The sequence below is a fragment of the Aminobacter anthyllidis genome (genome assembly GCF_018555685.1).
GTDB classification, from domain to species: domain Bacteria; phylum Pseudomonadota; class Alphaproteobacteria; order Rhizobiales; family Rhizobiaceae; genus Aminobacter; species Aminobacter anthyllidis.
Genome location: NZ_JAFLWW010000003.1, coordinates 785,198 through 892,138 on the forward strand (window position 1 = coordinate 785,198; position 106,941 = coordinate 892,138).

Below are 106,941 nucleotides of genomic sequence, written 5' to 3' on the forward strand. Positions count from 1 at the left end.
GCCACCGGCGATGTCTGCGAACGATGCATGGCGAGCATGACCAGCTTGAGCGAGGTGCCGGGCTTGGCCCAGAAGACGTGCGAGGCCTCGTCGGACGACTTTTCGATATCGTCGACGGAGACCCAGACGGCCGGCTGGCCGTTACGCTCGGCGGCGACGACCAGGCCCTGTGCATCGATCTTGAAGCGCGTCGTCTTGCGCCGGTCGAGCCAGAGCCAGCCCTCGCCGGCATCTTCGAGATCGCGACGATCGCGCATGACGTTCCATGCCGTCAGCACCGACAGCGGGTTCACATTGGCGATGAAGTCGCGGACATAGTCGTTGGCCGGGCGCAGCACGATATCCTCGGGCGGGCCGGACTGGACGATGCGGCCGCCCTCCATGATGGTGATGGTGTTGCCGATCTTGAGCGCTTCCTCGAGATCGTGGCTGACGAAGATGATGGTCTTCTTCAGCGTCTTCTGCAGCTGCAGCAGTTCGTCCTGGAGCTTGGTGCGGATCAGCGGATCGAGTGCCGAGAACGGCTCGTCCATCAGCAGGATCGGCGCTTCGGTGGCGAAGGCGCGCGCCAGGCCGACGCGCTGCTGCATTCCGCCGGATAGCTCATGGGCATATTTCTTGGCCCAGGGCGTCAGGTTGACGAGGTCGAGTTGCTTGCCGACCTTGAGCTTGCGCTCGGCCTCCGGCATGCCGGCAAGTTCGAGGCCGAGGCCGACATTTTCCTCGACAGTGCGCCAGGGCAGCAGGCCGAACTGCTGGAACACCATGGCGACCTGATGCTGGCGCAGGCGACGCAGGGTCGGCTCGTCGCAGGAGACGACGTCGACCATCTTGTCGCCGTCCTTGACCATGACCTGACCGCGCGAAACGATGTTGAGGCGGTTGACGGCGCGCAAAAGTGTCGACTTGCCCGAGCCGGACAGGCCCATCAGGACGGAAATCTCGCCCTCGTTGACGGTGAGGTTGGCACCGGCGCAGCCGAGCACATTGCCGGTCTTTTCGAGGATCTCGGCACGGGTCGCGCCCTTGTCGAGCATGGCGAGCGAGCCTGTGGTGTCGGCGCCGAAGACGATATCGACGTTCTTGAAATCGACGGCAACGTTCATTTCTTGCCTCCCACGCCGATACGCGTCATCCGGTCGAGCACGATGGCGAGCACAACGATCGCAAGGCCCGCTTCAAGTCCGAGGTCGATCTTGCGCGAACCGAGCGCGCGGTTGATTTCGGTACCGAGGCCACCGGCGCCGATCAGGGCGGCGAAAACGACCATCGACAGCGACAGCATGATGCACTGGGTCAGCCCCGCCATGATGGTGGGCAATGCCGCCGGCAGCTCGACCTTCCACAGCAGCTGGCGCTTGGTGGCGCCAAAGGCCTGGCCGGCCTCGATGATCGCGGTCGGCACCGAGACGACGCCGAGATGGGTCAGGCGCACGGCGGTCGGGATGACGAAGATGATGGTGACGATGAGGCCGGGCGCGTTGCCGAGACCGAACAAGGTGAGCACCGGGATCAGGTAGACGAAGGTCGGCAGCGTCTGCATCAGGTCGAGCACCGGCAGCATGATGCGGTAGACCTTGGGCTTGTGAGCCGCCCAGATGCCGAGCGGCACGCCGATGGCCATCGAGGCGGCGGCGGCGGCAACGACAAGCACCAGCGTTTCGACCGTCTGCTTCCACAGGCCCTGGTTGATGATGAACAGCAGACCGAGCGCCACGCCGATGGCCAGTGCCCGCGAGCGCTGCAGGTACCAGGCGAGAGCCGCGATCAGCGCCACGACGGCGACCGGCGGCAACAGCAGGAGCCCGTCGACAAGGCCGTCGAGCAACAGGTTGAGGCCGTTGGAAAAGCCGCGGAAGATGGCGTTGAAATTGTCGGTGAGGAAGGTGAAGAACGCCTTGCCCCACAGGCCGATCGGAATCTTGTAGGCAGCCAGCAAGTTCGATACCGGATCCATCTGTCCCCTCTCTATTGCTTACGCAGGCACCGGTCGCGCCGGCGCTTCTCGCTTAACTTGATACGAAAAAGGGCAGCTGTCTCGCTTGGCTGCCCTTCTTCATATCATTTGCAGGCAATAACGCCGGATCAGCTCGCCAGTGCAGCTTTCACCGCAGCTGCAGCATCGCCGCCATCGAAGGTAGTGACGCCGTTGAGCCAGGGCGTTGCCGCATCCGGGTTGGCCTTGAGCCAGTCCTTGGCAACGTCATTGGCGTTGCCACCCTTGAGGATCGCATCCATCATGGTGCCTTCCATCTCCAGGTTGAACTTCAGATTGCCGAGGAGCTTGCCGACATTCGGGCATTCGGCGACGTAGCCCTTGCGGACATTGGTGCTGACGGTGGCCGCACCAAAGCCCGAGTCGCCCATGCCGTCGAGATAGGCGATCTTCATCGCGCCCATGACAGGATGCGGCGTCCAGCCCAGGAAGGCGATCCATTCGTTGGCCTTCATCGACTGCTCGGCCTGGGTCAGCATGCCGGCTTCCGACGATTCGACCAGCTCGAAGCCGGCGAGGTTGTTCTCGGGCTTGGAAATCATGTCGAGGATGATGCGGTTGCCGTCATTGCCGGCTTCGATGCCGTAGATCTTGCCGGCGAACTTGTCCTTGAACTTGCCGAGATCGGTCAGCGTCTTGACCCCGCCTTCGGCGACGTAGCTCGGCACGACGATGCCGTAACCGGCGCCGGAAAGGTTTTCGCCGATAGTCTCGACCGAGCCGTCGGCGACATATTCCTTGATGTCGGCAGTCATCGACGGCATCCAGTTGCCGAGGAAGACGTCGAGATCCTTGTTCTTGAGCGAGGCATAGGTGACCGGCACGGACAGCTGGATCACCTCCGGCTCGTAGCCCAGTGCGGTCAAGAGCACCGATGCGACGCCGGTGGTGGCCTGGATGTCGGTCCAGCCGACATCGGACAGGCGCACTTTCTTGCAACTTTCGGCGTCGCCCGCAAAGGCGGCACCAGCAGTCATGACCGCCGATACGCCGACTGCGGCGGCGAGTAGTTTCATGCGCGACATATGGAATCTCCCATTCGTATTTTTGACGGCAACGCGGTATTGTTGTTGTTCGTCTTTGTCGCGAGCCAAACACCATTTTCCTTTGGATTCAAGTGACATGACGCAACGACAGACGCCGCCGGCTGATCCATCAGCGACATCGCAGAGGTTTTTTGCGGTGGATGGCAGGGCTGCCCCCTCCCCGAGCCCGACGGCTTCTGGTTAGAAGAACCATGGCCAAGCTCTATTTCCACTACGCCACGATGAATGCCGGCAAGACGACAATGCTGCTGCAGGCGTCCTACAACTACCGCGAGCGCGGCATGACGACGATGCTGTTCGTTGCTGGCCACTACGCCAAGGGCGATACCGGCTACATCTCTTCGCGCATCGGACTCGAGGCAGGCGCGGAGATGTTCCGCAGCGGCGACGACCTTTATGCCCGCATCGCCGAGCATCACCAGCACACCAATGTGCACTGCATCTTCGTCGACGAGGCGCAGTTCCTGGAGGAAGAGCAAGTCTGGCAGCTGGCGCGCGTTGCCGACCGGCTGGGCATTCCCGTCATGTGCTACGGCCTGCGCACCGACTTCCAGGGCAATCTTTTTTCCGGCTCGCGCGCCTTGCTCGCCATCGCCGACGACTTGCGCGAGGTGCGTACCATCTGCCGCTGCGGCCGCAAGGCAACGATGGTCGTGCGCCTCGGCCCCGACGGCAAGGTCGCGCGCCAGGGCGAGCAGGTGGCGATCGGCAAGGACGTCTATGTCTCGCTCTGCCGGCGCCACTGGGAAGAAGAGATGGGCCGCGCCCAGCCCGACGACTTCATCGGATTTGCGCAGCGCGGCTAAGTAGCTTCGTCTTAAATCTTTTCGCCAAGTGCTCCGCGTCTTTCAATCGCAAGATGCGCCACATATATTCGGCGCCACTGTCCCGCATTCGACACCGGAGGAACGTATGGCAACGCTGCAGAATTTCGATGCCGAGATCGCCAAGACCAAGCAGGTCGTGGAAGACATGCGGAGCAAGATCGAACAATCGGGCACCGTGCTCGACAAGATCGCCACGACCGACGCCAAGATCGGCGCCTCCGACTTCGACATCGAAAACGCGCGCATCCAGGACGTGCTCAAGCAGCAAAAGGTGATGGAAGGCAACATCGCCGACCTGATCATCGGGCTCGAGGACGCCACCAACGTGTTCGGCTCCGAATTCGAGAGCATGAAGAGCTTCACCGGCTGGGAAACCTTCGTCGGCATCTTCTCGGATTCGAGCAAGCAGCGCATGCGCACCGACCGCGTCCGCAACATGTCGCTGGCCGGCAATTTGCAGGAACTGCTGGTCAAGTCCGACACCATCGTCGGCATCCTGAAGGCGCAGAAGCAGGTGCTCGACGAGCGCTACAAGACCTCCGAAACCAGCCTCTCCCAGGTCATCGAGCGCCGCAAGACGACGATGGCCAACCTCGAAGCGACCCAGAAGCGCATCGAGGAACTGAACCCGCTCCTGCTCGACATCGAAAACAAGATCGCGGCGTCGACCAGCCAGAAGGAGCGCACCGAACTCGAATCCGAGCGCTCCAAGCTCGCCACCGAATACAACGAGAAGCAGGCCAAGGAGCAGGAAATCCTGGCCGAGAGCCAGACGCTCGAACGCTACACCTCGATGTTCCAGACCTTCGTCGATTCGCTCAACAACCAGATCGCGGCGCAGAACACGCTGATCAACAAGCTGACGATCGATACCGAGCAGCGCATCGTGCTCTACAAGGCGCTGGAAGACTCGCTGAAGACGGCGGCACAGCAGGACGTTGCCCACAAGATCAACACGTTGGGCTCGAAGGTCGACAACACCGCCGAGGAGACGATGGCCGGCATTGGTGCCGCCGCCCAGAAGCACATCGGCGACCTGCTCGAACTGCACGAGAAGAACATGGTGGCGACCGCCGACATCCAGCGCCGCAAGAAGCTGGCCGACGACGCCTTCGCCCGCCGCTTCGAGGAGGTGCTGAAAAAGCACAATGCTTCGGATTACGTGCAGTCGTAAACCGACAAGCATCCGCTATGTTGCGCCCTGTCGCGCCCCCCTCTGGCCTGCCGGCCATCTCCCCCACAAGGGGGGAGATCAGGCGGTGGCTCGGGCTTCGCCGGCATTCGGTGATGAAGTTTGGGCGACGGGAGACGCAACAGCCGATCTCCCCCCTTGTGGGGGAGATGGCCGGCAGGCCAGAGGGGGGCAACGTCGAGCCCATGCATTCGAGAAATTGCCCATGACACCCACCGACGATCCCGCCGTTCGCTATTTCGACGCCATAGCGGCAGCACTCAGCGGGCTTGAAATCTTCATGCGCGACGACCGCTCGCCGCTTTACCGGCATGGCATCGTCGCCAAGGTGGCGGCCGAATATATCGCGCGGCTGGAACGGTCCTTCGCCTGCTGGCGCAACCGCCTCGGCTTCATGGAGACGTTCAAGATCTCGCGCGCGGAAAGCGGCTTTCCGGTGTTCCAGAACGTGCTCGAACTGGAAAACGACCGCAAGACAGCGGCGCAACGGCTGGCCAGCATTCCGCCGTCGGGCGAGTTGCGCGAGGAGATGGCCGACTTCATCCTGCGCCACAAGGAATTTCCTGAAGCGCTGCAGCGCTCGATGGCCGAGCGGCTCTATCTCGAGGACGTCAAGGACGGCGTGACCTTTTCGCCCTTCATCCTGGCGCAGACGGCCAAGGTGTCGGTCAATCCGAAGTCGATGCGGCCCTACTACCTCGTCCACTGGGGCAGCTTCGACGGCACCGCCAACCTGCCGCTGATCTACATGGCCACCGTCGAGGATTCGTCCGAGGCGATGGTCGAGCAGCTTGTCGACACCGCGACCGGAAAGCTCAACGAGAAGATCGACATTCCCCTGCCCGTCGACGGCCTGCTCAATCCCGATCTCGCCCACCGCTTCGACGACTTCACCGAGAAGAACTCGGCCTATTCGCTGTCGCCGCTGACAGTCGCCACCAATCTCGACAAGGATTTCCCCGAACTGCACCCCAAGCAGCTCAGGCGCATGGTGCTCGGGCCGTTTTATTCTGCCGGCATCACCGAGCACAATTCGACAGTCAGCGAGGTGCTGTCCAAGGTGCGCAAGGCGGAAAACGCCTGGCTGCTGACATGGACCATCCAGGAGGTCTATTCCAAGGCCGAGAAGCCGGGCCGCAAGGGCCTGTGGTCAAGTGAACCTTCGAGCGAGGAATTCTTCATCAACACCGACGATCTCGAAGCCGCGCGCCAGGGTGTGTCGAGCTACGAGAAGCACGCCCTGATCCCGCACGAAGCCTACCAGGCGCTTTATGCCGCCGGCGAAGCCGAGAAGATCTTTGCGGGCTACAAGGTGCACATCCTGTCGAAGGGACAGGTGATCTCGGATGTCTGAGGGCGCGCAACCGGAAAGGAGCGCCGGGAACGGGCGTTCCAGTTATCTACCTGGACCTGTCTTCGGCATAGCTCTCACGAATGTCCTCATTTGGGGTGTCGCCGTTTGGGGCGAGCACTACGCGTCGGCCGGAGTGGGCAAGATCGTGCCTCTGACGGTGGCGCTCACCGGTATCGTCTGTGGATCGGCGGTATTGGCCCGACCGCGGCGCGCGGCGTTGCGCATCGGCCTCACCGGGATACTGACGACAGCATTCATACTGACAGTCTATTCGAGCCAAGTCGGTTTCAGATTGGGAATGGATGCACCCGTCCGTGCAAAACTGCCAACTACCGTTCTAACCATCACAGCAATGTACACCTTCGTAGTCCTGATGTTTTACCTTGTTCATGCTGCGGAAGGGTACTTTCGCCGCGGACACCACAACTGACCTGCGAGACGAGGCTCCGAATGGACACCGGCCTGACCACGATTTCCGAAGCCGACATCGAGAAGCACCGCGCCACCGCGCAGAGCTTCATCACCCGCATCGTCGTGCTGGAGGATTCCTCCGGCCAGTCGGGCACGGCCCTTGCCGGCACCAACCGCCGCTTTGTCTCGACGGTTTCAACCGGTTCGATCCGCAAGACGCGCGAGGTCGAACTGCAGAAGACCGTCACGGCCATCCGCCCCGACGATCAGCTGATGTCGATCCCGCAACATACGCTTTTGTTCCGTGCCCGGCGCGGCATCGCGGTGGCGCTCGCCGTCTCCGACATCTTCTCGCGCTCGACGGATCTCGAAGCGCTGCAGGCCAAGAACGCGCGTGCCCCGCTCGAAGGCGACGAGGCCGGCCACTTCAAGAAGCTGCTGTCGGCATCGGCCTATGTCGCGGCCTTCACGCTCGCCTCCTACCTCGCCCAGCTGATCGACAGCGACGGCGAGGCGCCCAATGACGTCACCGAACCCGACTTCCTGTTCGACACGCCGCAGGATGCGGTGAAGTCGATCGTCTCGGGCCTCGACCGGGCGCTTGTCGGCGCCAAGGACGACGCCGATCTTTTGACCCGCGCCCGCGCCTTTGCCCGCGTCGCGATCGAAGGGCTTTTGCAGCGCAAGGGCCGCTTCGACGGGCTTGGCGCCTTCGAGAACGCCCACATCCGCATCGACACCGACGACTTCACCCTTGACGGCTTCGATGTCGCGCCGGGCAAGAAGTCGAAGCCGCTGGTGATGACCTTCAAGAAGCCGGAAGAGGTTGTCGGCAATCACATCGCCAAGTTCCAGTCGGTCAGGCTTGCCAAGATGCTGATGGCCTACGACTTCGAGCGCGAACTGAACCCCTTCGTCGAGCTTGGCGGCTTCCTGTTCACCTTCATCGGCGATGGCGCGCCGGGCACCGGCAAGACGACGCTGATCCAGATGATCGCCGGCCTGGTCAACAATTACTGCCAGGTCGCCGGTTATCCCTTTGCCTACGAAAATTTCGGCGTCGACCAGATCTCGTCCTACCAGGGCAAGTCGGGCCAGAACTGCCGCCAGTTCATCAACAACGTGCTCAACCCGCGCGCCATCGGTTTCGGCACCATCGACGACATCGACCAGGTGGCGGCCAAGCGCTCCGACGACCGGGCCTCGGCCGGCCAGCAAGAAATCACCGGCGTGCTGATGGACGCCTTTGCCGGCGCAGGGACCGTGGTGCGCGGCAACTGCTCGTTCGGCATGTTCTCCAACTATCCCGAGAATGTCGACGATGCGCTGCGCCAGCGCGCCGGCGCCCGCTGGCTGGTCGACGGGCCGCAGACCCGCGACGACTACATCGACATCTTCGTCCTGCTCGCCGGCAAGAACCACAAGATACCGCTCGGCGAGCACGATCTCTATGCCGCGCAGGAAATCCAGCGCGCCGTGACCGAGGCCTATGAAGAGCATGCGAAGCCGCAGGAAGACGGGCTGGAAAAGGTCTTCGAGCGCTTCATGAAGGACAATGGCGAACCGAAGACGCTGGCCGACGTCGGCACCTATCTGCACATGATCAAGGAGGCCGAGCCGCGCTTCACCGGCCGAGCCATCAAGAACGTCACCGACGCGATCAAGATGCGCGCCATGGACATCGAACTGCCCGACGAATGGTTCGAAAAACCGGAAGCCTTCATGCACAAGGGCTACGACGAGAAGAAGGCGATGATCGAGGAGCTGCGCGGGCCATTCTCGATGGACATGGTGATGCAGGAGATCAACCGCTACGCCGATAGCGAATTCCGCTACTCCGACAAGTCGGACGATGCCGCGGTGTCGAAGCTGCTCCGCGATGCGCGACTCCGGGAGCGCGCAGCGAAGGAGATGGAGGAGCTGAAGGCGAAGGGGCTTTGGAATGCGTGAGCTTTCCTTCTCCCCGTGAAGAACGGGGAAAGAGGTTAGCCGCAACGTTGGCTTCCCCCTCGCCCCGTTCTTACGGGGAGAGGGTAAGGGTGAGGGGCAGCGCAGTGCGTAGCGGAAATGAACGTGCCCGAAGTATCGCTCGCAGACTCAGGCAAGGTGGCAACGATTCCGAAGACGCCTTGTGGAGCGAGCTACGAGATCGACGGCTCAACGGCTTCAAGTTCGTTCGGCAGCTGCCAATAGGACCTTATTTCGCAGACTTTGCCTGCAGAGAACAAAAGCTTGTTGTGGAATTGGATGGCAGCCAACACGCTCAAAGTCAGCGAGACGAAACACGGGATCAATATATGATCTCGGAACGATGGTCTGTCTTGCGCTTATGGAATGTCGATGCCCTAAAGGAGCGGCAAGCTGTGTTGGATACTATATTGGCTGCCCGGAGGGGCGATTGGATCGATGTGTCGACGCGCCAGATCTCCGTTTCAAGGCAGCAGCTGAGTATGGAGCAAAAGATTGATAGCTGGCGCCGCCCCTCATCCCCTGCCGGACCTTCTCCCCGTAATGACGGGGAGAAGGAAGACGGCCGCAACGTTCACGCCCTCCTCTCCTCGTCCTTCACGGAGAGTGGCTGAGGGTGAGGGGCAATCCTGATGGACCTGCTGCGCGACAACGAACTGATCTATGGCCGGCTTTTGCCGGTCGACGAACCACACCTCATCGACCGCTACAACAAGGCGCTGAAGGCATTCGGGCTCGAACCAACAAAGCTCAAGAGTTTCGAGATCGACCGGACCGGCTTTTCGCCAGAGATCGCCGAGGAGCTCGGCGACTACCAGTATCTCGACCCCAATGAGGTCAACCGCCGCTTCATCATCCTGACGCCGTCGCAGATCGACCTGCCGGTGGTGCACACGGCATTTTCCAACACCTCGCAGCTGCTGTTCGAGTTCATGTCGAAGAACCAGCGCGCCATCGACGCGCTGACGATCAAGGACGTGATCTATGGCGAGATCGAGGACTCTGTGTCCAAGGTCGAGGACATCGAGGACCTGTTGTCGATCAGCCAGGTCGAGTTCCGCGTGCTGTCGGCCGAGGACGTGCTTGGCAAGGCGGCCGAGCTCGGCAAGCTTGTCGACAAGCTGAAGCAGGAGCCGGAAGCCTGGCGTGACGACGCGATGCTTCAGCGCATGGTCGATCTGGCCAAGGTCTGCGGCGACATCCGCGAGAACGCGCTGGTGCCGGACCAGGTCATCTTCCGCCACAACGCGTTCTGGACCAGCCATTTCGGCGGGCTCTACGTCTTCGTCGATCCCGAAGTGACGACAGTGATCTCCGACCCGTCGGCGCCGGGCTTCCGCCGCTCGCGGCCGTGGCAGGTGAGCTATCTCTCGATCAAGGACGCCGACAAGGTGTTCAAGTTCCTGGCCTCGACCGGCCGGCTCGACTTGCCGCGCGCCTCGTGGATCGAAAGCTCCGGCTATCTCGAGCACCGCGCCGAAATGGCGGTGCGGGCGCTGATCCAGCAAGCTGAGCCCAAGCGCGACATCGGCAAGGTCGACAAGGTCTGGCTGCAGACCTGGATCCATGGCCATGCCGATGTGATCAACCGCGACGGCAACTTCCCCTTCCTCAACGGTGCCAAGCGCGAGATCGCGCAACTCGGCCAGTTGAGGCTGGAGGAAGTGTTTCCGCTGCACCGCTTCCTGGTGGTGCGCGCCAAGGCCGATCATCCCGACGCCTGGCTGACCAACCGGCTGATCTCTGAATTCGTGCCGTCGGACTTCGTGTCGCGCTACGTCTTCAACAAGCAAGGCTTCTACAAGGATTATGAAGAGCTCAACGAGACCCGGCGATCCAATGTTGTGGACACGTTGAAAACCTCATATCTGAAAGACAAGGCGGCGTTCCGCGCACAGCTCTACGGCCTGACCGACTGAGGGGGTTCCATATGCTTGATCCGATCGTGAATTTCTTCACCCGGATATTCCAGCTGATCGGCCGGGGCCTCGGCTTCGTCGTCGGCATCTTGTTGCTGCCGTTCATCTGGGCCTGGCGCTGGTACATCCAGCGTGGCTGGATCCTCAAGACGGTGCTTGGTGCCGCGGTTGCAGGCCTGGTGGCGCTTTACGGCTATTTCGTCTGGAACACCCAGGCCTGGACCAACTTCAACCCGGATTACGTCGCGGCGCACAACTTCGAGAACCGCAACGTCTCGGCCGGCGAGCAGGTTGTCGCCGGCAGCGGCACCGACACTGCCAAGACCTGCGGCCGTTCGGCAATCGCCGACATCTCGGCGGAACTTACCAACTTCAACGTCAACGAGAACGCCTGGATCTCGTCGATGATCCTCTACAAGACCGGCCTGTTCGGGCTGTCGTGGGATCACACCCCGTTCCTTGACAACAAGGCCTCGTTCCAGCGCGGCATCAACCAGGCCATCCGCCGCACGACGACCGAGCTCGCCGACAATCTCGGCCGCGTCCGCGGCACCAGCCAGGTCGATTCCGACCTGCAGGACGCGCGTGGCAACATGCAGTTCGACGAATACACTTGGTATTTCGGCCTGACCCCGTTCGGCCCCAAGACGCCGACGCCGAGCTATTATCGTTCGGCGATCAAGAGCCTCAACAACTTCAACGCCCGGCTGGAGAAATGCGAAGCGGTGTTCGACGCCCGCGCCGACAATCTGATCCAGTTCATCGATCGTATCTCGAACGACATCGGCGCCACCTCCGCGATCCTCAAGGACCGGGCCGAGAACTTCAACAATGGCTGGTTCGACCCGCGCGCCGACGACCGCTTCTGGTTCGCCTATGGCCAGCTCTACGGCTATTACGGCCTGCTCAAGGCGACCCATGCCGACTTCGAGGACGTTCTGCGCACCCGCAACCTCGACAATCTGTGGGACACGATGGAGCAGCAGACGCGTTCGGCGCTCAACATCCAGCCCTTCATTGTCTCCAACGGCGCCGAGGATGGCTGGTTCATGCCCTCGCACCTGATCACCATGGGCTTCTACATCCTGCGCGTGCGCTCAAACCTCGTCGAGATCAGCAACGTGCTGAGCAGGTAGCGAATGGCGAATGGCGAACGGTGAGTAGCGAATAGGGAGTGGTGGGATAAGGCGCTGTGCAACCACAGCCCCCTACTCCCTATTCGCTCTCTCGCCCCTGTCGCAATCCGTGCATTGGGCGGCTGTTTTGAGACGGCAAGGAACGCTGATGTCGCGCTTGTATGGCCGCGACAGGGATGGCCATGGCGCCATTGGGACAATCATTGCGGAGGAGCCGTCATGGCCGAATTCAAGACCGACATCGAGATAGCGCGCGCTGCGAAGAAGAAGCCGATCCAGGAGGTCGGTGCCAAGATCGGCATTCCGAGCGAGCATCTTTTGCCCTATGGCCACGACAAGGCGAAGATCTCGGCCGAGTTCATCGCCAATGCGCGCAAGAACAAGGACGGCAAGCTGATCCTGGTCACCGCGATCAACCCGACGCCCGCCGGCGAAGGCAAGACCACGACCACCGTCGGCCTCGGTGACGGTTTGAACCGCATCGGCAGGAAGGCGATCGTGTGCATCCGCGAAGCCTCGCTTGGACCCAATTTCGGCGTCAAGGGCGGTGCGGCCGGCGGCGGATATGCCCAGGTCGTGCCTATGGAGGACATGAACCTCCACTTCACCGGCGACTTCCACGCCATCACCACCGCGCACAACCTGTTGTCGGCGCTGATCGACAACCACATCTACTGGGGCAACGAGCTCGGCATCGACACCCGCCGCGTCGTCTGGCGCCGGGTGATGGACATGAACGACCGCGCCCTGCGCGAGATCAACTGCTCGCTCGGCGGCGTCGCCAACGGTTTTCCGCGTGAAGCCGGCTTCGACATCACGGTGGCCTCGGAAGTCATGGCGATCCTGTGCCTGGCGACCGACCTCAAGGACCTCGAAAAGCGCCTCGGCGACATCATCGTTGCCTATCGCCGCGACAAATCAGCCGTCTATGCCCGCGACCTCAAGGCCGACGGCGCCATGGCCGTGCTGCTCAAGGATGCGGTCCAGCCCAATTTGGTGCAGACGCTGGAAAACAACCCGGCCTTTGTCCATGGCGGCCCGTTCGCCAACATCGCCCATGGCTGCAACTCGGTGATCGCCACCACCACCGCCCTCAAGCTCGCCGACTATGTCGTCACCGAAGCCGGCTTCGGCGCTGACCTGGGTGCGGAGAAGTTCTTCGACATCAAGTGCCGCAAGGCTGGTTTGAAGCCTGCCGCCGCGGTCATCGTCGCCACCGTCCGCGCCATGAAGATGAATGGCGGCGTCAAGAAGGAAGAGCTCGGCAAGGAAAACGTCGATGCGGTGAAGAAGGGCTGCGCCAACCTTGGCCGCCACATCGAAAACGTCAAGCAGTTCGGCGTGCCGGTGGTTGTGGCGATGAACCACTTCGTCTCCGACACCGACGCCGAGATCGCGGCGATGAAGGACTATGTCGCCGGCATGGGCGCCGAAGCGATCCTGTGCAAGCACTGGGCCAAGGGTTCGGCCGGCATCGAGGAGCTCGCCCACAAGGTGGTGCAGCTCGCCGAGAGCGGCGCCTCGCAGTTCTCGCCGCTCTATCCCGACGAGATGAAGCTGTTCGACAAGATCGACACCATCGTCAAGCGCATCTACCGCGGCTCGGAGGCGATCGCCGACAAGTCGGTGCGCGACCAGCTGCATGCCTGGGAAGCCGCCGGCTACGGCCACCTGCCGGTGTGCATGGCCAAGACGCAATATTCGTTCTCGACCGACCCCAACCTGCGCGGCGCGCCCACTGACCATGTCGTGTCGGTGCGCGAGGTCAGGCTTTCGGCCGGTGCCGGCTTCATCGTCGCCATCTGCGGTGAGATCATGACCATGCCCGGCCTGCCAAGGGCACCCTCGTCGGAAAAGATCTTCCTCAACGAACAGGGCCAGATCGAAGGCCTGTTCTGAGAGCAGACTGGAATTCGCAGCAATCGAAGGGGCAAGGCCGAAAGGCCTTGCCCCTTTTCGTTCAAGCAGCCAGCCGCCGTGCCCAGGCCTTCATCGCCGCCAGCTCCGCAGAACCGGATGAGTAGTCCCCCGCGCCGCATGAGGGTCAGACGCGTGCATGACCTGACGGCGCGCTTACGGCCCACCGATCCTGCTTACCGCCGCCGTCGATAGACTGACAAAGCGGTCGAGCAAGGCGAAGAACACGTCGATGGCGAAGCCAAAGACGAAGGCAAGCGTGAACAAGCCGAAGCCGATGGTCTGGAATGCTTCATTGTTGTTGAAGGTCCCGTCCCAGAACCACGCCAGCACCATTCCGGCCAGGGCGCCCAGAGCGACACGATAGATCATGCGCAGCAGTGACGGGTTTGGCAGGAACGGGTCGAGAATGCGCCGCATGAAGTACATCAGCGAGCCGAGCGCGCCATACAGGGCGGGCAGCGCCAGATAGGAATAGGTCGCCAGCCGCCCCGATATCTTGTTCTGGATGTCGATGAGATTGGGTATCGACTGTGAATAGTAGTTCAGATTCATGCGGCAATTCTGGCGCATCAGATCGACGGTGTTGATGCCGAACGCGTCATCGAAGAGGTAGTTCACCTGGGTGATGAATGGCGACGATCCCGCCTGTTCGGATTTGGCACGTTCGATTTCGCCAAGATACTGGCAAAAATTCTGCAGCGAGCTGACGTCGAACGACGCATATTGCTCTTCAAACTGCTTGGTGATGTCGTCGCTTACTTGCTGGGGCGTGCTTCCAGTTGAGTTTGTGGCGGTTGCCGGGCATCCCTGCCCCAGCAAGGCTCCTGCCCAGCAGACTGCATTTCGGATGCGGCCCAGGACGGCCAGTTGCGCATCTGCGGCAGCCAGGAAGGCATCACTCTTCTCCTTGACCAGTTTCAGCTCCTTGTCGAGCATGGTCAGTTCGTAGACATACTGGAACGAGGCGTCCTGAGCGATGAGATTGCGCTGGACGGCGTCGACAGCATTCGTGGTGCCAGACTGCGAGGCGGCCGCTGGAGACACCGTTTTCGGTGCATCTGGCAAACCCGCCGCCCCATTGCCATCCGTTGAGGAGACCGGTGGCTGGCCGACCAGAATGTTTCCCGGCAGTTGATGCTCGGCGATCAGCAGTTGCCGCTCCAGCCTGCTGTAGTGCAGTCCCGGGTTCTTGCCGGTGAGCAGCGAAAGCTGCTCATAAAGGGTCGCTCCGCTCTTGTAGGTGAGCGTGAGATTGCCGGCAGCAAACATCAGCAGCAGGGCAGCCAGCACAAAGCCGAGGTTTTTCAGCTTGTCGCGCAGCCGTTCCTTGTTTGGCCGCCATCCGCTTTGAAGCGCGCTGACGGTGGCCGCCGGAATTGCGACCCGAGACGCGGCCAACGCCGACTGAAGCTCGATCACCGCGGAGTTGGTGAAGATCCGGTCCATGTCCTGCAGAACCTTTGCCGCCGCGAACCTCCTGAAGAAATCCCCATCGGCCAGCAGCCCGGCGCGAACCGCGTATTTCGAGACCAGTTCAGCCTCGTCGATCAGTTCCTCAACGGCAGACGTGGCTGGAGGCGCGACCGGCTGTTTCCAAAAGATAAGACGATGCCACCACATCCCCCGCCCCCCTAACCCAACACGCCGGCAACGAAACCGTATGGCCCCGGGCAGCCGCAGGGAAATCCCGGCGGGCCGGGCGGGTTGGCCCAGCACCAGAAAGTGGGCGTGAAGCAGATGGTGCCCGGCTGGTGCGGCGGCACCTGAGCCAGCGCCGAATGTGTAAGAGCAATCACAACCCCGAAAATTAGCAGGATTGCGAGCCTAAGCTTCACCGACGGCATCAAGCCCTCCCGGCCGCACATATATTATAAATTGTATCTCTAAATTCATACAATCAAAAGTAGAATCTCGCAATCGCCCTTTCGAACGGTCAGGCAAGACACGATCGAGATTGGAACCATAAGAAACGGCCGCCGCGACGTATCGCGGCGGCCGGCTGCCTTGGGAGGAGTTGGCTCAGAAGATCGTGTCGACCGGCAGGCCGAGTGCCATCGCGCCGGCATATTGCGCCTGCGGGCCTGATTGAAGCGGGTGGAAGCGCGCGCCCTGCATGTCGCGGAAACGGCGTTCGAGGCCTTTTTCGCGGTAGAACGACGACCCGCCGGCAAGCTCCATCGCAAGCTCGACGACCTCGAGGCCATGGCGCGCGACCAGCGAGCGGCCGATCATCACGTCGTTGACGCTTTCGGCCGAGGCTGCGTTGCGTGCGGCCGTCTCGACCATCGAGCGGTGGGCAAGCCGGGCGGCGTGCAAGGACGTGTCCATGCGGCCGGCAAGGTTGAGCAGCGTCTCGCTCGCCGGCTTCTTCCTGGCGATCTCGACGGCGATGTCGCGCGCGCTTTCGGCGACGCCGAGATAGACGGCGTAGATCAGCGGGAATGCGACGGTGGCGATGATCTGGAACACCGGGTGCCAGTGGCCCGCCGCGCGCGAGAAGGCGACCGAAGCGTCCGGCACAAACAGCCCGTCGATGACGACATCGTTGGAACCGGTGCCGCGCATGCCGAGCGTGCGCCAGTTGTCCATGACGCTGACCTCGGGTGCCCGCATCGGCACGCCGAAATGGATGACCTTTTCGCTGCCATCCTCTTCGCGAACGATGGCCCCCGTCATCAGGATATCACCGGCGACGGCACCCGAGGTGAACACCTTGCGGGCGGTGATGCGATAGCCGCCATCGACCTTTTCGGCCTTGCCCGAGCCGCCGATCCAGTCGGACCCGCCGCTGGACAAAAGGATCAGGTTTTCCGCCGCGACGCGCTTGAGCAAAGGCTCGACGGCGGCGACCTTCTGATGGCGCCAGCGCCAGGCGGGGATGGCCACCTGGTGGGTGTGCATGGCAAAGGCGAGCGCGGTCGAGCCACAGGCCCGCGCCATGATGCGCAGCATTTCACAGAGTTCGGTTACTTCGGCGCCGCCACCGCCCAGTTCAAGCGGCACGCCGGCGCTGGCAAGGCCGGCTTTTTTCAAGAGGGCATAGTTTTCGGCAACGAAAAGGTCGCCTTCGTCGAACTGTCGGGCCCGTTCGGCAAGGGCCGGCACGAGATCTCGTGCCGCGGCTATGACGTCGATTGGCATTGCACCTGTCACGCCGGCAGGTGCCAGCGCAGCGTTTTCAAGACTTCTCATCAAGTCGTCTCCTGTTGACCGGCAGGCCAGGCGCAAGGATCGCGCCATCGGCCGGGCGGGTCCAGTTCAGGAACTGTACCGGTGCGCGAGGCGGTCATCCCTATGGGCTAGGTGCGAGACGGCGGCTTTTGCGCTATAAGGCGCGATATCCCTGCGAATGGTGCGAGATGAGCGATCGCGGCGGCTACGGCCAGTTTTGCCCGGTTTCGATGGCGTCGGAGGTGCTGTGTACGCGCTGGACGACGCTGGTCGTGCGCGAGATGCTGATGGGATCGAGCCGTTTCAACGACTTGCGCCGCGGCGTGCCGCGCATGTCGCCGGCGCTGCTGTCCAAGCGGCTGAAGGAACTTGAGCGCGCAGGCGTGATCCAGACCGAGCGTGGCGGGGCGGGCAGCGTCGAATACCGGCTTACCGAGGCCGGAGAAGACCTGCGGCCGATCATCCTCGGCCTTGGCGACTGGGGCCATCGCTGGGTCGAATCCCAGCTAACCCTCAGGAATCTCGACCCTTCGCTGTTGATGTGGGACATGCGCCGCAACCTCAATCCCAAGCCGCTGCCGCCCAAACGCTGCACGATTCACTTTCTGTACCCCGAAGTGGCCAAAGCGCAGCAGAATTGGTGGCTGGTTGTCGACGACGGGGCGGTCGACCTGTGCAATTCCGACCCCGGCTTCGACATCGACCTGGAAGTCAGGGGATCCCTGCGCAGCATGACATCGGTTTGGATGGGCCTGTCCAAGCTCAACCAGGAGCTCGATTCCGGCCACCTCGAACTCGACGGCGACGACAAGATCGCGCGCGCCATGCAGGCTTGGCTCGGCCTCAGCAGCTTCGCGCCGCTGGCCCGGAAGGCGAGCTAGCTCGACGCCTCCCCGGCTCGCGCCCAGGCCTGGTACTCCTGCATCAGCGGCTCGAGTTCTTCCATTTCAGGGAATTCATCAAAACTCCTGACCGCGCCTGTTTCGGCGAAGGGCAGCTTCGTCCTGGTGAAGGTTTCCATGAACGGCCGGAACCACGCCGTCTCGTCCAGCATGGTCGGGCGCACATTGACGAACCAGTCGACGCCAGCGACGCGAGTGAACATCCAGGTCTTGCAGTGATCGCAGAACTGATGATGCAGCTCCGCGCCGTGCAGGCCGCCGATGACGGTCTCGCCCTTGGTGACCGCAAAGCCGTCGGCCGGAACCATCGCCGTCAGCGAATAGGCCGAAGACGACATCTTCTGGCAGCCCGGGCAGTGGCAGGCGGCGGTACAGATCGGGGGCTTCGAAACCTCGATCTCGACCCGGCCGCAGCGGCACGCGCCCTTGAGCGGAAGCGGAATGGACGACATGGAAAACTCCCCGTCTGATGCTTATTGCATCATGTGGTGCCGGTGGCGGGAAGCCTAGAGCCAGCAGCGTGTTTTCGTTGCGGCGCATTTGCGCGCAAAGCCCGTCGGAGGACGCCGTCTCTCGGAAAACAGCAGCTGTCCAGGGGCGGCATCATACCCCCACCCCTGCCCCTCCCCACAAGGGGGAGGGAGACAGGCTCGTCGCCGCTCCTGCGAAGAACATCAAGACTTGGTGCAAGTCGGGGCCGCCGCCGGATTCCCCTCCCCCTTGTGGGGAGGGGTTAGGGGTGGGGGTGACGTGGCCAGCGCCCCTCCCGCTCGGACAAAGCCGATGCTTTCGCGTCAGGCGGCGACCAGTTCGCGCGCCTTGAGCAGTTCGACGCAGGCATTGGCGGCTTCCTTGCCCTTGACCTTGAAGTGGTCGAAGAAGAAGCGGTGATGCTCGGCGCTGTCGTGATAATTGTGCGGGGTCAGCACCGCCGACAGCACCGGAACGCCGGTCTGAAGCTGCACGTTCATCATGCCGTCGAGCACGGCATGGGCGACGAAGTCGTGGCGGTAGATGCCGCCATTGACGACGAAGGCGGTGCCGAGGATCGCGGCGTAGCGACCGGTTTCGGCCAGGGTCTTCGCAAACAGCGGGATCTCGTAGGCGCCGGGCACGTCGAAGACATCGACGGCGATGCGGCCGCTTGCCAGCGTCTCAATGTCGGCGACAAAGGCTTTGACGCATTCATCGACGATGTCGGCATGCCAGCGCGCACGGATCACGGCAACGCGGCGGGTAGCGAAGTCTTTCGGGGACTGCTGATTCATGGGTCCATCCTTCCGTTTCGAACCAGAATCAGGACGCACGAGACGGAATCCCGGCAGCTCGCGCCACCGCTTTCCCGTTCGTTCTCTTCCATCCGGACTATGACCGTCGGCTCCGGAATCACACCGGATCTGCTGACCCTCCCGTTGCCGGGAAGCGCTCGCGGGCTTGGGTTCGAAAACCCTTACCGCCGGTGGGGACTTTTCACCCCGCCCTGAGAACATTAACGCCTCCGATATGGCGGCGCCGGAGCCGACTGTCAATCACAGGAATAATAGTTTCAGCCAACTGGCTTGGCCGGGTTGCCGACGACCGTGGCATTGGCCGGCACGTTCCTGGTAACCACCGAGCCGGCACCGACGATTGCGTTGTCGCCGATGCTGACGCCACCCAGGATGATGGCGCCGCCACCGATCCAGACATTGTCGCCGATCGTGACCGGCCGGGCGATCTCAAGCCCGGCACGGCGCAGTGCCGGATCCTTGTGATGCTCGGGGCAATAGACCTGGACGTTGGGGCCGAACATCGTGCCACTGCCGATGCGCACCGGCGCGGTGTCGAGGATGGTACAGCCGGCATTGAGGAACACGCCTGCGCCGAGATGGATGTTGAAGCCATAGGCGCAATGGAACGGCGCTTCGATGCGCGCACCCTCGCCCGTCGAGCCGAGCAACGCTCGAAGCTTGGGCGAAATGTCGCCGCGTTCGGCCGGCGACAGCGAGCGTTGCTCGAAGACGGCCTCGGCCGCCACCGCGCGGAATGCGTCGAGCTCGGCATCGACGCAATTGTACCACGCGCCGGCCGCCATCTTGTCGCGTTCGCTCTGAGCCATTTCAGTGTTCCTTCCTGCTTGCCCAGCCAAACCACAGAACGGACCATGCTGCAAAGGTCGAAGCCTCCCGGCTCTGGCGAAACCGGATGGCTGTGCTAGCTTCCTGACAAAGTGCACTTTTTGGACCAGACACATCCACGGGGGACGAAGGATGATCTACCTGCTCGCGCTTCTCATCGGAATTGTTGCAGGCCTCAGGGCCATGACCGCACCGGCTGCCGTCGCCTGGGGCGCCTGGCTCGGCTGGCTACCACTTGCCGGCACATGGGCCGGCTTCATGGGTCACTGGATAACCGTCGCGATCTTCACCGTGCTGGCCGTCGTCGAATTGGTCACCGACCAGTTGCCATCGACGCCGAGCCGCAAGGTGCCGGTACAGTTCGGCACCCGCATCATCATGGGCGCACTGACAGGCGCTGTCATAGGCACCGCCGGCGGCGTGGTGATTGGCGGGCTGGCGGCGGGCATCATCGGCGCGATTCTGGGTACGCTCGGCGGCGCCGAAGTGCGGGGCCGGTTGGCAGCCGCCTTCGGCAAGGACCTGCCGGCGGCGCTGATCGAGGATGCCCTGGCGATACTCGGCGCCCTGCTGATCGTGAGCTTGGTCGCATGAGCGCGGCCAAAAAATTTGACGCCATCATCATCGGCTGCGGCCAGGCCGGGCCGCCGATGGCCGGGCGGCTGACGGCGGCGGGGCATACGGTGGCGCTGATCGAGCGCAAGCTTGTCGGCGGCACCTGCGTCAACACCGGCTGCAAGCCGACCAAGACCATGGTGGCCAGCGCCTATGCCGCCCACCTCGCCCGCACCGGCGCCGACTACGGCGTTTCGACCGGCACAGTCTCGGTCGACATGAAGGCGGTGAAGGCGCGCAAGGACAAGGTGACCGTCGATTCCCGCAGCGGGCTGGAAGACTGGATCGCCGGCATGAAGGGCTGCACGCTTTATCGCGGCCACGCCAGCTTCGAGGGGCCGCATGAGGTGCGCGTCGGCGATGAACTGCTGCATGGCGAGCGCATCTTCATCAATGTCGGCGGCCGCGCCAACATCCCCGACATGCCCGGCGTCAACGACATCGAATACCTGACCAACACCTCGATGATGGAGGTGGACTTCCTGCCGCGCCACCTCGTCGTCGTCGGCGGCAGCTATATCGGGCTGGAATTCGCCCAGATATTCCGCCGCTTCGGCGCGCAAGTGACCGTAGTGGAAAAGGGTCCGCGGCTGGTGTCGCGCGAGGACGAGGACGTGTCGGAGGCGGTGAAGGGCATCCTCGAGCATGAGGGAATCGCGCTCAGGCTGAACGCCGAGTGCATCAGCTTCGCGCGCCATGCCGACGGCGTGCAGGTCGGCGTCGACTGCACATCAGGCGACCGCGCCGTTGTCGGCTCGCACGTGCTTTTGGCCATCGGCCGCAAGCCCAACACCGACGATCTCGGCCTCGACAAGGCCGGTGTCGAGATGGACAAGCGTGGTTATGTCGTGGTCGACGACCAGCTCAGGACCAGTGTCCCGCATATCTGGGCCATGGGCGACTGCAACGGCAAGGGCGCCTTCACCCACACCTCCTACAACGACTTCGAGATCGTCGCCGCCAACCTGCTCGACAATGACAAGCGCAAGGTTTCCGACCGCATCGAGGCCTATGCGCTCTACATCGACCCGCCGCTCGGACGCGCCGGCATGACCGAAACAGTGGCGCGCAAGAGCGGCCGCAAGGTGTTGTCAGGAGAGCGGCCGATGACTCGTGTCGGCCGCGCCGTCGAAAAAGGCGAGACGCAGGGCTTCATGAAGATACTCGTCGATGCCGATACCAGGCAGATCCTCGGCGCTTCGGTGCTCGGCACTGGCGGCGATGAGGCGATCCATGCCGTGCTCGACCTGATGTACGCCAAGGCGCCGATCGAAACGCTGCAGCGGGCCGTTCACATACATCCGACGGTGTCGGAGCTTCTGCCGACCATCGCCATCGAGCTGAAGCCGCTGACATAAGATGCGCCCATCCCGTTGGCACCGGGATGGGCCTATTTCGTTGGGCTATTCGAAGGCCGCGCGCGCCTTGGCCTCGAGCCATTCGGCCATCTGGCGATACGGCACCGGGCCATAGCTGATGCGGGCGACGCCGAGTTCGGCGAGCTTCGCCTTCGGCGGCACATGGGCGAGCGCGATGATGTTGACGGGCAGTTCCACCTCCTTGCACAGGCGGCCGATCAGCGCCTCGTCACCGAGGCCCGGCGCGAAGAAACCGTGCGCGCCGGCCTTTGCATAAGCCTGCGCTCGTTCGATCGCAGCGTCGACCAAATCGTCGCTGTGCTCGTCGGGCTTGGCCTTGAGAAAGATGTCGGTGCGCGCGTTGATGAAGGCGGGGATGCCAGATGCCTTGACCGCTTCCGCCGCAGCGGCAATGCGCTCCGCCTGGAAGGCGACGTCGTGCAGGCCGCTGCCGCCAACGACCTGATCCTCGAAGTTGAAGCCGATGGCGCCTGCTTCCAGGGCGCGGCTGACGGTCTTCGCCACCTTCGCCGGTTCGACGCCGTAGCCGCTTTCAAGGTCCATGGTCACCGGCAAGTCGACGGTGGCGACGATGCGGCGGATATTGTCGAGAGCAACATCAAGCGGAATCTTTTCGCCATCGGCGAAGCCGAAGGCTGCTGCCACCGGCCAACTGCCCGTGGCTATCGCTTTGGCGCCGGCCTTGGCGATGATCGCCGCACTGCCGGGATCCCAGGCATTGTAGAGCACCACCGGATTGCCCTTCACATGCAGGGCATGGAAAGCCTTCGCCTTGTCGATCTGACTGGTCATGAGCGTTGTCCTCGAAGTGGCTGATACTGGAGGACACGAAGCTAGCAGTGCTACGCGACTGCACCATGGCGCAGCGGGCGACTTCACGCAGGCCAGTTGCCCGCTTCAGGCGTCGGGATCGGCGGCGAGCAAGCGCTGTTCGAGCCGCACAAGCAGGCCGAGCGCGGCCGACAGTTCGGCTGCATCCTCATCCGCCAGAAGCTCGGTGCGCAGGCGTTCGAGGATCACCTCGATCTCCTCGACCCTGGCACGGCCGGCATTGGTCAGCGACAGGATCTTCGCCCGGCGATCACCGGGGTCGCCGCTTCGGGTGATCAGGCCATCGGCGGCCAGAAGATCGACTATGCGCACCAGAGAAGGGCCTTCGAAGCCGAGATGATCGGCGATCACGCCCTGGCGGATATTGTCGCCCAGCCGCGACAACGTCACCAGCGGCATTGCGGTGGCGTGCGACAGACCGCAATCGTCAAGTGCGCGGTCGGCGGCATGGCGCCAAAGCCGAGCCACCGCGAGCAGACTCCTGCCGAAATTGGCGCGGTCGGAAGCGTCGTTGGACATTCGAGAAAGATAACATATTATCTATTAGGATGCGATCAGATTCTCGGCCGGAATTCGGTCGCGGGCTCTGTGCGGACGTAGAGGCGAGGAGGCCTCCGCAAGGCGCCGACATGACGATTGCATCCGACGTCGCCCGCCCGGGCGGCTGGTTTTCGGTTCAATCTTCGCGAGAATTCGACATGGCAGATCCACAGACATCCAAAGGCAGCGGCGGCTGGCTTCTGGTTCTATTCGGCCTGATCATGGTCATCATCGGGACACCGCTCGTCTATGGCGGCGTCCAGCTGATCGGCCTGGGCGGATCGTGGTACTACGCGCTCGCCGGCTTCGGCGTCATCGCCTCCGGCATCCTCTACATCATGCGCCGCAAGGCCGGGCTTTGGCTCTACGCCCTGGTATTCCTGGCAACCATCGCATGGGCGATCTGGGAGTCCGGCCTCGAATTCTGGCCGTTGATCCCGCGCCTCGTCGCACCTGCGGTTATCGCCATCCCGGCGCTTTTGCTCGCTCCCCTGTTCCCGACAAGCAGCAGCAAACGGGCTCCCTTTGCCCTCGCCGGCCTGCTTGTTGCGGCGCTTGCGGCAACCGCCTTCTACGGCTTCACGCCGCACGGCGTTACCCGCAACGCGCTGACTTCGGCCGAGCCCGCGCCTGCCGTTCCCCCAGCCGCAGCAAGCGCCACTGACTGGCGCTATTACGGCCGCACGCCTGCGGGAACGCGCTACGCGCCGATCGACCAGATCAACACCGACAATGTCGACAAGCTCGAGGTCGCCTGGACCTTCCGTTCGGGCGACACGCCCGTGGGGTCCGGCCAGGACCAGAGCACGCCGCTCTTCGTCGGCGACACGCTCTACACCTGTTCGCCCACCAACATCGTCCATGCGCTGAACCCCGACACGGGCGAAGTGAAGTGGAAGTTCGACCCCAAGGCCAAGTCGCCGCTGTGGCAGCGCTGCCGCGGTGTCAGCTATTATGAGCCAGGCACTGCACCGGCTGAGGCCAGTGCAGCGCCGGCCGACCCGCTGGCGCCGACGAGCGTCATTGCGGCAACGCCCGAGATGCCCGCGACGGCCAATGCCTGCGCTGCACGCATCGTCATGACCACCATCGACGCGCGCCTGATCCAGCTCGATGCCAAGACCGGCGAGTTGTGCCAGGATTTCGGCAATGGCGGCATTGTCGATCTCAAGCAGGGCATGGGCGAGATCAAGGACGGCTTCTACTTCCAGACGTCCGCCCCCACAGTCATGCGCGACCTGATCATGGTCGGCGGCTGGGTCTGGGACAATGTCGAAACCGGCGAGCCTTCGGGCGCCGTCCGTGCCTTCTCGGCCCGCACCGGCGAACTGGTCTGGGCCTGGGATCTCGGCAACCCGGCAATCACCAAGCTGCCGCCGGAAGGCGAAAGCTACACGCGCGGCACGCCGAACGTCTGGTCGACGCCGGCCTATGACGACGCGCTCGGCCTCGTCTACCTGCCGACGGGCAATGCAACGCCCGACTTCTGGGGCGCCCACCGCAGCAAGGCAGCCGAGGAATACAGTGCTTCGGTCGTGGCCCTCGACATGGAAACGGGCAAGGAACGCTGGAAGTTCCAGACCGTGCATCATGACATCTGGGATTATGACGTCCCTGCGCAGCCCGCACTCTACGATGTGCCTGATGGCAAGGGCGGCAACACCCCTGCCCTGATCCAGCTGACCAAGCGCGGGCAGATCTTCATGCTCGACCGCCGCGACGGCAAGCCGATCGCCGAAGTCGAGGAGAAGGCCGTGCCGCAAGGTGCGATGGAAGGCGACTTCACCGCGCCGACCCAGCCTTATTCGGTCGGCATGCCGTCGATCGGTGCCGAGCCGCTCGCTGAAGCCAGGATGTGGGGTGCCACGCCTTACGACCAGCTCTACTGCCGCATCGAGTTCAAGAAGCTGCGTTACGACGGCGAGTTCACGCCGCCGAGGACAGACCGCAGCCTGCTCTATCCCGGTTATTACGGTGGCATGAACTGGGGCAGCGCGGCGATCGACGAGGCGCGCGGCCTTCTGATCGTCAACGACATCCGCATGCCGCAGTTCGTCCAGCTCATCCCCCGCGAGGATGCCGACAACTATGGCGGCTCGGCGGCGCATGACGGCCTGTCGCAGCAGAAGGGCACGCCCTATGGCGCGCTCAAGAACGGCTTCATGTCGCCGCTCGGCGTGCCTTGCCACGAGCCGCCCTACGGCACCATCAGCGCCGTCGACCTCAAGTCGCGCACGCTCGTCTGGCAAGTGCCGGCCGGCACGCTCGAGGATACCGGCCCGCTCGGCATGAAGACCGGGCTGCAGATCCCGATCGGCATGCCGACGCTGGGTGGACCGATGGCAACATCGGGCGGCGTCGTCTTCTACGCCGGCACGCAGGACTATTATCTGCGCGCGCTTGACGTGAAAACCGGCGAGGAACTGTGGAAGGGCCGCCTGCCGGTGGGCGCACAGGCCACGCCGATGACGTTCGTCTCGCCTGAAAGTGGAACCCAGTACGTCGTCATTTCGGCCGGTGGCGCGCGCCAGTCGCCGGATCGCGGCGATTACGTGGTCGCCTACAAGCTCCCGAAGCAGAACTGAGTTCGGGCACATCAACATCGGACGGGGCGCCTTCGGGCGCCCCTTTCTTTTGCAGGTTACTCAGGCGGCCGAGACACGCCTGGTCGGCAGCCGCCAGCCAAGCCTGACGCCCAGCGTCGCCACAGCGATGAGCGCCATGCCAAGGGCTTGAGCAATGCTGATCGGATGGTCGTAGATTGCCCAATCGATGATGATCGCGACGACCGGATAGATGAAGGTGAGAACGCCGATAACCGGCGTCGACAACCTGGGATAGGCAGAGAACATCATCACATAGGCGATGCCGGTATGCAGCACGCCGATGCCGACGAGCCAGCTCCAAGACGCCAGCGGGACATGGCCGGAAAAATTGGTGAAAGGCGCGAGCATGACCACGCCGACGACCGTCTGGCACAACACCGTGATTTCAGGCCGCTGCTCGCCGAGCCCCTTGGCGAGGATCGTCACCACGGCGTAGAGGAACGCCCCGCCGAGCGCCATGGCGATGCCCACCATCCAGGAAGCGGTGACGGGATTGCCTGAAACCACGAGGCCGCTGGCCAGCACGACGCCCATGAAAGCGGCGGCCATCCAGGCGATCTGGTCGGCGGTGATGCGCTCCTTGAGGAACAGCACCCCGATCAGCACGACGAAGAACGGCTGGATGTGGTAGACGATCGTCATCACCGCGATAGAGGTCTTGGCGAAGCCGGCGAAGAACGCGGTCCAGCTCAGCACCATGCAGACACCGCAAAGCCCTGCCCGCGCGATGCGGGCCAAAGACAGCGACCGGTCGGGAAGATATCCGCGCAGCAGGCACCAGGCGCCAAGGAACAGCGCGCCGAACAGGCAGCGCCAGAACACCGTCGTGACCGGATCGAGCCCGGCCTCGGTGACGAAGGCGCCGACGGTGCCGGCGATCGCCATGGCCACGGCAAGATTGAGGGCGGGAAAGCGGCTGGCGCTGGTCATGCTGGTCGTCCGGAACGCTGCGGATGGCCAAGCAAGCCAGTCTTGACGACTTCATTCAAACGAATAGATTTGGCTAACCCTATTCGAAATGCTGATACCGCAATGGCGATGCCGCTCGATCTCGACCTGCTCAGGACCTTTGTCGCGGTTGCCGACAGCGGCAGCTTTTCCCATGCCGCGTCGCGCGTCGGCCGGAGCCAGTCGGCCATCAGCATGCAGATGCAGCGGCTGGAACAGACGGTCGGCAAGCAGTTGCTGGTCCGCGGTTCGAAGGCCGTGACCGCCAACGCGATCGGCGAAGAACTGCTCGTCTATGCCCGCCGGCTGCTAAAACTGTCCGACGAAGCCTGGGCGAGCATCACCCGGCCCGAAGAAGCCGGCAGTGTGCGCCTCGGCGTGCCCGACGATTATGCGGCATTCCTACTGCCGCCGGTGCTGTCGCGCTTTGCCGCCGCGCATCCGCTGGTGACGGTGGAGCTGATTTGCGAGCAATCGACCTCGCTGGTGAAGACCTTCGCCGACGGCCGTCTCGACCTAGCCATCATCACCCGCGCGCCGGAGCAGCCTATCGAGGTGTTGCAGCGCGAGCGCCTCGTCTGGGTCGCTTCGCCGAACCATGTCGCCTGGGAGATCGACCCCCTGCCCGTGGCGCTTTTCGAGCCCGGCTGCGTCGCGCGCAAGAGTGTTCTGCAGGTGCTGGGTGCCGCCGACCGGTCGTTTCGCTGCACCTATTCCAGCGCGAGCCTGCTTGGGCTGATCGCCGTGGTCCAGGCCGGGCTTGCGGTTGCCGGCCTTGCCCAGCGCAGCGTGCCACCCTCCTTGCGGATCATCGGCGAGAACGAAGGCCTGCCACCCTTGCCGGACATGGAGATCGGCATCCTGCGCAACCCGCAGACCGTCAACCCGGCGGTCGAACGGCTCTACGACTTCCTCCGCCGCGACCTGGCGCAACAAGCCTGACAGAGCTGCATCGGCATCTTTCGATGCCTGCCATGCACTGCGTGCATTGCTGCAATGCAGCAGCATCGCTTGTGCATTGGCAGTTGAGAGGAAAATGTAGATCTAAATCGTTTCAGCTCTCCCCGAGTCCGCCCATGCCCTTGCCAATCCTCGCCCTGGCCGTCGCATCCTTTTGCATCGGCACCACCGAATTCGTGATCATGGGGCTGTTGCCGGAGGTCGCCGCCGACCTCGGCGTGTCGATCCCCGCCGCCGGCCTGCTCGTCACCGGCTACGCGCTCGGCGTGGTTATCGGCGCCCCGATCATCGCCGTCGGCACGGCCAGGCTACCACGCAAGCCGGTGCTGATTGGCCTCGCCATGATGTTCGTGCTCGGCAACCTGCTCTGCGCCATCGCGCCCACCTACTGGACGCTGATGATCGCCCGCGTCGTCACCGCCTTCGGCCACGGCGCCTTCTTCGGCATCGGTTCGGTTGTGGCGGCAAGCCTGGTGCCGGCCAACAAGCGCGCCAGCGCCATCGCCCTGATGTTTGCCGGTCTGACGCTCGCCAACATCCTTGGCGTACCCGGCGGAACGGCGCTCGGCGAAGCCTATGGCTGGCGCGCAACCTTCTTCGCCGTCGTCGTCATCGGCCTGCTCTCGGTCGCGGCCATCGCCTTCCTGGTGCCGGCGGGCGTCGCCCCTCCCGGCAAGGGCGGGGTCGCAGGCGAGGTCAAGGTGCTGGGAAAGCTGCAGGTGTGGCTCGCCATGATCATCTCGGCGCTGGCCTCGGGCAGTCTGTTCGCCGTCTTCACCTACATCAAGCCGATCCTGACCGACGTCAGCGGCCTGTCGGTTGAATCAGTCACCTGGGTGCTGCTGCTGTTCGGCGGTGGCATGACCATCGGCAACATCATCGGCGGCAAGCTGGCCGACTGGAAGCTGATGCCGACCGCCATCGGCGCGCTGGTGGTGATGGCTGCGATCCACGTCGCCTTCGCCGAGCTCAGCTATTCTGCACCCGCCGCGATCCTGCTCATCTTCATGTGGGGCGTCATAACTTTCGTCATCGTGCCGCCGATGCAGATGCGCGTCGTCGAAACCGCCTCTGAGGCGCCGAACCTCGCCGCGACCCTCAACCAGGGCGCCTTCAACGCCGGCAATGCCGCCGGCGCCTGGATCGGCGGTGCCGCCATTTCCTGGGGCGTGAGTTATGCCGACCTGCCCTTCGTCGGCGCAGCCATTGCGCTGTCAGCCTTCGGTGTCGCGCTGTTTTCCTTCGCGCTCGACCGGCGTGACGCAATTCAGCAGGCGGCATGACGCTTTAGCGATTGTCAGCAACCCGTCGCTGCTGTAGCCACGACAGCGATGGTCCTGCTTGCTCATCCGGGCGGCAGGTTAAATGGGAACACGGTGAGACGTCCCCGACGCGAAACCGTGGCTGCCCCCGCAACTGTGAGCGGATAGCAATTCGGAAACATGCCACTGGCCATCAGGCCGGGAAGGCTCCGAGGCGCGATCACCCGCAAGCCAGGAGACCTGCCATCATCCGATTAACTCAACCGGCCGGGGTGTGCCGTGGAGATGATGATGGTTGCGACTGCCTTTTTCGGTACCGGCGCGCTCACCGGATCGTTCTGCCACCTCCGCCCGGCCGCGGAGACAGGGCATGCTCGATCGCGTCCACGCCGCTAGCCGCCTCGTAGGCACCACCCCGGCACTTCTCGAACTCGACGGCGTCTGCTGGGGGCCGCGTCCCTCCCGGCCGATCCTCGAGCCGGTAAGTCTTGCGGTTGCACCTGGCGAGCTGCTCGCCATCGTCGGCCCCAATGGCGCAGGCAAGTCGAGCCTGCTGCGCTGCCTCTACCGCTATCACAGGCCGACAGCCGGCACGGTGCGGCTCGACGGCACCGACATCTGGAAGATGAAGCCGCGCGACTGCGCCCGCCGCATCGCCACCGTGCTGCAGGAAAGCGCTTCCGACTTCGGCCTGACGGTTGCCGAAATCGTCGAGTTGGGCCTGACCCCGCACGTCACCAGCTTTGGCACCAGCGACGACGACTACGATCACGTCGAGGCCGCACTTGCCCTGCTCGGCCTGACCGCATTTGCAGCACGCGACTTCGGCTCGCTGTCGGGTGGCGAAAAGCAGCGTGTCATGATCGCCCGTGCCCTGGTGCAGCGGCCGGACCTTTTGATCCTCGACGAGCCGACCAACCATCTCGATATCCGCCACCAGCTCGAGGTGCTCGAACTGCTCGGCAATCTCGGCTGCACCGTCATCGTCTCCCTGCACGACCTGGCGCTCGCCTCCGCTCATGCCGACCGCGTGCTGGTGATGGACGCCGGCCGCGCCATCGCCTGTGGTGCGCCCGCCGACATCCTGACGCCCGAACGCATCCGCGACAGCTTTTCCGTCGGTGCCACTCTCGACGACCATCCGGTCACCGGGCGGCCCCGCTTTTCCTTCCATCTCGAACGCTGACACCAACCAAAGGAGCCCTCCATGCGCCTGCCGATCATCGCCGCTATCCTGCTTGCCACCTGCGCCTCAGCGGCGGCAAGCGGCTTCCCCGTCACCGTCAAGAGCTGCAACCGCGACGTGACCTTCGAGGCCGCGCCCAAGCGCGCTGTCTCGCATGACGTCAACCTGACCGAGATGATGCTGGTGCTCGGCCTCGCCGACCACATGGTCGGCTACTCCGGCATCTCGGGCTGGAAGACGCTGGACGAAAACCTGCGCAAGGGCGTCGGCGAACTGCCCGAACTCGCGCCGAAATACGTCACCAAGGAAGTGCTGCTCGGCGTCGACACCGACCTGTTTTTCGCCGGCTGGAACTACGGCATGAAGGTTGGCGGCGACGTCACCCCCGACACGCTCGCCCCCTTCAACATCGCGGTCTACGAGCTGACCGAAAGCTGCATCCACATCATGAAGAAGGACAAGTCGTCGCTTCAGGAGATGTATGCCGACCTGCTCAATCTCGGCGCGATCTTCGGTGTCCGCGAGAAGGCCGAAGCGCTGGTGGCAGGCTACGAGAAGGACCGCGCCGACTTCCAGGCAAAGCTGCCCAAGCTCGACAAGCCGGTCAATGTGTTCCTCTACGATTCCGGCGAGCAGAAGCCCTTCACGGCCGGCCGCTACGCCATGCCGACGGCCATCATCGAGGCAGCCGGCGGCAGGAACATCTCCGACGACGTCGAGTCGAGCTGGGTCGAGATCGGCTGGGAGCCGGTCATCGAGCGCAACCCGGACATGGTGGTGATCGTCAATTACGGCGAGGTGACCGCCGAGCAGAAGATCGAGTTCATGCGCTCCAACCCGGCCTTCAAGGACATCGACGCAGTCAAGAACAACCGCTTCTTCGTGCTCGAATACAACGAGGCGACACCGGGGCCGCGCAACATCGCCGCCATCAAGCGGTTGGCAGCCGCGATGCGGACCGACTGACCGTGTCGCACCGCCACCTCGTCGTTGGGCCAAGGCACGCCCTGATCCACGCCATGCCGGCCCTGATCCCGGGGCTGGCCATTGTACTCGTCATAAGCATGGTCATCGCCGTTGGCGTCGGGCCGGTGGCGATCCCGATCGAGACAGTGTGGGGCGTGATCGCCAACAAGCTGATGCCGGGAAGCGTCGAGGTGGCCTGGTCGAGCGGCCGCGAGAACATCGTCTGGGACGTACGCGCGCCGCGCGTCATCCTGGGAGCGGTCGTCGGCGCCTCGCTGGCGATGGTGGGCGCGGCACTGCAGTCTGTGACACGCAATCCGCTCGCCGACCCGCACCTGCTCGGCATTTCGTCGGGTGCGGCCTTCGGCGCGATCATGGCGCTGATCCATGCCGGCATGGTCTTCGGCACTGTTACCGTTCCGGTCTTCGCCTTTGCCGGTGCGCTGGCGGCGACGGCGCTGGTGCTGGCGATCGCAAATCTGGCGCGGGCGCAGTCAGCAGGACACCTGATCCTGGCCGGGGTGGCAGTGAGTTTCATCATCTCGGCTGGCGGCAACCTGCTGATCTTCATCGGCGACCCGAAGGCCGCCCATGTCGCCATCTTCTGGATGCTCGGCGGGCTGGGGCTGGCGCAGTGGAGCCACCTTCCCTACCCGCTGGCAGCGCTTCTTGTCGGCGGCCTATGGCTGATGACACAGACCCGCAACCTGAACGCCATGACACTGGGCGACGAGAGCGCCACCGCCCTTGGCATCCCGGCACAGGCGTTCCGGCTCAAGGTCTTCATCGTCTGCGCGCTTTTGACCGGCTGCGCCGTTGCCTATTCCGGCGTCATCGCCTTCGTCGGCCTGATGATCCCGCACATCGTGCGCTTCTTCGTCGGCGGCGATTATCGCCGGGTTCTGCCCCTTTCGGCGCTGGTGGGCGCCATCTTCCTGATCGCCGCCGACATGGCCGCGCGGACGGTCGTGCCGCCGCAGGACATGCCCCTCGGCATCGTCACCGGACTGATCGGCGGCGTGGCCTTCGTGGTGCTGATGCGACGCCGCGCAACAAATTGACGGTCAGTTGGTAATGCAATGCAAGACGACGCAAATCCAGTTGCACCCCCAGTTTTTCCTAGCTATGGATTTGCCATGAACACGACTTCGCTCCAGAACAATTGGTGGCGGGCCAGCTAACAGCGGCCTTTTGAAGCGCGTGCGCGTGAAAATTGTGATGGCCGCAACGGGATTTCCGGGCGGCCATTTGCTTTTTCGAACCAGGCTCCGGAACGCTCCCACTGCAAGAGATGGAGACGGGAATGACGTTGGAATTGCTTGAAAACGGTGCCGAGCGTTACGTGACTTCTGGTGGTGTCGCCATCACCAGGCAACGCCACGAAACCGCCTATGCGGGTGCGATCGAAACCTATCTCGACGGGCTCAACAGCCGGCGCGGTGCTGTGTTTTCCTCCAACTATGAATATCCCGGCCGCTATACCCGATGGGACACCGCCATCATCGACCCGCCGGTGGTGATCTCGGCACGCGGCCGCTCGATGAAGATCGAAGCGCTGAACGCCCGCGGCGAGGTGCTGCTGCCGGTTATCCATGCCGCATTGGCGCCGCTCGAAGAGCTGACGATCGGCGAGACGACAAAGCGCCTGATCGCGCTCGAAGTGGCGACGCCCGGCCGTGTATTCACTGAGGAGGAGCGCTCGCGCGTGCCTTCGGTGTTCACCGTGCTGCGCGCCATTACCGCACTGTTCAAATCGGACGAAGACAGCAATCTAGGCCTTTACGGCGCCTTCGGCTACGACCTTGCCTTCCAGTTCGACCCGGTCGAGCACAAGCTCGAGCGCAAGCAGAGCCAGCGCGACCTGGTGCTGTTTTTGCCCGACGAGATTCTCGTCGTCGACCATTACTCGGCCAAGGCCTGGCACGACCGCTACGACTATTCCGGCGCAGGCTTTTCGACCGAAGGCATCGCCCGCGATAGCGTCGAGGAGCCGTTCAAGCCTTCCGACCGCATTCCCCCGCGCGCCGACCACGAGCCGGGCGAATATGCCCAGCTTGTGCGCCGGGCGATGGATAGCTTCAAGCGCGGCGACCTGTTCGAGGTCGTTCCCGGCCAGATGTTCTACGAGCGCTGCGAAACGGCACCTTCGGAGATTTCGCGCCGGCTGAAGGCGATCAACCCCTCGCCCTATTCGTTCTTCATCAATCTCGGCGAAGGCGAGTACCTGATCGGCGCGTCGCCCGAAATGTTCGTGCGCGTCAATGGCCGCCGCGTCGAGACCTGCCCGATCTCGGGCACCATCAAGCGCGGCGACGATGCCATCTCCGACAGCGAGCAGATCCTGAAGCTGCTCAATTCGAAGAAGGACGAGTCGGAGCTGACCATGTGCTCCGACGTCGACCGCAACGACAAATCCCGCGTCTGCGAGCCGGGCACTGTGCGTGTCATCGGCCGCCGCCAGATCGAGATGTATTCGCGGCTCATCCACACCGTCGACCACATCGAGGGCCGCCTGCGCGAGGGCATGGACGCCTTCGACGCGTTCCTCAGCCACGCCTGGGCGGTGACCGTCACCGGAGCGCCCAAATTGTGGGCGATGCGCTTCATCGAACAGAACGAGAAGAGCCCACGCGCCTGGTATGGCGGGGCGATCGGCATGGTGCATTTCAACGGCGACCTGAATACCGGCATGACGCTGCGCACCATCCGCATCCAGGACGGCATCGGCGAGGTGCGCGCCGGCGCCACGCTGCTCTACGATTCCGTCCCCGAGGAAGAAGAAGCCGAAACCGAACTGAAGGCCTCAGCCATGCTTTCCGCCATCCGCGACGCCAAGACCGGCAATGCCCCCGGCACCGAACGCGCCACTGCCCGCGTCGGCGAAGGGGTGAAGATCCTGCTCGTCGACCACGAGGACTCCTTCGTCCACACGCTGGCCAACTATTTCCGCCAGACCGGCGCCGACGTCTCGACGGTGCGCTCGCCGGTGCCGGAAGAGATCTTCGACCGGGTCAAGCCCGACCTCGTGGTGCTCTCGCCCGGCCCTGGCACGCCGAAGGATTTCGATACCGCGGCGACGATCAAGAAGGCGCGGGCGCGCGACCTGCCGATCTTCGGCGTCTGCCTTGGCCTGCAGGCGCTGGCCGAAGCCTATGGCGGCGAACTGCGTCAGCTGGCGGTGCCGATGCACGGCAAGCCGTCACGCATCCGCATCTCCAAGCCGGGCATCATCTTCTCCGGCCTGCCCAAGGAAGTGACGGTCGGCCGTTATCACTCGATCTTCGCTGATCCGGTCCGCTTGCCCTCCGATTTCGTCGTCACCGCCGAGACCGAGGACGGCGTCATCATGGCGTTTGAACACAAGAAAGAACCGATAGCGGCGGTGCAATTCCATCCCGAATCGATCATGACGCTCGGCCACGACGCCGGCATGCGCATGATCGAAAATGTGGTTGCGCACATGCCGCGCAAGGCCAAGGACAAGGCGGCCTAGCCGACATTTGAAACATACCCACTCCGCGGCCACCCAGCCGCGGCGCGGGCCCAATCACCAAAGCGAGACGATGGCCCAGACCGAAACCCAGACATCGACTGCCGCGCGCAGTCAGCCGTCCTCGGCCAAGCGGCGCGTGGCCAAGCTCGCCTTCTGGTCGATCATCATCGGCGCTGCGGTGATGGGCCTGAAGTTTGTCGCCTGGTGGCTGACCGGTTCGGTGGCGCTCTATTCGGACGCGCTGGAATCGATCGTCAACGTCGTCGCCGCGATGGCTGCCTTCTGGGCGATCAAGGTCAGCCACAAGCCGGCCGACCATGACCACCAGTACGGCCACCACAAGGCTGAATATTTCTCGGCCGTGCTCGAAGGCGTGCTGATCATCGTCGCCGCCCTGCTGATCCTGTTCGAGGTCTGGCGCAGCTGGGGCGTGCCGATGAACACCGAAGAGCCTTGGCTCGGCCTCGGCATCAACGGCTTTGCCGCCGTCATCAACGCATTCTGGGCGGGCATGCTGATCCGTGTCGGCCGGGCCGAACGTTCGCCCGCCATGGTCGCCGATGGCCATCACATCATGACCGACGTGGTGACCTCCGTCGGCGTGCTGGCCGGCCTCGTCGGTGCCATCGTCACCGGCTGGTCGATCCTCGACCCGGTGCTGGCGGTGATCGTGGCGCTCAACATCCTGTGGCAGGGCTGGCACGTCATCAGCTCGTCGATGAACGGACTGATGGACCGCGCCGTCGAGCTGGACGAGCATATGCGCATCCGCGACATCATCTCGGCCAACTCCAAGGGCGCGATCGAGGTTCACGACCTCAAGACCCGCATCGCCGGCCGCGCCACCTTCATCGAGTTCCATCTCGTGGTCGACGCCGACATGAGCGTCGGCGAAAGCCATGTCATCTGCGACCGCATCGAGGATGCGCTGAGGGAGGAAATTCCCTCCGTGCGCGTCATCATCCATGTCGAGCCCGATGACGAAGCCAAGCTGCCCAAGGGCACGGTTGCCGTGCCCTTCGCCTGATCAGGCGTTCAGCTCTCCCTGTTTGTCAGCATGATGTCGGCATTGATGCCGAAACCGAGCTCGGCCTCTGGACATCGGCCACCGGCGCAAGCTCTATCCAGCCAGCGGACGAGGAGATGCGAGGTCTGACATGTATGGGCTGATAGGCAAGATGCGCGCGCAAGCCGGCAAGCGCGACGAACTGCTTGATATCCTTCTTGGCAGCTCCAGCGCCATGCCGGGGTGCCTGAGTTATGTCATCGCCAGGGACCCGGTCGACGCCGACGCGATCTGGATCACCGAGGTGTGGGACAACAGAGAAAGCCACAAGGCGTCGCTGCAACTGCCCGAGGTCCAGGCTGCAATCAAGCAGGCGATGCCGATCATCGCCGGCTTCGATTCCAGCACCGAGATCGAGCCGGTCGGCGGCTTTGGGCTGCCGGCCGGCTGAACGCCTGCGCTAGAGCCTATTCCATTCCGATTGAATCGGAATGGGGCTCTCCTCTTGCTGGAGCATGATCCTTTCCGGAAACCGATTCTCGCTTTTCGGGATCATGCCCTAGATCTTCACCAGCATCGCGGTGAGGTACATGAAGCCGGCGCCGGTGGCGAGACCGGCCATGGCCGCCGGGCTGAACAGCCCCCCGCCCTCCGGACCCTCGCCACGACGTATCAGGGCGGTGACCTCGACGATGACTTGAAGGATCGCACCTACACCGATGGCGAGGGCCAGTGCGGACCATTGCGGCGCGAACGCCAGGCTGCCGATCCACAGTCCCAGCACCGCCGGCCCACCGGCCAGCAAGGTCAGCCAGGCAAAGGTCGACAGCTTCACCCGCTCGCGCAGGATAGGCGCGGCGATGCCGATGCCTTCGGTGACATTGTGCAAGGTGAAGCCGAGCACCAGGAAGCTGCCGAGCCCGGCGGCGCCCGCAGCGAAGGCGGCGCCGATCGCCAGCCCCTCGCCGAAATTGTGCAGGCCGATGCCGATCGCGATGTAGGTGGCGAGCGCAAGACCCTTCGGCGCACCGTTGCGGCGACTGACGCCCACCAGGATCAGGAAGCTCGCGGCCGCGGCCAGCACCACCATCGCGTTGCCCTGGAAGATCGCGGCGGATTCGGCGGCCAACTCGAGGGCTTCGCCGATGGCGTCGACCATCAGGAAGCCAAGCAGGCCGACGGTCAACGCCAGGAGGAATGTCATGCCCGAGCGGCCGACACCACGCAGCGCGGGGTAGAACATCAGCCCGATCGCCACCGGCACGATGCCGACAAAGATGCCGAGGATCGCCTGCGACAGCAGGCTGGAGCCGTCGGCGACCGGCGTTGCCACCGCGACCGGGATGTCATGGGCGAAAGTGGCGCCGGTATTGGTCACCAGCTTGATCGCGTGTGCTTCGCCAAGCACCCATGGAAAAGGCACCTGGATCCAGGCCGAGGTGCCGCGCGCCAGCGGCCCCGGCGGCTCCTGCGTGAACTGCCAGTAGGCATCGTCGACCTGGACCTGGGCGATTGTCATCGGCTCTGAGCCGCCGGCGCGAACCAAAGCGCGAATGCCGTCGCCGGCAAGAATGACGCGCTCGAAGGCGATATCCTCGACCGGCGGCGCGCCGTTGTTGAAGCGCGCCAGCGGGTTGGCTGACATCAGGACCGCGATTGCCGCGGCGAAGGCGAGCAGCGGCAGGACGACCCACCAGAGCGCGCGGCGCGGCGCCGTCGTGCCGGGCAACTCGGCTTCGGTCTCGGAAACGGACACGTCCCTCATGCCACGTCCTCCACGACGTCGAACATGCCGACCCAGCCCAATTCGGTGAACTCCGACTGGTGCGGGTGGAACATGTAGAGGCCGGCCTCATGCTCGGCGAAGCTGAACTCGATGATGCCGCGCTGGGCCTGGCACTGGGTGATCAGGTCGACCGTCTTCAATGTCGGTGTCAGCGTCGTGCCCTGGTCGAAATAGTCGAAGAAATTGGCGTGCAGGTGAAACGAGTTGATCGGGTCGAACTCGACGACGTTGATCAGGTAGATCCGCACCGGCCGGTTCTTGGCGATCCTGATCGGCGAATTCATGTAGGTGTGCGCCACCGTGTTGACCGCATAGAACTCGTTTTCGCCGTCAAAATTGGTGTCGAAGGCGTTCATCACCATGACGAATTCCTGCCACTGCGCATTCTCCGGCGTGCCGAGCAGGCGCGAGCGGGCGACATCGAGGTGCTCGGGGTGACGGCCGGGATCGGGGTCGATGACGAAGGCGCCGTACATGCCCTTGTGGATATGCCGCTTCAGCGGCAGCGCGTGGCAATGATAGAGATGGCAGCCGAAGGGCTTGGCATCGAATTCGTAGACGAACTCCTCGCCGGGATCGACGAGGCCGGCGCCGGGCACGCCGTCCATGCGCGCGGCATGGATGCCGTGGAAATGCATGGAATGCGGGTGCGAGCCATAGTTCTTGAAAACGATGCGCAAGCGCTCGCCTTCGGTGGCGCGCAGCGCCGGGCCGGGAACGCGGCCATTGTAGGTCCAGGCCGGGAACATGACTCCCGGGGCGATCTCGATTTCCTTGTCTTCGGCGACGACCTCGAAGGTTCGCAGCGTGCGTCCGTCCGGCAGGACCGACGTTACGCCGACGTCCCAGTCGGTGAGCATCTTGGCCGGATCGAAGCCGTTTCGGGCATTGTCGACCTCGCCAACGGTGACCATCGCGCCATGCGCGCCGCCGTGGCCTGACGGCGGCGGTGCAGGATATGCGTCGGCTGCCGGCTTCGCGGCACCGGCATCATGGCCGCCATGCGACGCCTGCCCCACCGCCGCATTGACGCCCACCGCCGTGGCCCCTGCGGTGCAGATGCCACCCGCCAGCACCAGCCTGCGGCTGAGCCGCTCCCCAAACATTGTCGGCACTTCAACCATCCCGGATCATTTTGCAAATGCGAATGATTTGCATCATGCGCCGGCAAGTTGCCGTGCACAAGCTGAATCTCAGTGGCAGCCAAGGGGCCCAAACTGGCGTGGTGGCTCAACAATCCCGCAATCAGACGCGCGACGGGCTCCAGGCGCACGGACGAGCAGGACCAGAGCCTTGAAGGCCTGCCGGGTTGAAGAATCAGACGAGCGTGGAAATCAAAGGGTACGGCACGGGCCTGATTGCGTGCCGCCACGCGATTGTTCGATAGTGAATCAGGATCACAGGCTTTCCGCGCAAGCCGCTGACCGAATTACCTATTCAGATCCGCGTCCGCTTCAGTGCGACAGTGGTGATCGATCACAAAGACGCCACACGCAGACGTGGCCGCTCGCCTGCCCTGCGGCTCAAATTGAGAGGGGACTGGCTTTTCAGCCAGTCCCCTCGAGGATGGTGCGATAGCACCTGCAGGGCATGCGGGCGGCGCATCGCGGAAACGGCACACCACCCGCACAAGTCAGCCGGGTCAGTCGATCTGGATGTTGGCGTCCTTGACCACCGGGCCCCATTTGGCGAGCTCGGCCTTGACGTGGGTTGCGAGTTCATCCGGCGTCGAGCCGACGATCTTGGCGCTGAAGCCGTTCATCTTTTCGATGACGGAGGCGTCCTTCATCGCCTTGTTGGCCGAGGCGTTGAGGCGGTCGACGGCCTCCTTCGGCGTGCCGGCGGGCGCAAACAGCGCATTCCAGGTGTAGGTCTCGTAGCCCGGCACGCCCGACTCAGCGATGGTCGGAACATCGGGGAAGGACGGCGCCCGTTCGGCCGTCGTAACGCCAAGCGCCCGCAACGTGCCGCCCTTGATGTGCGACGACGAGGACGGCAGGTTGTCGAACATGATCGGCACCTGGTTGCCGACCACGTCGTTCAGCGCGGGTCCGGCGCCCTTGTAGGGAATGTGCTGGATGTTGACGCCGGCCATCGCCTTGAACAACTCGCCCGAGAGATGCAGCGGCGTGCCATTGCCCGACGAGGCATAAGCATATTTGTCGGGCTCGGCCTTCAGCAGGGCGATCAGTTCCTGCACGTTCTTGACCGGCAGCTGCGGATTGACGACGAGCACGTTGGGCACGATGACCAGCAGCGAGACCGGCGTGAAATCCTTCTCAGGATCATAGGGCTTGGTCTTGAGGATCAGCGGGTTGAGCGCGTGCGTGGCAACCGTGCCCATCAGTATGGTGTAGCCGTCCGGCTCGGCGCGCGCGACGCGGTCAGCGCCGATGTTGCCGCCCGCACCGGCGACATTTTCGACGACGACCTGCTGGCCAAGATCGTCCGACATCTTCTGCGCGATGATGCGGGCGACGACGTCGGTCGAGCCGCCGGCGGCAAACGGCACCACCAGCGTCACCGTCCGGTCGGGAAATTGCTGCGCCACAGCCTGCGGCGCCAGCGCCAGCAGCGAAGCGGCCGAAAGCCCGAGAGCCAATGTCATGCGGCGGGTGAATTTCATCATCAGTACGCACCTCCCAATTTTGCGACGGCACCTCGTTGCCGGTCGCGTGGAGCGGCGAGCGTATGAACTTTACATACGCTGTCAATGCGACGTTGGGGGGAGACCGCCTTGGAGCCAGCATTTGTAGACAACAGCATTGGTCAACAGGCTGGTACGCAGTTTGCCCGGAAGCGCGGGCTGACACATCCGCCCGAATAGGTCTAAGACGACGGCATGAAGCCTGACCCGCAGCCTGCCGCCCCGCTCACCGATACCAAGCCCTGGCTGCAATGGCTCTTGCTGCTGGCCTGTTCGGTTCTGCTCGCCGGGGCGCTCGAGCTGGTGCACCTGCCCGCCGCCCTGCTGGTCGGCCCGATGTTGGTCGCCATCGCGCTCGGCAGCAACGGTGCCACGGTACGGGTGCCCAAGCCGCTTTTCGTCTCGGCGCAGGCGTTGATCGGCTGCCTCGTCGCGAGTTCGATTTCGACTGGTATATCTTTGTCACCTTCGCCTCCGAATGGCCGCTGTTCCTGAGCGCGGCGATCGCGACCGTGGTTGCCAGCAGCTTCCTCGGCTGGTTCATCTCCCGGCTGAAGGTATTGCCCGGCACGACCGCCGTGTGGGGCTCGGCACCGGGAGCCGCGACCGCCATGGTGCTGATGGCGGACGCTTTCGGTGCCGACGCGCGGCTCGTCGCCTTCATGCAGTATCTGCGCGTCATCATGGTTTCGATCGCCGCCGCGGTCATCGCCCGGCTCTGGGTCGACACGTCGGGCGTCGAAGCGCCAGGCATCGAATGGTTTCCATCGATCGTCTGGCCGGCATTTGGCGCGATGGTCGGCGTCGCCGTCGTCGGCGGTACGCTCGGCTATATGCTGCGCATCCCCTCGCCCTACTTCGTCGGCGCGATGCTCTTCGGCGCCGCCGTCCACCTCGGTTTCGGCATCGAGCTGCAGCTGCCGGAATGGCTGCTGGCCATCGGCTACACGCTGATCGGCTGGTCGATCGGGCTCAACTTCACCCGGCCCATCCTGCGCCATGCAGCACGTGCCTTGCCCCAGGTCGTGGGCTCGATCGCGGCACTGATGGCCTTTTGCGGAGCCCTGGCTTTTGGCCTGCACGTCATCCTCGGCGTCGATCCGCTGACCGCCTACCTGGCGACCAGCCCCGGCGGCATGGATTCGATCGCCATCATCGCCGCCGCCTCCAAGGACGTCGACCTATCCTTCGTGCTGACGCTGCAAATGCTGCGTTTCCTGATCGTGCTGCTGTTTGGCCCGGCGCTGGCGAGGCTGGTGGCGCGCACGATCAAGGATTGAGGCGTCCGGCATCCAACAAAAATCCTTACCCCTGTAGGATCGCGCATCCTGCTTTCGTCCTTTGATCGTCAGAAAACGAAAGGAGAGCGGAAATGGCGCCTCACACGTCCACGAAGATCGAACTCGAAAACGTCAACCACCCGGGCCAGGCCAAGCCTGCCGATGCCGCCATGTACCAGGCGATGAAGCATGCGATCCTGACGGTCCTGCCCGCGAAATCGCCGGGACTGACCGTCGCCCAGATGCAGGACGGCGTACGCGGCCATCTGCCCGAACATCTCTATCCCGGCGGTGCCAAGGCCGGATGGTGGACCAAAGCCGTGCAGCTCGACCTCGAGGCCAAGGGCATCATCGCGCGCGAGAAGGTCAGCCCGCTGCGGCTGCACAAGGCGTAAACCGGGCGCTGCTGCGACAGAAAGCCCGAACTCAGGTGCAGCGCACCCACCTCGGGTGCGCTGCTCTTGCGCGGCCAATGCGCCTCCTGTAAGAGAGCCCCATGTCGTCGCGCAAGATCAACGAAATCTCCCGTCCGGCCGCTTTTGCGGGCGAGACGCTGCGCGCCCTTTCCTCGGCTCTCCTTCTTCTCGGCCTTATCGGCGATCGCCGGGCTCGTTAAGGGAGCGTCCGGCGGTCGAATTGCCGCCGAGGCATATGCTCCTTTGCTCTTCACAACAGATCCGAAATTCTGATTTAAGACCGCTGAAGCATGCGCGCTTAGTCGTGCATGGCGGCCAAGAGAACGAGACCGACAATGAGCAAGACCACTCCCGCGTCCGGCCGAAGCGCCGGCATGCCGTCCGCCGCAGTCAAGTACCAAGCCTACCACAAGATCGACCTGCCCGACCGCACCTGGCCGTCCAGGGCCATCGACAAGGCCCCGATCTGGTGTTCGGTCGACTTGCGCGACGGCAACCAGTCGCTCGTCGACCCGATGGGCCACGACCGCAAGGCGCGCATGTTCCAGCTCCTGCTCGACATGGGTTTCAAGGAAATCGAGATCGGCTTTCCCTCGGCGTCGCAGACCGACTTCGATTTTGCCCGCTGGTGCATCGAAGAGGGCAATGTCGCCGATGACGTGTCGCTGCAGGTTCTCGTCCAGTGCCGCCCGGAATTGATCACCCGCACCTTCGAGGCGCTGCAGGGCGCGCACAAGCCGATCGTGCATTTCTACAACTCGACCAGCGAGTTGCAGCGCCGCGTGGTGTTCGCCAAGGACGTCGCCGGCATCAAGCAGATCGCCACAGACGCCGCCAAGATGATCACCGACATGGCGGCCAAGGCCGGCGGCGGTTACCGTTTCCAGTATTCGCCTGAAAGCTTTACCGGCACCGAACTCGAAGTCGCCCTGGAGATCTGCAACGCGGTCACCGAGATCATCAAGCCGACGGCCGACAACAAGCTGATCATCAACCTGCCCTCGACAGTCGAGATGGCGACGCCGAACATCTATGCCGACCAGATCGAGTGGATGTGCCGCAACCTCGACAATCGCGAGAACCTGATCATCTCGCTGCACCCGCACAACGATCGCGGCACCGGCATCGCTGCCACCGAGCTCGGCCTGATGGCCGGCGCCGACCGTGTCGAAGGCACGCTGTTCGGCAATGGCGAGCGTACCGGCAACGTCGACGTGGTGACGCTGGCGCTCAACATGTTCACCCAAGGTGTTGATCCCATGCTCGACTGCTCGGACATCGAGCGGATCAAGCAAGTCTACGAATATTCGAACCAGATGGTCATTCCCGAGCGCCACCCCTACGTCGGCGAGCTGGTCTACACCGCCTTCTCCGGCTCGCACCAGGACGCCATCAACAAGGGCATGAAGGCGATCAAGGTCGCCAACAAGCCGTTGTGGGAAGTGCCTTACCTGCCAATCGACCCGCAGGACGTCGGCCGCAGCTACGAGGCGATCATCCGCATCAACTCGCAGTCGGGCAAGGGCGGCATCGCCTATGTGCTGCAGGCCGACTACGGCCTCAACCTGCCGCGTTCGCTGCAGGTCGAATTCAGCCAGGACATCCAGCAGATCACCGACAGCGAAGGCAAGGAAGTGTCGCCCAAGCGCATCCATGAGCGCTTCCTCGAACGCTACGTCGACCAGCCCGGCGCACGCCTCAAGTTCGTCGATCACCAGACCTTCCCCGACACCGAGGTAAAGGGCCGCCGGGTTGTCGAGGCGACCATCCTCGACAACGGCAAGGAGATCGTCATCAAGGGCACCGGCAACGGCCCGATCGACGGCTTCGTCGATGCACTCTCCCGCCACATCGGCATCGATCTGTCGGTGCTCGACTATTCCGAGCATTCGATCCAGCGCGGCTCGAACGCCTCGGCGATCTGCTACATGGAAGTCGAACATCCCGCCGGCCGCCTCTTCGGCGCTGGCATCAACACCAATATCGTCGCCGCTTCACTTGAGGCTGTGGTTTCCGCAGCCAACCGAATCGTGGCGGGATAAGGTTAACTCCAGTCTGCAGATGCCTCGCCCGTGGATAACGGGTGGGGCATTTGTGCATCGTTGCTGAGCGCGCTTGTACACTGACGCCAGCCGACTATGATCAGGCCGTTCGCACCGGTTGGAAAAGGGTCGACACTTGGTTGCCTCCACGCCTGCTGCCCCCGCAGTGCGCGAAGCGCTTGAGCGGCTTGTTGCCAGCGAGACCTTTGGCCGGTCCGACCGGGCACGCAAGCTGCTGCGCTATATTGTCGAACGCGAACTCGCCGGTGAGGCCGAGCGGCTGAAGGGTTTTGCCATCGCCGTCGACGTTTTCGGCAAGGACGCCGAGTTCGATTCGGCGACCGATGCCGTTGTCCGCGTCCAGGCCGGACGCCTGCGCGAACTTCTGGCGCACTATTATGCCGCCGAAGGCAGCAACGACCCCATCCGCATCGGCATCCCGCGCGGCAGCTACGTGCCGACCTACGAGGTGATGGGCGAGCTTCCGCCGGCAGCCCCTCGCCCCGCGGATGCTCAGCAAAACGGTTCAGTGGCGGTAATGGCGCGGGCCGAAACCAGCCTTTCCGAAAACGAGCCGCATCATGCTGAGGAGGTTCAAGCCGATCCGGCTTACTCCGGCACCAGCGTCAAACGACAGCTTCGATACTTCTGGGCGGCGATGGCGCTGGTCATCGTCATGCTCGGCATCCTGGTCTTCCGCAACATCGGCGGCCCGATCGGCTTCGAAGTTGCCGGCCTCGGCAGCTCTCGCGGTTCCGCAGCGAGCATCAACGACACCGTCGACCAGTTGCCCGCGGTGCACATTCATTCGAGCTCCGAGGGCGGACAGACGGCACGCGTGGCGACGGTGTTGCGGACGGCGCTTTCGGGTTTCGACACCATCGATCTCATTGCCCGCGACCGGACGGATGCCGTCAGGCGCGCCGATGCCACCGACTTCGACTTCACCGTCAATGCCGGCCCGAGTGCTGGCTCGGTGCTGGTCGAGCTTCAGCACATGACCAGCGGCCGGATTCTTCTATCTCGCGTTCTGTCGCCACATGAGATCAGCCCCGATGTCATCGATGATCGCATCGCCGACATCGTCTCTTCGGCCATCCCGGCCTCGGGCATGATCTACAGCTTCATCGAGCAGAACGGACTGCAACGCGGACTGACCGCCTGCCTGCTGCTCAGCGGCGACTATTACATGGATCAGAACGCCACCAAGCACCTCGCCGCCTATCAATGCATGGAGGGTCTCTCCAAGCGCAGCGCCAAGTCGCCCGTGGTCTACGCCGAACTGGCCTCGCTGCAGCTGGAAGCTGTCACTGACAACTATCCCTACCCGGCCAACGCAACGACCGAAGGTGCTTATGCGTTGGCGCATAGCGCCGTGCAGATGGGTTCGACCAGCCCGTACGCCCATCGCGCATTCGGCTATCTGCAGTCGCGTGCCGGCGATCGCACCGAGGCCATAAGGTGGATACGCAAGGCCTACGAGCTCAACACCTACGACCTGACCATGGCGGCATCCTACGGCTACGCGCTCATTCTCGGCGGCAGCTACAGCGATGGCGTGCCGATCATGAAGCGTGCCGTCGAGAGCGCCAGCGCGCACCCTGGCTGGTGGGACTACGGCTTGTTCCTGGGCGAATTCATGCTCGGCAACCGCTATGCCGCGGCCCGTGCCGCCAGTGCGCTTGCGACCAACAAGAAGCCGCACTATGTGGCCGCGCGCCTGATCGCCGCAAACTTCGTCGGCGATACCAAGCTGGCCTCTGAGCTGTCCAAGGAGATTGCGACACGCTATCCGGCTTTCGCCAACGACCCGGCAGCCACTTTTGCCAAGGGAAAATACCCGGCGGAATTGACGAAGTCGCTGACCAAGGCGCTGCGCGCCGCTGGACTCGGGCATCAGACCTGAATCTCACTGGCTTTTCAGGCGTGTTTTTTGCATAACTAAATTTGCGCCCTTGGGGCTCATACGTTGTTTTACATTTTACGACTTTGAATTTACAACTTTTCGTGAATTTCTGTCCGGCCATTTGAGCAAAAATGAATTACCCTATCCATGCCGCCCTGCGGGGAAGCGGCAAGAATGTAGTGGTCCTGCTGCACGGCTTCGGGGGATTTGGCGGTGTCTGGGAAGACGTCGTCGATCATCTGGATGGGGCATTCACCACGATCGCCTATGATCTGCCGGGGCATGGTCTTTCGCTCGACTACCCAAAGGCCGGCTCGGCCAAGGTGGCGGCAACAGCCGTGCTGGCCGATCTTGCAGCGCGCGGCATTGGTCGCGCCCATTTCGTCGGCCATTCGATGGGTGGGGCGGTAGCCACACTGGCCGCGCTGTTCGATCCCGAACGTGTCGCCTCGCTGACGCTGCTGGCGCCGGGCGGTTACGGCCCCGAGATCAATGGCCCGCTGCTCAGGCGCTATGCGGCTGCCGACTGTGCCGAGGAAATCCGCGCCTGCCTTGGCGAAATGTCGAGCCCCGACAGCACTGTGCCCGAGGCAGTGGTTCACGACCTCGCCGAGATGCGCAGCCGCCCCGGCCAGACGGAAAAGCTGATCGCCTTTGCCGCGGCGATGACCGCCGACGACAAGCAAGGCGTCATCCCGCGCGAAAGCCTGGCGACGCTGACCATGCCGGTAATGGTGGTGTGGGGCACGGACGATGCCGTGCTGCCGTACAGCCATTCCGACGCCCTGCCGTCGGGCTTCCTCGTCCACCACGTGCTGGAGATCGGCCACATGCTGCCGGAAGAGACGCCGGCGCTCGTGGCCGACATCGTCAGCCGCATGACTCGCCGGCGCAAGCGCAACCGACCGGCACTTGCCGCCTGCGACGCCTGATGAATCAAGTGATACGCAACGGCTTGTAAGCGCCTGCGGGACAAACCGTTTTCAGCGCTTCGCCAGCCAGCGAAAATGAGTTCACGCACGTTACAATTCCGCCGTGATCGTGGCTATGTTAACGATTGCTTAAGCATGGTCCGGGGCAACAGGTGATGAGCGACGACAGGGTGACAGCACTGAAACCGGCGCACCCGCTGGCGGACGCCATCCGCGACGTCAAGAACGCCAATGCCGACCGCACCGACGTGGTCGTCGACTTGCGCGATGCGCACCGCATGAGGCTCGAGCTGCTTGCCGCCGAACTCGAGCCTGTTTTCGCCGACGTGCCCAAGGACATCGACAATTTCGACTTCGCGATCTCTTCGGGCCTGCAGCCGCGGCTGTGGATCGACGCGGTGAGCCATGTCGGCCTTGGCCGCGACCGCCGCACCTACCGCTTCGTCCGCGACACCCGCATCGGCCGCGTCGTGCTGGCCGAATCCACCGACGCCAGGCGCATCGCCGACCAGGTGACGCGCTATATCGCCGAGCGCATCGTCGAACGCCAGCAGATGATGGAAGGCGGCGTGGAACCCGCGCTGGCGGGCTTTGCCAGGGAACCTGTAGCGGACGCCGAGCCGCCGCTGCGGCATAGACCTGTCCTGCCGGGCATCATGGCCGGTTTTGGCCTGCTGGTCGCCGGTGCGGCCATCGGCATCGGCGTCATGGCGGTGCTTTACTGGCTGCGTCTCGCAGCCACCGGCGTCATTCCCTGACCAGTGCCGCCGAGCGTGGCGCCGCTGCGCTCAGATCGAACGTACCGATCTCCGCTGAGGGCATCGCCAGTCCCGACAGGCCGCGACGGGTGAGCTTGACGTTCCAGCTTCCCGGCTCGCCGGAGATGTCGAGCAGATTGAACTGCGCCGCCGGCTTGTGGCCTCCCGGCGCCTGGCCGGCGGCGGCAACGCCCACCACCGGCACCACGCCGCTGCGCCCGTCGATCCAGTGCAGCGTCGGCAGATGCGAATGGCCATGCAGCACCAGTTCGGCGCCATGCCGCCTGACCAGCTTCTGGAACTTGCCGATGCCGAACAGGCGCTTGTGCTGACCGACAGCACCGCGCACCGGCGGATGATGGATCATGATGACGCGGAAGAGGCCGCTCTTGCCCGTTTCCTCAAGAATCCTGGCCAGCCGTTCGGCCTGGCCTTCGCGGAAAAATCCGCTGGCCATGAAGGGAGCCGTCGCGCGCGCCGTCGACACGCCGATCAGCGCAACGTTGCCGCGCACGCGCAGATAGGGAAAGCTCGTCGAACTGATCGCGCCATGCGCATCGTCGCCCTGCATCCACGGCGCCCATACGTGGCAGGCCTTGTCGAAGGCACCGGGCACGTAGGCATCGTGATTGCCCGGCACGACCGAGACATCGCCTGGTGCCCCGAGCGTTTCGAGCCACAGCCGCGCCAGCGCGATCTCGCCGTCTAGCGCCAGGTTGACGAGGTCGCCGGTGACCGCAAGATGATCGGGCGCCTGCGCCTTGAGATCAGCCACGATCGCATCGACGATGCCGTCATGGTGGTGGCGGCGACGGTTGCGCTGCCAGTTGACGTAGCCAACCATGCGCTTGGAGGCGAGGTCGCGATAGGTTACATCCGGAAGCGGACCAAGATGGACGTCGGAAATATGCGCAAGCCTGAACATTGTTTCCTTTTAGGTCACGTATCAGCCGCTTTCCACCCATCGCGGCATGCCCGATGAGCAATGCCCCCAATCCGCTTCGCCAAAAACCCTGGGCGCGGCTGCGCGGAAGCCTGTTCCACCTTTATTTCCTGCTGCGGCGGCCGATGACGCTCGGCGTGCGCGGCCTCGTCCATGACGCCAAGACAAACTCCATCTTCCTGATCCGCCACACCTACGTGCCCGGCTGGCAGTTGCCTGGCGGGGGCGTCGAGACCGGCGAGACGTTTGTCGAGTCGCTGGCACGCGAACTGGAGGAGGAAGGCAACATCACAGTTCTGGCCGCACCAGTGCTGAAATCCATCCACCTCAACAAGCAGGCGACGAAGCGCGATCATGTCGGCTTCTATCTGATCGAAGCATTCAGGCAGGACCAGCCGAAATTGCCTGACCATGAAATCGCCGAGGCAGGGTTCTTCCCGCTCAACGCGCTGCCGGAGAACACGACGCCAGCGACGCGGCGGCGGATCGCCGAAGTGTTCGAGGGCAAGGAAGCTTCACCGTATTGGTGAGAGGCACAAGTTTCAGTGCGTCCTTCGAGGCTCGCTTCGCTCGCACCTCAGGATGAGGGCCGTTGCGCTGGCTCCCTTTTTCTCGAACGTATGCGCCTTAAGGCTTGTGACCGCACAAACTCAGAACAAGCGACGAGGCGCTAACCTCCCTCATCCTGAGGTACGGCTAGCACGACGGTCCTCATCCTGAGGTGCGAGCGAAGCGAGCCTCGAAGGACGCACTGATCCAATGCAGCCTCAAGCAGCCTTCAACAGCTTTCCCCGGTTGTGCGGGGCATCGAGAGCCATCTCCGGCCCCACCGGCACGATGCCGGTCGGGTTGATGCCGGTGTGGCTGCCGTAATAGTGCGCCTTGATGTGCAGCATGTTCACCGTCTCGGCGACACCTGGCACCTGGTAGAGCTCGCGCAGATAGTTCGACAGGTTCGGGTAATCGGCGATCCGGCGCAGATTGGTCTTGAAGTGGCCGACATAGACCGGGTCGAAGCGCACCAGCGTCGTGAACAGTCTCCAGTCGGCCTCGGTCAGCCTGTTGCCGACGAGGTAGCGTTGGTGCGACAGCCTGTCTTCCAGCGTATCGAGTGCTGCGAACAGCTCGTTGAAGGCTTCTTCATAGGCGGCCTGCGAGGTGGCGAAACCGGCGCGATAAACGCCGTTGTTGATCGACGGATAGACCAGGTCGTTGACCGCGTCGATCTCGCCGCGCAGCGCTTCGGGATAGAAGTCGACCGACGCGTCGCCCCATTCGTCGAAGGCCGAGTTCAGCATGCGGATGATCTCGGACGACTCATTGGAAACGATCGTCTTTTCCTTCTTGTCCCACAGTACCGGCACGGTGACGCGACCCGAATAGGTCGGATCGGCCTGGGTGTAGATCTGGTGCAGGAAGTCGAGGCCGTAGAGCGTGTCGCCGGTGGCGCCATCGTCGGTGCGGAAGGTCCAGCCATTCTCGGCCATGTAGTGGTGCACGACGGAAACCGAGATGATGTCTTCAAGCTTCTTCAGCGCACGGAAGATAAGCGTGCGGTGCGCCCAGGGACAGGCGAGCGACACGTAGAGGTGATACCGGCCCGGCTCGGCCTTGAAGCCGCGCGTGCGGCCCGCCGCCGGCTTGCCGTCGACTGTGACGAAATCGCGCCACTGCGCATGCGAGCGCACGAATTTGCCGCCTGTCGACTTGGTGTCGTACCAGCGGTCCTGCCATTTGCCTTCGACCAGCAATCCCATGATGAAATCCTTTCGTTTGCCACGATGTAGGACCTCAGGGATACCAACCGAAGGGCAACTCGCTGAACGGATTGTCAACGCCGGGCGCACATCGGCCAAATGCACGATGGACGGACGTGAAAAATGATGGTAGCGGGCATTCTATGTCGCAGACCTTTGCACAGATCCGGATCGACCGACGACGAATGAGCGCACGCGCTTGAAGCGCTAACTTGCGACTGCTGCGGCATGCCCCGCGGCACCTCATCACACGATACCGGACTGCAAAGAACATGACCCTCACCGACGTCACCTACATGCCGGAAGCGCCGGCGCACGACCTCGAAATCGATGAAATCAACGCTGAGGCCTTTGGCCCGGGACGTTTCACGCGCGCGGCCTACAAGATCCGCGAAGGTGGCCCGCACGACCGCTCGCTGTCCTTCGTTGCCTTGCATGGCGGCCAGGTCATCGCCTCGGTCAGGATGACGCCGATCGCCGCCGGCGCCGGCCGGGCACAGATGCTGGGCCCGCTCGCCGTGCGCCCCGACTTCAAGAACATGGGCATCGGCCGCAAGCTGGTCGCCATGGCGCTTGCCGCAGCCGCCAAGGCAACCGAACCCGCCGTGATCCTGGTCGGCGACGAGCCCTATTACGGGCCGCTCGGCTTTGCCCGCATCCCGCGTGGGCAGATCGAAATGCCTCGGCCGGTCGATCTCAACCGCCTGCTCGCCCATGAGATCGTGCCAGGTGCCGTGGCGTTGCTTGCCGGTGAAGTCTGCCACGCCGATCTGGCGAAGACGCCGCAGCGCACGCCGGAACCGGCCTGACACCAGCGCGCGCCGGCGCTCGCCGAAAACCGATTCCGGTTTTCGGACCGATGCGCTAGACCATTCGTTCACAGCAACACAGGACTAGGCTGACATGAATCCAAATGGGCAGATCGCAGTGGTCACCGGCGCCGGCTCCGGCCTTGGCGAAGCCACCGCACGCGCGCTCGCAGCCAAGGGCACCAAGGTTGCAATCTTCGATCTCAGCCTTGAGCGCGCCGAAAAGGTTGCAGCCGACATTGGCGGCATAGCCGTGCGCTGCGACGTCAGCAACGAAGAGAGCGCAGTCGCAGCCTTCGCGGACGTCCAAGCCAAGCTCGGCACGGCCCGCATCCTCGTCAATTGCGCCGGCATCGCCGTCGGCGTGAAGACTGTCGGCAAGGACGGCCCGCATCCGCTCAGCGTGTTCCGCCAGGTGATCGAGGTCAACCTGATCGGCTCCTTCAACATGATCCGGCTGTTTGCCGATGGCGCAGCCAAGCTCGAGCCGCTGGCCGGTGGCGAGCGCGGCGTCATCATCAACACCGCTTCGGTTGCCGCCTATGATGGCCAGATCGGCCAGGCGGCCTACTCCGCCTCCAAGGGCGGCGTCGTCGGCATGACCCTGCCGATCGCCCGCGACCTGTCGCGCTCGGGCATCCGTGTCGCGACAATCGCGCCGGGCATCTTCAAGACCCCGATGATGGCGGCGATGCCGCAGGAGGTGCAGGATTCGCTCGGTGCTGCGGTGCCGTTCCCGTCGCGTCTCGGCGAACCGTCGGAATATGGCGCGCTCGCCCTGCACATCATCGAGAACCAGATGATCAACGGCGAGACCATTCGCCTCGACGGCGCCATCCGCATGGCGCCGAAATAGGCGTCAGCCATCCCAAGATCGGTTATCCTGCAGCCCCGGCAGCGCAAGCTTCCGGGGCTGTTGTGCTTGTGGCGAAACGACACCCTTGCCAAAGCCCGGCTGCATTGGATAAGTAGATTGAATTGGTCATATTTAATGGTGAAGCAGTGGAAGAGCGCAAGAAGGACGTCTTTTTGGAGACCACCGCGGAAGCGACAGCGCTCGCGCGTTCGCTGATGCGCAAGGCCCGACATGGCGCGCTGGCCGTCATCGAGCCGGAAACCGGCTCGCCACTCGCCAGCCGGGTCGGCACGGCGACCGACGTCGACGGCACGCCGCTGATCCTGATCTCCGAGCTTTCCGCCCACACCAAGGGCATCGTCGCCAACCCCGTCTGTTCGCTTCTGGTCGGGGAGGTCGGCAAGGGCGATCCCCTCGCCCATCCGCGCATCACGCTGTTCTGCCGGGCGCGAAAGCTCGAACGCGGTACGCCGGAATACGCCCGCGCCGAGCGCCGCTATGTCAACCGCAACCCCAAGGCCAAGCTTTATATCGGCCTCACCGACTTTACCGTCTTCCGGCTGGAGTTGGAGCGCGCCAACCTCAATGGCGGCTTCGGCAAGGCCTATCTGCTGCGCCGCGACGACCTGCTGCTTGCAGGTCCTGCGGTGGACGCGATCGCCGCTGCGGAGCAGTCCGCGCTCGACCACATGAATTCGGATCACACCGAGGCGACGGCCATCTACGCCAGTCATTTCGGCCGTCTTGACGACAAGGGCTGGGTGCTCAGCGGCTTCGATCCGGAAGGCATGGATCTGGCTGCCGGCGACGAGACCGGACGGGTGCTTTTCCCGAATATGCTTGTCGAAGCCGCTGATCTCAGACGGAGCCTTGTCGAAATGGCAAAAGAAGGCCGCGCAGCAAAGTCTTGATTTTTTGAATGAAAGCTGATTTGTCATATATTAGCCAGATCCGCTACTGATTCCACTGACGATCTGGTTTGGTAATTCGGCGTTGTTGCCCCCATGGCGCCGGAGAACATGACGGATACACGGGGTACCCATGAAACCGAAAAAACTGACGGCCAACGCGGAGGCCGCTGCTTCCTTGCTCACTCTTATGGGCAACGAAAAGCGGCTGATGATCATGAGCCACCTTCTCGACACCGAAATGTCGGTGGGCGCGATCGCCGAAAAGGTGTCGCTGAGCCAGTCGGCGCTGTCGCAGCACCTGGCGCGCCTGCGCAACGAAGAACTGGTCGAAACACGTCGCGACCGGCAGATGATCTACTACACCTGCAAGTCCGAAGCCGTGCGCAAGCTGCTCGGCACGCTGGAAGGCATCTTCGAGAACGCCTGATCTTCAAGCGGACAAAGCCTTTTCCAGGCTCCCATAGCGGACTGCCCTCCGCTATGAAGCAACCATGAACATCATCCGCATCGACGACCCGGCCGACCCACGCGTCGCGCCCTATCTCGACATCCGCGAGCGCGATCTTGTCGGCCGCGAAGGGCGCTTCGTCGCCGAGGGCAAGGTCGTTCTCAACGTGTTGTTTTGCGCTGGCCGCTTTGAAGCGGAATCGGTGCTGGTGCTCGAAAACCGCCTCGCGGGCATGGTCGAGACGCTCGGCCTCGCGCCTGACACCATGCCGGTCTATATCGCCTCGGGCACAGTGATGGATGCCATATCAGGCTTTCACATGCATCGCGGCATCCTGGCCATCGGCCGCAAGGGCATGGCGGCTTCGGTCGACGAGGTGCTCGCCGCCCTGCCCGAACGCGCGCTGGTGGCGGTGCCGGTCGGCATCTCCAACCACGACAATATCGGCTCGATCTTCCGCAACGCGGCAGCCTTTGGCGCCGATGCGGTGCTGCTCGACCAGACTTGCTGCGATCCACTCTACCGCAAGGCAATCAGGGTGTCGGTCGGCGCAGCCCTCAAGGTGCCTTTCGCAGTTGGCGGAACCGCCGGCGAGCTTGCCGACGCGCTCACCCGCCACGGCTTTGAACAGTTGGCGCTATCGCCGGCGGGCAAGGCCGATATCAGAGACATCCGCCGCCCCAAGCGGCTGGCGCTCTATCTCGGCACCGAAGGCGAAGGACTGCCCGAGCCCCTGCTGAAAAGGCTGACGACGGCAAGGATCAGGATGGCGCCTGGTTTCGACAGCCTGAACGTCGCGGCCGCCTCGGCGATCGCGCTGCACCACTTCACCGAAGCGTCTGATTAACCTACTCGGCGGGCACCGGCTTCTGGAGCGCCCGGACCCGGTCGGCAAGGCTGATCACCGCGGGCGTATCGCCGCTGACCGGCATGCGGGCATCGCCAGAACCGGCAAGCGCCTTGGCGATCGGCGAGTCGGCGCCTTCGAGCCGCGCCGTGAGTGCCACGACCTCGGCTGCCAGTTCGTGCATCTGCTCGCGCAGCTGGGAATCCTCGCCGGGCGACGACTTGCCGCGTCCTGCCTTCGACAGTTCACCCTTCAGCCGCTTGTTCTCGCGCGTTAGCGTGGTCAGCCGCCCTTCCAGGCGCTCCCGTTCCATCGCCTGGGCCGTACCGTTGACCGTCGCAGCCTCGGGCACGCCTTGCGGACCCTTCAGTTGGTCGCGCACGCGGGCAAGTTCGCTTTCACGCAACCGGCCGAGCTCGGCCTCGCGCCGCTCCAGCTTGTCGTCGCGATCGCTCAATGAAGACACCATCTGCTGCAATTTCCTGTCGAGCTCGCCGGCGCGCTTGGTCTCGGCCTTCAGCGCCTCGCGCACTGCCTTGTTGTCGGCTTCGAGTTCGGCGAGGCGAAGGTCGCTGCTCTTGTGCTGATTGCGCAGCGCCGACATGTCGTCCGACAGCTTGCCCATCTGGCTTTCGCGGCTCACCAGTTCGATCTGGCGGTTGCTCGAGGAAAGGCTGGCCTCGTCATAGAGCCTGCCGATTTCCTCGATCTCCTGCGCCCGCTTTTCCAGCATGCCTTCCGCCTCGACGAGCTGGGCGGCAAGCGCCTTGATCTGTTCGTCGCGCTTGGAGATGTCCTGGTTCAGGCTGCCGCGCGCGGCTTCAAGCTCGCTGACGGTGCGATCCTTGGTGGCATGATCGGTGGCGATCGCCTTTTGCGCCTCACGGCTGCGGCTGAGCTCGACGGCTTGCGTCAGAAGCTTTTCCTGCGATGCCTTGAGCTTCACCTCGACCTTGCGCAACGCCATGGCGTGCTCGGCGCGCAGACTGTCCTTGTCGGCGCGGATTTCGTCGAGCGTCATCGGGAGCTTGGCTTCGACCCGCTGGCGGGTGACCGAAACGGCGCGCCGCCAGACCGACGGCGCAATCAACAGCACCACAAAGCCAGCGGTCAGGAAGCCAAGAACGAAAAACAGGATCGACTGGACCAAGGCACTTTACCCGTTACGGACAGGCGCGAGTTTGCCATGTTCCCATGGCAGGAATCCAGCACCGCTGCAACAAAATGGCGGCCAATCGATCCGTTCTTCACACAATCAGAACGGATTCCAGGTCGGCTGCTGGGTCAACTTCAGGTAGCCGAGATTGACACCCAGTCGCGCGCCGACACCGGTACGCACCGGCACAAGCAGGATGTTGCCGCGCTTGAGGACGTTGAAGCCGACGCCTGCGACGACATAGGCCGAGCCCGCAACGCCGCCATAACGATCATAGAGATTGTTCACGTCGTCCAGATTGTAGACCAGGATCATCGTACGCGAGCCCTGCCCGCCGAAATCCCAGCCGAGCGAAGGCCCCTGCCAGAACACCTTATGGTCGCCGGCGTTCTTGGTGTAGAGCGTGCCCTCGCCATAGGTCAGGCCGCCGACAAAGGCGCCCGATCCCTCTTCGCCGAGCACATAGCCGTTCGGCAGGCCATAGGACGCGAAAACCTTCTCGACCACGCTGGCAAGACCGCCAGATGTCGAGCCAAAGAAGCGATGGCCGGAATCAAGGATCTCCTGCGAGGTATATTGCTGCGCGCGAGACGCAGATGTCGAAAATGCCAGAACGCCGACAAGGACGAACATCGCGGCAACCAGCCGGGCAAACGTCCGGCCATAGAATCGGGAAATCATGCTTCCAAATCTCCGTCAGGGAGCACACTTTCTCGACGCCCCGGACCCGCTGCAACTCTTGATGGCGGCTGGCTGGTCCAACTTCGGCAAACTATGCCGTAATCCTTTTTCAACCATTAAACTGACCGACGAAGATGGCGGTTCAATGGCACGAACAGCTGTTAAAAAGCCCGGATTTGCGCAGAAAAGCCACCATTTTGCGCAAGGGTTGGCCGCTGTTTCTTGCCGCATGAGGCGGCGCTGTGTAACCAAGAGTACTGTAAGGCCAGCCCTGATTCGCACTGCCGGATTGCATGGCCGCAAGATCGTGGTTCAAGCCATTTGCCCGAGGGATGCCGTTCATGGCCGAGTTGTTGACGCTTTCCGCCCCTGATCTCGCAGCGCTACTGTGCAGCCGTGTCTGCCACGACATCATCTCGCCGGTCGGCGCCATCAACAATGGCCTCGAACTGCTCGACGAAGGCGGCGCCGACGAGGATGCGATGCGGCTCATCCGCACCAGCGCCCGCAACGCCTCGGCGCGGCTGCAATTCGCCCGCATCGCCTTTGGCGCAGCTGGTTCGGCCGGCATGCTGATCGACACCGGCGACGCCGAATCGGTTGCGACCGCGTTCCTCAAGAACGAAAAGCCGGAGCTGGCCTGGAGTGGTGGGCGCGCGCTGCTGCCCAAGAACAAGGTCAAGCTTCTGCTCAACCTGCTGCTCGTCGCCCATGCTGCGATCCCGCGTGGCGGCAAGCTCAGCGTGACGCTCGACAACGTCGAAACGGCACCCAAATTCACCCTGTCGGCGAGCGGCCCGATGCTGCGCGTGCCGCCGAAATTCCTCGAACTGCACTCCGGCCACAAGCCCGAAGAGCCGATCGACGCCCATTCGGTGCAGCCCTACTATACGCTGCTGCTGGCGCGCGAAGCCGGTATGACGATCTCGATCCACGCGACGCCCGAAGAGATCCTGCTCACCGCCGAGTGATCGGCGCAGCTTTTTCAATATAGTAAAGCACAATTATTGTTGGCCGCTCGGCAACGCCGTGGTGATTGCGTGCGGCTGCCTTGTTGTTGGCCGGCTTACAGGCTCAATAACAGCGCGTTTGCGCAATGTTTCCAAGAATTTTACCATTCGGGTTTTCGGCTTCTTTACGCAACCTCGCTATGTTCGCGATGTATCCGGCGCGACTGACGCGTTCGGCTCCCGCAAAAAGGACCGGGATATGAAGCGCTGCCTGTTCGTCGATGATTCGAGCGTCATCCGCAAAGTCGCCAAACGCATCCTCAATGGCCCGGAAATGGTTGTCGTCGAGGCGGCAACCGGCGCCGAGGGGCTGGATATGTGCGCCTACGACATGCCCGACATCATCGTCGTCGATGGTGGGCTCGAGGATATGGGCACAACCGACTTCATCCGCCGCGTCCGTGCGATTGACGGCCGCGTCAAGCCGCAGATCGCGATCTGCCTGACCGAGGTCGACATCGGCGCCATCATGCGGGCCAAGCGCGCCGGTGCGCAGGGTTACCTGCTGAAGCCCTTCACCAGGCCGCAGCTGCTCGACCGTTTCCGCGCCTTCGACATCGCCGCCTGATTCGGTCCTCTGGATCGACCGGACCGGCAGACTGCCGGGGCATCCTCGCGAATCCATGCGTGGAAAAAAGAAAACCCGGCTCGAAGGCCGGGTTTTGACTGAAGTAATCAGAAGAAATCAGGCGATTTCGCGAAGCTCTTCCGGCTCACGCAGCACATAGCCACGGCCCCAGACAGTTTCGATGAAGTTCTGGCCGCCGGATGCCGCGTCAAGCTTCTTGCGCAGCTTGCAGATGAAGACGTCGATGATCTTCAGTTCCGGCTCGTCCATGCCGCCATAGAGGTGGTTGAGGAACATTTCCTTGGTCAGCGTGGTGCCCTTGCGCAGCGAGAGCAGCTCCAGCATCTGGTATTCCTTGCCGGTCAGATGCACGCGCTGGCCACCGACCTCGACAGTCTTGGCGTCGAGATTGACGATCAGGTCGCCGGTGATGATGACCGACTGGGCGTGGCCCTTGGAACGGCGGACGATGGCGTGGATGCGCGCCACCAGCTCGTCCTTGTGGAACGGCTTGGTCATGTAGTCGTCGGCGCCGAAGCCCAGGCCGCGCACCTTGTCCTCGATGCCGGCCATGCCGGAGAGGATCAGGATCGGCGTCTTGACCTTGGACAGGCGCAAAGTGCGCAGAACCTCGTAGCCCGACATGTCAGGCAGGTTCAGGTCGAGAAGGATGATGTCGTAATCATAAAGCTTGCCGAGATCGACACCTTCTTCGCCGAGATCGGTCGTATAGACGTTGAAGCTTTCCGATTTAAGCATCAGTTCGATGCTCTGTGCGGTTGCACTGTCGTCTTCTATCAGCAGAACGCGCATTCAAATCCCCTTTTCTGCTGCCGGAACGTCTTCGCGGTCCAAACCTTGCCGGCCCAGTGCTTACCTGAATCGGAGGCTGCCATCGAATGGTTAACAAAACCTAATTTCGTATGGAAGACCATATCAGAAATTTTAACCGGCGCATACACCCTCTTGAATCCAATCATGAATCACACTGTCAACATCTTAACGCGACGCATTAACAAGGCTGACTAAGCGACTCCGGAGACGGCCCGATCACATTCGCAGCGAAAACCAGAATCTTTACCGGGCCTTAAGTCTCGATGGGTATGATTAACGATGCCCGTAAACGAATGGTTACCGGCGGAGAAAAACTTTAAAAGTTTGTTTTCCATAGTCGGGTGTTCAGAACCGGTTCTGGTGCGGCACGGTCCCTTGGGGCCGGAGTAGGCGAGTAGAAGTGCGTTTTTCGGTGTTCGGGAGTGTCGGGTCATGAAATCACGTGAGAACCTGGTCAGGCTCAAGCAGTTTCAGGTGAACGAGAAGCGCCGGCAGCTGATGCAGCTTGATTCGATGATCGCCGAGTTCGACCGCATGGCCAGCGAGCTCGAACTGCAGATCGTCGCCGAGGAAAAGAAGGCGGGGATCACCGATCTCAATCATTTCGCCTATCCGACCTTCGCCAAGGCCGCGCGGCAACGACGTGACAATCTGAAGAACTCCCAGCATGACCTGGCGCAACAGCGCGCCGCTGCCGAATCCTTACTCGCCGAAGCTGAAGCGGAGCTGTCCAAGGCAGAGATGCTGGAATCGCGCGATCGCACCACGCGCGACACCGACAGCACCGGCCGCAGCGCGATGATCGGCTAAAAATAGTCAGCTTTTCAATAATTTAGCGGCGCCGCGCAGGCTCAAGGCCTGAGGCATCCAGTCAGGCGCGCCGCGCTCTACGCCCGAAATTCAGCCGGCTCATCCCCGCCGGCCAATGACTGGGCACGCGAATCACGAATTTCGGGCGCATGGCGCTCCGCCCAGACCCTGATCTGGTTGAGCAAGTCGGACAGGTTGCAGCCCAGATCGGTCAGCTCGTACTCGACGCGCGGCGGAATGACCGGAAAGATCTCGCGCCGCACCAGCCCGTCACGCTCCAGAATGCGAAGTGTCTGCGTCAGCATCTTGGGCGTGATGCCCTCGACCTTGCGTTGCAGTTCGCCATAGCGCCGCCTGCCCGGCTTCAAAGCTCCAACGACCAGGTAGACCCACTTGCTCGCCAGCATCTCGAGCACGGTGTGCGACATGCATTCGCGCCGGAAGGCGTCATAGCCGAAAGGGGTGTCGGGGGCGCATTCACTATCCATGGGGTACCTATATATCATCGAGGTACATTCTAGACAACAGAATGATACTATCCAAATGATAGTGGCACATGCGTTCATCCAAGGAGGACATTCTCATGCGTGCCATTACCCAGAACACCGTTGGCGGACCTGAAGTGCTCGAGATCGCCGAGCGGCCAACCCCGCAGATCAAGGCCGGCGACGTGCTGATCCGCATCAAGGCAGCGGGCGTAAACCCCGTCGACGCCGCCGTGCGCGGCGGCTTCTACCCGCTTTTGGGCGAGCCGCCCTTCGTGCTCGGATGGGACTTGTCGGGAACCGTCGAGGCAGTTGGTGCCGGAGCCAATGGCTTTGCGCCTGGCGACGAGGTCTTCGGCATGCCCAATTTCCCTGCGCAAGCCGCAACCTATGCCGAGCTTGCGACGGCACCTGCAAGTGAGTTGGCGCACAAGCCAAAGGCGCTCGATCACGCGGCGGCGGCAGCACTGCCGCTCGCCGGCTTGACCGCCTGGCAAGGCCTGGTGACGGCTGGAAAACTCAAAGCGGGCGATCGCGTCCTGATCCAGGCGGCCGCCGGCGGCGTCGGCCATATCGCCGTGCAGATCGCCAAGGCACGCGGCGCTTATGTCATTGCCACGGCGAGCCCCGGCAAGGTCGACTTCGTCCGATCTCTCGGCGCCGACGAGGTGATCGACTACACCTCGGACGATTTCGTCGCCAAGGCCGGCCCGGTCGACGTTGTCTTCGAGGCACTCGGCGGCGACCATCCAGAGGAATCGCTGAAGGCGCTGAAGGATGGCGGCACGCTCGTCGTCCTGCTCGGCCTCAGCGACAAGGCAGCGGCCGAAGCCGCCGCACGCGGCATCAGGGTCGAACGTATCTCTGTGCGCCCAGATGGCGAAGGCCTGAAAGAGCTGGCGAAGCTGACCGAATCCGGCAAGCTCAAGATCCACGTCGCCAAAAGCTTCCCGCTCGAAGAAGCAGGCGCGGCTCATGCATTCCTTGCGACAAAACCCAAGGGCAAGGTGGTGCTGACGGTATAGATCGCCAGGAAATCGTCGCTCAAATGCAAAAAGGGTGCGGCAAGCCGCACCCTTTCTTGTTGGTTGGCCGCAACGGCCGGTGTCAGTGACGGTATTGCTGGATGCGCGTGGTGCGCAGGCCGGCAAGGCCGTATTCGTCAATGGAGGCTTGCCAGGACAAGAACTCCTCGGTCGTCAACTTGTAGCGTTGGCACGCTTCGTCGAGACTGAGCAGCCCTCCCCTGACCGCAGCGACCACTTCCGCCTTTCGGCGGATAACCCACCGGCGCGTGTTGGTCGGGGGCAGATCGGCAATCGTAAGCGGGCTGCCGTCCGGCCCGATAACATATTTGACACGCGGTCTAACCAGATCGGTCATCGTACTCTCTACTAAAAACTCAAAGACCCAATCACCTGCCACACTAGCGCCACAGCTTTAAAAATTGCCTAAGCGTGTACTAAGAGCTAAGTAACGAACGTGAACAGAACGTTAGACTCTCGGTCCGCAATTTAACCACCTGCCGAGTTGGCTGGTTTGTCGCCGAAAAAGGTGAACCAGGCCGCTTCGGGTGGCACTGCGAAGAGGCTTGACCTATATTGCAGCCATTGGCATGCAGCCGACCTTAAGACAGCGGAACGCAATCCCGATGAACAGCCTGGACCTGCCCGGACGCCCCGAAGACACCCGCGTGGTTGTAGCCATGTCGGGCGGTGTCGACTCTTCAGTCGTGGCCGGCCTGCTCAAACAGGAGGGTTATGACGTCGTCGGCGTCACGCTTCAGCTCTACGATCATGGTGCTGCGACCCATCGCGCCGGCTCCTGTTGCGCCGGACAGGACATCGCCGACGCCCGCCGCGTCTCCGAGACGCTCGGCATTCCGCATTACGTGCTCGACTATGAAGAGCGCTTCCGCAAGGCCGTCATCGACCCGTTCGCCGAAAGCTACGTCGCCGGCGAAACGCCGATTCCGTGCGTCTCGTGCAACCAGACCGTCAAGTTCGCCGATCTGCTTGCCACGGCGCGTGAACTGGGCGCCGATGCGCTGGCCACCGGCCACTACATCCGCTCCAAGCAGAACGGCGCCCATCGCGCGCTGTACCGCCCTGTCGACGCCGACCGCGACCAGAGCTATTTCCTTTTCGCCACCACGCAGGAGCAGATCGACTATCTGCGCTTTCCGCTTGGCGGCATGTCCAAGCCCGACGTTCGCGCCGCAGCCGAACGGATGGGCCTGACGGTTGCCACCAAGCAGGACAGCCAGGACATCTGTTTCGTGCCGCAGGGCAAATATTCCGACATCATCGCCAAGCTCAGGCCATCGGCCGCCAACCCTGGCGACATCGTGCATATCGACGGTCGCGTGCTTGGCCGCCATGAAGGCATCTTGCGCTACACCATCGGCCAGCGCCGCGGCATCGGCATCGCTTCGGGCGAGCCGCTCTATGTCGTGCACATCGATGCCGAGCGCGCCCGTGTCGTCGTCGGCCCGCGCGAGGCGCTGGAGACGCACAAGATCTTCCTGCGTGGCATGAACTGGCTCGGCGACGAAGCCCTGTCGTCCGTGCCTGCAAGCGGCCTCGAACTTTACGCCAAGGTGCGCTCGTCGCGCCCGCCCCGTCCGGTCGTGCTGCATCATCGCAATGGCGCCACCTGGGTCGAACTGGTCGACGGCGAATCGGGCATCGCACCGGGACAGGCTTGCGTGCTCTATTCCGACGAGGGCGACGAGACGCGCGTCTTTGGCGGCGGCTTCATCGAGCGCTCCGAGCGGCACGCCGACGCGGAAGCGATGCTGTCGCGCCTGGCAGCAACGCCGGGGACGATTGCGGCGGAATAGGAATTGGGGGAACAGGGCAGTAAGGCCATAAGGCAGTAGGTTTCTAGCAAAATACCGCCCTACTCCCTTACTGCCCTATTCCCCTTGATTTCAGTCGTGCGTAACAGTGCCCGCAGTCAGAATCCTCAGCACCCCCAGCGCTTCATCAGCACCCGTGCGCGGCTCTTCGCGCGTTTGGATGCAATGGATGAAATGCTCGAGTTCGCGCGTCAGCGGCATGGCATTTTCGAGCTCGATATAGGTCGGCTCGTTCATCGTCGACGTCCACTGCCCCTCATCCTGCCACACAGCATGACGATACAGCGCAAGCTTGCGCTCCAGCGGCTCGACATCGTCGAATACCGCCATGCCCTTGGTACCGACGACGGTCAGCCGGCGCTCGCGATAGGGATTGAGCCGCGACGCAAACAGGTGCCCGCGCAGGCCGTTGGGGAAGCGCATATGCAGGTGGGCGAAATCGCTAAGGTGGTTGAGCACCGCGGCACCCTCCCCGCGCACCTCGATGGGGGCAGTGCCGGTGATTGCCAGGATCATCGACAGGTCGTGCGGGGCAAGGTCCCACAGCGCATCGTTTTCGGCGTGGAACTTGCCGAGGCCGAGGCGATGCGAATGGATGTAGCCGACTTCGCCGAGTTCGCCCCTGTCGACAAGCGCCTTGAGCCCTTCGAACGCCGGATGGAAGCGCAGCACGTGGCCGGTCATGAACACACGGCCATTGTCGCGCGCGGCCTTCACGGCGCGCTCGGCGTCGGGCACGGTCAAGGCGATCGGCTTTTCGACCAGCACGTCCTTGCCGGCTTCAACGGCACGCACCGCAAAGTCGGCGTGGAATTGCGGCGGCAGCGCCATGACCACGGCATCGATCTCGCTGCGGGCGAAAAGTTCGTCCGGGGTGAGCGCGAGACAGCCCTGCTCCGTGGCGAAACGCTCCGCGCGCGCCGGATCGACGTCGGATACGGCATGGAGGGCTCCAAGCGACTTCAGGGTGCGGATGTGGTTACCGCCCCAATAGCCGCATCCAAGGACTGCAATACGCGGTTTCATCAGGCTCTTTCCAAAGGGAATTACGCCGGCAGACATAGTGCCCGCGCCTTGCTAACTCAACCCCGCCTGCTGCGCCATTGGCGCCCGAGGCCTGCGCGACGGACGCGGACTGCCGCTCCTGAAGGGCTGCCGGAAGCCCGACAGACGTGCCTCGACAATTATCCGGAATTGCCCGATCTCACTGTTGACAGGCTCGCCATCCAGACATTATATCCGCCCGACCTTGGCGAACGCTTCGACGCCTGCCTCCCAGCGAGACAGTCATTTCGAGCCTTCTCCACCCTGGCGGGATAGCTCAGTTGGTTAGAGCACGGGAATCATAATCCTGGGGTCGGTGGTTCGAGTCCACTTCCCGCTACCACTTCCTCACATCAAGATCGCATGCAGCCGGCGAGACAGCCTCCGCTAGCCCGACATCTGCTGGATGATCCATTGCCTGAAGGCGATCACGCCTGAACTTCGCCGCTGCGCCGGCGAAGTCACCAGATGGTACTGCAGATCCGACGGGATCATCTCGTCGAAACACTTGACCAGACGCCCGGCGACGAGGTCGTCGGCAACGAGAGACGACCGCACCAGCGCCAGGCCGGCATCCTGCCGGCACGCCGCGATCATGTCGGAAAAGGTCGGAAAACTCGGCCCGGCCTGGAAGTCGAAGGGATCATCCGACCCATCGACCGCCGGCAGCCTCTCCTTCCGGTCGTAGATCTGCCCATACCAGCGCTCCCAGTCCAGCACAGTGTGCCGGGCGCCCTCATATCGCAGCAGGGGTGCGGCGCGCAGTGCCTGCCGGCTGGGCAGGGTTCGAAAAACGGCCGGCGATGAGACGGCGAATTCGTAGTCGTCCGTGAGCCGGTAAGCATCCGTGCCCGGCAAGGATCCGGCCAGCCAGATGGCGATGCCGATCTTTTCGATGTCGAATCGCGCGCGCCTGTATTCAATGGTCACGCTGACCTCGATCTCAGGGTGAGCGGCGCAGAAGCCGCCGAGCCGCGGCTGCAGCCACTGGCTGGCAAATTCCGGCGTCGTCGAAATGCTGAGCTGCTCGCTCCTGAGGCCGGGGCGCGCATTCTCGAGCACCACCTCCAGCGCCGACAGGGCCTCGATGATGTCAGGTATCGCCTTTTCGGCCAAAACGGTCAGCTCGACGCCTTTCCTGCTGCGCACGAACAGTGGCGTACCCAGCCACGCCTCAAGCTGCGCGATCTGATGGCTGATCGCCGTCTGGGTCAGGCCCAACTCTTCCCCGGCTCGGGTGAAGCTGCGCGTACGCGCCACTGCGGCCATGGCGCGGAGCGTCTGCAGGGGTGGAAGCCGCGAGCCAGGCTGCATGAAATTCCCTCATGCATCGGGTGATGCACCTTCATTGTACCTGACGCAGGAGGGCATGCAACTCATGGCAAATCATGAAACAAATGCCGTATATCTCCATGAAAAAAATCTCTGGCCTGATCAGCCGCGCGTTGCGTCGATTCCGCCGACGTCAGTCTCCCAAGGCACTGCCAAGTTACCTTCGGCGTGACATCGGCCTGGACCACAGTAACGATCGGCCCCGCCATTGGGCGGACTATCTTTGACACTGAAAGCGCCGCGCGAAAGTGCGCGCGGTGCACTCGTCTCGGCACCGGCTCCCGGCGAAGCCTTCAGTGCGTGATCAGCAGCGGCGAGATCGAATTGGCGATGGTCTGGAACGCCGCCTTGAGCTCAGCGATGTTCTTGGTCGGGAAGTAGTAGGCCGGACCGGTTGCGCAGGTGCTGTACAGATCGCGATTGGCCTGGGTGTCGGCGCCGAGAACCACCGTGTAGACGATGACGTCCTGATCCTTCAGCTTGGTGCAGACGGTCTTCGTCGCTTCATTTACCTTCTTGAGCGCACCGGCGCGGTCGAGTGCCCCCATGCGCCCGGTATCGAGGTAGCTGTAGGCACCGTAGTCGGACTTGTTGATGGCTTCCTTGGAAGCGCCGAAGACGTTGTTTTCGCCGTCGGTGAAGACGACGACAACCTTTGAGGTATCAGGCGCCTTGAAGGCATCGCCCTGGGTGAACGGCGCGCCTGGCGACAGGACACGATAGCCCCAGGCGAGGCCCTCGGAAACGTTGGTCCCCGAACCGTACCAGAAGGTCATGTTGTCGAGTTCACCCTTGATCTTCTTGACAGGGTCGCCACCTAGCTTCACCAAATCCTCGGTCAGCGGAACGACAGGTGTCGCGCAGCCATAGTTCGGACCGGTGGTATCGTTGGGCGTTTCCTTCAGCTTGGCGTTGGCGCGCGCCGTCGGGTCGGAATACTTCGCTTGGGATTTCTGCTTCTGGGCATTGGTGCCGCCAACGACATCGTCCAGGTAGCTGTTATTGAAATAATCGGGGCTGTTGGGTGACTTGACCGGCGCCCCAGGCTCATCCGGCGCGAAATAGGGTACGAACAAGGTATCCGGCAAGGTGATGTCAGGTGCGATGTCAAGCAGAGCGTACTCATCGCGGCGCGCTTCGACGCAGCCTTTCCATTCCCCCTTGGGCCCGGTTTTCCAGTTCTTCTCCAAGTCCTTGAAGAGCTTCCAGTGGCCGACACGGCTCTTGTCCTTGCCCTTTGCGTCCTTGTTGGGTTCGAAGTTCTTGCCGTTCCATGACTTGTCGTCCAACGGCACCTCGTCCCGCATATCCACCCAGGACTGAACGAATCCCTCAGCACTCTTGATGTTCACAGCGGTCACGAACGGCACCAGTGCGGCGCGGATCTGGCGTTCGGGCCGGTCGTCCTTGACCTTCTGCAAGGCCTTGATGATCTCCTTGGAACCTTCGATCAGTGCCGCCATGTTGGCGGCGCCCATCGAGCCGGTGTTATCCAGCACCAGCGCAACCTCGAGCTTGGCATTCGATTCAAAGGCATTGGCGGCAGCGGCGACCTTCGCGCTCTGGCCGAAGATGAAAGCGAAGTTCAGCTTGACGTCGGCGTCGGCTGTGGCGGTCGTCTTGATGTGATTGACGCTCTGCTCGACGACGAGCTTGGCCTTGGCGTTGATCAACGACGGTCTGTTGGCAATGTTGGTGGCGAAGAACGCGTTGAAGGTGTCGTTGCGGGTCCCGGTCTGGTCGCTCAGCCGCGAGGCCGCCAGCACGGCGGAGTCGAGCGCGTTCTGCAGGTCCGATCTGGCCTTCATCAGATTGGCGACGTCGAGCGCGAAGCCGACGGCGGCCAACAGCACAGGCAGCATGATCGCGAACATCATCGCGAAATTGCCGCTTGTCGATTGCCAGAAGCGTTTAAGCACCACAGCCTCCCCGAAAAATCCCGTGGAGGCTGTTTGCATGCAAACAATTTAAATTGAGTTTAGCACAAGGGGTACAACCACGGGATGATCCCAATCAGGGCTTCAAAGCTCGCCAGCCGCGTCAACATCCTCGCCTTCGCGGTAGGCGACGCCGGTCCGGACAAACTGCGGCTCCAGGCCAAGCATCGGCAGGACGCGCCGGAGGATCGCACCACCAAGGGGCACGGCATTCCAGCCCGAAGTCCTGAACCCGTGCGTTTCCGGAAGTCCCTTGGGTTCGTCGAGGATCGTCAGCAGCAGATATCTCGGCTTGTCGACGGGAACGACGGCCATGAATGACGTCATCACCAGGTCGTCGACGTAGCGCCCGTTGACGACCTTCTCCGCCGTGCCCGTCTTGCCGCCGACGAGGTAGCCCGCGACGGCGCCGTTCCTGGCCGAACCGGCCTCCGCGTTGTAGCGCAGGAGATAACGCATCGCATCCGCCGTCCCTGGCGAGACAAGCCCGGAGCCGACGATACGACCGGCCACCGGAGCGCCCTTGATGAAGGTCGGCGTGATCAGGCGGCCGCCATTGACCAGCGCCGCGATGCCCATGCTCGCCTGCAACGGCGTCACCGCGATGCCATGGCCGAATGAGACGGTCGCCGTTGTCACCTCGCCCCAGCTTCGCGGAAGGATCGGTGCGGCACTCTCCGGAAGTTCGGTGCGCAGCCGCGACATCAGGCCAAAGCGCGTCAGAAAGGCCCGCTGCGCTTCGCCGCCCAAGGTCATCGCGATCCTGGCCGTCGATATGTTGGAGGAGTAGATGAACACTTCCGGAATGGTCAGCATGCGGTATTTGCCGCGATAGTCGTGGATCATCTGCCGTCCGAACTGCAGTGGCTTGCGCGCATCAATGACCGACTTCAGCGTGAACTGTCCGGAATCGAGTGCCATGGCGGTGGTCAGCGCCTTGAAGGTCGAGCCCATTTCGAACGCGCCGGCGCTGATGCGGTTGAGGCGCTCGGGCTGCAGCGCATCGATGGGAACGTTGGGGTCGAAATCCGGAAACGACGCCAACGCCAGCACTTCGCCATTGTCGACGTCGAGCAGCAGGCCGGCGCCGGCCTTGGCCTTGAAGCGTGCCATTGCTTTCAGGGTTTCGTCGGCAAGGGCGTGCTGGATGCGGACATCGATCGACAGCGTCACCGGCTGCAATTGCCTGAAATCGCCGGTCATGCCGGCGAGATTGAGGTCCTGCAGGCCCTGGCCATCGATCCACTTCTCGATGCCCGAGATGCCGACATTGTCGAGATCGACAGCGCCGAGCACATGGGCGGCCAGCGAGCCGTTGGGATAGATGCGGCGCTTCTCCGAGCGGAGCCCGATGGCTGGAAGCCCGGCATTCCACAGCGCCTGCTTCTGTGACGGCGTGACCTGGCGCTTGAGCCAGGCGAATGCGGCATCGCTTTTCAGCCGCTGATGAAGTTGGCGCGCGTCGAGGTCCGGAAAGATGGCGACCAGTTTTTCGACCGCCTCGTCGACGTCGGGCACATAGCGCGGCTCGGCATAGACGGACGCACTCGGCAGGTCGGTTGCCAGCAGCACGCCATTCCGGTCCAGGATCTGCGGTCTGGCGTTGGCCACCTCCCGGAAGGCGTATGCCGGACGCTCGCTGCCGGTCAGGCCAAGCTGCACCAGCCGCGTCCCGATGGCAGCAAACAGCAGGGCAAACACTGTCATGACAAGCCGGATGCGGATACCAGCCCTTGCGCCACTCTTCCTCATCTCAGTAAAGCCCGCCGGTGCTGTTGAGCAGCTTGTCGCGCAGCACGGGCGAAATGCCGCCCACGGCCGGGATCGTCGACGTGACGATGTCGGACGATTCGAAACCGTCGATGACCGGGCAGTCGGCGACGCAGGGCGAGGTACCCGGCTTGAAGGCCTCCCGGATCGAGCCGACACTACCGGCTGCCACGCGCCTTCCGCTGCGCCGGTCGACGCTCTCGAACGTCATCCCTTCAGGCACCGGAAATTCGGCAACCGGCTTGCCCTTGAGGGCAACCTTCATGAAGTCGATGAAGACAGGTGCTGCCAGCCCACCGCCGGATTCGCCATATCCCATTGGCTTGGGCGTGTCGTAGCCAAGAAAAACGCCGGTCACGATGTTGGGCGTGAAGCCTATGAACCAGACGTCCTTCTCGTCATTGGTGGTGCCGGTCTTGCCGGCGACCGGAACGCCGAGCACAGACACGCTCGTCGCGGTGCCACGCTCGACAACGCCGCGCATCATCGAGGTGACCTGATAGGCGGTCATGGGGTCGAGCACGTATTCGCGCATGTCCTGCAGCACCGGTTCCGGCTGATCCTGCCACTCCGCGGCGTCGCAGCCATCGCAGCTGCGGCCGTCGTGGCGGAAGATGGTCTTCCCGTGTCGATCCTGGACCCGGTCGATCATCGACGGCTGAACGGACTTGCCACCGTTGGCGATGACGGCATAGGCCGAAACCAGGCGCATCAGCGTGGTCTCGCCAGCGCCCAGCGACATCGGCAAATAAGGCTTGAGCTTGTCGTAGATGCCGAAGCTCTGGCCGTACTGAGCCACCACATCCATGCCGACATGCCGCGCAAGGCGCACCGTCATCAGGTTGCGACTTCTTTCGAGCCCCGTGCGCAAGGTCGATGGTCCGCTGAAGCGGCCGTCATAGTTCTTCGGCTTCCAGATCCGCCCGGCACCGTCGGGAAGTGCTATCGGCTGGTCCATCACCAGTGCTGCCGGCGTGTAGCCGATGTCCAGGGCCGCAGCATAGACGAAGGGCTTGAATGCCGATCCCGGCTGGCGATAGGCCTGCGTCGCGCGGTTGAATTCCGACTGGGCAAAGGAGAAGCCGCCAACGCTCGCCAGCACACGGCCGGTATGAGGATCCATAGAAACGAGCGCGCCCTGCACATCAGGAACTTGCCGCAGCACATAGCCGTCGTCCTGCCTCTCGACATAAATGACATCGCCGCGCGCAAGCACGCCAGCCAACGCCTTGCCCTTGTTGGCACCGCCGGGTCGCTTCAGCGCCCAGCGCATCGACTTGCCGCCGATATGGGCGATCTCTCGCTCCCGCCGGCTGCCGGAACCCTGGCGGAGACCGATCTCGACGCCCCCGTCGGTCGTGCCGAGCACCACCGCCAGGCGCCATTCCGGCACGTCGGCCAAGGGCACGATGCTATCAAGCGCCTGCTGCCAATCGCCATCGGCCGCAATGCGCGCCACCGGTCCGCGAAAGCCCCTGCCCTGGTCATAATTGACGAGCCCGCGCCGCAACGCCCTGACTGCTGCCGCCTGCAGCTTGGGATCGAGCGTCGTGCGCACGGCAAGGCCGGCCGTGTAGAGCGCGGCGTCGCCATATTGCTCGGCGACCTGCCTGCGTACTGCCTCGGTAAAGTAATTGGCGTCGGCCACCAGCAGGTTCGGTGGACGCTTCTTCGTGCCGAGCGGCAAGGCCGCCGCCGCGCGCGCATCACCGCGATCGAGAAATCCGTTGCGCAACATCTGGCCGATCACCCAGTTGCGTCGCTCGATGGCCCGCTCGGCGTTGAGATCAGGATTGTAGTTGTTCGGCCCCTTGGGCAGCGCGGCAAGATAGGCGGCTTCGGCAACCGAAAGTTCCGCGACCGGCTTGTCGAAATAGGTCAGTGCCGCTTCGGCAACGCCATAGGCGCCGAGCCCGAAATAGACGTCGTTGAAGTAGAGCTCGAGGATCTCGTCCTTGGAGAAGGCGCGTTCGATACGCACTGACAGCACCGCCTCGCGGATCTTGCGCTCCAGCGTGCGGTCCGAAGAAAGCAGCAGGTTCTTGGCAATCTGCTGCGTGATGGTCGATCCGCCGATCATGCGCTGACCAGAGCCGAAGTTGGCCATGTTGGCCCAAACAGCGTTGGCAAGCCCGGAAAGATCAATGCCCGAATGGCTGTAGAAGCTCTTGTCTTCCGCCGACAGGAACGCATGCCTGACGCGGTCGGGTACGGCGGCGATCGGCAGGAAAAGCCGACGCTCGCGCGCATATTCGGCGAGCAACGCGCCATCATAAGCGTAGACCCGGGTCATGACTGCCGGCTCCCAATCCGCCAGTTCGCGATAGTCGGGCAGGTCCCTGGTGATGTCGGCGACCAGCAATGCCACGCCGCAAGCGGCCGCTAGGCCAGTCAGGACGAGAAACGAAAACAGATGGCTGATGAACTTCATGATGACGCGGGCAGCTTGTCGGTTTGAGGCAGGTCCCGAGAAAAATGGGCGAACGACCACAGCTCGCAGGCTCCACCCAGGCCCGCGAACAGGTCATAACCTGCAGGTTTTGTTCGATGTCGGGCGCAAACTGGCAAAATCCGGCGGCCTCGACAAACGCTCAATATTTTGGTTACCCATGAGAAAAATATGGGCATAGGACTGAAATCACGTGGACACGTCGCAACTGCCGCTGAACGCGCTGCGGGCCTTCGAGGCTTCGGCGCGCCATTGCAGCTTCACCCGGGCCGGCATGGAACTGTTCGTATCGCAGACCGCGGTCAGCCATCACGTGAAGTCGCTCGAGGACCTGCTGGGGGTGAAGCTGTTCCGCCGTCTGCCGAGGGGACTGGCGCTGACCGACGAGGGTGCGGCGCTGGCGCCTGTGCTAACCGACGCCTTCCGGCGGGTCAGCGCGACGATGAGCCGGTTCGAGGAAGGCCACTTCCATGAAGTGGTGACGGTCGGCGTGGTCGCGACCTTCGCCGTCGGCTGGCTGATGGAACGGCTGCCGGCATTCCACCAGGCCCACCCCTATCTCGACCTCAGGATCATGACCAACAACAACCGCGTCGACCTCGCCGGCGACGGCCTCGATCTCGCGATCCGCTTTGGCGACGGCTCATGGCGCGGAACGGAGGCGATGCACCTGATTGCCTCGCCCTTGTCGCCGGTGTGCTCGCCGATGATGGCAGCGAGGCTGGCGCAACCCTCGGATCTCGCGCGTGTCGAGCTTCTGCGTTCCTATCGCGCCGACGAATGGATGCGTTGGTTCGAGGCCGCAGGCGCGCCAAAACCGGTGCTGCGCGGCATGATGTTCGACTCGTCGCTGGCGCTTGCCGAGGCCGCAGCCCGCGGCGTCGGCGTAGCCCTGGTGCCGATCAACATGTTCGAGCGCAATCTCGACGACGGACGTCTCGTCCAGCCGTTCGAGACGACGGTCTCAACCGGCGACTACTGGCTGACGCGACTGAAATCCCATCCGGTGACACCTGGCATGCAGGCTTTCGAGAACTGGCTGTTGCAGCAGTTCGGCTCGCCGAGCGAGGCCTGACCGCCGCCGGGCGGCGGCAACGCGCAACGCTGGCTGCACGCCGGAGGAGAAAAAGGCGGCGCGGCGGCCCGCCAGGAGCGCCGCGCCTGCGGTACCCAGACCTTAAGCTACCGCATATCCGTCGCGGCACAGGCCGTTGAGCGTTTCCAGCGACATCGCGTCGAGGTCCAGCGCGGTCAGCAGGTCGTTCTCGGCGGTGAAGTCGCGGCCATACATGGCCGAGAAGATGCGCACGCCAGCTTCATGCAGCTCGGCGGGGTAGCCGGCGAGGCGACCGATCTTGGCGGTCATGACCAGGCCGAAGGGCACGTCCTCGGTGACATAGCGGCTATCGGCCGTGGTCGGGCCCTGCCCGCCATTGCCGGCCTCGTGCATCTCCTGGTTCATCTGCGAGATCGAGCTCATCGGCACGTGGAACGACAGATGGAAGTGCTGGAAGATGTTGCGCACTTCGAGCCCAAGCTTGGTGGCGATGGCGATGCGCTCCTCGTCGAGCTGCTCGAGCAGGCGGCCGACATTCGGCGTCACGTTCTGGCCCTGGCTCCAGGTCTCGCCGCGCTCCATGCGCGTCATGTTGCCAAGCGCGATGCCCATGTGGTTCTGCGGGTTGAGGTTGGACAGCGCGATCGCCATCAGGCTGCCGCGGTCGACGAAACGGTCGCCGAACAGCGTCTGGCAGACGGAAAGGCCGTCGGCGCTGCGCGATGCCGGAACAGTCGCGAGGTCGACCTTCTTGCGCACGGTGTTGACGTTGACCAGCGTCGGGCTGAGCTGGCGGCCAGACACGACTGTCGTGCCCCAGCCGACAACAGGCGCAACGACGCCGCGAGCCGCGAGCAGGCGCGACAGGTAAAGCGCGCCGAACGAGGCATGCGAGCTGATGATGACGGTCTGCTCGGCCCTGATGTAGGGCGCGATGGCGTCGAGAACGGTCTTGTGGCCATAGGCCGGCAGCGCGATCACGATCGCCTCGGCACCGGCGACAAGCGCTTCGGCGCTCGCGGCGGCAGCTGGATGGAAGGTGCCTTCGACCGCACCCTGGGCGACAAGAGCCTCCCCCTTGGCCAGCGCCTTGGTGCGCTCGCCCGACGGCGACCACAATGTCGCGTGATGTCCCTGCTGTTCGAGGAACACCGCCGTTCCGAACGCGATCGAACCCGCGCCGACAATACCTACCTGCATTCCAACATTCCTTTTCAATATCATTTCAGGCCCGGGGGCCGGCATGCGCCGGTGCCGCCGGGGTCGTTCACTTTGGGCGTATCAATGCCCGGGTCGTGCTGCTGCCCACCTCGCCCGAGGCCACCACCAGGAACGCCCTCGCCCCGACAGGACCGGCACTGGTCCCCACACTGGTGAGCGAATGCGGAACATCGCCTGCGTAACGCGCCGTCTCGCCGGCGCGGACCCGCATTTCGTTGCCGGCGCTGCGCACCACGATCTCGCCTTCGGTGCAGTGCAGATGCTCGACGGTGCCAGCGCCATGCGGATCACTGATCAGCTTGCCCTGAGGTTCGAAGCTCAGCAGGTACCATTCGATCAGCGGCACCATGCCGGCCGGCGACAGGATCTGCAGGGTGCAGCTGCCGTCGGCGCTGCGGATGGTCGGCGTCAAATTCTCCGGCTGCAGGTCGATACGGTCGCCGCGTTCTTCGGAAGCACCGCTGATCAGGCTGTTGAGATCGATGTTGAGCGCCCGGGTGAGATGCCACAGCGTGCCGTAGGTCGGGTTGGCGTTGCCGCGTTCGATTTCCGACAGCATCGAGCGCGACACGCCCGATTTGGTCGCGAGGTCGGCAAGCGTCAGCTTCTGCTGTTTCCGGTACGCCTGCAGGCGAGGCCCGATCTCCGGCGGATTGACCGAATGCATGTTCATTCCGATGCTCCCTTCCGACGCCTCGGGCAGTTATTCGGCGATCGGCTCTCCAAGTGTGTGCATCAGCCGGTTGGCCCAGCCGAACAGCGACGACGACAGGATCAGGTCGAGGATCTCGTCCCTGCCGAGACCGGCATCGACAAGCGCCTGCATGTCCGAAGCATCGGCATCGGAAGGGCATTTCGACAGCTTGACCGAAAAATTGAGGATCGCCTTCAGCCGCGGCGAGATCTCGGCGTCGACACCGTCGGCGAAGATCGCCGCGATGACGGTCTCGTCCTTGGCCAGCTGGTTGTAGCGGCTGGCATGCACGGCGGCGCAATAGATGCAGCGGTTGACGATCGAGGCGCCGACTGCGCCGATCTCGCGCTCGGCGCGCGACAGGCCGCCCTTGTTGTACATCACGCCATTGAACAGCGGCGAACGGTGCGTCAGCGTCTCGACGTCATGCGCCAGCACCAGCACATAGTCCGACACCTTGGTGTTGGACGGCGTGATCTTGAGCGCCTCAAGCTGCGCCGGGCTCGCCTCGGCGAGATCAAGCGGTCTGACGTAAGGCTTCCACTCGGGGATCGCGGTGGTGAATTCGTGAACGACCTTGCTCATGCCAGCCCCCGCATCAGCCGCAGCCCGGCGGCAACCCTGATCTGATAGCTGACAAAGGCAACGAGCTCCGACAGCCGCACGAGGTCGGCGTCAGCGAGGCCGGCCTCCCGCAGCAATTCGATGTCGCGGCGCGTCGCATCCTTGGGCGCATGCGCCACCAAATCGACATGTCGGATCAAGGCCTTGAGCCTGCTGTCGCCGCCACCGTCGAACCAGATGTCGGCGATGCGCGCGGTGTCACCGGAGGCGCCGGAATTGTCGAGCAAGGTTTCGAAATGCTCCTCGAAATCCTTGGCGTCGTTGATCTTGGCGATGCGGCAGGCAAGTGCTGCGCGCTCGGCATGCGATAGCCCACCGGGCTCGGCAGGCATGAGCGCAGCATCGTGGGTCTGCTGGGTCAGCGCCATGATGTCGGCGCGACCCGCGACCACGGCCGCCAGTTCGCTGCCGGGTTCGATGCCGACGATCGCGGCAATGACATCGTTGTTCTCGGCCATGCCGTCCTCCTATGCCTGCTTGCGGGCGGCTGCCGGCGCTGCGTCCGGCAAGGGCGATGCCGTCCACTCGTCGCCGCGCAACTCGGGCGTGTCGTAGTCGAGCAGGCGCTGCCAGTACTGGCCGAAATTCTCGGTGTAGAGCTTGGCGGCGATCTCGCGTGCCAGCAGTGCGGCACCTTCGCTGATGCCGGGAATGTCGCCGCTCATCTTGCCGAGGCTGGCGGCGGCGCCCGAGTTGAAGCTGTGGATGTTGGCAAGCCAGGGTGCCTGCCCCGGCTCACGCTCGAGGAAGGTGAAATCGCCGGCAAGATAGGGGTAGTTGCCGAGCTCGCCGTTTTCCTGGCCCTCGGGCGGGGTAAACCGGTCCTGCCACAGCAGGATCTTGTCGGCGTAACCATCGAGTTCCTTGCGCGCCAGCGGATCAACCCCGAAGCCGGTGCCGAGGATCAGGAAGTCAGCGCGAACGGCCTTGCCCTGCGACGTCGAAATGACGATCTCGTCGCCGTCGAGCTCGGTCTTCTCGACCGCCGCGTCGAAGTGGAACCACGCGTTTGGATGCCGGCTGACGCGCATCGTCGAGCCGCGTGGCGCCGGGGTCTGGGTGCGCAGCGAATAATTCATGATCTGCCAGCGCCTGGCATCGCCCAGCTGTGGGAAGGCAGCGGTGAAACCGAACGAGCCGATGCCCATCAGCTTGTTGATGCAAGGCATCTCCTTGCGCCGGATGAGGTGGCGGACTTCCGCTGCTCCTGCTTCCAGCGCTTCGGCCGCATTGTCGACAGCCGAAGCGCCGACACCGACCACCACGACACGCTTGCCGCGCAGGGCGGCGAAGTCGATGTCGTCAGAGGAATGCGCCCAATATTTGCGGGGCAAATTGTCGACGAAGCCGGGAATGCTGGGATGACCCATGCCGTCGCGACCAGTCGCCATCACCACCTTGCGGGCCAGCACCGAATTTTCGCGCGCGCCGGACAGCGTCAGCCGCATCAGATCGCCTTCGGGCAGGATGGTCTTGACCTCGACGCCGTTTTCAACCGGCAGTTCGAGAACCTTGCGGTACCAGCGCAGGTACTCCATCCACATCGGGCGTGGGATCTTGTCGAGTTCCGCCCAGGTCTCGTTGCCGAACTGGGCGACGTACCAGGCGCGGAAGGTCAGCGACGCCATGCCATAGGCCGGGCCGGTCAGTTGCTTGGGCGAGCGCAGCGTCTCCATGCGGGCATAGGTCAGCCAAGGTCCTTCGAATCCGACCGGGCTGCGGTCGAAGATGCGGATGTTCTGGATGCCCGCGCCGATCAGCGCGAAGCTGGCGACAAGGCCGCACATGCCACCGCCGATGACGACGACATCGTGGACCTGTTCCTCGCCCTCGACCGCGGTCGGCACAACCCAGTTCGGCGGCGGGTAGCACAGGCAGGCGAGATCGTCGCGAACACGCTGTTCGAGTTCGGCAAGGCCGGTGGCGGCCGATTGCAGCGGCGCCTGTACGTCAAACGCCATGGGTCGCTCCCGATGTCCGGTCGAAATTGTCATTTCGCATGTCCTGCCCTGCCCGCTGTCGGCCCGCATCGTCACCGGCGCGGGCCGTCGTCTTCTCAGTTGTGCGCGTGGCGGTCGGGGATGACCGTCGTGGTCTCTGGCTTCCAGCCGACCCAGATGTCCTCGCCGTTGAGCTGGGTGACATCGGAAGGGTGGACCAGCGCATTGAGCATCGTGCCGTCGCCGACCTCGACCGAAAGCGAGGTGTGGTTGCCCTTGAACACGCGGTGACGGATCTTGCCCTTGATGCGGTTGCCGCTTGTCGGCTCGGCGGCCGAGCAATGGATCGCCTCGGGACGCAGCACGACATAAAGGTGGTCGCCGGCCTTGGGCGTGAGCCCGCCCTGTGCCGCCTTGATGGTGATGCCGTTCCAGCTCAGCGCCGCCGTCTCGCCTTCGGTGCCGACAACGGTGCTGCGCAACAGGTTGGTTTCGCCGATGAAGTTGGCGACGAACACCGAGCCAGGACGGCCATAGAGCGTGTTCGGGTCGCCCATCTGCTCGATCTTGCCCTTGTTCATGACCACGATCGTGTCGGACATTGTCAGCGCCTCTTCCTGGTCGTGGGTCACGAACATGAAGGTCTTGCCGGTCTTTTCCTGAATCGACTTGAGCTCGATCTGCATCTGCTGGCGCAGCTTGGCGTCGAGCGCCGACAGCGGCTCGTCGAGCAGCAGCACTTCCGGGTCTGGAGCAAGTGCGCGCATCAGCGCCACGCGCTGGCGCTGGCCGCCGGATAGCTCCGACGGCAGGCGCTTGGCATAGTCCTGCAACTGGACCAGTTCGAGCAGCTCGTTCACCCGGCGGTGGATGCGCTGGTTATCCAACCCCTTCAGCTCAAGGCCGAAGGCGATGTTCTTGGCGACGCTCATATGCGGGAAGAGCGCATAGTCCTGGAACACGATGTTGACGTTGCGCTTGTTGGGCGGAACGCGCGTCACGTCCTTGCCGCCAAGCAGGATACGGCCGGAGTTCGGCGTCTCGAAACCGCCGAGCATGCGCAGCGAGGTCGACTTGCCGCAGCCGGAGGGGCCGAGCAGGGTGACGAACTTGCCCGCCTCGATGCTGAGGTTCAGGTTTTCGACGGCAACGTGCTTGCCGTAGCTCTTGGTGACGTTGTCGAACTGGACGACGGGTTGCATCAGCGGGTCCTCGCGCGGCGGGTCAGGTATTCGGCGTAAAGTCCGACGGCGGCGGTAACCACCAGGACGAGTGTCGCCATTGCGTTGATTTCGGGAGACATGCCGCCCTGCACCTTGGCGAAGATCAGCATCGGAAGGGTCGGACGATAGCCGCCCAGGAAGAAGGTGCGCACGAAGTCGTCGATCGACAAAAGCACGCAGAAGATCATGCCGCCGACCAGCGCCGGCTTCAGGTAAGGCAGCGTCACGCGGAAGAAGGCGACGACGCTGTCGGCGCCGAGGTCACGCGCGGCGTCGACAAGATTGCCGGGCATCGAGCGCAGCCGGGTGAGCGCCATGACCACAACGAAGGGCACCGCATGCACCGTGTGGCCCAGGATGATGGCGGCGGTTCCCGTCGGCATGTCGATTGTCGAGATGAAGATGCGCAGCGAGATTGCCGAGATCATGCCTGGCACAACCGCCGGAAGGCAGGCGAGCGCGAAGATGATGATCTGGCCCTTGATGCCTTCGGCGACGATCAGCATGGCGATCCATGTGCCGAGCGTCGTCGCGGCCAGCGTCGAACAGGCAGCGATCATCACCGAATACAGGCAGGCTTCCAGGAACTGCTTGTCCTGCATCACCTTGGCGTACCAGTCGAGCGTCCACTCACCGATCGGGAAGGCAACGAAGTTGGCATCCTTGAAGCTCATCGCCATCATCAGCGTGAGCGGCAAAAGCAGGTAAAGCAGGAAGGCCCAGTAGATTGCCGTCAGCGACGTGCGCGGAGCGTCCGCAAACATGTTGCGCATCAGAATGCACTCCTTTTCTTGCCGCCGACGAGGCGCATGAAGATGCCTGCCGTGATCAGGGCGGTGACCAGCATGATCAGCGCGAATGCGGCGCCGACCGGCCACTTGTCGCTGGCGCCGTGGAAGAAACCGCTGATCGTTTCGGGGAACAGCACAGTGGTCGGGCCACCGAGCAGCATCGGCGTGGCGAAGACACCGATGCAGGTCAGGAACACCAGCGAGCAGCCCGACACGATGCCGTCCTTGGACAGCGGCAGGATGATCCTGCGGAAGCGCGTGAACGGGCCGGCGCCAAGGTCGGCGGCGGCGTCCAGGTACTGGGACGGAATCTTCTCGATCGCCGAATAGAGCGGCAGCAGCATGTACAGGCAGATCAGGTAGACAAGGCCGAAGCCGAGCGAGAACGAGGTGTAGAGCATCGGAATCGGCCGATCGATCAGCCCGATCTCGCGCAGCAGCACGTTGACCGCGCCACGATTGGCAAGAAGCATGATGACCGAGAATGTGCGGATCAGCTCGCCGGCCCAGAACGGCACCAGCAGCAGCAGCAGCGCCTTGGAGCGGCCTTCCGGCTTGACGATCTTGGCGACGTAGTAGGCGACCGGATAGACCACGACGAGGGTGACCGCGGTCGCTGCCGTTGCGAAGATGAAGCTCTTGATCAGCGGCGTGAAATAGAGCGATTCCCGGAAGAAGATCGCATAGTTGTCGAGGGTGAAATTTGACTCCACGCCAGGCTGGACCGGGTAGTGGGACAACAGGCTGATCTTCAGCATCTGATAGATCGGCCCGACATGCAGCATGATCAGCCAGATCAGCGGCACGCCGGCCAGAAGGATTATCCGGCCGATGCGCGACTCCACCGCAGCTCCCAGCGTGTGCCGGTAAAGCGCGGAGTTGACCACCTTGGCGATGCCGGTCGAATATTTGGGCACGGACGCGTCGTGGCCTGCCCCGTAGCCGGCTGTCGTGTTGCTACTCACCATCAAACAATCTCGGTTGGCGCAGCCCGACTGGCGCCGCACGGCAAGGCCGGCGGTCAGTCATCGCGCGTTGTGGGATTACAGCGCCGCGCGTCATCCAGGACGCGCAAAGGACGCTGTAACTCTCTGAACCGGTGCATGAGCCTGTCCGAAAATCGAGCCCGATTTTCGGGGTCATGCACATGACAGGCCGGCTGCCTGTCCCGGAGATCGTCGCAGCGCTCCGGGACAGGCTACAGGCCATGCGAGGCTTTGCCTCGTCAGGCCGCTTTGACCTCTGCGGTCGCGCGGTCGATCATCTCGTTCTTCATGTCGCGATTGACCGACGAGAAGAAGACGATGCGCTCAAGCTCTTCCTGCGGCAGCGTCGAGGCGAGCTTTTCGCGGTCGTTGAGCAGGTCGCCGACGCCGTTGATCGTCGAGCTGTAGCCAGACTGACGGGTCATCGCAGCACCCACTTCCGGGCTTGCCAGCACGGCGTCGAGCAGCTTGTAGGCGTTCTCGGCGTTGGGCGCATTGTTGACGACGTTGAGCGTATAGCAGAAGCCGAACGTGCCTTCCTTCGGCACCGACAGCTGGATCGGGTGACCGTCCATGATCAGCTTGGCAGCCGGACCCGACCAGGAATGGCCGAGATAGATGTCCTCGTTGATGAACATCTGCTGCACTTCCGAACCGGCGTCATAGTACTTGCGGACCATGTCCTTGTGCTTGATCAGGAAGTCGCGCGCCTCGTTGGTCGCCTTCTGCGCCACGTCGGGCTTGTCGACATAGCTGACGAAGTCGCCGTCATGGCCGAGATACTGCATGACGATGGTCATGAAATCGCTGACGATGTAGGAGGTCTGGCCCTTGTACTGCGGGTCGAACATGATCTCCCAGCTCGGCGCTTCCTTGACATAGTCGACGTTGCGGGCGAGGCCCTCGTAGCCGGCGAGGATCGGCAGGCCCCAGAGATTGTTGTCGACGCGCGCCCACGGAGCATCCTGATAAGCGGTGTTGAGGTTTTTCCAGTTCGGGATCTTGCCGGTGTCGAGCGGCTGCAGCAGCTTCGAGGCGATGAACTGCGAATAGCGGTGGCCGGCAACGGTGACGATGTCGGTCGAAGGATTGGCGCCCTCGGCGGTGAGCAGGTTGTACTGCTTGCCCTGGTCGTCGGTCAGCCGGATGTTAACCTGAATTCCAGTGTCCTTCTGGAACTTGTCGAGGAATTCCTGCGGCAGGAACTTGTCATAGGTCGTGATGTTCAGCACGCCATTCGCGGCCCAGCCCGGGGTCGGGCGGATGACGGCGGGCATGGCAAGAGCGGCGGCGCCGCCACCAAGCATCTTCAGCGCGGTACGGCGGTTCGGTACCAGGATATTGTTCATTATGTTCCCCATTTGGATAATATCGATCAAGCGCGCGGCTTTCGCCGAGCAATAAAACCCGCCCTCACGCAGCCGAATGGACTGCGCGACCGACAAGCCGGCAAAGGTGTATTCTCAGCGGTATCTGACAGACTACTAATGAACTGGCGCAAAGTCCTCCACCAAGCCAGTCCTGAATTCCGACATTCCGTCCGCAAATTCCACTAAACTGGAATTTTTCTCTAAACCGGACAAATGTCAAGCATTGTTAGAAAGAATCTTGTTTGCCCACCAACGTCCGGCGGGCGGCAGTACACTGCCCGGCGTACCACCACTCGACCAAAGCGAGCAGCCGACAATCGGATCCGATCTTTACGGAACGGCGATACGCGACACGACGACCACATGGACAAGCCGCAGCGACGTGGCGCTCGCCATGCCTCGTTGGTAACGCCGAGCTAAGCCTCGGTCGAAACGCTGAGCTCGACACGATCCGCGACAAAGCGGGTTTCGGCGTACTGGACCGGCACGCCTGCGGTGTCGATGTTGATCGCCCTGGCGACAAGCACGATGGCGCCGGCGGATAGCCTGAGGTCGGCAAGATCGGCGGTGTCGGCATGTCGTGCCGACACCAGCGTCGACTTGCGGAAATAGTCCTCGATTCCAAAATGCTGGAAACCAAGCGTGATCGATCCGGTTTCGGCGTAGATTTGCGCGAAGCCGGGAAAGCGTTCCGCGTCGAACCAGCTCGTTGCCCGCGACACCGGCCGGCCGTCGGCTTCGCTCAGTGTTTCCAGCCGGATCACCGGCGCCTCTGGCGCAAGGCCCAGGGCTTCGGCGACACGGCTGCCGGCTGCCTCGACCGCATCGGCCAGCAGGATGCTGCGGCGCTCGCGCGTCTGCTCGCGCAGGCCAGTGGAGAAGCGCGTCCGCGCCGAAATCGGATAGGACAGCTTCTGGCGGCTTTCAACGAATGTGCCGCGCCCCTGCTCGGCCCGAAGCACGCCTTCCTGGACAAGTGCTGCAATGGCGCTGCGCAAGGTATGGCGGTTGACGCCGAAACGCTCGGACAGCGCCATTTCAGTTGGCAGCCTGCCGTCGGCGCCTAGCGTGCCGGCACCGATTGCCTGGCGTATCTGGTCTGCGATCTGGCGCCACAGCGCCACCCCGCTTTTGCGCGTCACCGCTGGCTCTCGTTCGTTCAATCCCCTGCCCCTGTCATGCGCCCGTCATGGAGCCTGTCTACAAGCCCATTGTATGTTGTTCGTTTGTATAGAACAATAGACAAATAAAGCGAACGGAGCGGCGATGAAGATGGACCGACGGCAGGAAAGAGAAACGGAGGCACAGCGCAAGGTCGCGATGGCGGCATTGGCCATGGCCCCGGGCGACGAGTTGAAGCGGCTGTGCGCGGCCGCAGGCGTGAGCAACGATGCCGAATTGCTGCGCGGCCCCGAGACCGGCCTGGTGTCGGTGCGCGGCCGTATCGGCGGCGGCGGCGCGCCGTTCAATTTCGGCGAGGCGACGGTGACCCGCGCCACGGTGCGTCTGCCCAGCGGCGAGATCGGCCATTCCTATGCGCTCGGCCGCGACAAGGAGAAGGCCAAGCTGTCGGCCATCACCGATGCGCTCTGGCAGAACCCGGAACGGCGCGCCGAGATCGAAGACAAGATAATCGCCCCGCTGCGCGCCGCGCAGGCCGAGGCAGATGCGACCAGCCGCGCCGAGACGGCGGCGACCAAGGTCGACTTCTTCACCATGGTGCGCGGAGAGGACTGATGGACCAGATGGATGTGATCGACGGCGGCTTTTCCGCCCCAGTTTTCAACGCCCAGACGGTTTTCCGCGCCGTCATGGACGCGATGGCACGGCCGGGCACGGTTCAACAGCTAGCCGAACTGGCACAGCCGCCCGCACCGCTGGCGGCAACCGCTGGTGCCGTGGCGCTGACCTTGTGCGACCATGACACCCCGCTCTGGTTCGATGCCGGGCTTCAGGTTTCGGCGGCAAAATCCTGGCTTGGTTTCCACACCGGCGCGCCATCAGCCGCCACGCCGGCCGATGCGCATTTCGCCCTCGTCGCCAATCCGGCCAACCTGATCTCGCTCGAGAATTTCGCCCAGGGCACGCAGGAGTATCCCGATCGCTCGACGACGCTGATCCTGCAGGTCGAAAGCCTGACTGATGGCACGCCGCTGCATCTCGAAGGCCCCGGCATCGAAAAATCGGCAACCATCGCGCCGACGTCGCTGCCGCGCCACTTCGTCGAGCAATGGAAGCAGAACGGCGCCCGTTTCCCACGCGGCGTCGATTTGATCCTGGCAGCCCCCGACGGCGTCGCCTGCCTGCCCCGCACCACCCGCATCAAGACGACGGAGGCCTGACATGTATGTGGCAGTCAAAGGTGGCGAAGCCGCCATCGCCAACGCCCATCGCCTGCTCGCCGACCGCCGCCGCGGCGACCGCTCCGTGCCGGCGCTGCGCATCGACCAGATCGTCGAGCAACTGGCGCTTGGCATCGACCGCGTCATGGCCGAAGGCTCGCTCTACGACCGCGAGCTCGCGGCCCTTGCTGTGATGCAGTCGCGTGGCGACCTGATCGAGGCGATCTTCCTCGTCCGCGCCTATCGCACCACCTTGCCGCGTTTCGGCTACACCAGGCCGATCGACACCGCCGCCATGCAGGTCGAGCGTCGTGTTTCGGCGACCTACAAGGATCTGCCCGGCGGCCAGCTGCTCGGCCCTACCTTCGACTACACCCACCGCCTGCTCGATCCGCAACTCGCCGGCGATCCTGATGTCGTCGAACCGGAACAGCGCGAGACCGACGGCCAGCGCATGGCGCGCGTGTCGGAAATCCTCGCCCGTGAGGGCCTGATCGAGGCCGACGGCGAGTTGCCGGAGGATCACCTCACCGGCGACATCACCCGCGAGCCCTTGGAATTCCCGCAGGCCCGCGACAGCCGCTTGCAGGCACTGTCGCGCGGCGACGAAGGTTTTCTCCTCGCGCTCGGCTATTCGACGCAGCGCGGCTATGGCCGCAGCCATCCCTTCGTCGGCGAGGTCCGCATCGGCGAGGTCGAGGTCGAGCTCGACGTGCCGGAATTGCCCTTCCCCGTCACGCTCGGCCGCATCCGCGTCACCGAGTGCCAGATGGTCAACCAGTTCAAGGGTTCGGCCAAGGCGCCGCCGCAGTTCACTCGCGGCTACGGGCTCGTGTTCGGCCAGTCCGAACGCAAGGCGATGGCGATGTCTCTGTGCGACCGGGCGCTGCGTGCCGGCGAATTGGGTGAAGACATCACCGCACCTGCCCAGGACGAGGAGTTCGTCATCTCGCACTCCGACAACGTCCAGGCCACCGGCTTCGTCGAGCACCTGAAGCTGCCGCACTATGTCGACTTCCAGGCCGAACTCGACCTCGTCCGCCGCATGCGTGGCGAGCACGAAAAGCGCAACCAGATCAACGAAAACGACCAGCGCGAGGCGGCAGAATGACCACCGCAGCAACAGAAATCGCAACCTACAACTTCGCTTATCTCGACGAGCAGACCAAGCGGATGATCCGCCGGGCGATCCTCAAGGGCATCGCCATTCCCGGCTACCAGGTGCCGTTCGCCTCCCGCGAAATGCCGATGCCTTATGGCTGGGGCACCGGCGGCGTGCAGGTCACCGCCGCGATCATCGGCCCCGATGACGTGCTCAAGGTCATCGACCAGGGCGCCGACGACACCACCAATGCGGTGTCGATCCGCGCCTTCTTCCAGAAGGTCGCCGACGTCGCCGTCACCACCGAAACGGCCAAGGCGACGATCATCCAGACCCGTCACCGCATTCCCGAGCATCCGCTGACGGCGGGCCAGACGCTGGTCTACCAGGTGCCGATCCCCGAGCCGCTGCGTTTCCTCGAACCTCGCGAGACCGAGACGCGGAAGATGCACGCGCTCGAGGAATACGGGCTGATGCACGTCAAGCTCTACGAGGACATCGCCCGTCACGGCCGCATCGCCACGACCTATGCCTATCCGGTGAAGGTCGAGGGTCGCTATGTGATGGACCCCTCGCCAACGCCGAAATTCGACAACCCGAAGATGCACATGTCGCCCGCGCTCCAGCTGTTCGGCGCCGGGCGCGAAAAGCGCATCTATGCCGTGCCGCCCTTCACCAGGGTGGTGAGCCTCGATTTCGAGGACCATCCCTTCGAGATCCAGACCTTCGACCAGCCCTGCGCGCTGTGCGGCGCCGAGCAGGTCTATCTCGACGAGGTCATCCTCGATGACAAGGGCGGACACATGTTCGTCTGCTCCGACACCGACCATTGCGAGAAGCGCCAGGCCTGCGGCCATCGCGGCCATCTTGCCCCTGAAGCGCTGGAGCCAGCCCAATGACCGACGAACCGCTTCTGCGCGTCACCGCACTGTCCAAATATTACGGCTCGCGCATCGGCTGCGAGGACATATCCTTCGATCTCTGGCCGGGCGAAGTGCTGGCCGTCGTCGGCGAATCCGGCTCGGGCAAGACGACGCTGCTCAACTGCCTGGCAACGCGGCTGCTGCCCACATCGGGAACCGCCAGCTACCGCATGCGTGACAACCAATGGCGCGACCTCTACCGCATGAGCGAGGCCGAGCGCCGCTTCCTGATGCGCACCGACTGGGGCTTCGTCCACCAGAACCCGGCCGACGGCCTGCGCATGACGGTGTCCGCGGGCGCCAATGTCGGCGAGCGGCTGATGGCCATCGGCGACCGCCACTACGGCAACATCCGCTCGACGGCCGTCGACTGGCTCGGCCGCGTCGAGATCGACGAGGAGCGCATCGACGACGAGCCGCGCGCCTTCTCCGGCGGCATGCGCCAGCGCCTGCAGATCGCCCGCAACCTCGTCACCGGCCCACGCCTGGTGTTCATGGACGAGCCGACAGGCGGCCTCGACGTGTCGGTGCAGGCGCGCCTGCTCGACCTGCTGCGCGGGCTGGTCACCGACCTCGGGCTCGCCGCCATCGTCGTCACCCACGACCTCGCCGTGGCGCGGCTGCTGTCGCAGCGCATGATGGTGATGAAGGATGGCCATGTCGTGGAAAGCGGCCTCACCGACCGGGTGCTCGACGATCCGCGCGCGCCCTACACCCAGCTCCTCGTCTCCTCGATCCTGCAGGTCTGAGCATGGTCCCGAAAAGTGGGTCCCGGTTTTCGGGCAAGATCATGCTCATCAAGGAAAGACTGTAACCATGGCAACGCCACTCATCGTCTCCGAGGTCGCCAAGGCCTTCACCATGCACCTGCGCGGCGGTATCCGCCTGCCGGTGGTCGCCAACGTGTCGTTCTCGATCCGGGCTGGCGAATGCGCAGTGCTCGGTGGCCCCTCGGGTGCCGGCAAGAGCTCGATCCTGAAGATGGTCTACGGCAATTACGGCGTCGACCAGGGCCAGATCATCGTCGATCACCACGGCCAGCTTGTCGATCTCGCCACTGCCAACCCGCGCACGGTGCTGGCCGTGCGCCGCGACACCATCGGTTATGTCAGCCAGTTCTTGCGCACCGTGCCGCGCGTCTCGGCCCTCGACGTCGTCGCCGAACCGCTGGTCGCCCGTGGCACCGCCCGCGACGAGGCGCATGCCCGCGCCTCGGAGCTGCTCGGCCGGCTCAACCTGCCGGAACGGCTGTGGAGCCTGCCGCCGGCAACGTTCTCGGGCGGCGAGCAGCAGCGCGTCAACATCGCGCGCGGCTTCATCACCGACCATCCGGTGCTTTTGCTCGACGAACCGACGGCCTCGCTCGACGCCACCAACCGCGAGGTGGTGATCTCGCTGATCGAGGAGAAGAAGCTGAGGGGCACGGCCCTGCTCGGCATCTTCCACGATGCCGACGTGCGCGAGGCGGTCGCCGACCGCATCGTCGACGTCACCACCTTCGCTGCCGGAAAGGCCGCCGCATGAGCCGCAAGCTTTCCGAACAGCCCTGGATCCACCCGACCGCCGAGGTGACGCAGTCGACACTCGGCCGCTGGACCGAGGTTTCCGAGCGCACCCGCATCAGCGAGAGTTCGCTCGGCGACTATTCCTACGTCATGCAGGACTGCAGCTTGTGGTGCACCACGGTCGGCAAGTTCTCGAACATCGCGGCCGCCGTGCGCTGCAACGCCACCAACCACCCGACCTGGCGGCCGACCTTGCACCACTTCACCTACCGCGCTTCGGACTATTGGGAAGATGCCAGCCACGAGACCGAGTTCTTCGAGTGGCGCCGCTCCAACGCGGTGACCATCGGCCATGACACCTGGCTCGGCCACGGCTCGACCGTGCTGCCCGGCGTCACCATCGGCGACGGCGCGGCGGTCGGTTCCGGCGCTGTCGTCACCAAGGATGTCGCGCCCTACACCATCGTTGCCGGCGTGCCGGCCAAGCCGCTGCGCGAACGCTTCGACCGCAAGACGTCGGATCGTTTCCAGGCACTCGCCTGGTGGGATTGGGACCATGCCAAGCTGCGCACCGCGCTCGACGATTTCCGCAACCTTTCGGCGGAAGAATTCCTGGAGAAGCACGGGGGTTGAGTTGACCTCACCGCGCCAGGAAAAACTGGATCGCGACCACATTGACCAGATCGACGAAAAACGCCGAGACCAGCGGCAGGATGATGAAGGCGTTCGGTGACGGGCCATAGTGCTTGGTCACCGCCGTCATCGATGCGATCGCAGTGGGCGTCGCGCCCAGCGAAAGGCCGGTGAACCCGGCGCTCAGCACCGCCGCCTGATAGTCCCGGCCCAAAAGCGGGAAAAGCAAGATCAGGATGAAGGCAACCGCAAGCACTGCCTGCATGGCAACGACGACCAGCAGCGGACCAGCAACCCCGGCAAGCGTCCAAAGCTGCATGCTCATCAGCGACATGGCGAGGAACGCCGACAGCGAATAGTCGGAAATCAGCGACATCGCCGGCGAGCGCGCTGGCCAGGGCATGCGTGGAAAGGCGTAGGGGATCGTGTTGGACAAAACGACGCCCATAAGCAGGCAAGGCACGAACAGCGGCAGCTTCAGGCCCAACGCCGTGATCGGTCCGTGAACAAGATAGCCAAGCACCACGGCGACGTTGACCAGCAAAAGCGCCTGCATGAAGTTCGACTTGTCGATCGGTGCCGCCTCGGCCTTGGCTTGAGCCCTCTCGTTTTCCGAAACCGTCGCGTCGGTGGTCAGCTTGCCGCGCTCGATGAGGAACTTCGCCACCGGACCACCCAGCACACTTGCCACGATGAGGCCAAGCGTCGCTGCGGCAGTGCCGACTTCGATAGCCGCGGGAAAGCCGTGCTCGGCCGCGATCGCAGGCGCCCAGGCGATCGTCGTGCCATGGCCGCCGACAAAGGCGATCGATCCCATGATGACGCCTGCGGCCGAGGGTAGGCCGAACAGCCAGGCACCGAGCGTGCCGACGCCATTCTGCAAGAAGACGAAAAGCACGGTCAGCACGCACAGCACCGCCAGTGCCCGCCCGCCGACCAGCAGGTCGGACAGCCGCGCATTGACGCCAACGGTGGCAAAGAAGATCACCAGCAACCTGTCGCGCGTGGTCATCTCGAAGACGATTTCCATGCCCGACAGCTTGTAGAACGCCCATATGGCTGCAGCCGCCAGAAACCCGCCGGTGACCGGCTCGGGGATGTTGTAGCTACGCAGGAATGCGACGCGGCGCGTCAGGATCACGCCGATGAAATAGACGACAATTCCGAGCGTGAGCGTCAGGAAATCAGGCGAAACGAGAACATTGTCGGCCATGGCCATCCGAGCTTCGCGTGGGCCCCGGACGGCCGGTGCCGGATCGGACGATCCCGATCTCCCCTGACATCAACCTTGCCTAGAATAATTTCGAGAGCAATCGGAATTGCAGCTCGGCCATTGCTTCCATGATCCCGAAACAGAAACGCCCGCGGCCGCTCCTTGCAGGAGAAGCCGCGGGCGCAACAGTCGGTGTAAGACTCAGGCTTGCTGGATCGCCGAGAGCTGCCAGTTGCCGCCGTTCTGGCGCACGAAGGTCCAGAGTTCGGTCGTCTCGGTCGGCTCATTCGCATCGCCGTCGACGATCTCGCCGGTCGCGCGGTTGCGGGTCACGTCGATCGACGAATAGTTCAGCGCCGCCGTGGCATAGTCGCGATCGCCTTCGTTCCAGCTTTCGGCGATATCGGCCTGCAGCAGTTGAACGTCGGTCACGTCGTTGCGCACGCCGTTCTGGGCGTTATCGGCCAGTTCCTCGGAGAGGTAGGACACCATTTCCGGCGTCACCAGCCGGCGCAGCGCCTTGTGGTCTTCGCGGCCGAAGGCTTCCTGCACCTCGGTCAGCATGCGCTGGAAGGTGTCGAGGTCTTCGCCGGATACGGCGATGTCCTTGCTCACCGACTGCTGCGGCGCGGCGTTGGCGCGGCTGCCGCCGATGCTCGGAATGCTGAACGAGCGGCTGCCGCCATTGGCCTTGCCATCTTCGTCAGACGGTGCCGCATCGCGGTAGTTGAAGTTGCCGCCGCCAGCACCGGCTCCAGCCATCGCCGGACCTGAATTTTGCGCCTGCCGCGAGCGGAAAAAGCGCAAGGCCAGCCAGATGGCGCCGCCGATCAGCAGCAACTGCATCAGCATGCCGAACATGCCGGCGAGACCGCCGAAACCCTGGCCCATCATCATGCCGAGCAGTCCGCCCATCAACAGGCCGCCGATCATCGCGCCGCCGAAGCCGCCCATGAAGCCGGGACGCTGCTGGGTGGCCGCGCCCGGACGCGCCGCATTGGCGGCCGGGTTGGTCGCCTGGCCGGTGTTCGGCGTCATCGAGCGCTCGACCGGCGCGGTCGGCTGCGGTGCGGTGCGGGTCGGCGGTGCCGACTGGAAGGTGCGCGCGCCCCTGCTGCCGAAGCTGCCGCCGCGACGCGCGTCGGCCTGGTCGACGGCGACCATGGAGAATGCAAGGAACAACCCTGCGAACAGTGTGGCAAAGCGGGTCGTTCTGGACATCGTCATCGGCAGTTCCTCGTAGAGCGGTAATGTCGACCCTCATATAATGACTAACAACTGTAGTGTCAGGGTTGGAACGTCAAGTTTTGGCAGATTCTTGCGAGATTCCGCCAAAACATTGATTCATAACAGCTTTAGTCGCAGGTCAGGTCGTCATTTGTCGCTCCGCTCGAACCGCTCAGCGGCTGCGGCCGTCGAACGGGATGCGCTTGAGCGTCGCGAGGTCGATCTCTTCGATGCAGCGTACATTGATCGCCGCGGTCTTTTCGCCGCTCGGGCTGACACCCATGCCGAACGGCGCGCAGCCGCAGTTCAGGCAGAACATGTGGTCGACGACGTGCCTGTTGAACTTGTATGTCGCAAGGCGCTCGGGCGGCGTGGTCACGGTCAGCTTGTCGCGCGGCACGAACCACAAGAGGTAGCCCTTGCGGCTGCAATGCGAACAGTTGCATTCGATCGCGCTTGCCGGCTCGCCTTCGACCTCGAACGAGACATTGCCGCAGTGGCAGCTACCCTTGGCCATACCGTCCCCCCTCGCATTTGAATTGCGAGCGAGACTTAGCGCCCATCCCCAGACCTGACAATCGCCTGCGGAGACGGCCGCAACCGCGGCTCGGCGCTACGCCCAATGAGTGGTCGGATTCCCAAAACAGTGATTTTTGGCCGTAAAACCCGGGTTTTTCGCGCTTCGGCCTGTGCATCGTAACAAAACTGACATGGTCCCGACATTGCAGCTTCACGTCCCGGGTCTAGGCCCAAGCACGACAAGGGCGAAAAGCCCGCCGGGACAGGGAAGCCAAGATGCTCGAAATCCGCAACGTGACGCGCCGCTTCGGCAAGAATGTCGCCGTCAATGGCGTCAACCTCCAGATCCAGCAGGGCCAGATGGTCGGCATCATCGGCCGCTCCGGCGCCGGCAAGTCGACCCTGCTGAAAACCATCAACCGCCTGATCGACCCGAGCCAGGGCTCGATCGTCTTCGATGGCACCGAGGTGTCGTCGCTGCGCGGTCCCGCACTGCGCCGCTGGCAGCGCGACTGCGCCATGATCTTCCAGCAGTTCAACCTTGTGCCGCGCCTCGACGTGCTGACCAACGTGCTGCTCGGTCGCCTCAACCATCGTTCGACCGCACTCAACCTGCTTTCGATCTTCTCGCGTGAGGAGCGCATTCGGGCCATCGCAGCCCTCGAGCGCCTCGACATCGCCCGCACCGCCCTCCAGCCGGCCGGAACCCTCTCGGGCGGCCAGCAGCAGCGCGTCGCCATTGCACGTGCCCTGATGCAGGAGCCGAAGCTGATCCTCGCCGACGAGCCGATCGCCTCGCTCGATCCGCTCAACGCCAAGGTGGTGATGGACGCGCTGCGCGACATCAACCTGCGCGACGGCATCACCGTCATCACCAACCTGCACACGCTCGACACCGCGCGCACCTACTGCAACCGCATCATCGGCATGCAGGGCGGCGCGGTGGTGTTCGACGGCGCGCCCGAAGACCTCACCATCGAGGCAGTCCGCCTCGTCTACGGTGCCGACGCCGACGGCACTGAAATTTCCGAAGCCATCACCTCGACCAGCATCCGCCCGGTCAAGGTCAGGGCTCCCGTATCCGCCGCACCGCTCGAGCCGGCCTACGCTCCGGCCTGAGCCTGCGCGCGTTCGTCTCGCCCGCGTCAAGGGCCCGTAATCATCAACTGCAATGACCCGGCAAGGTGCTGGGCCAAACTGGAGAACTGTCATGTTCAAGAAAGCACTTCTGGGTGCCGCTTCGCTCGCCGTGCTGGCGATCGGCTCCGCCAATGCCGCCGACCTCAAGGACTTCCGCATCGGCCTGATCGGCGGCGAAAACGAAGCCGACCGCCTGCGCAACTTCCAGTGCCTCGTCGACCAGCTGCCCAAGGCCATCGGCGTCGAGAAGGTTTCGCTGTTCCCGGCCGCCGACTATGACGGCACCATCCAGGGCCTCCTCGGCGGCACGCTCGACTACGCCGAGCTCGGCGCATCGGGCTACGCCAAGATCTATCTGCAGAACAAGGACGCGGTCGAGCCGATCCTGACCACCGTCCAGACCGACGGCGCCACCGGCTACTACTCGATCATGGTCGCCAAGAAGGACTCGGGCATCACCAAGCTCGAAGACCTCAAGGGCAAGAAGCTCGGCTTCGCCGATCCGGACTCGACCTCGGGCTACCTGATCCCCGTCACCTCGCTGCCGAAGGATCTCGGCGGCGTTGCCGTCAAGGACTTCGTCGCCGAGACCGGCTTCGGCGGCGGCCATGAAAACCTCGTCCTCGAAGTGCTCAAGGGCACCTTCGACGCCGGCACGACCTTCGGTTCGGGCGTCGGCGAGTTCAAGGACGGCTACACCTCCGGCAACCTGAAGAAGATGGTCGACAAGGGCATCCTCGACATGGACGACCTGGTCGAAGTCTGGAAGTCGCCGCTGATCCCGAACGGCCCGATCGTCGTGCGCACCTCGCTCGACGCCGACATCAAGACCAAGTTCAAGGACTACATGATGAAGCTGCCGCAGACCGATCCGGCCTGCTTCTCGGCCATCCAGGGCGGCGACTTCAAGGGCTACACCGAAGTCACCCCGGAGTTCTACCAGCCGGTGATCGACGCCCGTAAGGCGCAGATCGGCAGCTAAGCCCCGAAGGCAACTCGGACGCGCCGCGCAGCAATCGCGGCGCGTCCCTTTTTATCCGGGATCGGACGAACCCCAATGACAATGCCCCTCTCGGAAGCCGGCCTCGCGGTCGAGCAACACTGGCGTGAGCTCGCCAGCCGCCGCCGCCTCTATACGGCGGGTAGCCTGTTCTTCCTCTTCATCGCGCTGTCCGGATCGCTCTGGTTCGCCAATGACAGCAATGCCGGCAAGTTCTTCGATCGGCTGCCGCACGTCTTCGATTTCGTCGACCAGCTGATCCCGCGCGACGGCCTCGAGGTCTGGCGCGCCATGTTCGACCTGCCCTCGCCCTATGCCGACGGCAGCCTGAAATTCGATTACCCCGAAGGCCGGATGTATCTGTTCGGCTCGTTCTATTTGCCCGAATACGTCTACAAGATGCTGGAGACGATCAACATCGCGCTCGTCTCGACGCTGATCGGTTTCGCCTTCGGCTTCCTGCTCTGCTTCCTGGCGGCATCCAACCTCGTCACCCAGCGCTGGCTGCGCTTCTTCGTCCGCCGTTTCCTCGAAATCCTGCGCGCCTTCCCCGAGATCGTCATCGCCGGCTTCTTCCTCGCCATCCTGTCGATGGGCGCGATACCGGCGATCATCGCGGTGTCGCTGCACACCATCGGCGCGCTTGGAAAGCTGTTCTTCGAGGTCGTCGAGAACGCCGACATGAAGGCCGACGAAGGCCTGCGCGCCGTCGGCGGCAACTGGCCCGAGCGCGTCTGGTTCGGCATCGTGCCGCAGGTGATGCCCAATTTCCTGAGCTACGGCCTGCTGCGCCTCGAGATCAATGTCCGCGCCTCGACCATCATCGGCGCTGTCGGCGGTGGCGGCATCGGCGAGGCGCTGCGCCTGTCGATCAGCCGCAACCACGAGGCCAAGACCATCGCCATCATCATCCTCCTGTTCTGCACCATCGTTGCGGTCGACCAGTTCTCTGCCTGGCTGCGCAAGAGACTGGTCGGCGAACAGGCCTTCGCCTTCGGCCGCGGGGACTGAAATCATGACCACGCTTTCCCTCACCGACATGCAGGCGATCTCCGAGCGCCATCCCGATGTTTTCGCCGGCTCCTGGCGCAAGACGCTGACCGGCTGGGCCGTCGGTCTAGGCCTTGTCGCCTATCTCGCCTTCGCCTGGTGGTTCTTCGCCGCCGGTGCCGTGCTTGCCGGCGGCAACTGGGGCATCGCCGGCACCTATCTCGCCGACTGGGTTTCCTACGAGGTGCGGCCGCAGATCGACTTCAAGGACGACCGCCTCGACATCAGCTACCCCCGGTTCTCGGCCTACCGCGCCGACCGGCACCCGCACTGGCTGAGCTTCGAGCGCCCTGCGACAACCGCAGCAGCAGCTCCGGCCAACAAGGCTTCGGCCAGTCACGTCACAGCCTTTATCGGAAGCAACGACAGCATCGAGGTCACGCCCGCGCAAGTGCTGGTCCGGCGTGGCGGCGAGACGCTCGATGTCGCCGTCGTCCGGCGCGTGAGCGTCGTCGCCTCTGGCCCGCTGCCGTCCTGGGCGACCCAGAAAAAGCCGGGCGAAAAGATCACCGTCGATTTCGGTTTTGCCGGCAGCGCCCAGATTGACGCCGACGACGTCAACATCCGTCATCGCTTCTTCGGTTGGGAAAACTTCTTCTTCGATGGCCACTCGCCCTATTGGGGCAAGTCGACGGGCGAGGTCATGTCCTTGATCGCGTCGGACGAACGCATCGACTCGAAGATGTCGAATGCCGCGCTCGCCTGGGACAATATCGTCAACAACTCCGAATGGCAGCATGGCGATGTCTGGATCAAGATGTTGCAAACCATCGTCATGGCCTTCGTCGGCACGCTGTTTGCCAGCCTGCTCGCCTTCCCGCTGGCTTTCCTGGCAGCCCGCAACATCACCCAGAACCGCCTGGTCAATCAGGTCGCCAAGCGCTTCTTCGACTTCCTGCGTTCGGTCGACATGCTGATCTGGGCGCTGTTCTTCACCCGCGCCTTCGGTCCGGGCCCGATCGCCGGCATCTCGGCGATCTTCTTCACCGACACCGGCACCTTCGGCAAGCTCTACTCCGAGGCGCTGGAAAACATCGACGACAAGCAGCGCGAAGGCATGCGCTCGGTCGGCGCTTCGCCGGCCTCGGTCCAGCGCTACGGCGTGGTGCCGCAGGTGCTGCCGGTGCTGATCAGCCAGTCGCTCTATTTCTGGGAATCGAACACGCGTTCGGCCACCATCATCGGCGCGGTCGGCGCCGGCGGCATCGGCCTCAAGCTGTGGGAAGCGATGCGCACCAACTCCGACTGGGAAAACGTCGCCTACATGGTGCTGCTGATCCTGATCGTGGTGTTCATCTTCGACAATATCTCGACCGCGTTGCGCCAACGCCTCATCGGCAACAAGGCCAGCCACTGAACATGAGGGGCCGGCCCTTGCAAAGCCAAGAAAGTCGGCCACTACTTCGTCAAACTGTCACGCAAATCATCTATCGCACGGCCTTCCAGGAATCTTTCCATGCGCTACGCCATCTATTTCACGCCCGAGCACGATGATCCGCTGTGCCGCATCGCGGCCGGCTGGCTCGGGCGCGACGCGTTTGGCGGCGCTGTCACCCCAGTAAAAGCGTTCGGCGACCTGTCTGCCGCGGAAGTGGCATTCCACACGGCGGCGGCCCGCCGCTACGGCTTCCACGCCACGCTCAAGGCGCCGTTCCGTCTCGCCGACGGCATGACCGAGCATGCGCTGATCGATGCGATCGACGCCTTTGCGAACGCAACCGTGCCGTTCGACATCCCGCGCCTGACACTCGCACAGATCGATGGCTTCTTCGCGCTGGTTCCCGCCGCGCCACTGCCTGAACTCGACCGCTTCGCCGGCGATGTGGTCACCGCGTTCGAGCCGTTCCGCGCGCCATTGAGCGACGCCGAGATGGCCCGCCGCAACCCCGATGCGCTGTCGCCGCGGGAATGCCGCAACCTCAGCCGGTGGGGCTACCCTTACGTCTTCGATACATTCCGTTTCCACATGACCCTGACCGGCCGCATCGCTGCCGAGGAAGCCTCGCGCGTTCGCGCTGCAATCGAGGAATGCCTGGGCGATACGCTCGACAAGCCGGTGCCGGTGGATGGCCTGGCATTGTTCGTCGAGCCGTCTCCGGGTGCGCCGTTCGAAGTGCGGACCTATCGCGCACTGGGCGAGCAAGCTGAAAGAAAGACCGCCTAAGATGACCGACCTTGTCCTGAAGAATGCCCGTATCGTCCTTGCCGACGACGTGATCGACGGCTCGATCGTCGTGCGCGACGGCAAGATAACGGAGATTTCCACCGGCCCGAGCGCCATTGGCGAAGACATGGGTGGCGACTTCGTCATCCCGGGCCTCGTCGAACTCCACACCGATCATCTCGAAGGCCACTACGCCCCGCGTCCGCGCGTGCGCTGGAACCCGATCGCCGCCGTCCTCGCGCACGACGCGCAAGTAGCGTCCGCCGGCATCACCACCGTCTTCGACGCGCTGCGCGTCGGCATCGACGAGGACGCCGACATGACCTCGACCGACATGCGCCTGCTTGCGGACGCGATCGAGGACAGCGTGCGCGCCGATCGCGTCCGTGCCGATCACTTCATCCATCTGCGTTGCGAGGTTTCGGCCAACGACTGCCAGGACAGCTTTGCCGTCTTCGACGGCGACGACCGCGTCAAGCTGGCGTCGCTGATGGACCACGCGCCAGGCCAGCGCCAGTTCGTCGACCTCGAGACCTATGCCTATTACTACCAGCGCAAGCTCAAGCTGAACGACGTCGAGTTCCAGGCTTTCTGTAACAAGCGCATGGACGACTCCGCCCGCAACTCCGGGCCCAACCGCGATGTCATCTCGGCCGCCTGCCACGCGCGCGGCATCGTTCTGGCGAGCCACGACGACGCCACGACAGCCCATGTCGACGAAGCAATCGCGCAAGGGATCCGCGTTGCCGAATTCCCGACCACGCTTGAGGCCGCCAACGCCTCCAAGGGTGCCGGCCTCGGCGTCCTGATGGGCGCGCCCAACGTCATGCGCGGCGCCTCGCATTCCGGCAACGTCTCGGCCCGTGCGCTTGCCGAGCACGGCCTGCTCGACATCCTGTCGTCGGACTACATCCCGTTCAGCCTGATCCAGTCGGCCTTCTTCCTCGGCGAAGTCGTCGATGGCATCTCGCTGCCGCAGGCAATGGCGATGGTGTCGAAGAACCCGGCCGACGCCGTCGGTCTCACCGACCGCGGCGTCATCGAGGCCGGTCGCCGTGGCGATCTGGTGCGCGTGCGGGTCGACGAGCATGTGCCGGTCGTGCGCACCGTCTGGCGCGAAGGCCGCCGCGTCGCTTAAGCCCCGGCCTTCTCTTCCTCATTGAGGCCGATCAGTGTCTGCTCCATGTCGGGCTCGTCGCCGGAGCAGACGCACAGCATCTCGGCATCGCCCTCGCCTACCGAGAGGTAGGCGTGGCCCATGGTCGAGTCGATATAGACGCTTTCGCCTTCCTTGAGCCGCACCGGCGCATATTGCTCGGTGTGGACCTCGATCTCGCCCTTCAGCACGATCAGGAATTCTTCGCCGGCATGGCTGGTCAGCGGACCGAACTGCTCGAGCGTGCGCGCCCGGGCATTGGCCAGGATCGGCACCATGCGCTTCCGCACCAGATCGGTGGCGAGATAGAAATAGTCGTAGTTGCGTGTCAGCTGGCGCAGCGTCGTCGTCTTTGACGTCACCGAGCGGCGTGTGCGCGCGGTAGGCTTATTGGAGTCGCCGCTCAACAGTTCGGTGACATGGATGCCGAGCCCGCCGCAGATCTGCAGCAGCTTGTCGTAGGTCAGCGACATCTGGTCGTTCTCGACCTTCGAAAGCGTCGACACCGCCACGCCGGTGAGATGGCTGACGTCCTGGAGCGTCCAGCCATGTTGCCGTCTCAGGTTGCGCAGGCAGTCGCCGAGATTCGGCTGTTCCGACATCGTCATCTCCATCACCCGACTACGTTAGCTAGTCCAACTCCTTCCTTGTCGCAAGATTCACCCATATTTTTCCTATACGCTAAATATTGACCGCATCCGAAAATGATTTTACGAATGGCCATGCATTCCAAGTCCCACACCCCAAAAGTTATCGTCATCGGTGGCGGCATTGCCGGCCTTTCGCTCGCCGCCAGCGTCCAGCAATGGGCCAAGGTGACGGTGATCGAGCGCGAATCCCAGCTTGGCTACCATGCCAGCGGACGCTCCGCCGCTCTGTTCACCGAGACCTACGGCAACACGCTTGTGCGCGCCCTTTCGGTAGCGAGCCGGCAGGCCATCAACGATGGCGGCTTCATCGAGCATATGCGCGGCGCCCTGCATTTCGGCGGCCCCGGCGACGACGACGCCATCGACAAGCTCGCTGCCGAGTACCAGGCACTGGTTCCGTCCGTGCGACGGTTGTCGCCCGAGGAAGTCACCGAACTGGTGCCGCTGATCACGCCTGAGCGGACCTGCGGCGGCGTCTATGAACCGGGCGCCGTCGACATCGACACCGGCAAGATGGTCCAGGCCCAGGCCTCCGCGCTGAAGGCCGCCGGCGGCAAGATCGTCACCAGCGCCGACGTGCTCGAAATCAAGCGCACGCCGCAGGGCTTCCGCATCGTCACCGCGTCGGGCATTCACGAGGGCGACATCGTCGTCAACGCCGCCGGCGCCTGGGTCGACGTCATCGCCGGCCGTGCCGGCCTGTCCGGCCTCGGCTTCGCGCCCAAGCGACGCACCGCCTTCCTGTTCGATCCACCCGCCGGCGTCGACGTCCGCAAATGGCCGCTTGTCGTCGACCTGCACGAGCGCTTCTATTTCAAGCCGGACGCAAGCCGGCTGATCGGCTCGCTCGCCGACGAGGCCGACACCGAACCTTGCGATGCCTATCCCGAGGACATCGACGTCGCCACCGCCGCCTACAACATCGAGGAGGCCACGGGCCTGGACGTCGGCCGGCCGTCGACGCCCTGGGCCGGCCTGCGCACCTTTGCGCCCGACCGCACGCCGGTCGTCGGTTTCGACCCGCGCCTGCCCGGCTTCTTCTGGCTCGGCGGCCAGGGCGGCTACGGCTTCCAGGTGTCGCTGACGCTGGCCCGGCTCGGCTCGGCGCTGATGCGTGGCGAGCCGCTGCCGGATGACCTCGTCGAACTCGGCGTGACCTATGCCGCGCTGGCGTCGGACCGCTTCGTGCAGACCAACGGCATGGTCGCCGTGAGCACTTAGACCACAGACCGAAAGAATGTTGGCGCGACGGGAGGAGAACCGCTGCGCGCCATCATAGACAACTAAAAATGGGAGCGATAACAATGACTTCTTCAGGCATGATTCTGCGTTCGGCGCTTGTCGCCTCGACCATGCTTTTCGGCGGCCAGGCCTACGCCAAGACGCTGGTCTACTGCTCGGAAGCCAGCCCCGAGACTTTCAACCCGATGCTGACGGTTGCCGACTCCACCATGGATGCGGCCGCCAAGACGATCTTCAACCGCCTCGTAGAGTTCAAGCCGGGAACCACGGAAGTCGGACCCGCGCTCGCCGAGACATGGGACGTGTCGGAGGACGGCAAGGTCTACACCTTCCACCTCCGCAAGGGCGTCAAGTTCCACTCCAACGACACCTTCACCCCGTCGCGCGACTTCAACGCCGACGACGTGCTCTACACCTTCAACCGCCAGCGCGATTCCTCCAATCCGTATTACAAGCTGGCCAACGCCTCGTACGAGTATTTCAACGGCCTCGGCATGGCTTCGATGATCGCGAACATCGAGAAGGTCGACGACTACACGGTGCGCTTCACGCTGCCGACGGCGAATGTCACCTTCCTGCCCGGCATCGCACTCGACTACCTCTCCATCCTGTCGCTGGAGCAGACCGAGAAGATGGTCGCCGCCGGCACGCCTGAGGTCATCGACCAGCGCCCTGTCGGCACCGGCCCGTTCATCCTGCAGGCCTACCAGCAGGACGCCCAGATCCGCTATGCCGCCAACAAGGACTACTGGAACGGCGCGCCCAAGATCGACACGCTGATCTTTGCCATCACGCCGGAGCCTGTCGTCCGCGTCACCCGCATCAAGGCCAACGAGTGCCAGGTTGCCGCCCCGCCCCCGGCTGCCGCACTTGCAGAACTCAAGGACAATCCCGACGTCGACATCCTCAGCCAGCCGGGCCAGAACATCGGCTCGGTCGGCTTCAACACCCAGCACGCGCCGCTCGGCGACGTGCGCGTGCGCACCGCCCTGGCCAAGGCGATCAACCGCCAGGCGATCGTCGAGGCAGTCTATCAGGGCGCCGGCAGCCTTGCCGGCAGCGTCGTGCCGCCGATGCAGCTGGGCGCGGTCACCGATGCTGCCATCGACTATGACCCAGAAGGCGCCAAGAAGCTGCTGCAGGAAGCAGGCCTCGACGCCGGCACCAACATCAAGCTCTGGGCGATGCCGGTGTCGCGTCCCTACAACCCCAACGCCCGCCGCATGGCCGAGATGATCCAGGCCGACTGGGCCGCCGTCGGCGTCAAGTCGGAGGTCGTCACCTTCGAATGGGGCGAATACCTGACCCGCACTGGCAAGGGCGAACACGACGCCTATCTGCTTGGCGGTTCGAGCGACAATGGCGATCCCGACAACATGCTTTCCTTCTCCTTTGCCTGCGACGGCGTGAAGGGCGGCTCGAACCGCTCGCGCTGGTGCAACGAGGATTTCGACAAGCTGCTCGAGGCCGGCCGCGTCACCGCCGACCCGGAGAAGCGCGCCGAGATCTACCGCCAGGCCCAGGCGATCCTGAAAGCCGAGGTGCCGGAAGCGCCGATCGCCCATTCGGTCGTCTCGATCCCGGTGCGCAAGAGCGTGCTCAACTATGTGATGGATCCGTTCGGCCGGCAGAATTTCGCCGCCGTCGACATCGCTGAATAAGGCCACCACTCACGAAGAGGGCAGACAGTCATGCTCGAAGAATTGAAGCGTCTGCTCGAAACCTACCGCGCCGATGGCGCGGTAGGCGCCTCCCTCGCCTTCGCGCTCGGTGACGGCGAGGTCGTTGCCGTCACCGCAGGTGTGTCGGACAGGCCGCGCAACATCCCCGTCACGCCTGACCAGCTGTTCAAGATCGGCAGCTGCACCAAGACCTTCGTCGCAGCGGCCCTGATGAAGCTCGCTGAGGACGGCAAGGTCGATCTCGGCGCTCCGATTTCGGCCTGGTTCCCCGACCTGCCGCGCGCCCGCGAGGTGTCGGTACGCCAGCTGATCAACCATCGCGGCGGCCTGCCCGAGTTCGAATACGACATTCCGATGGACCCGAGCCTGGTGTGGACGCCGGCGAAGCTCGTCGACCTCGCCTTCAGCGTTGGCAACCAGACCGCTCCGGGCGGCCCGGCCGTCTACAACAACACCGGCTATGTGCTTGCCGGCATGCTGATCGAGGCGGCATCAGGGCTTTCGCTCGGCGCCTATGTGCGTGAAAAAGTGCTCGACCCGCTTGGCCTCAAGGACACCTGGTCGCCGGCGACGGAAAGTTTCCCGAACGAACGCATGGTGCGCGGCTACTACCATCGCCCCAAACCCGCCTCGGATGCTGCAAGCGGCATCGCCGACGGCGGCGAGATGTGGCGCATGGATGGTGTGCTGCCCTACTCCGACGAGCTGCAGGATTCCTCCGACAGCTTCCCCTTCTCCGGCGCCTATGGCTGCGGCGACATGGTGTCGACGCCAAGCGACATGGTGAGGTTCATGCGGGCGCTGTTTTCCGGTGGCCTGCTGCCCGCGCCGCTGTTTCGCGAGATGAGCGAAAACCGCGCCGAAGTCAGCTTCCCGGGAACCCGCATGCGCGAGACAGGCGCTGGCCTGTTTCAGAGCAGCTACGCCGACCGCCTGCTTTACGGCCATCAGGGCGGCATTCCGGGCTACGTCACCGTCATGCAGCACGAGCCGATGTCCGGCCTGAGTGTCGCCATGACCTGCAATGCCGGCTCGGGCAACCGCCTGTCGTATTATGCCAGCAGCATGCACCCGGTGTTCGACCAGGCGATCAGGACGATCCTGCGCGGGTAAAGTTCAGACGCCCAGGCCGGCGGCCATCTGGCGAAGGTCAACGCCGAGTTCGGACGTCACCTCCAGCGCGCGGTCGTCGCGCGCTGGAGTGTCATTCGCCGACTGATGCTCAGCCAGCACGCGGTCGCGCTCGCGGATCAGCATCCTGATCTCTTCCGAGTAAAGATCGACCACTGCACTCAGCCAGCGATTGACCAGATAGGACGGCCGGGCAAAATGCAGGTCGAAGCGCGGCAGGAGCGCGATCGTCGGCTCCGCGTCCAGCCAATTGTCGCCGACGACCCATTGGTTGACGGTGAACAGGCGCAGCAACCGACCATAAGGATCGACGCCCACGGCAACGATGTGGTGGATCGGCCCGTTCGCGCCTTCCGGCCGCACGAAGCAATGGAAATGGCCGTGTTCTGCCTGCCCCTCCTGCGGCGGGTGGCTGTGGTAATACCACTGCGCCCCGGTCTCGGGGTCGAACACGTCGCCTTGGGGAAAATGCTCCCAGGCAGCGACCGACTTGGCCTCGCGCAGCGTCTCGAGCAGCACGTTGCTGCCGGATTTCGTCAGCACCTGCTCGCAGAACAGTGCCTGCCGCGCCGCCTCGGCTCTCGTCTCGTCCATCATAGGCCTCCGGGCCGCAGCTTGGCCTATTGCGGCTGGGCCGCGCAAGGCGAAGCGGCGGGGGCAGCAGCACATGGAGACGCTGCAGGTGCGGGCGCCGCCGCGCATGGCGAGGCTGCGGCGCACGGAGCAGCCGCCGGAGCAGGCGCGGCTGAACAAGGTGAGCCCGCGGAATAAGGCGCCGCTGCCGCGCACGGAGACGCCGCAGCGCACGGAGCTGCCGCAGCACATGGCGAAGCGGCCGAGCATGGTGACGCCGCAGCACAAGGCGAACTCGCGGCGCACGGGTTTCCGGCAGCGCAAGGCGTCGCTGGCGCGGCGGCCGCCGGTGCCGGCTTGGGCGCCGCAAAGCGGTAGTGGTCGACGGCAACCGCCGAGGTGGCGGCGAGGAAGGCCGTGCCGAACAGGAGGGTGTTGCGCGCGCTCATTTCTTGAACCCATCGAGACCGAAGAGCGGACGCAGCGCGACACCGCCGAGGCTGCCTACGAAGGCCGAGGCGAACCACAGCCAGCCATGCACGCTGCCCGAGGCGATGCCGGAAAACAGCGCGCCGACATTGCAGCCGAACGACAGCCGCGCCCCATAGCCCATCAGCACGCCGCCGATGGCAGCCGCCAGGAACGAGGCAAACGGCATATGCACCTTGGGCGCGAACTTGCCGGCGAGGCCGGCGGCGAGCGCGGCACCCAGGATGATGCCGAAATTCATCACCGAGGTGACGTCGGCAAGCACGCTGGAGCCCAGCGCCTTGGCCGGTCCGGGCCAAGTCCAGAACGCCCAGGTCTCGACGGGCACGCCGACCGCCTGCGCCACCTTGGCGCCCCACAGGCCGAAGCCGAAGGTCACCGACCAGGGATGACCGGCGGTAACCAACGTCGCGATGTTGAGCCCGGCGAGCAGGAGCCCCGCCCCGATCAGCGGCCACGGGCCGTGCAACAGACGGGCAACACCCAGGCGCGGCGCGGGTTTAGCCTTCTCGATGGCGCCATGTGCCCTGCGTTCGACGAGCATGGTGAGGCCGGCAACAGCGCCAAGGCCGACCAGCGTGACGATCACCCCGCCCGGCACGCCAAGCGTCCGTCCGAGGCTGATCTCGGGCAGCGCCGGCAGTGCCAGCCACCACGGCAGGTGTGCCGTGCCAATGACGGCTCCGACGATGAAGAAGATCAGCGTCACCAGCATGCGCGAGCTGCCGCCGCCGACGGTGAACAGCATGCCCGAGCCGCAACCGCCGCCGAGCTGCATGCCGAGGCCGAACATCGCGGCTCCCACCAGCACCGACACGCCGACCGGCGCGAAGGCGCCGACAAGCGCCTGGCCGTTGAAGCTGCCGAGCGACAGAAGCGGGATGAAGACGACGGCCGCGGACGCGATCATCAGCATCTGGGCGCGGATTGCGTTGCCGCGCTTTTCGACCACGAAGCGGCGCCAGCCGCCGGTGAAGCCGAAGGAGGCGTGATAGAGCGCCAGGCCGAGCAGGCCGCCAATGACAAACAGCACCGCCTGGCGCGTATCGATCGCCTGGCCGATGGCGAGCGCGCCGAGGATGAAGGCAAGCCCGACGAATACGACGGGTCCCTTGTCGAGGCTGACCGGCACGGCAGGTACCGGGGCGGTTGCAGAAATCTGGGTCATTTCAATTCGGTCGCAAATTTGAATCTAGAGATGCATCGCCCGTTCAACGAAAGATGTCCAGGATCGCTCCTGGACATCTTCATGTCGGGCCTGCCCTTGTCTGGCGATCAGTTGCCGGGCTGCACGGGGCGTGCCGGATCGGCGGCCCACTCGGCCATCGAGCCGTCATACATCTTGGTGTTCTTGTTGCCTTCAACCTCGCTCAGGCCGAACCACACCACCGACGCCCAGTGGCCGGTGTTGCAGAAGGCGATGTTCTGCTCGTCCTTGGCGAGACCGACCGACTGCGACAGGCTGCCGACGGTTTCCTTCGAGGCGAAGGACGCCTTGTCGGCATCGTAGAGCTTGGTGTTCTCAAGATTCTTCGAGCCGGGGATGGTGCCGGCAACGCGGACGACCGGGCTCTTGGCCTCGCCCTTGAACTGCGCGGCCGGGCGGCCGTCGATCAGCTTGATGCCTTCGGCGCGCGCCTTCTCGACGTCGGCGGTGGTCGCCAGGAGCGCCTGCTTCAGCTCGCCCTTGAAGGCGACGGCCGCAGGCTTGGCCACATCGGTGGCGAGTTCGCCGCCGGCGGCTTCCCAGGCGCGCGCGCCGCCGTCGAGGATCGACACGGCATCATGGCCGAGCACCTTGAAGGTCCAGTAGACGCGGGTGGCACCGCCGAACTCGGAGGAGTCGGTGCCGTTCGGCACGATCACCACATGGCTGTCGTTGCTGACGCCCAGCGCGCCGATGGTCTTGGTAATCGTCTCCAGCGGCGGCAGCATGCCGGGAACGCCGTTCACCTCGGCGCGCCAGCCGGCCGTCGCATAAGGCGCGCTCACGGCACCCGGCACATGGCCCTTGGCATAGGGGTTGGCGCCGTCCTTGGCGGCGTCGCGCACGTCGATCACGACGAGGCTCTTGTTGCCGAGGTTGGATTTGAGCCAGGCAGCGTCGACAAGCGGCTTGTCGGTCAGGCGTTCGGCCTGCGCGCCGGTGGCGAAGGCCAAGCCTGCAGTAATGACAGCAGCCAACAGAGAAAAGCGCATCGGACAACTCCAGGGAAAAAGATTCTAAAAACAGGTGTTGAGCACATTAGTAATCCGGAATCGCGCCGCAAACACGGTATCGGAGACCCTAATCGACGACGATCTCGAAACGAATTACGAGAAATTGGGAGAGAAATAGAATCTCATTCCTTACATCAAGTCGCATGTTCATATGCGGAATAAAGAATATAACCCCTTCACAAATCGGTCTATTACGACGACTTTCTGATCAACGCCGCCGAGCCGATGATTTGGGCCGCAGCAAAGGCTCATGAGGGGACAAAGGCATGCGTTTGCTCAAGGCGATGGTTGCAGCGATTTTCGGGACGGCTCTCGCCGTCTCGGTTGCGTTTGCCCATACGCCTGAAGATACGCTTGTCGTTGCCGATGCCATTGACGACGTGGTGACGCTCGATCCGGGCGAAGTTGGCGAGGTCGGCGGCGTCCTGACCAGCAGCCAGATCTATCAGTCGCTGGTCAGCTTCGACGTCAATGACCCCACCAAGATCATCGGCCTGCTCGCCGAGAGTTGGACGATTTCGTCCGACGGCAAGACCTTCACCTTCAAGATGAACCCGAAAGCCCGCTTTGCCTCAGGCAATCCGGTGACCGCATGGGACGCCGAATTCTCGCTGCGGCGGGTAATTCACCTCAAGTCGCGCTCGGCCTTCATCATCGGCCAGTTCGGGTTTTCGCCAGACAATGTCGACGACCGCATCAAGGCGCTCGATGATCAGACCCTGGTCATCACGATCGCCGACACCTACTCGCCGAGTTTCCTGTTTTACTGCCTGTCGTCCTATATGGGCGCCATCGTCGACAGCAAGACCGTCAAGGCGCACGAGGTCGATGGCGACTACGGCAATGGCTGGCTCAAGGCACAGAACTCCGCCGGATCAGGTCCGTTTGTGCTCAGCAAATGGCAGCCGCGGGAGTCGATCCTGCTGACGCGCAACGGCAACTACTGGGGCACGCCGGCCAAGATCGAGCACGTGCTGATCCGCCACGTCGCCGAAAGCTCGGCCCAGCGCTGGTTGCTCGAAACCGACGAGATCGACATCGCCAACCGGCTCGGGCCCAACGATTTCGATACCCTCACCAACAACCCGAAGCTGGCCATCGTCCACGGCCGCTCGGGCAACATCTATTACATGGGTCTCAACGTCCGGAACCAGTATCTCGCCAACCCCAAGGTGGTCGAGGCGATGAAATACCTTGTCGACTACCAGGGCATCGTCGACACCATTTCGCGCGGCACCATGGAAGTGCATCAGACGCTGGTGCCCAACGGCTTCCTCGGCGCCATCGCCTACAAGCCGTTCAGCTTCGACCTCGACAAGGCGAAGGAACTGCTGGCCGAAGGCGGCGTCAGTGGCGAGTTCTCGCTCGACATGGTGGTGTGGGACACCCAGCCTTTCACCGATTTTGCCAAGGCGATCCAGGCAACCATGGCGCAGGCTGGCGTCCAGCTCAATCTGCAGGTCGTCGGCGGCCGCGAGTGGCTCGACCGCTACCGCAACCACGACCTCGACATCTGGCTTGGCCTGTGGGGGCCCGACTACCCCGATCCGCACTCCAACGCCAAGGCCTTCGCGGTCAACAAGCAGGACGCACCCGACGGCTCCGACAGCCTGGCCGACCGGTTCGGCTGGAACGCCGGCGCACTTTCACCCGATGCCATGGCCGCCGTGCGCGAACAGGACACCGCCAAGCGCAAGGCCATGTACGAGGCGATCCAGAAGGTGCACACCGACACGTCGCCTTTCATCATGATGTTCCAGGAAGTGCGCAAGGTCGGCATAAGCGCCCGGATCAAGGGCCTGATGATGGGCACGACGTTCGCCGACGACCGGTATTGGGCGGTTTCGAAGTAATCTGTCTTAGCCTGGGCAATTCTCCCCTGCACCCAACAAAAAACCGGGCGGCTGTCGCCGCCCGGTATCTCTAGCGTGTTGCCCGGTCAGGTTCGGTCAGGCTCAGCCACCGGCGCCGCCGCCCGAGCCGCCGCCAGCACCACCGGCGCCGCCACCCGAGCCACCACCGCCACCGCCAGCACCGCCACCGTCGGAA

The 106,941-nt window shown here is 63.6% G+C and carries 98 protein-coding genes, 1 tRNA gene, 2 pseudogenes and 2 riboswitches (1 of these 103 running past the window's edge); of the genes and pseudogenes, 58 read left to right on the top strand and 43 right to left on the bottom strand.

Features of this window, described 5'->3' with window-relative positions:
* The 3 genes from choV to choX form a co-directional block, all read right to left on the bottom strand.
* Positions 1-1,106, bottom strand: the 5' portion of a protein-coding gene (gene choV, locus J1C56_RS13460) for a choline ABC transporter ATP-binding protein (protein WP_214389935.1). Its footprint begins 76 nt before the window's first position; 1,106 of the gene's 1,182 nt are visible here — the first part of the coding sequence; its start codon is at positions 1,104-1,106; its stop codon lies off the left edge, out of view.
* Positions 1,103-1,957 (bottom strand): choline ABC transporter permease subunit, encoded by an 855-nt coding sequence (choW, locus tag J1C56_RS13465; protein WP_214389937.1) that lies wholly within the window; start codon positions 1,955-1,957, stop codon positions 1,103-1,105. The genes choV and choW overlap by 4 nt, the downstream gene beginning before the upstream one ends.
* Positions 1,958-2,085: 128 nt before the next feature.
* Positions 2,086-3,021 (bottom strand): choline ABC transporter substrate-binding protein, encoded by a 936-nt coding sequence (gene choX, locus J1C56_RS13470; protein ID WP_214389939.1) that lies wholly within the window; start codon positions 3,019-3,021, stop codon positions 2,086-2,088.
* 212 nt (positions 3,022-3,233) lie between these two features.
* Here choX and J1C56_RS13475 point away from each other — a divergent pair, with 212 nt between their 5' ends.
* From J1C56_RS13475 to J1C56_RS13515, 9 genes and pseudogenes are all read left to right on the top strand, one after another.
* Positions 3,234-3,848: a thymidine kinase gene (locus tag J1C56_RS13475; protein WP_214389941.1), complete on the top strand. Its 615-nt coding sequence runs from the start codon at positions 3,234-3,236 to the stop codon at positions 3,846-3,848.
* A 106-nt stretch (positions 3,849-3,954) separates the two neighbouring features.
* A complete protein-coding gene (locus J1C56_RS13480; protein WP_214389949.1) occupies positions 3,955-5,043 on the top strand; it encodes a hypothetical protein in 1,089 nt (362 codons plus the stop codon).
* Positions 5,044-5,266: 223 nt separating this feature from the next.
* Entirely contained in the window at positions 5,267-6,415 is a 1,149-nt protein-coding gene (locus J1C56_RS13485; protein WP_214389951.1) for a hypothetical protein, read from the top strand.
* Positions 6,408-6,845: a hypothetical protein gene (locus J1C56_RS13490; protein WP_214389953.1), complete on the top strand. Its 438-nt coding sequence runs from the start codon at positions 6,408-6,410 to the stop codon at positions 6,843-6,845. Before J1C56_RS13485 ends, J1C56_RS13490 begins: the two co-directional genes overlap by 8 nt.
* A 20-nt stretch (positions 6,846-6,865) precedes the next feature.
* Positions 6,866-8,776, top strand: coding sequence for an AAA family ATPase (locus J1C56_RS13495; protein WP_214389955.1), 1,911 nt, complete (start codon positions 6,866-6,868; stop codon positions 8,774-8,776).
* 104 nt (positions 8,777-8,880) lie between these two features.
* Positions 8,881-9,293 (top strand): annotated as a pseudogene (locus J1C56_RS13500) (endonuclease domain-containing protein).
* A gap of 133 nt (positions 9,294-9,426) precedes the next feature.
* The gene (locus tag J1C56_RS13505) at positions 9,427-10,713 is read left to right on the top strand and encodes a DUF6638 family protein (RefSeq protein ID WP_214389958.1); all 1,287 of its coding nucleotides are present in this window, start codon (positions 9,427-9,429) and stop codon (positions 10,711-10,713) included.
* Positions 10,714-10,724: 11 nt separating this feature from the next.
* Positions 10,725-11,849, top strand: a complete 1,125-nt coding sequence (locus J1C56_RS13510; protein WP_214389960.1) for a DUF2333 family protein — start codon at positions 10,725-10,727, stop codon at positions 11,847-11,849.
* Between the two features lie 219 nt (positions 11,850-12,068).
* Entirely contained in the window at positions 12,069-13,748 is a 1,680-nt protein-coding gene (locus tag J1C56_RS13515; protein ID WP_214389962.1) for a formate--tetrahydrofolate ligase, read from the top strand.
* A gap of 174 nt (positions 13,749-13,922) precedes the next feature.
* Here the strand turns inward: J1C56_RS13515 and J1C56_RS13520 are convergent, their stop codons facing one another.
* On the bottom strand, positions 13,923-15,389 hold the full coding sequence (locus J1C56_RS13520; protein WP_214389964.1) for a hypothetical protein: 1,467 nt from the start codon (positions 15,387-15,389) through the stop codon (positions 13,923-13,925).
* A gap of 399 nt (positions 15,390-15,788) precedes the next feature.
* Positions 15,789-16,910 carry an acyl-CoA dehydrogenase family protein gene (locus J1C56_RS13525; RefSeq protein WP_214390293.1) on the bottom strand — a complete coding sequence of 374 codons (1,122 nt, stop codon included), beginning with the start codon at positions 16,908-16,910 and terminating at the stop codon, positions 15,789-15,791.
* Positions 16,911-17,128: 218 nt separating this feature from the next.
* Here J1C56_RS13525 and J1C56_RS13530 point away from each other — a divergent pair, with 218 nt between their 5' ends.
* Positions 17,129-17,821, top strand: a complete 693-nt coding sequence (locus J1C56_RS13530; protein WP_214389966.1) for a winged helix-turn-helix transcriptional regulator — start codon at positions 17,129-17,131, stop codon at positions 17,819-17,821.
* Here J1C56_RS13530 and J1C56_RS13535 read toward each other — a convergent pair.
* The 3 genes from J1C56_RS13535 to J1C56_RS13545 form a co-directional block, all read right to left on the bottom strand.
* Entirely contained in the window at positions 17,818-18,294 is a 477-nt protein-coding gene (locus J1C56_RS13535; RefSeq protein WP_214389968.1) for a GFA family protein, read from the bottom strand. The two genes, J1C56_RS13530 and J1C56_RS13535, sit on opposite strands and share 4 nt — an antisense overlap.
* Positions 18,295-18,636: 342 nt before the next feature.
* Positions 18,637-19,110, bottom strand: a complete 474-nt coding sequence (locus J1C56_RS13540; protein ID WP_214389970.1) for a 6,7-dimethyl-8-ribityllumazine synthase — start codon at positions 19,108-19,110, stop codon at positions 18,637-18,639.
* Positions 19,111-19,186: 76 nt separating this feature from the next.
* A riboswitch (FMN riboswitch) is annotated at positions 19,187-19,334 on the bottom strand.
* A gap of 54 nt (positions 19,335-19,388) precedes the next feature.
* On the bottom strand, positions 19,389-19,940 hold the full coding sequence (locus J1C56_RS13545; RefSeq protein WP_214389971.1) for a sugar O-acetyltransferase: 552 nt from the start codon (positions 19,938-19,940) through the stop codon (positions 19,389-19,391).
* 151 nt (positions 19,941-20,091) lie between these two features.
* On the opposite strand from J1C56_RS13545, the gene J1C56_RS13550 reads away from it, so the two are divergent.
* Positions 20,092-20,553, top strand: coding sequence for a DUF4126 domain-containing protein (locus J1C56_RS13550; RefSeq protein ID WP_214389973.1), 462 nt, complete (start codon positions 20,092-20,094; stop codon positions 20,551-20,553).
* On the top strand, positions 20,550-21,932 hold the full coding sequence (locus J1C56_RS13555; protein ID WP_214389975.1) for an FAD-containing oxidoreductase: 1,383 nt from the start codon (positions 20,550-20,552) through the stop codon (positions 21,930-21,932). Before J1C56_RS13550 ends, J1C56_RS13555 begins: the two co-directional genes overlap by 4 nt.
* Before the next feature lie 45 nt (positions 21,933-21,977).
* Here J1C56_RS13555 and J1C56_RS13560 read toward each other — a convergent pair whose 3' ends face one another.
* Entirely contained in the window at positions 21,978-22,745 is a 768-nt protein-coding gene (locus J1C56_RS13560) for an isocitrate lyase/PEP mutase family protein (RefSeq protein ID WP_214389977.1), read from the bottom strand.
* Between the two features lie 105 nt (positions 22,746-22,850).
* Entirely contained in the window at positions 22,851-23,303 is a 453-nt protein-coding gene (locus J1C56_RS13565; protein ID WP_214389979.1) for a MarR family winged helix-turn-helix transcriptional regulator, read from the bottom strand.
* 179 nt (positions 23,304-23,482) lie between these two features.
* Between J1C56_RS13565 and J1C56_RS13570 the strand changes: the two genes are divergently transcribed.
* Positions 23,483-25,909, top strand: a complete 2,427-nt coding sequence (locus J1C56_RS13570) for a membrane-bound PQQ-dependent dehydrogenase, glucose/quinate/shikimate family (RefSeq protein ID WP_214389982.1) — start codon at positions 23,483-23,485, stop codon at positions 25,907-25,909.
* A 60-nt stretch (positions 25,910-25,969) separates the two neighbouring features.
* On the opposite strand, the gene J1C56_RS13575 is transcribed toward J1C56_RS13570, so the two are convergent.
* The gene (locus J1C56_RS13575) at positions 25,970-26,860 is read right to left on the bottom strand and encodes a DMT family transporter (protein WP_214389984.1); all 891 of its coding nucleotides are present in this window, start codon (positions 26,858-26,860) and stop codon (positions 25,970-25,972) included.
* A gap of 102 nt (positions 26,861-26,962) precedes the next feature.
* On the opposite strand from J1C56_RS13575, the gene J1C56_RS13580 reads away from it, so the two are divergent.
* From J1C56_RS13580 to J1C56_RS13615, 8 genes are all read left to right on the top strand, one after another.
* Positions 26,963-27,820, top strand: a complete 858-nt coding sequence (locus J1C56_RS13580; RefSeq protein WP_214389986.1) for a LysR substrate-binding domain-containing protein — start codon at positions 26,963-26,965, stop codon at positions 27,818-27,820.
* A 134-nt stretch (positions 27,821-27,954) separates the two neighbouring features.
* Positions 27,955-29,121 carry an MFS transporter gene (locus J1C56_RS13585; protein ID WP_214389988.1) on the top strand — a complete coding sequence of 389 codons (1,167 nt, stop codon included), beginning with the start codon at positions 27,955-27,957 and terminating at the stop codon, positions 29,119-29,121.
* Between the two features lie 32 nt (positions 29,122-29,153).
* A riboswitch (cobalamin riboswitch) is annotated at positions 29,154-29,362 on the top strand.
* A 108-nt stretch (positions 29,363-29,470) separates the two neighbouring features.
* Complete coding sequence (locus J1C56_RS13590) at positions 29,471-30,286, top strand: ABC transporter ATP-binding protein (RefSeq protein ID WP_214389990.1); 816 nt, start codon at positions 29,471-29,473, stop codon at positions 30,284-30,286.
* A 21-nt stretch (positions 30,287-30,307) separates the two neighbouring features.
* On the top strand, positions 30,308-31,252 hold the full coding sequence (locus J1C56_RS13595) for an ABC transporter substrate-binding protein (protein ID WP_214389998.1): 945 nt from the start codon (positions 30,308-30,310) through the stop codon (positions 31,250-31,252).
* A 53-nt stretch (positions 31,253-31,305) separates the two neighbouring features.
* On the top strand, positions 31,306-32,313 hold the full coding sequence (locus tag J1C56_RS13600) for a FecCD family ABC transporter permease (RefSeq protein ID WP_214390295.1): 1,008 nt from the start codon (positions 31,306-31,308) through the stop codon (positions 32,311-32,313).
* A gap of 242 nt (positions 32,314-32,555) precedes the next feature.
* Positions 32,556-34,745 carry an anthranilate synthase gene (locus tag J1C56_RS13605; RefSeq protein ID WP_214390000.1) on the top strand — a complete coding sequence of 730 codons (2,190 nt, stop codon included), beginning with the start codon at positions 32,556-32,558 and terminating at the stop codon, positions 34,743-34,745.
* Positions 34,746-34,815: 70 nt separating this feature from the next.
* Positions 34,816-35,772: a cation diffusion facilitator family transporter gene (locus J1C56_RS13610; protein ID WP_214390009.1), complete on the top strand. Its 957-nt coding sequence runs from the start codon at positions 34,816-34,818 to the stop codon at positions 35,770-35,772.
* 130 nt (positions 35,773-35,902) lie between these two features.
* Complete coding sequence (locus tag J1C56_RS13615) at positions 35,903-36,202, top strand: putative quinol monooxygenase (protein ID WP_214390010.1); 300 nt, start codon at positions 35,903-35,905, stop codon at positions 36,200-36,202.
* A gap of 108 nt (positions 36,203-36,310) precedes the next feature.
* Here J1C56_RS13615 and J1C56_RS13620 read toward each other — a convergent pair whose 3' ends face one another.
* The 3 genes from J1C56_RS13620 to J1C56_RS13630 all read right to left on the bottom strand — a co-directional run bounded on the left by J1C56_RS13620 (position 36,311) and on the right by J1C56_RS13630 (position 40,166).
* The gene (locus J1C56_RS13620) at positions 36,311-37,516 is read right to left on the bottom strand and encodes a ZIP family metal transporter (RefSeq protein WP_214390012.1); all 1,206 of its coding nucleotides are present in this window, start codon (positions 37,514-37,516) and stop codon (positions 36,311-36,313) included.
* Complete coding sequence (locus J1C56_RS13625; RefSeq protein WP_214390014.1) at positions 37,513-38,661, bottom strand: multicopper oxidase domain-containing protein; 1,149 nt, start codon at positions 38,659-38,661, stop codon at positions 37,513-37,515. Before J1C56_RS13625 ends, J1C56_RS13620 begins: the two co-directional genes overlap by 4 nt.
* Positions 38,662-39,179: 518 nt before the next feature.
* Complete coding sequence (locus J1C56_RS13630) at positions 39,180-40,166, bottom strand: Bug family tripartite tricarboxylate transporter substrate binding protein (protein ID WP_214390024.1); 987 nt, start codon at positions 40,164-40,166, stop codon at positions 39,180-39,182.
* A gap of 213 nt (positions 40,167-40,379) precedes the next feature.
* Between J1C56_RS13630 and J1C56_RS13635 the strand changes: the two are divergent.
* The 6 genes and pseudogenes from J1C56_RS13635 to J1C56_RS13660 all read left to right on the top strand — a co-directional run bounded on the left by J1C56_RS13635 (position 40,380) and on the right by J1C56_RS13660 (position 47,518).
* A pseudogene (locus tag J1C56_RS13635) lies at positions 40,380-41,464 on the top strand (AbrB family transcriptional regulator).
* 92 nt (positions 41,465-41,556) lie between these two features.
* Positions 41,557-41,859: a DUF6958 family protein gene (locus J1C56_RS13640; protein ID WP_214390026.1), complete on the top strand. Its 303-nt coding sequence runs from the start codon at positions 41,557-41,559 to the stop codon at positions 41,857-41,859.
* 395 nt (positions 41,860-42,254) lie between these two features.
* A complete protein-coding gene (leuA, locus tag J1C56_RS13645; protein WP_214390297.1) occupies positions 42,255-43,922 on the top strand; it encodes a 2-isopropylmalate synthase in 1,668 nt (555 codons plus the stop codon).
* Positions 43,923-44,058: 136 nt separating this feature from the next.
* Positions 44,059-45,828, top strand: a complete 1,770-nt coding sequence (locus tag J1C56_RS13650) for a tetratricopeptide repeat protein (RefSeq protein ID WP_214390028.1) — start codon at positions 44,059-44,061, stop codon at positions 45,826-45,828.
* Between the two features lie 131 nt (positions 45,829-45,959).
* Complete coding sequence (locus J1C56_RS13655; RefSeq protein ID WP_214390030.1) at positions 45,960-46,760, top strand: alpha/beta fold hydrolase; 801 nt, start codon at positions 45,960-45,962, stop codon at positions 46,758-46,760.
* A gap of 155 nt (positions 46,761-46,915) precedes the next feature.
* On the top strand, positions 46,916-47,518 hold the full coding sequence (locus tag J1C56_RS13660; RefSeq protein ID WP_214390032.1) for a hypothetical protein: 603 nt from the start codon (positions 46,916-46,918) through the stop codon (positions 47,516-47,518).
* Here J1C56_RS13660 and J1C56_RS13665 read toward each other — a convergent pair.
* Entirely contained in the window at positions 47,508-48,443 is a 936-nt protein-coding gene (locus J1C56_RS13665) for a metallophosphoesterase family protein (RefSeq protein ID WP_214390034.1), read from the bottom strand. The genes J1C56_RS13660 and J1C56_RS13665 overlap by 11 nt on opposite strands.
* Positions 48,444-48,496: 53 nt before the next feature.
* On the opposite strand from J1C56_RS13665, the gene J1C56_RS13670 reads away from it, so the two are divergent.
* Positions 48,497-48,991 (top strand): NUDIX domain-containing protein, encoded by a 495-nt coding sequence (locus J1C56_RS13670; protein WP_214390035.1) that lies wholly within the window; start codon positions 48,497-48,499, stop codon positions 48,989-48,991.
* Between the two features lie 237 nt (positions 48,992-49,228).
* On the opposite strand, the gene J1C56_RS13675 is transcribed toward J1C56_RS13670, so the two are convergent.
* Positions 49,229-50,218 carry a glutathione S-transferase family protein gene (locus tag J1C56_RS13675; RefSeq protein WP_214390037.1) on the bottom strand — a complete coding sequence of 330 codons (990 nt, stop codon included), beginning with the start codon at positions 50,216-50,218 and terminating at the stop codon, positions 49,229-49,231.
* A gap of 272 nt (positions 50,219-50,490) precedes the next feature.
* Between J1C56_RS13675 and J1C56_RS13680 the strand changes: the two genes are divergently transcribed.
* From J1C56_RS13680 to J1C56_RS13700, 5 genes are all read left to right on the top strand, one after another.
* Positions 50,491-51,027, top strand: coding sequence for a GNAT family N-acetyltransferase (locus J1C56_RS13680; RefSeq protein ID WP_214390039.1), 537 nt, complete (start codon positions 50,491-50,493; stop codon positions 51,025-51,027).
* A gap of 94 nt (positions 51,028-51,121) precedes the next feature.
* Positions 51,122-51,883: a 3-hydroxyacyl-CoA dehydrogenase gene (locus J1C56_RS13685; RefSeq protein WP_214390041.1), complete on the top strand. Its 762-nt coding sequence runs from the start codon at positions 51,122-51,124 to the stop codon at positions 51,881-51,883.
* 146 nt (positions 51,884-52,029) lie between these two features.
* Positions 52,030-52,794, top strand: coding sequence for a HugZ family pyridoxamine 5'-phosphate oxidase (locus tag J1C56_RS13690; protein ID WP_214390299.1), 765 nt, complete (start codon positions 52,030-52,032; stop codon positions 52,792-52,794).
* Between the two features lie 130 nt (positions 52,795-52,924).
* Positions 52,925-53,221 (top strand): ArsR/SmtB family transcription factor, encoded by a 297-nt coding sequence (locus J1C56_RS13695; RefSeq protein ID WP_214390043.1) that lies wholly within the window; start codon positions 52,925-52,927, stop codon positions 53,219-53,221.
* A 64-nt stretch (positions 53,222-53,285) separates the two neighbouring features.
* Positions 53,286-54,089: a TrmH family RNA methyltransferase gene (locus tag J1C56_RS13700; RefSeq protein WP_214390045.1), complete on the top strand. Its 804-nt coding sequence runs from the start codon at positions 53,286-53,288 to the stop codon at positions 54,087-54,089.
* 1 nt (position 54,090) lies between these two features.
* Here the strand turns inward: J1C56_RS13700 and J1C56_RS13705 are convergent, their stop codons facing one another.
* Positions 54,091-55,239: a coiled-coil domain-containing protein gene (locus J1C56_RS13705; protein WP_214390047.1), complete on the bottom strand. Its 1,149-nt coding sequence runs from the start codon at positions 55,237-55,239 to the stop codon at positions 54,091-54,093.
* A 105-nt stretch (positions 55,240-55,344) separates the two neighbouring features.
* Complete coding sequence (locus J1C56_RS13710) at positions 55,345-55,926, bottom strand: DUF1134 domain-containing protein (protein WP_067959164.1); 582 nt, start codon at positions 55,924-55,926, stop codon at positions 55,345-55,347.
* Here J1C56_RS13710 and J1C56_RS13715 point away from each other — a divergent pair.
* The 3 genes from J1C56_RS13715 to J1C56_RS13725 all read left to right on the top strand — a co-directional run bounded on the left by J1C56_RS13715 (position 55,925) and on the right by J1C56_RS13725 (position 57,504).
* Entirely contained in the window at positions 55,925-56,299 is a 375-nt protein-coding gene (locus tag J1C56_RS13715) for a hypothetical protein (protein WP_214390049.1), read from the top strand. The genes J1C56_RS13710 and J1C56_RS13715 overlap by 2 nt on opposite strands.
* Positions 56,268-56,897, top strand: a complete 630-nt coding sequence (gene chpT, locus J1C56_RS13720) for a histidine phosphotransferase ChpT (protein WP_214390051.1) — start codon at positions 56,268-56,270, stop codon at positions 56,895-56,897. Before J1C56_RS13715 ends, chpT begins: the two co-directional genes overlap by 32 nt.
* A gap of 238 nt (positions 56,898-57,135) precedes the next feature.
* Positions 57,136-57,504: a response regulator gene (locus tag J1C56_RS13725; protein ID WP_214390053.1), complete on the top strand. Its 369-nt coding sequence runs from the start codon at positions 57,136-57,138 to the stop codon at positions 57,502-57,504.
* Positions 57,505-57,621: 117 nt separating this feature from the next.
* Here the strand turns inward: J1C56_RS13725 and ctrA are convergent, their stop codons facing one another.
* On the bottom strand, positions 57,622-58,317 hold the full coding sequence (ctrA, locus tag J1C56_RS13730) for a response regulator transcription factor CtrA (RefSeq protein WP_067959158.1): 696 nt from the start codon (positions 58,315-58,317) through the stop codon (positions 57,622-57,624).
* A 453-nt stretch (positions 58,318-58,770) separates the two neighbouring features.
* Here ctrA and J1C56_RS13735 point away from each other — a divergent pair, with 453 nt between their 5' ends.
* Positions 58,771-59,148 carry a flagellar export protein FliJ gene (locus J1C56_RS13735; protein WP_214390055.1) on the top strand — a complete coding sequence of 126 codons (378 nt, stop codon included), beginning with the start codon at positions 58,771-58,773 and terminating at the stop codon, positions 59,146-59,148.
* Positions 59,149-59,225: 77 nt separating this feature from the next.
* On the opposite strand, the gene J1C56_RS13740 is transcribed toward J1C56_RS13735, so the two are convergent.
* The gene (locus tag J1C56_RS13740) at positions 59,226-59,576 is read right to left on the bottom strand and encodes a winged helix-turn-helix transcriptional regulator (protein ID WP_420797386.1); all 351 of its coding nucleotides are present in this window, start codon (positions 59,574-59,576) and stop codon (positions 59,226-59,228) included.
* 155 nt (positions 59,577-59,731) lie between these two features.
* Here J1C56_RS13740 and J1C56_RS13745 point away from each other — a divergent pair, with 155 nt between their 5' ends.
* Positions 59,732-60,658, top strand: coding sequence for an NADP-dependent oxidoreductase (locus J1C56_RS13745; protein ID WP_214390058.1), 927 nt, complete (start codon positions 59,732-59,734; stop codon positions 60,656-60,658).
* Positions 60,659-60,740: 82 nt separating this feature from the next.
* Here J1C56_RS13745 and sciP read toward each other — a convergent pair whose 3' ends face one another.
* Complete coding sequence (sciP, locus tag J1C56_RS13750; protein WP_013529904.1) at positions 60,741-61,016, bottom strand: CtrA inhibitor SciP; 276 nt, start codon at positions 61,014-61,016, stop codon at positions 60,741-60,743.
* Positions 61,017-61,284: 268 nt separating this feature from the next.
* Here sciP and mnmA point away from each other — a divergent pair, with 268 nt between their 5' ends.
* On the top strand, positions 61,285-62,475 hold the full coding sequence (gene mnmA / locus J1C56_RS13755; RefSeq protein ID WP_214390060.1) for a tRNA 2-thiouridine(34) synthase MnmA: 1,191 nt from the start codon (positions 61,285-61,287) through the stop codon (positions 62,473-62,475).
* A 90-nt stretch (positions 62,476-62,565) separates the two neighbouring features.
* Here the strand turns inward: mnmA and J1C56_RS13760 are convergent, their stop codons facing one another.
* A complete protein-coding gene (locus tag J1C56_RS13760) occupies positions 62,566-63,519 on the bottom strand; it encodes a Gfo/Idh/MocA family protein (protein ID WP_214390062.1) in 954 nt (317 codons plus the stop codon).
* Positions 63,520-63,803: 284 nt separating this feature from the next.
* Between J1C56_RS13760 and J1C56_RS13765 the strand changes: the two genes are divergently transcribed.
* Positions 63,804-63,880 (top strand) — tRNA-Met (locus J1C56_RS13765).
* Positions 63,881-63,924: 44 nt separating this feature from the next.
* On the opposite strand, the gene J1C56_RS13770 is transcribed toward J1C56_RS13765, so the two are convergent.
* The 4 genes from J1C56_RS13770 to J1C56_RS13785 form a co-directional block, all read right to left on the bottom strand.
* Entirely contained in the window at positions 63,925-64,851 is a 927-nt protein-coding gene (locus J1C56_RS13770; RefSeq protein WP_214390064.1) for a LysR family transcriptional regulator, read from the bottom strand.
* Positions 64,852-65,162: 311 nt separating this feature from the next.
* On the bottom strand, positions 65,163-66,788 hold the full coding sequence (locus tag J1C56_RS13775) for a TadE/TadG family type IV pilus assembly protein (RefSeq protein WP_338001433.1): 1,626 nt from the start codon (positions 66,786-66,788) through the stop codon (positions 65,163-65,165).
* Between the two features lie 102 nt (positions 66,789-66,890).
* Positions 66,891-68,513, bottom strand: coding sequence for a peptidoglycan D,D-transpeptidase FtsI family protein (locus tag J1C56_RS13780; protein ID WP_214390068.1), 1,623 nt, complete (start codon positions 68,511-68,513; stop codon positions 66,891-66,893).
* Between the two features lie 46 nt (positions 68,514-68,559).
* Positions 68,560-71,007 (bottom strand): penicillin-binding protein 1A, encoded by a 2,448-nt coding sequence (locus J1C56_RS13785; RefSeq protein ID WP_214390070.1) that lies wholly within the window; start codon positions 71,005-71,007, stop codon positions 68,560-68,562.
* Between the two features lie 211 nt (positions 71,008-71,218).
* On the opposite strand from J1C56_RS13785, the gene J1C56_RS13790 reads away from it, so the two are divergent.
* Positions 71,219-72,100, top strand: a complete 882-nt coding sequence (locus J1C56_RS13790; protein ID WP_214390072.1) for a LysR family transcriptional regulator — start codon at positions 71,219-71,221, stop codon at positions 72,098-72,100.
* 102 nt (positions 72,101-72,202) lie between these two features.
* Here J1C56_RS13790 and J1C56_RS13795 read toward each other — a convergent pair whose 3' ends face one another.
* From J1C56_RS13795 to phnF, 10 genes are all read right to left on the bottom strand, one after another.
* Positions 72,203-73,282, bottom strand: coding sequence for an NAD/NADP-dependent octopine/nopaline dehydrogenase family protein (locus J1C56_RS13795; protein ID WP_214390074.1), 1,080 nt, complete (start codon positions 73,280-73,282; stop codon positions 72,203-72,205).
* Between the two features lie 67 nt (positions 73,283-73,349).
* A complete protein-coding gene (locus J1C56_RS13800) occupies positions 73,350-73,976 on the bottom strand; it encodes a helix-turn-helix domain-containing protein (protein ID WP_214390076.1) in 627 nt (208 codons plus the stop codon).
* A 30-nt stretch (positions 73,977-74,006) separates the two neighbouring features.
* The gene (locus J1C56_RS13805) at positions 74,007-74,582 is read right to left on the bottom strand and encodes a peroxidase-related enzyme (RefSeq protein ID WP_214390078.1); all 576 of its coding nucleotides are present in this window, start codon (positions 74,580-74,582) and stop codon (positions 74,007-74,009) included.
* Positions 74,579-75,079, bottom strand: coding sequence for a CMD domain-containing protein (locus J1C56_RS13810; RefSeq protein ID WP_214390085.1), 501 nt, complete (start codon positions 75,077-75,079; stop codon positions 74,579-74,581). The genes J1C56_RS13805 and J1C56_RS13810 overlap by 4 nt, the downstream gene beginning before the upstream one ends.
* Positions 75,080-75,088: 9 nt before the next feature.
* Positions 75,089-76,582, bottom strand: a complete 1,494-nt coding sequence (locus J1C56_RS13815) for an NAD(P)-binding domain-containing protein (protein WP_214390087.1) — start codon at positions 76,580-76,582, stop codon at positions 75,089-75,091.
* Between the two features lie 95 nt (positions 76,583-76,677).
* A complete protein-coding gene (locus J1C56_RS13820) occupies positions 76,678-77,763 on the bottom strand; it encodes an ABC transporter ATP-binding protein (RefSeq protein WP_214390089.1) in 1,086 nt (361 codons plus the stop codon).
* Positions 77,763-78,557, bottom strand: coding sequence for an ABC transporter permease (locus tag J1C56_RS13825; protein WP_214390091.1), 795 nt, complete (start codon positions 78,555-78,557; stop codon positions 77,763-77,765). Before J1C56_RS13825 ends, J1C56_RS13820 begins: the two co-directional genes overlap by 1 nt.
* Positions 78,557-79,543, bottom strand: a complete 987-nt coding sequence (locus J1C56_RS13830) for an ABC transporter permease (protein WP_214390093.1) — start codon at positions 79,541-79,543, stop codon at positions 78,557-78,559. The genes J1C56_RS13825 and J1C56_RS13830 overlap by 1 nt, the downstream gene beginning before the upstream one ends.
* A 257-nt stretch (positions 79,544-79,800) precedes the next feature.
* Positions 79,801-80,910, bottom strand: a complete 1,110-nt coding sequence (locus J1C56_RS13835; RefSeq protein ID WP_214390095.1) for an extracellular solute-binding protein — start codon at positions 80,908-80,910, stop codon at positions 79,801-79,803.
* Between the two features lie 437 nt (positions 80,911-81,347).
* Entirely contained in the window at positions 81,348-82,073 is a 726-nt protein-coding gene (gene phnF / locus J1C56_RS13840; RefSeq protein WP_338001434.1) for a phosphonate metabolism transcriptional regulator PhnF, read from the bottom strand.
* Between the two features lie 124 nt (positions 82,074-82,197).
* On the opposite strand from phnF, the gene phnG reads away from it, so the two are divergent.
* The 7 genes from phnG to J1C56_RS13875 all read left to right on the top strand — a co-directional run bounded on the left by phnG (position 82,198) and on the right by J1C56_RS13875 (position 87,436).
* Positions 82,198-82,668, top strand: a complete 471-nt coding sequence (gene phnG, locus J1C56_RS13845; RefSeq protein ID WP_214390099.1) for a phosphonate C-P lyase system protein PhnG — start codon at positions 82,198-82,200, stop codon at positions 82,666-82,668.
* Positions 82,668-83,273, top strand: coding sequence for a phosphonate C-P lyase system protein PhnH (gene phnH, locus J1C56_RS13850; RefSeq protein WP_420797387.1), 606 nt, complete (start codon positions 82,668-82,670; stop codon positions 83,271-83,273). Before phnG ends, phnH begins: the two co-directional genes overlap by 1 nt.
* Before the next feature lies 1 nt (position 83,274).
* The gene (locus J1C56_RS13855; RefSeq protein ID WP_214390101.1) at positions 83,275-84,384 is read left to right on the top strand and encodes a carbon-phosphorus lyase complex subunit; all 1,110 of its coding nucleotides are present in this window, start codon (positions 83,275-83,277) and stop codon (positions 84,382-84,384) included.
* On the top strand, positions 84,381-85,274 hold the full coding sequence (locus J1C56_RS13860) for an alpha-D-ribose 1-methylphosphonate 5-phosphate C-P-lyase PhnJ (RefSeq protein WP_214390103.1): 894 nt from the start codon (positions 84,381-84,383) through the stop codon (positions 85,272-85,274). Before J1C56_RS13855 ends, J1C56_RS13860 begins: the two co-directional genes overlap by 4 nt.
* On the top strand, positions 85,271-86,047 hold the full coding sequence (gene phnK / locus J1C56_RS13865) for a phosphonate C-P lyase system protein PhnK (protein WP_214390111.1): 777 nt from the start codon (positions 85,271-85,273) through the stop codon (positions 86,045-86,047). Before J1C56_RS13860 ends, phnK begins: the two co-directional genes overlap by 4 nt.
* Before the next feature lie 67 nt (positions 86,048-86,114).
* Positions 86,115-86,822, top strand: a complete 708-nt coding sequence (phnL, locus tag J1C56_RS13870) for a phosphonate C-P lyase system protein PhnL (RefSeq protein ID WP_214390113.1) — start codon at positions 86,115-86,117, stop codon at positions 86,820-86,822.
* Entirely contained in the window at positions 86,819-87,436 is a 618-nt protein-coding gene (locus J1C56_RS13875; protein ID WP_214390115.1) for a DapH/DapD/GlmU-related protein, read from the top strand. The genes phnL and J1C56_RS13875 overlap by 4 nt, the downstream gene beginning before the upstream one ends.
* Positions 87,437-87,443: 7 nt before the next feature.
* Here J1C56_RS13875 and gltS read toward each other — a convergent pair whose 3' ends face one another.
* The 3 genes from gltS to J1C56_RS13890 form a co-directional block, all read right to left on the bottom strand.
* Entirely contained in the window at positions 87,444-88,649 is a 1,206-nt protein-coding gene (gene gltS / locus J1C56_RS13880) for a sodium/glutamate symporter (RefSeq protein ID WP_338001435.1), read from the bottom strand.
* A 201-nt stretch (positions 88,650-88,850) separates the two neighbouring features.
* Entirely contained in the window at positions 88,851-89,876 is a 1,026-nt protein-coding gene (locus tag J1C56_RS13885; RefSeq protein WP_214390124.1) for a Tim44 domain-containing protein, read from the bottom strand.
* Between the two features lie 172 nt (positions 89,877-90,048).
* Positions 90,049-90,393: a GFA family protein gene (locus J1C56_RS13890; protein ID WP_214390126.1), complete on the bottom strand. Its 345-nt coding sequence runs from the start codon at positions 90,391-90,393 to the stop codon at positions 90,049-90,051.
* Between the two features lie 278 nt (positions 90,394-90,671).
* On the opposite strand from J1C56_RS13890, the gene phnC reads away from it, so the two are divergent.
* From phnC to J1C56_RS13920, 6 genes are all read left to right on the top strand, one after another.
* Positions 90,672-91,514 (top strand): phosphonate ABC transporter ATP-binding protein, encoded by an 843-nt coding sequence (gene phnC, locus J1C56_RS13895; RefSeq protein WP_214390128.1) that lies wholly within the window; start codon positions 90,672-90,674, stop codon positions 91,512-91,514.
* Between the two features lie 91 nt (positions 91,515-91,605).
* Positions 91,606-92,517 (top strand): phosphonate ABC transporter substrate-binding protein, encoded by a 912-nt coding sequence (gene phnD, locus J1C56_RS13900; protein WP_214390130.1) that lies wholly within the window; start codon positions 91,606-91,608, stop codon positions 92,515-92,517.
* Positions 92,518-92,592: 75 nt separating this feature from the next.
* Complete coding sequence (phnE, locus tag J1C56_RS13905) at positions 92,593-93,546, top strand: phosphonate ABC transporter, permease protein PhnE (protein WP_246591340.1); 954 nt, start codon at positions 92,593-92,595, stop codon at positions 93,544-93,546.
* Positions 93,547-93,550: 4 nt separating this feature from the next.
* Entirely contained in the window at positions 93,551-94,942 is a 1,392-nt protein-coding gene (phnE, locus tag J1C56_RS13910) for a phosphonate ABC transporter, permease protein PhnE (RefSeq protein ID WP_214390132.1), read from the top strand.
* Positions 94,943-95,041: 99 nt separating this feature from the next.
* Complete coding sequence (locus J1C56_RS13915; RefSeq protein WP_214390134.1) at positions 95,042-95,749, top strand: DUF1045 domain-containing protein; 708 nt, start codon at positions 95,042-95,044, stop codon at positions 95,747-95,749.
* A gap of 1 nt (position 95,750) precedes the next feature.
* Positions 95,751-96,887 (top strand): alpha-D-ribose 1-methylphosphonate 5-triphosphate diphosphatase, encoded by a 1,137-nt coding sequence (locus J1C56_RS13920; protein ID WP_214390136.1) that lies wholly within the window; start codon positions 95,751-95,753, stop codon positions 96,885-96,887.
* Here the strand turns inward: J1C56_RS13920 and J1C56_RS13925 are convergent.
* Positions 96,884-97,507 (bottom strand): helix-turn-helix domain-containing protein, encoded by a 624-nt coding sequence (locus tag J1C56_RS13925; RefSeq protein WP_214390138.1) that lies wholly within the window; start codon positions 97,505-97,507, stop codon positions 96,884-96,886. The two genes, J1C56_RS13920 and J1C56_RS13925, sit on opposite strands and share 4 nt — an antisense overlap.
* Before the next feature lie 120 nt (positions 97,508-97,627).
* Here J1C56_RS13925 and J1C56_RS13930 point away from each other — a divergent pair, with 120 nt between their 5' ends.
* The 3 genes from J1C56_RS13930 (at position 97,628) to J1C56_RS13940 (ending at position 101,592) form a co-directional block, all read left to right on the top strand.
* Positions 97,628-98,776, top strand: coding sequence for an NAD(P)/FAD-dependent oxidoreductase (locus tag J1C56_RS13930; RefSeq protein ID WP_214390305.1), 1,149 nt, complete (start codon positions 97,628-97,630; stop codon positions 98,774-98,776).
* Between the two features lie 83 nt (positions 98,777-98,859).
* Positions 98,860-100,458 carry an ABC transporter substrate-binding protein gene (locus tag J1C56_RS13935; RefSeq protein WP_246591342.1) on the top strand — a complete coding sequence of 533 codons (1,599 nt, stop codon included), beginning with the start codon at positions 98,860-98,862 and terminating at the stop codon, positions 100,456-100,458.
* A gap of 30 nt (positions 100,459-100,488) precedes the next feature.
* The gene (locus J1C56_RS13940; RefSeq protein WP_214390148.1) at positions 100,489-101,592 is read left to right on the top strand and encodes a serine hydrolase domain-containing protein; all 1,104 of its coding nucleotides are present in this window, start codon (positions 100,489-100,491) and stop codon (positions 101,590-101,592) included.
* Positions 101,593-101,595: 3 nt separating this feature from the next.
* Here the strand turns inward: J1C56_RS13940 and J1C56_RS13945 are convergent, their stop codons facing one another.
* The 3 genes from J1C56_RS13945 to J1C56_RS13955 form a co-directional block, all read right to left on the bottom strand.
* Positions 101,596-102,207, bottom strand: a complete 612-nt coding sequence (locus J1C56_RS13945; protein ID WP_214390307.1) for a DUF6969 family protein — start codon at positions 102,205-102,207, stop codon at positions 101,596-101,598.
* 421 nt (positions 102,208-102,628) lie between these two features.
* Positions 102,629-103,840 (bottom strand): YeeE/YedE family protein, encoded by a 1,212-nt coding sequence (locus J1C56_RS13950; RefSeq protein WP_214390150.1) that lies wholly within the window; start codon positions 103,838-103,840, stop codon positions 102,629-102,631.
* Positions 103,841-103,947: 107 nt separating this feature from the next.
* Positions 103,948-104,871 (bottom strand): sulfurtransferase, encoded by a 924-nt coding sequence (locus J1C56_RS13955; protein ID WP_214390152.1) that lies wholly within the window; start codon positions 104,869-104,871, stop codon positions 103,948-103,950.
* 287 nt (positions 104,872-105,158) lie between these two features.
* Here J1C56_RS13955 and J1C56_RS13960 point away from each other — a divergent pair, with 287 nt between their 5' ends.
* Positions 105,159-106,745, top strand: coding sequence for an ABC transporter substrate-binding protein (locus tag J1C56_RS13960; protein WP_214390160.1), 1,587 nt, complete (start codon positions 105,159-105,161; stop codon positions 106,743-106,745).
* The last annotated feature ends 196 nt before the right edge of the window (positions 106,746-106,941 follow it).

Excerpts from the sequence above, each read along its gene's own strand:
- J1C56_RS13710 (WP_067959164.1), bottom strand. The coding sequence starts at position 55,926 with ATGATTTCCCGATTCTATGGCCGGACGTTTGCCCGGCTGGTTGCCGCG.
- J1C56_RS13675 (WP_214390037.1), bottom strand. The coding sequence starts at position 50,218 with ATGGGATTGCTGGTCGAAGGCAAATGGCAGGACCGCTGGTACGACACC.
- J1C56_RS13735 (WP_214390055.1), top strand. The coding sequence starts at position 58,771 with ATGAAATCACGTGAGAACCTGGTCAGGCTCAAGCAGTTTCAGGTGAAC.
- mnmA (WP_214390060.1), top strand. The coding sequence starts at position 61,285 with ATGAACAGCCTGGACCTGCCCGGACGCCCCGAAGACACCCGCGTGGTT.
- phnC (WP_214390128.1), top strand. The coding sequence starts at position 90,672 with ATGCTCGAAATCCGCAACGTGACGCGCCGCTTCGGCAAGAATGTCGCC.
- J1C56_RS13555 (WP_214389975.1), top strand. The coding sequence starts at position 20,550 with ATGAGCGCGGCCAAAAAATTTGACGCCATCATCATCGGCTGCGGCCAG.
- leuA (WP_214390297.1), top strand. The coding sequence starts at position 42,255 with ATGCCGTCCGCCGCAGTCAAGTACCAAGCCTACCACAAGATCGACCTG.
- J1C56_RS13480 (WP_214389949.1), top strand. The coding sequence starts at position 3,955 with ATGGCAACGCTGCAGAATTTCGATGCCGAGATCGCCAAGACCAAGCAG.
- J1C56_RS13595 (WP_214389998.1), top strand. The coding sequence starts at position 30,308 with ATGCGCCTGCCGATCATCGCCGCTATCCTGCTTGCCACCTGCGCCTCA.
- J1C56_RS13855 (WP_214390101.1), top strand. The coding sequence starts at position 83,275 with ATGTATGTGGCAGTCAAAGGTGGCGAAGCCGCCATCGCCAACGCCCAT.
- phnL (WP_214390113.1), top strand. The coding sequence starts at position 86,115 with ATGGCAACGCCACTCATCGTCTCCGAGGTCGCCAAGGCCTTCACCATG.
- J1C56_RS13860 (WP_214390103.1), top strand. The coding sequence starts at position 84,381 with ATGACCACCGCAGCAACAGAAATCGCAACCTACAACTTCGCTTATCTC.
- J1C56_RS13670 (WP_214390035.1), top strand. The coding sequence starts at position 48,497 with ATGAGCAATGCCCCCAATCCGCTTCGCCAAAAACCCTGGGCGCGGCTG.
- J1C56_RS13695 (WP_214390043.1), top strand. The coding sequence starts at position 52,925 with ATGAAACCGAAAAAACTGACGGCCAACGCGGAGGCCGCTGCTTCCTTG.
- J1C56_RS13960 (WP_214390160.1), top strand. The coding sequence starts at position 105,159 with ATGCGTTTGCTCAAGGCGATGGTTGCAGCGATTTTCGGGACGGCTCTC.
- J1C56_RS13885 (WP_214390124.1), bottom strand. The coding sequence starts at position 89,876 with ATGACGATGTCCAGAACGACCCGCTTTGCCACACTGTTCGCAGGGTTG.
- J1C56_RS13770 (WP_214390064.1), bottom strand. The coding sequence starts at position 64,851 with ATGCAGCCTGGCTCGCGGCTTCCACCCCTGCAGACGCTCCGCGCCATG.
- J1C56_RS13945 (WP_214390307.1), bottom strand. The coding sequence starts at position 102,207 with ATGATGGACGAGACGAGAGCCGAGGCGGCGCGGCAGGCACTGTTCTGC.
- J1C56_RS13685 (WP_214390041.1), top strand. The coding sequence starts at position 51,122 with ATGAATCCAAATGGGCAGATCGCAGTGGTCACCGGCGCCGGCTCCGGC.
- J1C56_RS13835 (WP_214390095.1), bottom strand. The coding sequence starts at position 80,910 with ATGAACAATATCCTGGTACCGAACCGCCGTACCGCGCTGAAGATGCTT.
- J1C56_RS13580 (WP_214389986.1), top strand. The coding sequence starts at position 26,963 with ATGGCGATGCCGCTCGATCTCGACCTGCTCAGGACCTTTGTCGCGGTT.
- phnE (WP_214390132.1), top strand. The coding sequence starts at position 93,551 with ATGACCACGCTTTCCCTCACCGACATGCAGGCGATCTCCGAGCGCCAT.
- J1C56_RS13745 (WP_214390058.1), top strand. The coding sequence starts at position 59,732 with ATGCGTGCCATTACCCAGAACACCGTTGGCGGACCTGAAGTGCTCGAG.
- J1C56_RS13800 (WP_214390076.1), bottom strand. The coding sequence starts at position 73,976 with ATGAACATGCATTCGGTCAATCCGCCGGAGATCGGGCCTCGCCTGCAG.
- J1C56_RS13625 (WP_214390014.1), bottom strand. The coding sequence starts at position 38,661 with ATGGTTGAAGTGCCGACAATGTTTGGGGAGCGGCTCAGCCGCAGGCTG.
- J1C56_RS13560 (WP_214389977.1), bottom strand. The coding sequence starts at position 22,745 with ATGACCAGTCAGATCGACAAGGCGAAGGCTTTCCATGCCCTGCATGTG.
- J1C56_RS13955 (WP_214390152.1), bottom strand. The coding sequence starts at position 104,871 with ATGCGCTTTTCTCTGTTGGCTGCTGTCATTACTGCAGGCTTGGCCTTC.
- J1C56_RS13575 (WP_214389984.1), bottom strand. The coding sequence starts at position 26,860 with ATGACCAGCGCCAGCCGCTTTCCCGCCCTCAATCTTGCCGTGGCCATG.
- J1C56_RS13520 (WP_214389964.1), bottom strand. The coding sequence starts at position 15,389 with ATGTGGTGGCATCGTCTTATCTTTTGGAAACAGCCGGTCGCGCCTCCA.
- chpT (WP_214390051.1), top strand. The coding sequence starts at position 56,268 with ATGGCCGAGTTGTTGACGCTTTCCGCCCCTGATCTCGCAGCGCTACTG.
- J1C56_RS13715 (WP_214390049.1), top strand. The coding sequence starts at position 55,925 with ATGCTTCCAAATCTCCGTCAGGGAGCACACTTTCTCGACGCCCCGGAC.
- J1C56_RS13660 (WP_214390032.1), top strand. The coding sequence starts at position 46,916 with ATGAGCGACGACAGGGTGACAGCACTGAAACCGGCGCACCCGCTGGCG.
- phnH (WP_420797387.1), top strand. The coding sequence starts at position 82,668 with ATGGACCAGATGGATGTGATCGACGGCGGCTTTTCCGCCCCAGTTTTC.
- J1C56_RS13535 (WP_214389968.1), bottom strand. The coding sequence starts at position 18,294 with ATGTCGTCCATTCCGCTTCCGCTCAAGGGCGCGTGCCGCTGCGGCCGG.
- phnE (WP_246591340.1), top strand. The coding sequence starts at position 92,593 with ATGACAATGCCCCTCTCGGAAGCCGGCCTCGCGGTCGAGCAACACTGG.
- choW (WP_214389937.1), bottom strand. The coding sequence starts at position 1,957 with ATGGATCCGGTATCGAACTTGCTGGCTGCCTACAAGATTCCGATCGGC.
- J1C56_RS13930 (WP_214390305.1), top strand. The coding sequence starts at position 97,628 with ATGCATTCCAAGTCCCACACCCCAAAAGTTATCGTCATCGGTGGCGGC.
- J1C56_RS13570 (WP_214389982.1), top strand. The coding sequence starts at position 23,483 with ATGGCAGATCCACAGACATCCAAAGGCAGCGGCGGCTGGCTTCTGGTT.
- J1C56_RS13600 (WP_214390295.1), top strand. The coding sequence starts at position 31,306 with ATGCCGGCCCTGATCCCGGGGCTGGCCATTGTACTCGTCATAAGCATG.
- gltS (WP_338001435.1), bottom strand. The coding sequence starts at position 88,649 with ATGGCCGACAATGTTCTCGTTTCGCCTGATTTCCTGACGCTCACGCTC.
- J1C56_RS13785 (WP_214390070.1), bottom strand. The coding sequence starts at position 71,007 with ATGAAGTTCATCAGCCATCTGTTTTCGTTTCTCGTCCTGACTGGCCTA.
- J1C56_RS13605 (WP_214390000.1), top strand. The coding sequence starts at position 32,556 with ATGACGTTGGAATTGCTTGAAAACGGTGCCGAGCGTTACGTGACTTCT.
- J1C56_RS13815 (WP_214390087.1), bottom strand. The coding sequence starts at position 76,582 with ATGGCGTTTGACGTACAGGCGCCGCTGCAATCGGCCGCCACCGGCCTT.
- J1C56_RS13505 (WP_214389958.1), top strand. The coding sequence starts at position 9,427 with ATGGACCTGCTGCGCGACAACGAACTGATCTATGGCCGGCTTTTGCCG.
- J1C56_RS13620 (WP_214390012.1), bottom strand. The coding sequence starts at position 37,516 with ATGAGGGACGTGTCCGTTTCCGAGACCGAAGCCGAGTTGCCCGGCACG.
- J1C56_RS13615 (WP_214390010.1), top strand. The coding sequence starts at position 35,903 with ATGTATGGGCTGATAGGCAAGATGCGCGCGCAAGCCGGCAAGCGCGAC.
- J1C56_RS13525 (WP_214390293.1), bottom strand. The coding sequence starts at position 16,910 with ATGCCAATCGACGTCATAGCCGCGGCACGAGATCTCGTGCCGGCCCTT.
- J1C56_RS13565 (WP_214389979.1), bottom strand. The coding sequence starts at position 23,303 with ATGTCCAACGACGCTTCCGACCGCGCCAATTTCGGCAGGAGTCTGCTC.
- J1C56_RS13725 (WP_214390053.1), top strand. The coding sequence starts at position 57,136 with ATGAAGCGCTGCCTGTTCGTCGATGATTCGAGCGTCATCCGCAAAGTC.
- J1C56_RS13475 (WP_214389941.1), top strand. The coding sequence starts at position 3,234 with ATGGCCAAGCTCTATTTCCACTACGCCACGATGAATGCCGGCAAGACG.
- J1C56_RS13510 (WP_214389960.1), top strand. The coding sequence starts at position 10,725 with ATGCTTGATCCGATCGTGAATTTCTTCACCCGGATATTCCAGCTGATC.
- J1C56_RS13935 (WP_246591342.1), top strand. The coding sequence starts at position 98,860 with ATGACTTCTTCAGGCATGATTCTGCGTTCGGCGCTTGTCGCCTCGACC.
- J1C56_RS13585 (WP_214389988.1), top strand. The coding sequence starts at position 27,955 with ATGCCCTTGCCAATCCTCGCCCTGGCCGTCGCATCCTTTTGCATCGGC.
- J1C56_RS13890 (WP_214390126.1), bottom strand. The coding sequence starts at position 90,393 with ATGGCCAAGGGTAGCTGCCACTGCGGCAATGTCTCGTTCGAGGTCGAA.
- J1C56_RS13820 (WP_214390089.1), bottom strand. The coding sequence starts at position 77,763 with ATGCAACCCGTCGTCCAGTTCGACAACGTCACCAAGAGCTACGGCAAG.
- choX (WP_214389939.1), bottom strand. The coding sequence starts at position 3,021 with ATGTCGCGCATGAAACTACTCGCCGCCGCAGTCGGCGTATCGGCGGTC.
- sciP (WP_013529904.1), bottom strand. The coding sequence starts at position 61,016 with ATGACCGATCTGGTTAGACCGCGTGTCAAATATGTTATCGGGCCGGAC.
- phnG (WP_214390099.1), top strand. The coding sequence starts at position 82,198 with ATGAAGATGGACCGACGGCAGGAAAGAGAAACGGAGGCACAGCGCAAG.
- J1C56_RS13700 (WP_214390045.1), top strand. The coding sequence starts at position 53,286 with ATGAACATCATCCGCATCGACGACCCGGCCGACCCACGCGTCGCGCCC.
- J1C56_RS13590 (WP_214389990.1), top strand. The coding sequence starts at position 29,471 with ATGCTCGATCGCGTCCACGCCGCTAGCCGCCTCGTAGGCACCACCCCG.
- phnK (WP_214390111.1), top strand. The coding sequence starts at position 85,271 with ATGACCGACGAACCGCTTCTGCGCGTCACCGCACTGTCCAAATATTAC.
- phnD (WP_214390130.1), top strand. The coding sequence starts at position 91,606 with ATGTTCAAGAAAGCACTTCTGGGTGCCGCTTCGCTCGCCGTGCTGGCG.
- J1C56_RS13680 (WP_214390039.1), top strand. The coding sequence starts at position 50,491 with ATGACCCTCACCGACGTCACCTACATGCCGGAAGCGCCGGCGCACGAC.
- J1C56_RS13610 (WP_214390009.1), top strand. The coding sequence starts at position 34,816 with ATGGCCCAGACCGAAACCCAGACATCGACTGCCGCGCGCAGTCAGCCG.
- J1C56_RS13640 (WP_214390026.1), top strand. The coding sequence starts at position 41,557 with ATGGCGCCTCACACGTCCACGAAGATCGAACTCGAAAACGTCAACCAC.
- J1C56_RS13920 (WP_214390136.1), top strand. The coding sequence starts at position 95,751 with ATGACCGACCTTGTCCTGAAGAATGCCCGTATCGTCCTTGCCGACGAC.
- J1C56_RS13825 (WP_214390091.1), bottom strand. The coding sequence starts at position 78,557 with ATGCGCAACATGTTTGCGGACGCTCCGCGCACGTCGCTGACGGCAATC.
- J1C56_RS13490 (WP_214389953.1), top strand. The coding sequence starts at position 6,408 with ATGTCTGAGGGCGCGCAACCGGAAAGGAGCGCCGGGAACGGGCGTTCC.
- J1C56_RS13925 (WP_214390138.1), bottom strand. The coding sequence starts at position 97,507 with ATGTCGGAACAGCCGAATCTCGGCGACTGCCTGCGCAACCTGAGACGG.
- J1C56_RS13805 (WP_214390078.1), bottom strand. The coding sequence starts at position 74,582 with ATGAGCAAGGTCGTTCACGAATTCACCACCGCGATCCCCGAGTGGAAG.
- J1C56_RS13830 (WP_214390093.1), bottom strand. The coding sequence starts at position 79,543 with ATGGTGAGTAGCAACACGACAGCCGGCTACGGGGCAGGCCACGACGCG.
- J1C56_RS13515 (WP_214389962.1), top strand. The coding sequence starts at position 12,069 with ATGGCCGAATTCAAGACCGACATCGAGATAGCGCGCGCTGCGAAGAAG.
- J1C56_RS13740 (WP_420797386.1), bottom strand. The coding sequence starts at position 59,576 with ATGTCGCACACCGTGCTCGAGATGCTGGCGAGCAAGTGGGTCTACCTG.
- J1C56_RS13550 (WP_214389973.1), top strand. The coding sequence starts at position 20,092 with ATGATCTACCTGCTCGCGCTTCTCATCGGAATTGTTGCAGGCCTCAGG.
- J1C56_RS13665 (WP_214390034.1), bottom strand. The coding sequence starts at position 48,443 with ATGTTCAGGCTTGCGCATATTTCCGACGTCCATCTTGGTCCGCTTCCG.
- J1C56_RS13545 (WP_214389971.1), bottom strand. The coding sequence starts at position 19,940 with ATGGCTCAGAGCGAACGCGACAAGATGGCGGCCGGCGCGTGGTACAAT.
- J1C56_RS13485 (WP_214389951.1), top strand. The coding sequence starts at position 5,267 with ATGACACCCACCGACGATCCCGCCGTTCGCTATTTCGACGCCATAGCG.
- J1C56_RS13875 (WP_214390115.1), top strand. The coding sequence starts at position 86,819 with ATGAGCCGCAAGCTTTCCGAACAGCCCTGGATCCACCCGACCGCCGAG.
- J1C56_RS13940 (WP_214390148.1), top strand. The coding sequence starts at position 100,489 with ATGCTCGAAGAATTGAAGCGTCTGCTCGAAACCTACCGCGCCGATGGC.
- J1C56_RS13915 (WP_214390134.1), top strand. The coding sequence starts at position 95,042 with ATGCGCTACGCCATCTATTTCACGCCCGAGCACGATGATCCGCTGTGC.
- J1C56_RS13780 (WP_214390068.1), bottom strand. The coding sequence starts at position 68,513 with ATGACAGTGTTTGCCCTGCTGTTTGCTGCCATCGGGACGCGGCTGGTG.
- ctrA (WP_067959158.1), bottom strand. The coding sequence starts at position 58,317 with ATGCGCGTTCTGCTGATAGAAGACGACAGTGCAACCGCACAGAGCATC.
- J1C56_RS13950 (WP_214390150.1), bottom strand. The coding sequence starts at position 103,840 with ATGACCCAGATTTCTGCAACCGCCCCGGTACCTGCCGTGCCGGTCAGC.
- J1C56_RS13795 (WP_214390074.1), bottom strand. The coding sequence starts at position 73,282 with ATGCAGGTAGGTATTGTCGGCGCGGGTTCGATCGCGTTCGGAACGGCG.
- J1C56_RS13530 (WP_214389966.1), top strand. The coding sequence starts at position 17,129 with ATGAGCGATCGCGGCGGCTACGGCCAGTTTTGCCCGGTTTCGATGGCG.
- J1C56_RS13540 (WP_214389970.1), bottom strand. The coding sequence starts at position 19,110 with ATGAATCAGCAGTCCCCGAAAGACTTCGCTACCCGCCGCGTTGCCGTG.
- J1C56_RS13655 (WP_214390030.1), top strand. The coding sequence starts at position 45,960 with ATGAATTACCCTATCCATGCCGCCCTGCGGGGAAGCGGCAAGAATGTA.
- J1C56_RS13760 (WP_214390062.1), bottom strand. The coding sequence starts at position 63,519 with ATGAAACCGCGTATTGCAGTCCTTGGATGCGGCTATTGGGGCGGTAAC.
- J1C56_RS13630 (WP_214390024.1), bottom strand. The coding sequence starts at position 40,166 with ATGATGAAATTCACCCGCCGCATGACATTGGCTCTCGGGCTTTCGGCC.
- J1C56_RS13495 (WP_214389955.1), top strand. The coding sequence starts at position 6,866 with ATGGACACCGGCCTGACCACGATTTCCGAAGCCGACATCGAGAAGCAC.
- J1C56_RS13810 (WP_214390085.1), bottom strand. The coding sequence starts at position 75,079 with ATGGCCGAGAACAACGATGTCATTGCCGCGATCGTCGGCATCGAACCC.